A 101,223-nucleotide genomic window follows, 5' to 3' on the forward strand; every position below is an offset into this window, starting at 1 on the left:
ACCGGGGGAGGGGACTCGAAGCGGGTTACCAAACAGTCTCTGACTCCGTTCGCGCGGCGCGTTCCCCGAGTCCCTCATTCCCCTGGTCCCCAGTCCCGCGAGCGGAGCGAGCCGCTTGAATCTTTCCCCGGGCGCGCACCCGCGGGCCGGGCGGGGCGGTTAACCTGGCCCTCCCCCACCCCGCCCCCGGCGTTTCCTGTGGACAAACCGCGCGACCACTGCGGCCTCTTCGGCGTCTTCAACCACCCCGACGCCGCCCGGCTCTCGTACTTCGGCCTCCACGCGCTCCAGCACCGGGGCCAGGAGTCGGCCGGCATCGTGACGAGCGTCTACGACGAGTCGAAGGGGCGCAAGGTGATGCCGGTCGAGAAGGACTTCGGGCTCGTGCTCGACGTGTTCGACGAGGAGGAGGTGTTCGAGCGGACGCTCGTGGGCGACGCGGCGATCGGCCACACGCGGTACTCGACATCGGGGAGCGCGACGAACCCGGCCAACATCCAGCCGTTCGTCGTCCACTACCAGGAGGGCAACCTGGCGCTGGCCCACAACGGGAACCTCTCGAACGCGCGGTCCATCCGCGACCGACTCGTCGAGCGGGGGACGCTGTTCAACTCGTCGTCGGACACCGAACTCATCCTGCACCTGGCGGCCCAGAGCACGGAGACCGGGCCGGTGGCCCGCATCGTCGACGCGCTCCACGCCTGCCGCGGCGCGTTCTCGCTCGTCATCCTTACCGACGACGCGCTGATCGCGGCGCGCGACCCGAACGGGTTCCGCCCGCTCGCGCTGGGCCGGCTCGACCCGGCGCCGGGCCGCGCGACGCCGGCCTGGGTCGTGGCGTCGGAGTCGTGCGCCTTCGACATCGTCGGCGCCGAGTACGTCCGCGACGTCGCGCCGGGCGAGATCCTGGTCATCGACCGGGCCGGCGTCGAGCGCGTGGCCGAGCACGCCGCGGGCGGGGCGGGCGGCGACGGCGCCCTCTACCCCGGCCCGGCCGGCGGCGAGGGCGGGGCGGCGACGGCCGGGTTCAACGGCGTGTGCCTGCCGCGGCGCCACGGCGTCAGCCAGTGCGTGTTCGAGTACGTCTACTTTTCGCGGCCCGACTCGAAGGTGTTCGGGGCGACCGTCGACAAGGTCCGGCGGAAGATGGGGAAGCGGCTGGCCCACGACGCGCCGGTCCCGCTCGTGCCCAAGGGCGAGGGCAAGCGGCCGCTCGTGATGTCGGTCCCCGACTCGTCGAACACGGCGGCCATCGGCTACGTGTCGGAGTCGAACAAGACCGGCCGCCGGTGCAAGCTGGACATCGGCCTCATCCGCAACCACTACGTCGGGCGCACCTTCATCGCGCCCGGCCAGCAGGCGCGCGAGCAGCGCGTGCGGACCAAGTTCAACGCGGTCGCGGGCGTGCTCAAGGACCGCGTCGTGGTCATGGTCGACGACTCGGTCGTGCGGGGGACGACGGCCCGGCAACTCGTCCAGATGGTGCGCGACGCCGGCGCGGCCGAGGTCCACTTCCGCTCGGCGTCGCCGCCCGTGATGTGGCCGTGCTTCTACGGCATGGACTTCCCCTCGCGCGGCGAGCTGGCCGCCAACGCCCACGGCTCGGTCGAGGCGATTGCCGAGTGGCTGGGCGTAGACTCGCTGGGCTACCTCTCGGTCGAGGGCATGCTCGACGCCGTCGAGGAGGCCCACGACGGGCGCGAGCGCTACTGCCACGCGTGCTTCTCGGGCGAGTACCCGGTGCCCGTCGAGGCGGACGTGGCGAAGGAGGAGAACGACTGGTAGCCGCCCCGCCCGGGCGGGGCGCCGTTGCCGTGCGGGGGCGGGGCGGATCATCCTGGGGCGGGGCGGCTGCGTGCGGCCTTTCGGCTGTTCTCACGACCCGCCCCTCACCCTGGCTGCGCCGACGCTGCGCGGCGTCCCTCTCCCAGCGGGAGAGAGGACGCCGTAGAGGCCGCTTGGGCGGGGTGGGGGATGGCGCACGAACTCAAAGATTCGGTATCAGAGCGCTCGCCCCTGCAGTCCTGTCCGACGCCCCCGTCACCCCGCCCCGCCCACCCCGAGCCGCCGCGCGAACGCGTCGCGCCGCGACCGGCTGAGGCCCAGCCGCGTCCCATCCCTCAGGCGCACCGCGTAGTCCCCGCCCGGCGCCGTCAGGAGCGCCTCGACGCGGTCGACCTGGACGATCGTCGAGCGGTGGACGCGGAAAAAGAGCGCCGGGTCGAGTTGCTCCTCCAGCGCCCGCATCGTCTCGCGGATCACGTGGACCTCCCCGCCCGCGTGGACCTCGGCGTACGGGCCGTCGGACACCACGTAGTCGACGTCGGCGACCGGGACGAGGCGGACCTGCCCCCGCCCCTCGACCGCGATCCGCTCGAGGTACGCCGGCCGCTCGGACGGGGCGGCTCCGGGCTCGGCACCGAGGAGCACCGCCAGCCGGCCCCGGAGCGCGTCGACCTCGCGGAGCCGGACGGCCTCGCGCGCGCGGCCCAGCGCCTGCCGGAAGCGGTCGTCGTCGAACGGCTTGAGGAGGTAGTCGACCGCGGCCACATCGAACGCCGCGAGCGCGTGCTGGTCGTACGCCGTCACGAACACGGTCGCCGGCATCGCCTCCGGCCCGACCTCGCGGGCCACCTCGAGCCCGCTCAGCCCCGGCATCTGGACGTCGAGGAAGACGACGTCGACCGCCCCGGCGGTCTGCGCCCCCGCGGTCTGCGCCCCGCCCGCGAGCGCGGCGACGGCCTGCCGCCCGGTCCCCGCCGTCCCGACGACCTCCACGTCGGGCTCGGCGGTGAGCAGGTCGAGCACGCGCTGCCGGGCCAGCGGCTCGTCGTCGACGACCAGGACGCGGAGCGGCTCAGCCACGGCCGGTCGGGACGGGCGGCGCGAGTGCGGCCTGGCCGTCGCCCCCGGCCGCCAGGCGGAACGGGACCACGACGCGGGCTATGACGCCGCCGCCCGAGCGCGCGGCGAGGTCGAGCCGGCCGTCCGCCCCGAACAGGGCGTCGAGCCGCGCCCGCGTGTTCGGCAGGCCCACCCCGCCCGGGCCGGTCCCGCCCGAGCCCGCCCCGCCCACGTCCGCTCCGGTCAGGTCCGCCCCGCCCAGGCCCGGGCCGTCGTCCTCGACGGTCAGCACGAGCCGGTCGCCGTCGCGGCGCGAGCCCACGCGGATCGTCCCCACGCCGTCCTCGATCCGGCCGACGCCGTGGCCGACGGCGTTCTCGACGAGCGGCTGGAGCACGAGCGGCGGCACGAGCGCGCCGAGCGTCCCCGGCGCCCACGCCTCCTCGACGTCGAGGCGCCCCTGGAACCGGACCCGCTGGACGTCGAGGTAGTCGCGGAGGAACGCGGCCTCGTCTCGGAGCGGGATGAGGTCGGGCGGGGCGTCGAGCACGCGCCGGAGCAGCGACGAGAGCCGGGCGACGAGCGTCCGCACGCCGGCCGGGTCGCGCTCGACGAGGGCCGAGACGGCGTTGAGCGTGTTGAACAGGAAGTGCGGGTGGAGCTGCATGCGGAGCGCCGAGAGCCGGGCCTCGGCGAGCTGGGCCTCGAGCCGCGCCCGCTCGGCCACGTGCCGCTCGGCCTCGACCTGGCTGTCGTGGACCTGGACCAGCGCCGCGCGCGCGTACCCAGCCGCGACGAGCGCGAGCGCGATCACCAGCTCGTCCAAAAACCACAGGCCCCCGACCGCCCCGCCCAGCGACCACTCCCGGCCCGGGCGCGGGGGACCGGAGAGGGCGGGGCGGAGCAGCCCGCGCGTGACGGCCTCGACGGTGAGGGCCACGGCGGCGGCCACGACCACCTGCCCCGCCAGCCGCCCCGCCCACGCGCCCCGCCCGACGGGGTAGCGCCCGACGAGCCAGACCACGGCCGGCGTCGCGAGCGCCCACAGCCCGTACTCGGCCATCGCCCCGAACGCCTCGGCCGCCCCCAGCGGGTCCTCGCGCCACGGCCGGAACGCCTCGCGGACGACCGAGAGCACGCCGAGCACGAGCCAGAAGCACGCCACGGCGGCGGCCTCCGCGCGGCGGGACCAGGGGCGGGGCGGGGAGGCGGGCGTCTCCATGCGCTCAATCTAGGCGGAGGCGCAGCATGGGCGGGGCGCGCTCGTGGGCACCACGGTGTCGCTCGTGACGCGCCCGTGCACCTCGTGCCGGACGCCGAATCCTCCACCCCGCTCCGTCATACGCTCTCCCCCACCCCGCCCCCGCCCGATGGCCCGTCTGCTGTTCGCCGCCCTCCTCCTCGCCGCCGCCCCGCTCGCGGCGGCCCAGACCGGCACGCTCACAGCCCGCGTCGTCGACGCCGAGAGCGACCAGCCGCTCCCGACCGCGACGGTGGCCCTGTACCCGGCGGGCGGGGCGGACTCGACGTTCGCGGGCGGGGCGGCGGCCGACATCGACGGGAACGTCCGCGTGACGGACCTCGCGGTGGGCACCTACGACGTCGTCGTCAGCTTTGTCGGCTACGACGACGCGCGCCGCGCGGACGTCGAGGTGGGCGCGGGCGGGGCGGACCTGGGGACGGTCGGGCTGGAGCCCAGCGCCGAGGCGCTCGCCGAGGTCCAGGTCACGGGCCGGCGGCCCCAGGTGCAGACGCGGATCGACCGGACCGTCTACGACACGGCCGACGACCCCGTGGCCGAGGGCGGGAGCGCGGTCGACGTGCTCGCCACGCTGCCCTCGGTCGACGTCGACATCGACGGGAACGTGTCGCTGCGCGGGGCCGGCTCGGTCGCCGTGTTCGTCAACGGCCGCCCCGCCCCGGTCTCCGGCGACTTTGTGGCGTCGTACCTCGCGAGCCTCCCCGCCGGCTCCATCGAGCGCGTCGAGGTGATCCCGAACCCGTCGGCGGCCTTCGAGCCCGACGGCGTGGGCGGGATCATCAACATCGTCCTCAAGGACGACGCCGACCTCGGGCTCGGCGGCACGGTCACGGCCGGGGCCGATACGCAGGGCGGCTACGACGGGACGGTCGCGCTGACGTACGGACGCGGCCCGTGGTCGCTGGCCGGCACCTACGGCTACCGCAACGACGCCCGCGCGGGCTCGGGGACCAGCTTCCGCATCAACCGCTACGAGGCCGCCGCGACCACGCTCGACCAGGAGGAGGTCGAGGACCGGACGCGGACGTCGCACCTCGTCAACCTCTCGGCCGACTACAGCGTTTCGCGCGCCACCACGCTCACGTCGCAGTTCCAGGTCGGGACGCGGGGCGGCGACGAGGTCGAGACCAACACGACGCTCCGCCGCAGCGCCTCGGGCGACCCGCTCCTCGAGTACGAGCGGATTTCCGAGGAGCTCGACGACGGCCTCTCGTTCGACGCCCGGCTCGGCCTCCTCCAGACGTTCGGGGAGGGCCACCGGCTGACCGTCGAGGGGCGCGGCGAGGTCTCGGACGAGGGCGAAGACCAGCGCTACAGCGCGACGCTCCTGGGCGGGGCGGGCGCGCTCGACGCCCCGCAGCGGGTCGACGAGGACGAGACCGAGCGCGAGCTCTCGCTCCAGGTCGACTACACGCGCCCGCTCGGCGCCTTCCGCCTCGACGCCGGCTACAAGGGCGAGTTCGAGGCCCAGTCGAGCACGCTCGTGTCCGAGTCGCTCGCCGAGGGCGGGGCGTACGTCCCCGACGCCGACGTCAACAACCAGTTCGACTACGACCAGACGGTCCACGCGCTCTACGCCCAGGTCGCCGCCGAGCGCGGGCCGTGGGGGGCGCAGGCCGGGCTCCGGTTCGAGCAGGCCCAGACCACGTTCTTCCTCCTGACCACCGACGAGGCGTTCGACAACGACTACGCGAGCCTCTTCCCCAGCGCCTTCCTCTCGTTCGCCCCGTCCGAGGCGACGACGCTCAAGGCCAGCTACAGCCGCCGGATCAACCGCCCGCGGACGTGGTCGCTGAACCCGTTCCCGTCGTTCGACGACCCGCTCAACGTCCGCCAGGGCAACCCGGCGTTGCAGCCCGAGTACGTCGACGCCTTCGAGCTGGGCGTCACGCACGTGACCGGCTGGGGCTCGGTCTCGCTCACGCCCTACGCCCGCCGCACGACCGACATCATCCGCCGGATCTCGACCGTCCGCGACGACGGCGTGACGGTGCGGACGTTCGAGAACCTGGACACGTCGGACTCGTACGGCGCCGAGTTCGTGACGTCGTTCGAGGACGTGGGCGGGCTGGGCGGCTACCTCAGCCTGGAGGCGTTCCGGCTCCAGACCGAAGGCACGACGGCCGACGCCGACCTCTCGAACGACGCGTTCGGCTGGGGCGGCCGCCTCAACGCGAGCTACGGGCTCGGCGACCGGACCGGGCTGGGAGACCTCGACCTCCAGGCGACGGCCCGCTACTCCGCCCCGCTCGACACGGAGCAGGGCCGGGTCGGCGCCCGGACGTTCATCGACGTCGCCCTCCGCCAGAAGCTCCTGGACGACCGGGCCGCGCTCACGCTCCAGCTCCGCGACCCGCTCGGGCTGGCCGGGTTCTCGTACACGCTCGACCAACCCGCCCTCTACCAGCAGTTCGAGCGCGACTGGGGCGCCCAGCAGATTGGCCTCACGTTCTCGTACCAGTTCGGCCGCCAGGAGGCGCGCCGCGAGGAGCGCGGGCGGGGCGGCGACTTCGAGGGCGAGGAATTTTGAGCGGGACGAGGAACGGGTGACGAATTGAGAACTTGACCCCCCGCCCCGCCCAAACCGCTACCCTGGGACGTTCCGCCCCCGAACGCCGCGCCGACGGCGGCGGTACGCCCCACCCCACCCACCCCGCCCCCGTGGCCCTTACCCGCCCCCAAAAGATCGGTCTCTGGGTCGGCGTCGCCGTCGTCGCCGTCGCGCTCCTGCTCGTCCCCCGCTTTGTGGGCGGGGAGGCCGAGGCGGAGCCGCCGTCGGGCGGGGCGGACAGCGGGCGGGGCGGGGGCGACACGCTCGCCGTCACCGTCGCCCCGGTCTCGCAGGAGCTCCTGGAGGACAAGGTGACGACGACCGGCACGCTCCTCCCGTGGGAGGCCGTCGACCTCCGGGCCGAGGTGGCGGGCCGCGTGACGGCCCTGAACTTTAGCGAGGGCAGCTCCGTCCGCCAGGGCCAGACGCTCGTCTCGCTCGACACCGACGTGCTCCAGGCCCAGATCGAGGGGGCGCGGACGCGCCGCGACCTCGCCTCGGTGCAGGCCCAGCGGCGGCGCGAGCTGTTCGAGATCGGCGGCCTGAGCCGCCAGGCGCTCGACGAATCCGAGAGCGAGGCGCGCGTGCTCGACGCCGAGCTGTCGCAGCTCTCGGCCGAGGTCCGCCGCCGCCGGATCGTGGCCCCGTTCTCGGGGACGATCGGGCTCCGCGAGGTGAGCCCCGGGGCCTACCTCTCGCCCGGCGACCGCGTCGCCACGCTGCGCGTGACGAGCCAGCTCCGGCTCGAGTTCACGGTCCCCGAGCGCTACCTCGGGCAGGTCCGCGAGGGCGAGCCCGTCCGGTTCTCGGTGCCGGGCCAGCCCGACCCGTTCGTGGCGACGGTCTACGCGACCGAGCCGGCCGTCGACCAGGCCACGCGCGCGTTCACCGTCCGCGCCCGCGTCCGCAACCCGGGCAACGTGCTCCAGCCGGGCGCCTTCGCCGAGGTCGAGCTCGTGCTCGACGAGGTCCCCGACGCCCTGCTCATCCCGGCCGCCGCCGTCACGACGGGCGCCGACAGCACGACGGTGTGGGTGCTCCAGGGCGGGGCGGCCGTCCCGCGCGCCATCACGACGGGCGTCCGCACGGCCGACCGGGTCCAGGTCACGAGCGGGCTCTCCGCGAGCGACGCCGTCCTCACGTCGGGTCTGAACCAGGTTCGCCCGGGGCAGCCGGTCCGCCCGGGCGGGGCGTTCGACCCGACGCGCGTCCGCCCCGCGGGCACGCCCGAGCGGACCCGCGAGTACCAGGCCGTCCAGTGAGCCGCCCCGCCCCGCCCTGCTCCTCCACCCCGCCCGGCGCCCCGCGCGCCGTGCCCCGCCCGCGGGCGGGGCGGGGTGGCGACTCTCCTGCCGCGACGTCCGCGGGCCACCCCGCCCCTCTCCCCCGCCCCGCCTAGCCGATGGCCTCGCTCTACGACGTCTCCGTCCGGCGGCCGGTCCTCGCGACCGTCTTCTCGCTCGTCATCCTGATCGGCGGGGCCATCGGGTACCTCGAGCTCGGGGTCCGCGAGTACCCCATCGTCCAGACGCCGGTGATCTCGGTCAGGACCGACCTCCGGGGCGCGAACGCGGCCGTCGTCGAGAGCCAGGTGACCGAGCCCATCGAGGAGTCCGTCAACGCCATCGACGGCATCCGCTCGATCACGAGCACCAGCAACCAGGGCCGGAGCACGGTCCGCGTCGAGTTCGACCTCGGGGCCGACCTCGACGCCGCCGCCGCCGACGTCCGCGACCGCGTGAGCCGGGCGCGCGGCCGGATCCCCGACGAGGCCGAGGAGCCGGTCATCTCGAAGTCGAACGCCGACGGCGAGCCCGTCGTCTTCCTCAACCTGTCGTCGGAGCAGCACGACCTCCTCGAGCTCTCCGAGGTCGCCGACAACTTTTTCGCCGAGCGGCTCCAGACGATCGACGGCGTGGCCTCGGTCGACATCTGGGGCGACAAGCGGTACGCCATGCGGCTCTGGATGGACCCGGTGCGGCTCGCGGCCTACGGGCTCACGCCGGGCGACGTCCGCCGGGCCGTCGAGGAGCAGAACGTCGAGCTCCCGGGCGGGATCATCGAGGGCGACCAGGTCGAGCTCACGATCCGCCCGCTCACGCGGATCGCGACGACCGAGGAGTTCGAGAACCTCGTGCTCAAAAACGACGGGACCACGCTCGTCCGCTTTTCCGACGTCGGCCGCGTCGAGCTGGCGGCCCAGAACCAGCGGACCGTCCTCAAGCGCGACGGGATCGCCATGGTCGGCGTCGTGCTCCGCCCGCTCGCCGACGCCAACTCCATCGACATCGTCGACGAGTTCTACGACCGCATCGAGGGCATCGAACAGGACATCCCGGACGGGATCGAGCTGGGCATCGGGTTCGACAACACGGAGCCCATCCGGGCCTCGATCGCCGAGGTCCGCAACACGGTCTTTATCGCGCTCGGGCTCGTCGTCCTGGTCATCTTCGGCTTCCTCCGCGACTGGCGGACGACGCTCGTCCCCGTCCTCGTCATCCCGGTCTCGCTCGTCGGCGCATTCGGGGTGATGGCGCTCGCCGGGTTCTCGATCAACGTGCTCACGCTCCTCGCGCTCGTCCTCGCGATCGGGCTCGTGGTCGACGACGCGATCGTGGTGCTGGAGAACATCTACGCCAAGATCGAGGGCGGGATGGACCCGGTCCCGGCCGCGATTGCCGGGACGAAGGAGATCTACATCGCCGTCATCGCGACGACGCTCGCGCTGGTCGCCGTCTTCCTCCCCATCATCTTCCAGAGCGGGGTGATCGGGGCGCTCTTCCGCGAGTTCGGGCTGACGATCGCCGCGGCCGTCGTGATCTCGTCGTTCGCGGCCCTCACGCTCACGCCGATGCTCTCGTCGAAGCTGCTCAAAAAGCGCGACCGAAAGCCGTGGCTCTACCGGAAGACCGAGCCGGCCTTCGAGCGTCTGAACGGGGCGTACCGGACCACGCTGGAGCACTTTCTCGACGTCCGGTGGCTCTCGCTCGTCGTCATGGCGGCGGCCGGGGTGGGAACGTGGTGGCTCTTTACGCACCTCGAAAGCGAGCTGGCGCCGGCCGAGGACCGCTCGCAGATCCGGCTGTTCGCGAACGCGCCGCAGGGGCGGGGCTACGCCTACATGGACGCCTACACGAACGAGCTCATCGCGCTCTTGCAGCGCGAGGTGCCCGAGACCGAGGCGCTCATCTCCGTCACCTCGCCCGGGTTCGGGTCGTCGGGCTCGGTCAACTCGGCGTTCGCCAACCTCATCCTCGTCGGTCCCGACGGCCGCGAGCGGAGCCAGGACGAGATCGCGAACGCCGTCCAGCGGGCGGTCAAGACGTTGCCGGGCGCGCGCGTGAACGTGAGCCAGCCGGCCACGATCTCGACGTCGTCGAGCCGGGGCTCGCCGGTCCAGCTCGTGATCCAGGCGCCCGACCTCCCCGCCCTCCAGGACGCGCTCCCGGCGTTCATGGAGCGGGCGACGCAGGACCCCGCGTTCCAGTTTGCGCGGGCCGACCTCGAGTTTACGCAGCCCGAGCTCCAGGTCGAGGTCGACCGCGACCGGGCGCAGGCGCTCGGGATCGCCCCGCTCGACGTGGCCCAGGCCCTCGCCGTCGCGCTCTCCGAAGGCCGGTTCGGGTACTTTACGCGCGGCGGCGAGCAGTACGAGATCATCGGCCAGCTCGAGCGCGAGGCGCGGGCGACGCCCAACGACCTGCAAGGCATCTTCGTCCGCAGCGCCGACGGCCGGCCGATCCCGCTCTCGAACCTCGTCACGCTGACCGAGTCGGCCGCCCCGCCCCAGCTGTACCGCTTCAACCGTTTTACGGCGGCGACGGTGTCGGCGGAGCCGGCCGAGGGCGTCTCGCTCGGCGACGCCATCGAGGCCATGGAGCGGATCGCCGACGAGACGCTGCCGGCCGGGTTCTCGACGGCCCTCGACGGGCAGAGCCGCGACTTCCGCGAGGCGGGCGGGTCCATCTTCGTCGTGTTCGGGCTCGCGCTGGTCCTCATCTACCTCGTCTTGGCGGCCCAGTTCGAGAGCTTCCGCGACCCGGTGACGATCCTCCTGACGGTCCCGCTCGCGCTCGTCGGCGCGCTCGGGGCGCTGTACGTGTTCGGGAGCACGATCAACGTGTTCAGCCAGATCGGGCTGGTCATGCTTATCGGGCTCGTCACGAAAAACGGCATCTTGATCGTCGAGTTCGCCAAGCAAAAGCGGGCTGAGGGGCTCGACCGTCGCGAGGCGGCCGAGGAGGCGTCGGCGGCCCGGTTCCGGCCGATCCTCATGACGGCGTTCTCGACCGTCCTGGGGACGCTCCCGATCGCGCTCGCGCTCGGGTCGGGCGCCGAGAGCCGGGTGCCGATGGGGCTCGCCGTCATCGGCGGGCTCCTGGTCGGCACGCTCCTCACGCTCTACGTCATCCCGGCGCTCTACACCTACCTAGCGAGCGCGGACGTCCACCCGTCGCTGGGCGAGGAGACCGACGACCCGCTGGCCGAGGGCGGGGCGGAGACCGGGGACGGAGCGGAGACCACGGGCGGGGCGGCCGGCGACGGCGCGACGGGCGACCTCCCCGACGACCCGCCGATGCGCGCGGGCGGGGCGGCGGGCGGCGACGGGGCGCCGGCCGAGGCCGCCCCGCCCCCGGCGGACGAGCGCTCAGCGGAGGCATCGTGAGCGAGACCGAGATGCGAGAGGCCTTCCGTGCGCCCACCCCGCCCCGTCCCGCTCGCGGCGGGCGCGACCGTGCGCGGCGCACCCCCCGTCCGAGCGCCCATCGCTGCGCCTTCGGCTCCGCTCAGCGGGCGCTCAGATTGTCCCCTTTGATAAGGACAGCTTTTCGAGCCTGGGAGCCGGGCGGGCGAATGCCCGCCCGCGACCGGCCGCAAAGCGGAGGGTACCGGGCGGGGTGGCTCGGCATAAAGGCTGCGCTCGCTCTCGCCCTGCTCATGGTGGGCGGGGCGGCCGGCGCCCAGGAGCTCCCGTCGCTCCGCCAGGACTCGATCCCGCCGCTCCCCGACTCGCTCCGGCTCTACGGCGCCACGCTCCCCACGCAGCCGCCGCTCCCGGACTTTGCCGCGCCGGCCGGCGCCGTCCGGCTCACGCTCGACGAGGCCGTCACGGTTGCGCTCCTCCAGAACCCGGACCGCGCGGTCGCGGTGCTCGAAGGCGCGCGGGCGGTCAACAACGTGACGCGCGGGAACGCGGGCTACCTCCCGACGCTCGACGCGACGGCCGGCCTCGCCGGCTCGCGGAGCAGCACGTTCGGCGGGGGCGGGGCGGACAGCGTGGGCCTGGGCGGGGCGGGTGGCACGCGGTCGTCGACGGCGCTCGACGCGGGTCTCACGCTGGGCTATACGCTCTACGACGGCGGGCTGCGGGCGGCGACGTACCGGCGGCTCCAGGCCGAGGCCCGCCGCCTCGCGCTCCTCGCCGACGCCGACGCCGAGGCGCTCGCCCTCGACGTGGCCGCGGCCTACCTCGACGCCGCCCGCCAGGCCGACCTCGCGGCCGCGCGCGCCGAGGCCGTGGCCGTTTCTGAGGACCGGCTGCGGATCGCGCAGGCCGAAGTCCGCATTGGGACGTCCGCCGAGATCGACGCGGCCCTGGCTCTGGCGGACTACAACGCGGACCGGGCGCTCCTTCTGCGCGAGGAGGTGGAGCTCGCGGGCGCCCGGGCGGAGCTGGGCGGCCTGCTCGCCCTCCCCGACCCCGAGGCCGTCGTCGTGACCGACACGCTCGCGCTCGGCGCCCCGCCCGCGCTCGACGCCCTGGTGGCGGAGGCCGGCGCGGGGAACCGCCGCGTCGCGGCGTTCCAGGCGGCCGAGGCCGTGGCGGCCCAGGCCGTCGCCCAGGTCCGCTCGGACTACCGGCCGACGGTGCGGGCGGCGGGCGGCGTCGGGCTGACCGTGTTCGACCGCGGGTTCTTCCCGCCCGCGCTCGCCCCGACGGTGGGGCCGGACCTGCGGTACGGGGTCACGGCGTCGCTCCCGATCTACGACGGCGGCGAGCGGCGGCGGCGGCTCGAGAACGCGCGGATCGACCTCCGCCAAGCCGAGCTCCTCACGGCCAGCGAGCGGCTGGCGAACGCGGCCCGCGCCGCCGGGCTCGCCTCGACGGCCCGCGGGTTCCGGGCGCTCGCCGATCTCGAGACACTCAACGAGCGGGTCGCCCGCGAGAACGTCCGCGTGGCGCTCGCCCAGCTCCGGCTCGGGTTCATCACGCCGGTCGACCTCCGCCAGATCCAGCTCACGCTCGTCGACGTCCGCACGCGCCGGGTCGAGGCGGTGTACCAGGCGCGGCGGGCCGAGGCCGAGCTCCGGCTCCTCGCCGGCGTCCTCCTCCCGCCCGGGACCGCCGTTGCCCCGACCCTCCTCGACGGTTCGGACGGCCCGGAGTAGCGGGCGGCCCACCGCTGGCTCTCGGGCGGGGCGGGGCGTTCGGGGGTGCTCCAGCACAGGACGCGCGCGCCCGACGCCGCCGCGGACCTTGCCTACGCGGATCTACCCGCCACGACAAGGTCCGAGAGGGCGCGAGCGTGACGAGGGTTGAGGTCGCCGTGCGCGGGAAGGCCCGGCCACTGGCGCTCTACGAACTCGACGTCGCGCCACGTCGCACCGAAGGCGCGAGTTCTACCGCGTCGAGGTACGGCCCCATCTCGGGCAACCCGGCCGCGCCGTCGCCGCCGTACTCGCTCGGCGAGACGCCCGTGGCGCGCTTGAACGCCTTCGAGAACGACGCCTTGGACCCGTAGCCGGCGTCGGCCGCCGCCTCGAACACGGCCGCGCCGCGCCGGAGCGACCGGGCCGCCTTGTGGAGCCGCCAACTCGCGACGTAGCGGAGCGGCGGCGTCCCGACGGCCTCGGTGAATCGCGTCGCGAACGTCGTGCGCGACATATACGCTTCGGCCGCGAGTGCCTCGACCGTCCACGGGTGCTCGGGCGCGCGGTGGATCGCCAGGAGCGCCCGCCCGAGGTCCGGGTCGGCGAGCGCGTGCAGCCAGCTTGACCGGTCGCCGCCGTCAGGGCAGACCTCGGGGAGCCCCTCGACGTAGGCGCGGACGGTCTGGAGCAGGAACACCTCGGCGAGTCGTGCCGCGACGGCCGAGGCGCCCGGCCGCCCCGCCTGCGACTCGTCGGCGATAAGGGCGAGCGTCTGGCTCGCCCACGGGGCCGCCTCCGGCGGCAGCACGAGGGCGGGGGGCAGCGCCGCGATGAGCGGGCTGGCCGCCGTGTCCTCGATCAGGAGCGAGCCCAGCACGACGTGGTCGGGCGCCACGCCGTCGGACGGCGCGCCGTTCTCTTGGCCCTGCGCGTCGTGGCGCACGCGCTCGAACCGTTCGGCAGGGCACGCGCCCGTCACCGCGTCGATGGCTACGGCCGCCGTCGCCGCACCACGCGGCGACCGCACGACGTAGGGCACCGAGCGCGGCAGCACGGCACCCGCGCCGGCGTCCAGCGTGACGGTCCCGCCCGCCGCCTCCACGACGGCCGTCCCGGACGAGACGAGCACGAGGTCGGCCTGCCCCGGCTCGGGCGAGGCCTGGAGCGCCCACGGCCCCGACAGCTCGGCGGCGACGTGGGCCACGCTGCGGACGTCGGTGGCGGCGAGCGCGAGGGAGAGCGGGTCCATGGACGACGATCTAGTGGAGGTCCTTTGGTATCCCGCACCGTCCTCCCCGTTCCTGGTCCCACCCCGCCACTTCTGGACGACGGGACACGGCATCTGGGGGATCGGACGGGACCGCGACACGCCTCGCTGTGTTGGAGGGAAGACGACGCCAGCGTTTGTGCCGGCGTCGTTCCCGTCTCACAACTCCTCGCCCCATGCCCAGCAAGATCGCCGTCGTCTACTACTCCACCTACGGCCACAACCACCAGATGGCCCGGGCCGCCCAGGAGGCCGCCGAGGCCGCCGGCGCCGAGGTCCGCCTCCGCAAGGTGCGCGAGACCGTGCCCCAGGGCGTCATCGACGCCCAGGATGCCTGGAAGGCTCAGCAGGAGAAGACCTCCGACGTGCCCGAGGCCACGCCCGACGACATGGAGTGGGCCGACGGCTACGTCCTCTCGTCGCCCACGCGCTTCGGCGGCGGGACGAGCCAGATGCGATCGTTTATCGACACGCTCGGGCCGCTCTGGCAGAAGGGCGGGCTTGCGAACAAGACGTTCACGGCCATGACGAGCGCCCAGAACCCCCATGGCGGCCAGGAGACGACGCTCCAGACGCTCTACATCACGGCGATGCACTGGGGCTGCATCCTGGTGCCGCCGGGTTACACCGACGACGCCATCTTCGCGGCCGGCGGCAACCCCTACGGCGCGACCGTGACGGCCGACGGCTCGGGCGTGTCGGACGAGTCGCTCGCGGCGGTTCGGCATCAGGCCCGCCGCCTGGTCGAGTACACCGACAAGCTCACCGCGAGCTAGCCGCTCCGCTGAGCGCATCGGCGGGCGTTCCATGCCGGGGCGCCCGCTCTTCTCTGTCCTACCTGCTTAGACCATGTCCTCCCCCGTCACCGGGCTCCACCACGTCACCGCCATTACGGGCGCCGCCCAGGCCAACGTCGACTTCTACGCCGGCCGCCTCGGCCTCCGGCTCGTCAAGAAGACGGTCAACTTCGACGACCCCGGCACCTACCACCTCTACTACGCCGACGGCGATGTCCGCCCGGGCTCCGTGCTCACGTTCTTCCCGTGGGCGGGCGCTGCACCGGGCCGCCCGGGACCGGGCGAGACGACAGCGACGGCCTACGCCGTGGCGCCGGGCGCGATCGATGCGTGGCAAAGCGTATTCGCCGAGGCGGGCGAGGACGTGGGCGAGCGGTTCGAGCGGTTTGGCGAGTCGGGCTTGCGGCTCCGCGCGCCAGACGGCTTGACCCTGGAGATGATCGAAACCGACGGAGCCGACGGGCAGTGGGCCGACGGCCCCGTTCCGGTGGACCAAGCGCTCGGTGCCTTCCACAGCGTCACGCTCTGCTCACGCGCGCCCGAGGCGACGGCGCGCGTGTTGACGGAAGCCTATGGCTACCGTGAGCAGGGACAGGAGGACGGCCGGATCCGGTTCGTCAACGACACCGCCGACTATGCCCGCTACGTCGACCTCTCGTGCGAGGCCGTCGAGGGCGCGGGCCGAAACGGGAGCGGGACCGTCCACCACATCGCCTTCCGCGTGCCGGACGACGAGGCCGAGCTCGAGGTCCGCGAGGTACTCTTGGGGATGGGCCTCCAGCCGACGCCCCAGATCGACCGTCAGTACTTCCACTCCGTCTACACGCGTGAGCCCGGCGGCATCCTCTTCGAGGTCGCGACCGACCCGCCCGGATTCGCCACCGACGAGACAGAAGCCGAGCTGGGCCGTTCGCTCCAGCTCCCGCCCCAGTACGAGCCCAAGCGGGCCGCCATCGAAGCCCGCCTCGCCCCCCTCTCCCTCCCCTACTGATGACCGCCGACCCCCACACCGACGCGGGCGTCCACACGCTCGTCTCCGCAGACTCCCCCCACACGGTCCTTGTGCTCTGCCACGGCCGCGGGGCCACCGCGACGTCTCTCGAACCGCTCGCGCAGGCGGTCGCGCGGCCCGGCGTAAGCGTGCTCGCACCGCAGGCGGGCACGATCCAGGGGGTGCCGCAGTGGTACCCGAACAGCTTCCTGGCCCCGCTCGCCGACAACGAGCCCGCGCTGAGCGGGGCGCTCGCGGCCGTCGAGCGGGCCGTCGAGGACGCCCGCGCGCTCGGCGTGGGCGACGCCCAGATCGTGCTCGGCGGGTTCAGCCAGGGCGCGTGCCTGGCCGCCGAGTACGCCGCGCGCCACGCTCGGCGCTGGGGCGGGGTGGTCGCGCTCTCGGGCGCGCTCATCGGCACGGCCGAGGCCGACGACGCCTCACCCCGCCCAGAACTTGCGGGCGCAGGCGGCGCCTACCCCGACAAGGCGTTCGAGTACGACGGCGACCTGGCCGGCACGAGCGTGTTCCTGGGCTGCGCCGAGCGCGACCCGCACATCCCGCTCGCGCGCCTGGAGCGCTCGGCCACTGTCCTGACGGACCTCGGCGGCGACGTGACCAAGCGCGTCTACCCCGGCGGCACGCACGCGGTCGTGGACGACGAGGTCCAGTTCGTGCGCGAGCTCCTGGACTACCTCGCCTGCTGAGCCCGGTGACTAGTGCCATGGCGAGGGGTCCCGCGCGCGGTGGCCGGCGGGGCCGCCCGCCCAACGACCACCCCGCCCCGCCCGGCCTGAACGCCGACGGCGTCTGAGCGCCGATAACGCCGCAGACCACCCGGTCCTGCACGAGCCCGGCCCGTCTGGCGCTCCTAACTCACGCTCCCCCACCTCCAACCGACCTATGACCTGGCCGCCCCTCCCGCTCGACGACTGGCAGGACACGTACGACACGCTCCACCGCTGGACCCAGGTCGTCGGCAAGGTCCGCATGGAGGGGACGCCGTGGGTCAACCACTCGTGGCACGTCCCGCTCTACGTCACCGCGCGCGGGCTCTCGACCGGGCTCGTCCCCTCGCAGGGCGGCTTCGAGGTCGAGTTCGACTTCGTCGACCACCGGCTGAGCATCTCGACGACGCAGGGCGAGCGACGCTCGTTCGCGCTCCGCCCGATGACCGTCGCCGCGTTCTACGCTTCGTTTACCGAGGCGCTTGCCGACCTGGGCATTGAGGTCGAGATCCTAGCCCGGCCCGTCGAGCTGGAGGACGCGACGCCGTTCCCCGACGACACGGAGCACGCGGCCTACGACGCCGACGCGGCGCAGCGCCACTGGCGCGTGCTCGTCCAGGCCCACCGCGTGTTCACCGACTTCCGCGCCCGCTTCCTGGGCAAGGTGAGCCCGGTCCACTTCTTCTGGGGCGCCTTCGACCTCGCCGTCACGCGGTTCTCCGGCCGCGAGGCGCCGACGCACCCCGGCGGCGTCCCCAACTGCGCCGACTGGGTGATGGAGGAGGCGTACTCGCGCGAGCTCTCGAGCGCCGGCTTCTGGGCGGGCGCGGGGTTGGGCGAGGCGGCGTTCTACGCCTACGCGTACCCGCAGCCGGAGGGGTTCTCGGAGTGGGCGGTCGAGCCCGCGGCGGCGTACTTCCACGACGACCTGGGCGAGTTCGTGCTGCCCTACGAGGCCGTGCGGACGGCCGATGACCCGGACGCCGTGCTCATGGAGTTCCTACAGAGCACCTACGAGGCCGCCGCCGACCTAGCAGACTGGGACCGGGCGGGGCTGGAGCGCGAGTCGGCCCCTCCGGCCTGACGGCCCTCGCGGCCCCTACGTCCCCACCCCGCCCGGCCTCTACCGTCTGGCCTCCCCCCGGCTCCTACCGCCCGACCCCACCCCGCCCATGAGCGCTCCCTCACCGACCCGCGTCCTCGGCTTCGCCGGCAGCCTCCGCACGGGCTCTTACAACCGCGCGCTCCTGCGGGCGGCGCAGGAGCTCGCACCGGAGGACATGACGATCGACGTCTTCGACCTCCGGGGCGTCCCGCTCTACAACGCAGACGTGGAGGCCGAGGGCGACCCGGAGCGCGTGGCGGCCCTTAAGGAGGCTATCCGCGCCGCTGACGGTGTGCTTATCGTCACGCCGGAGTACAACCACGGCGTGCCGGCGGTGACCAAGAACGCGGTCGACTGGGCCTCGCGGCCGCCGCGGTCGGCGCCGCTGGGGGGCAAGCCGGTTGGCATCATCGGGGCGTCGCCGGGCATGACGGGGTCGGCGCGCGGGCAGAGCCAGCTCCGGCAGGCGTTCGAGTTCACGAACTCGTTCTGTATGCCGCAGCCGGAGGTCCTGGTCGCGCGCGCTCACGAGAAGTTCGACGCCGATGGGCGGCTAACCGACGAGACGACGCGGACGTACCTCGGCCGCTACCTCGTGGCGCTAGCGGCCTGGATCGACCGTTTGCGCGAGCCATCCGGCGCAAACGACTGAACACACGCCCCGCCCTCGGGCGCCCGCCGAAGAGGGGCGCTAGCGGCCCCGGCGGAGCCGTTGTGTTCCCGTCACGTTACACAACCTCATCCCCGTTACTTCTCGCGGCAGAGCGCCTACCCGTCCTGCCGCCCGCTCTCTACTCCCCATGCGTCTTTTCCTAACCGTCCTCCTCATCGCTGCCGTTCAGGGGTGCTCGTCTCCCAGCAACGAGACTACGGCTGAGCTCACACCCGAGCCGACGGCGGAGCCCGCGGCCGCGGCCGCCCCGCAGACGATGTACACGTGCGAGAGCGGGAGCACGATCCAGGCCTCCTACCCGACGACCGAGACGGCCGTCGTGGAGTACGAGGGCCAGACGCTCCCGATGACGATCGCGGTGTCGGGCAGCGGCTCCCGCTACGTGGGCGACGAGCTCGAGTGGTGGACGCAGGGCGCGGGCGTCGGCTCGGAGGGCACGCTTTTCCGCCACAACAGCGACGGCACGAGCGGCGAGATGGTCGAGTCCTGCGAGGCGTCGGCCTAGCCCGGCGCGCCAGGCGCGGGTCCGTCTCGGGCGCTCGGTTCCGTGCGTCGGGGAGGGTCCGCGAAGCCTCCTCGATACGGACCCCAAACAGACACGGGTGGCCGGGATCATATGGGAGCCCTGCTCACGCTCTTGCTGTTCGTCACGCTCTCGGTGCTCATCAACCAGATCGCCGCCAAGGCGCTCATGCTGACGGGCCTGTCCGAGGACGTGGCGCGCTTCCAGGCCCGCTCGGTCTCGACCGGCACGGGCTTTACCACCTCGGAGGCAGAAAACATCACCAAGCATCCGGCCCGGCGGCGGATCGTGATGACCCTGATGCTCCTGCACAGCGCGGGACTGGTGACGATCCTCGGCACGGGCATCGCCTCCTTTGCTGAACCGTCGGGCACGACCGTCGTGCTCCGGCGGGTAGTGCTCCTCGTGGCCGGCGTGGTGGGCCTGTTCGCACTGTTCAAGAACCGACGGTTTAGCCGCGCGCTCGACCACGCGATCGAGCACGTCCTGCGGCGCTACACCACCCTCACCGTGCGCGACTACGAGGCGCTGCTCCGCCTGCGCGAAGGGTTTCGCGTGGTCCAGTTCGAGATCGAGGAGGGCACGTGGCTGGCGAACAAAACGCTCCGGGAGCTGAACCTGCCGGAGGAGGGCGTCACGGTGCTCTCCATCCTGCGCCCCGACGAGACGGCCGCCGCCGTGCCCCGCGGCTCGTACCGCCTCCACGTCGGCGACAAAGTCGTCCTGTACGGGAAAGAGGATCGGGTGGCGGAGTTGAGGAGCCGGCCGCGCGGCCGGCCCGGCGAGGGGGCACGGGTCGAGGCGCAGCAAGAACACGCAGAGACGGAGCGACAGCAGGACGTCCAGCAGCGGGCGTACGAGAACGAGAAAGCCTGGACGACGCGCTGACCGAACGCCTAGCTCCCCCTTGTCCTACGCACCCGTTCTCCGTCACCCCCTCACTTGTCGGGTCTCCACCACATTACCGCCACCACTGACCGCGCACCTTCCCGAACGCGGCGGAACGCCTACAGCGTGACCGAGCTTCGACATCTACCGTCCCACACGCGCAGCGACACCTGAATCCCCGACCCATGAGCGACGACCCGACGAGCCCGCGCGTGCCCTACTGGCACCTTTACACCGACGACGACGGCGTGAGCCGGCAGCGGCTCTGCCACATGACGGCGTTCGAGTTGGAGTCGATCTCGCCGCCGGCCGACCCGCAGTGGCTCGGGGAGAAGCACCACGACGGCATGACGGTCCTGTTCACGGTCCAGCCGGCCGGCTGGACCGGCACGTGGCACGAGAACCCGGCGCCCCAGTGGATCGTCCCGCTCTCCGGCGCCTGGTGGGTGGAGTCGATGGACGGCGAGCGGCGCACGTTCGGGCCGGGCGAGATCTCGTTCGGCGAGGACCAGGGGACGGTCGAGCGGGGCGGCAAGAGCGGTCACCGCTCCGGCACGGCGGGCGACGAGCCGGCCGTCCTGATGATCGTTCAGTTCGACTCGGAGCGCGACGCCACGACGCCCTGCCGGTTCGACTGACATGGTCCTGCACACTCCAACTGTCGTCGCCGAGAACTTCTGCTGGGTGGAGGGGCCGCTCTGGGTGGACCGCCTAGACGGCCTCCTCGTGAGCGACGTCAAGGCAAACACCATCTTCCTGCTCCGCCCGCCCGTCAGCGAGGGCGGGGCGTGGACGCGCGAAGTGTTCCTCCGTCCGTCCGGCACCTCCAACCCCCACCCGCCTGGCGAGGAGCACGGGGCGAACGGCCTGTCCCTCGACGCCGACGGCCGCCTCCTGCTGTGCTCGCACGGCGAGCGCGGCGTGTTCGTGCTCGACGAGGAGCGGTGGACCCGGCGGCCTTTGGTAACGCGCGTGCGCGGGCGGCGTCTGAACTCGCCCAACGACGTCACGGTGTGCCCGGCCTCGGGGGCCGCCTACCTTACCGACCCGCCGTTCGGGCTCGACGACACGTTCGACGACCCGCGCCGCGAGACCGACGTGTGCGGGATCTACCGCGTCGACGCCGCGACCGGCGCCGTGACTCTGGCCTCGGACGCGCTCCACGCGCCAAACGGGATCGCCTTCTCGCCTGACGGTCGGACCGCCTACGCGACCAACTCGAAACCGCCGCACGGCCGCTACGTCGCGTTCGACGTGAGCGCCGACGGCACGTTCGGTCCGCCGCGCACGCTCCTGGACACACCAGACGCAACGTACGAGACGGGGATGCCGGACGGGCTGGCGGTGGCCAGCGACGGAACGGTCGTCGGCGGCGGGCCGGGCGGGGTGTACGTGTTCTCGTCCGAGGGGGAGTTTCAGGAGCGCGTCGACGTGGAGCCCCTCGCGTCGAACGTGGCGTTCGGGAGAGGCGGACGGTCGCTGTTCGTGACGGCGGGCGAGCGAGTGGTCCGGTTCGAGGTGGACTGATACGGGGTCGCTGAGTTCGCATAGCACTCGCCACCCCGCCCCTCTCCCACGTGTACAGGCCGGGGAGAGGAAACCTCGTAGCGGGCGCCGGGGCGGGGCGGGCGCACTGCGAACCTTCAGAGCGCGCATGAGACCGAGAGCGACTGGCCTACCGCGGTCATCGGAACAGAGTTATACAGTACCCGCCCGCGACGGCGCTCAAGAGGACGAGGGTCCCCCCACCCCGCCCACGACCCACGCCGGCACCGGGGCGGCCGGGAGGCGGACTGTGAACGCGCTGCCCACGCCGGGCTCGCTCTCGACCGAGATCGTCCCGCCCATGAGGTCCACGAGCCGCTTGGTGATCGCGAGGCCCAGCCCGTTCCCCTCGTGGGTCCGCGTGTAGCCGGTCGAGGCCTGGGCGAACTCGTCGAACAGGCGGGGCGCGAACGCCGGGTCGATCCCGATCCCGCTGTCCTCCACGCGGAGCCACGCGCGCCCGTCGTCGACGCCGACCTCGACCACCACCCCGCCCTCGTCGGTAAACTTGAGCGCGTTGCCGACCAGGTTGTTCAGGACCCGGTGGAGCGCGGCCGAGTCCGCAAGCGCCCGGACCGGGGGGCCGACCACGTCGAGGGCCACGCCGCGCTGCTCGGCGACCGGGGCCAGGAGCCGGGCCACCTCCGCGGCCTCGCCCCGGAGGTCGACGGGCGCCGCCTCGAACGTGAACGAGCCGCCCTCGAGCTGAGCCAGGTCGAGGACCGAGTTTAGCGTGCCCTGGAGCCGCTGCGCGCTCCGCACGATGATGTCGACGGCCTCGCGCTGCTCCGTGCCCACCTCCTCGGCGAGCACCTCGGCAAACCCGAGGATGCCCGTCAGCGGCGTTCGGAGCTCGTGGCTCATGTTGCCCAAGAACGCCTCCTTGATCCGGAGCATCTCCTCGGTCCGCTCGCGGGCCACGCGCTCGGCCTCGAACCGGATCGAATCGGTCACGTCCGTGATCGTCCCGGCCGCCCCCCGGACCGCCCCGCCCTCGCTGCGGAGGAGCTGGACGTGGACCTCGACGTGGCGGACGCCGCCGCCGGCCCGGAGCAGCCGGCACTCGTGGCGGACGTACGGGACGGCGCCGGAGAGGAGCGACCGGAAGTTCCGCGCCACCTCGGCGTGGTCGTCGGGGTGGATCACGTCGAGGCACGGGCGGCCCAGGCTCTCGGCGACCGCGTGGCCCGTGACGGTCTCCCAGGCCGGGTTCAGGAACGACCACCGGCCCTCGGCGTCGGCCTGCACGACCACGTCGCGGACGCTCTCGACGACGCCTCGGTAGCGGGCCTCGGACTCCGTCCGGCCGTCGAGCGCGAGCGTGAGGGCCACCTCGCTCTCGACGATGTCGGCCAGGTCGCGGAGCGTGGCCCGGTCGTCGGCCGTCCACGCCCGGGGGTCGCGGTCGATGGCGCAGAGCGAGCCCAGCGCGTAGCCGTCCGGGTCGCGGATCGGGACGCCGAGGTAGGCGCCGACGCCGATCTCCGTCACGGCGGGGTGGTCGCAGGTCTCGCCCGCGCGGGCGTCGTCGAGCTGGTACAGCCGGCCCGTCCGGGCCACCCGCTGGCAGAGCGAGTGCGAGAGCGGGGTCCCCGCGGTCCACGGGTCGGACAGCCCCTGCTGGCTCTTGAACACCTGGCGCTCGTCGTCGACGAGCGAGACGAGCGCGATGGGCACGCCGACGACGCGGCACACGAGCCGGGTCAGCCGGTCAAAGCGATCCTCGGGCGGGGTGTCGAGCAGGCCCGTCGCCAGGAGGGCCCGGAGCCGGCGGTCTTCCAGGAAAGCGGGGGCGGGGTGAAGCGACACGGCCGGTCGGTCTTGAGGGAGCACCCGTCCTAACGGGCAATCCGCCCCCTACGATCCGCCCGGCCGTCCCGTCAGGACTCTCCCCCCCGCCCCGCCCGCGTGGGCCGGGATGGCACGGTGGCGTGCGCGGGCGGGGCGGCCGGGTCGGCGCTCGCGCCGAGCGCGTCGCGGGCCGGCGCGAGCACGGCGAGCAGGTCGGACGTCGTGGCGAGCACGAGGTCGGCGCCCTCGCGGACCAGCTCGTCCTCGGTCCCGAACCCGCACAGCACGCCGACGGCCTGCGCGCCCACCGCCCGCGCCGTCTCCATATCGACCGTCGTGTCGCCGATCACGAGGCACGCCTCGGGCGCCACGTTCATGGCCTCGGCGGCATAGACGAGCGGGTCAGGGTAGGGCTTCATGCGCGGCGTCGTCTGCGCGCCGACGACGGCCGCGAACAGGTCGGCCACGCCGTGGTGCGCCAGGAACGCCCGGATGCGGACCTCCCCGCCCGTCGAGAAGGCGCTCATGGGGTAGCGCGGGGCGAGGGCGCGGAGCATCTCGGCCACGTCCGGGACGAGGTCGTGGGGCACCTCGTCGGCGGCCTCGGCGGGGTGGCGCTCGGCCCGGTTCCGCTGGGCGATGGCCCGCGTGAGGAGGCCCTTGAGCGCCGCCAGCTCGTCGTCCAGGCCGTAGCGGTCGATGGCCCCGTACGCCGCGTTGACCGGGCTCTCGGCGCCCATCACGATGCGCCGCGCGAGCTCGGCCGCCCGGCGCCCGCTCAGGAACGGGAGCGCGTCGAGAACGCCGGCGATCTGCGCCACGAGGTGGTCGTCGGTGTCCGAGAGCGTCCCGTCGACGTCGAAGACGAGGGCCTGGACGCGGGCGAGGTCGAGGGGCATGGTGCGCGGTGAGCGGCGCGGAAGATGGCTCCCCCGCCCCGCCCGGCGCAACCGACAGAGAGCGGACCGCCCCGCCCACGACAGCGCGGGCGGGGCGGAGCGCGAGCAGGGCGCGGGCGGGGCGGTGGCCCTACAGCTGCGCGGCGCGGCGGCGGACGGCGGAAAACCGGCCGTCGGTCAGGCGCAGGTCGCGGCCGTCATACGGCCGGGCCAGCTGGCGGACCGTCTGCATCCGCTCGGACGAGAGCGGGTGGGACCGGAGCAGCGCGATGCCGCCGCCCCGCTCCTCGGCCGCGAGCCGCTCCAGCAGCTGGGCCAGCCCCTCCGGGTCGTACCCGGCCTCGGCCATGACGCGGACGCCGACGGCGTCGGCCTCGCGCTCGTCGGCGCGCGAGAACGAGGCGAACGCGCCCTGCGCCGCGATCTGGGTCGCGATCTGCGTGACGGCGCCGGGGTTGCGGCCGAGGACCATGCCGGCGATGGCGTTCGTCTCGTTGCTCTTCGAGAGCCGCTGGGTCCCGTGCCGCTCGACGCCGTGGGCCACCTCGTGCGCGATCGCGCCGGCCAGCTCGCCCGCGCTCCCCACGTTCTCGATCAGGCCCGTGTTCACGTACACCAGCCCGCCCGGCACGTTGAACGCGTTGACGGCGTCGTCGCGGACGACGTAGAACCGCCACGGCAGGTTGTCGACGCCGGCCGCGCGGACCATCCGCTGGCCCATCTCGCGGACGTAGCCGGTCACGAGCGGGTCGTTGGCGAGCCGGAGCTCCTGCCCCAGCTGGGTTTCGAGTTGCTGGCCGAGCTGCCACTCCTCCTCGACCGAGTAGTAGTTGGTGCCGGCGAGCGTGGCGCAGCCGGACAAGGCTGTGAGGGCGACGAGCGCGGCGAGGACGGGCGCGCGGAACGCGCGGGCGGGGTGGCGGGACATGGCAACGGGGGGAAGGGGACGACCAACGATACCCACCGCCCCGCTCACACTCCGTGCCGACCGCCCCGCCCCGCCCCATTGCGAGGAGAGGCGGGCGCGGGCGGGGCGGCGCGTCCACGGGAGAAGACGCAGGGCTCCCGAAGCACGCTTGAGAAGGGTACAGGGTGCGAGGTACAGGTACGTGGCCCGACCCGTCTGCTTCGAGCCTGCCCCGTACCGAGTACCCCGTACCCACCCGGAGGGTGCTCTAGCTCACCGGCGGCCGGCGCGTGTGGAAGTCGGTCGCCTCCTGGACCGCGTGGGCCAGGCGCAGCGGGAGGTGGTCCTGCCAGAGCGGCCCGAGGAACGTGACCGAGTGCGGCGAGCGGCGGTCCGCGGAGCCCTCGACCGGGAAAAAGCCGTTGGGGACGACCGCGGCGGGGTGGCCCGTCAGGTTCGTGATCGCGAGGCCGGCGTTCCCGAAGCTGGGCGTGACGAGCACGTCGAGGCCGTCGAACAGCGCGGCCATCTCGCGCATGAGGACGGTCCGCAGCCGGTTCGCGTTGAGGTAGTCGACGGCCGGGACGAGGTGGCCGTGGCGGAACACGTTGGGCCACGCGTCGCGCGTCTGGCGCACCAGGCGGTCGACGCCGCCCGAGCGCGTGAGGCCGTCGAAGGCGGCGGCGGCCTCGGCCTCCAGGATCAGGAGCAGCGCGTCGACCGGCACGCCCGACGGGAGCGCGACGGGCCGGGTCTCCACGCCGAGCCGCTCCAGCACGGCCAGCGTCGCGCGGTCGGCCGCCCCGCCCGCGCCGTCGGCCTCGAAGGCGCCGGCGAGGACGCCCACGCGGAGGTCGCCGAGCGGGGAGGCGGGATCGAACGGGAACGCGGGGTCAGGAGCGAGGGCGGGGCGGGCCGCCTCGGGGTCGGCCCCGCGGAGGGCGTCGAACACGAGGGCGCAGTCGACGGCCGACCGCGCCATCGGCCCGAGCTTGTCCATGCTCCACGAGAGCGCCATCGCGCCGCGCGTGGGCACGCGCCCGAACGTCGGCCGGAGGCCGGTCACGCCGTTCCGCGTCGACGGCGAGACGATCGAGCCCAGCGTCTCGGACCCGATGGCGAACGGGACGAGCCCGGCGGCGACGGCCGCGCCCGGCCCGGCGCTCGACCCGCTCGCGCCCTCGTCCGGGTTCCAGGGGTTCTTGGTCGTCCCCCCGAACCACACGTCGCCCCAGGCCAACGCGCCCAGCGTGAGCTTGGCGACGAGCACGGCGCCGGCGGCCTCCAGCTTGCTCACGGCGGCGGCGTCCTCGTCGATCACTTGGTCGCGGTACGGCTCGGCGCCCCACGTCGTGGGGTAGCCGCGGGCGGCCAGCAGGTCCTTGGCGCCGTACGGGATGCCGTGGAGCGGACCGAGGTCGATGCCCGCCGCGAGCTCGGCGTCGCGCGCGCGGGCCGTCTCGAGCGCCCGCTCGCGCGTGAGCGTCACGACGGCCTGGAGCCGGCTGTCGAACCGCGCGAGCCGGTCCAGGAACAGCTCAGCGAGGCCGACAGCCGTGACCGCCCCGCCCCGGAGGAGCGCGCCCAGCTCGGGGATCGACGCGAACGCGAGGTCCTGGTCCGACGGCCGGCGCCGAACAGCGGCCGGCATGGAGACCGACGCGCCGGCGCCCGGGGCGGGGCGGGCCTCCCCGCTCAGACCGAGGTCGAGCGCGAGCGCCGGCGGCACGCTGTTAGGCGGCTCGGCGGCGCGGATCGCCGCGAGCTGCTCCAGCCGGTCGTTCACGTCGTCGAGCATGAGCTCGCGCTGGTCCGGCGTGAACGAGAGCCCGAAGACGGCCTCGGCCGCCGCGATCTCGCCGACCGTCACCGGCCGGCTCTGGGCCTCCGGCATGGGCACGGCGCCCGGCGGGGCGCCGGGGGCGGGGCGGTGGTCCGCGAGCGGAGCGGGCAGCGCGGCGACGGGCAGCGCGGCGCCGGCGGCGAGCGTGGAGGCGAGAAAACGGCGGCGGCTGTGCACGGCTGGACTGCGGAGTGGAGAATGCGCAAAGGTGCCCACCCCGCCCGCCGAGCGCAAGGGCGAATCGCGGGCAACGAGGCCCAAGCCGACCACCCCGCCCTGCCCCACGGATCCCCACCGCCTACGGCTCTTCCAACCCCCACGCCTGGGCAATGTGCCGGAGGACGGTCCGCTCCATCGTGTGGACCACGCCGTCGGCGTCGGCCACGCGGACGAGCGCGGCGTGGGCGCGGGCCAGCAGCGGCGGGCCGACGGCGTCGCGGAACCGGGCGACGACCGTGTCCAGTCCGACCACGCTGAGGTCGCCGTAAACCTTGACGGCCGCCTCTACGACCGCGCTCAGGTCAGCCCCGCTGTGGACGTCGGGGTCGAGGAGCGTCGAGAGCCGCCCCAGCTGCTCGACGAGCACGTGCGTTTCGCGCGGGTCCAGGTCGGCGTCGGTCCCGTGGGCGACGACGAGCGTGAGCACGGCGAGGTCAGCGAGCGGCGTAGGCATGGGCGGGGCGGTCTCGGCCCTACGGCTCGGCCCGCTCCGGCGCCTGCGACGCGTCGCGGAGCACGGCGACGAGGCACGCGAACTCCTCCCGGCACCCGGGGCACGTCTGCAGGTGCTCCTCAACGAGCGGGAGGGCGGCCGCCGCGTCCAGGCCGGCCAGCTCCATCTCCGCAAAGTGGTCGACGTGGACGTAGCAGTCGCCACACGGGATCTCACCGGGGTGCGCGTTGAACACGCGCCGGACGAGAAAGCGGAGGACGTCGGGGGTGAGGGTCATGGTGTGCCGTAGACGCCGGCGGGCGGGGAGGTCTTACAGCGGCGCGCGGGCCGCCCCGCCCGCAGCACGTGGTGGCCTAGAGGTCGAGAAGGTCGTCCGGCCCCAGGCCGCGGTCCTCGAACGCCCGCTTGAGGCGGAGCCGGGCGTCGTGGAGCAGCTTGTAGAGCGCGTTCCGGTTCGTGTCCAGCCGCCTGGCCACCTCGTCCATCGGCATGCCGGCGAGGACGGCCTTGAGCGCCGTCTGCTGTCGCTCGGTGAGGTCCTCGTCGATGAGGCGGCGGACGAGGGCGGCGGCCTCGCCCTGCTCCATCACCTCGTCGGCGCCGGGCTCGGGGGCCGCCGGCGGGTCGGCCACGACGGCGTCGAGCGAGACGTTCTCCCACCGCTTCCGGCGGAGCTCGGAGAGCGCGATCCGCACGGCCACCTTCTGCGCCCACGTCGTGAACCGGGCGTCGCCGCGGAACTGGCCGACCCGGTCGCGGACGTGGAGCAGCGCCCGCTGCACGAGGTCCTCGGCGAGCGCGTCGGCCCCGCGGTCTACGCGCGGCGCGAGTGTGACGTGGAGGGCGCGCAGGAGGACCGGGCGGAGGTCGGCGAGGGCGGCCTCGGCCTCGGGGCCGTCCGAGCCGAGCGCGGCCACCCACTCGTCGTTCGTGCGGTCGGGGCGGGGGTCCGGGCGGCGCCGAGGGAGCACGGGCGGGGTGGGAGTGGGCGGGGCGGAAGCTACGCGCCCCGCCCGCGCCTCGATCCGACCGCCCCGCCCGGGCCTCGGCCCGCCGCGGGCGGGGCGGAAACCCCACCCCGCCCCGCCCGTGCGACCGGCCCGTCCGCAGACGCGCGCGGGCGGGGTGGCGACCGACGCCGCCCCCGCCGACCACCAGCCCCCCGCCCCCATCGCCACCCCGCCCCTGCTCCGCACCGTCCGCATGACGTTCCGGCCCGACCGGCTGGGCGACTTTCTCGCCCTCTTCCGCGAGGCCCGCCCGCGGATCGCCGCCGCGCCCGGGTGCCGGCACCTCGAGCTGTGGGAGGACGCCCGCTTCCCCAACGTGCTCACCACGTTCAGCCACTGGGACAGCGCCGACGCCCTCGACGCCTACCGCCGCTCCGACCTGTTCCGCGAGACGTGGGCCGAGACCAAACCCTTGTTCGCCGCCCCGCCCGTGGCGCACAGCCAGTTTAGAATGTGGAATTCGGAAGGTTGAATGCGGAAGGGGCCTGCCCCAAACTCGGGGGCGGGGCGGCGAGGGGCGGGGTTCGAACCCACGGGCCGCCCCCTTTCCGCCTTCCGCATTCACCATTCCGCATTCAGATGACCGTCCCGTCGGGGACGATGGCGTTTTTGGGGAGCACGACGATGCCGTCGCGGATGTACCAGCCGTCGCCGTCGGCGTCGGTCACGCCGTCCTCGTTCGTGATCCGGCAGTCGGCGCCGACCTGGACGTTCTTGTCGATGATCGCGCTCTCGACCACGCTCCCGCGGCCGATGCCCGGGCTCGGCGGCGGGTCCACGCCGGGCCGCCGCGCCGGGTCGCGCCACGGGAGGTAGTCGGCCCCGAGCATGACCACGTGCCGCAGCGCCGCGCCCTCGCCCACGTACGACCGGATCCCGACAACCGAGCCCTCGACCGTCGCCCGCGTCACGACGGACGCCTCGGCGATCATCGAGTCGACGACGCGGGAGTCCTGGATCTTGGCCGGCGGGAGCATCCGCGCGTTCGTGTAGATGGGCGCGTCCTCGTCGTAGAGGTCGAACGACGGCACCTTCGAGGCCAGGTTCAGGTTGGCCTCGTAGAACGAGCGCACGGTCCCGATGTCGGACCAGTAGCCGTCGTGGGGGTAGCTCACCACGCGCCGCGAGCGGATGGCGGCCGGGATGATCTCCTTGCCGAAGTCGGTCTCGCCGGGGTTGGCCAGGAGCACCTCGCGGAGCACGTCGCGCTCGAACATGTAGATCCCCATCGACGCCAGGTACACGCGGCCCTGCTCGCGCATCCGCTCCGAGACCGGGCTGTCCAGGCCGTCGAGCTGGTCGCGCGCCGGCTTCTCGCGGAACTCGGTGATGACCCCGTCGGCGTCCGTCTTGAGGATCCCGAACGCCGGCGCCTCGTCGGCCGTCACCGGGACGGTCGCGACCGTGAGGTCGGCCCACGTCGAGCGGTGGTGGTCCGAGAACGTGTTGAAGTCCATCCGGTAGAGCTGGTCGCCGGAGAGGATGAGCACGCGCCGGTGCGGGTAGGCGTTGATGTGCTGGAGGCACTGGCGGACGGCGTCGGCCGTGCCCTGGTACCACTGCTCGGAGTCCGGCGTCTGCTCGGCGGCCAGGATCGTCACGAACCCGTGGCCGAAGCGGTCGAAGCGGTAGGCCCGCGAGACGTGCCGGTTGAGGCTGGCCGAGTTGTACTGCGTGACGACGAACATCCGCAGCAGCTCGCTGTTGATGCAGTTCGAGATCGGGATGTCGATGATCCGGTACTTCCCGGCGAGCGGGACGGCCGGCTTCGAGCGGTGCTGGGTGAGCGGGAAGAGCCGGGTCCCGGCGCCGCCGCCGAGGATGACCGCGAGCGTGTCGCGCATGGGGAGCAGGTGTGAAGGGCAGCCTAGATACGGAAGCCCGCCGCCTGCGTTCGCCGCCCCGCCCACAAACGAGCCGACATCGTAGGGGCGACCGGCGGTCGCCCGCCCGTGACCGCCCCGCCCACGCGACACGGGCGGGGTGGAGACCACCGCGGCCGCCACCCGCCGCCCCTGACGTGCTGGGCAATCGCCCGCCGCCCCGCCCCGTTCGCGCGGGACCGTCCGCTACCTTCCGGCCGCCCCGCCCCCGCATGTCCACCCCGCTCGCCGACGCGCTCCGCCGCCGGATCCGGCACGCCCGCCGGCGGCTGACGGCGGCGGCCGTGGCCCAGGGCGCGCTGATCACGGGCGGGGTGGTCGCCGCCGTGGCCTTGGTGGCGGTCGCGGCCGAGGCCGGGTTCTGGCTGGGCGTCGAGCTGCGGACGGCCGTGTTCTGGCTGCTCGCCGCGCTCCTCGCCGGGCTGACGGCCGCGCTCGTCGTCGTCCCGCTCCTGCGCGGGGCCGGCGTGCTCCCCGGGCTCGACGAGCGCGCCGTCGTCCGCCGCGCCGGCCGCGACTATGCCGGCGTCGACGACCGGCTCGCCACGTTCCTCGACCTCGCCGACGGCCACGCCTCGGGCGGGGCGGGGCGGCTCCACGAGGCGGCCCTCGACGCGCTCGGCCGCGAGGTCCGCGACGTCCCCTTCGAGCGCGTCCACGCCTTCGGGCCGGCGTGGCGGACCGCCCGCTGGGCCGCGGTCCCGGCGCTCCTGCTCGCCGCCCTCTTTCTCGGCGCGCCGTCGACCGTGGGCGGGGCGGCGGCCCGGCTCCTCGCGCCGGGCGTCTACTTCGCCCCGCCCGCCCCCTTCCGCCTCGACGTGTCGCCGGGCGACGCGGCCGTGTCGCGCGGGGCGAGCCTGCCCGTCGCCGTCCAGGCCGCCGGGCGCGAGCTGCCGCTCACGGCGCGTCTCGAAATTGGCCGCGCCGACGAACGGGCGACCGAGACCGTCCGCCTCCAGGCCGACGACCTCGGCGCGTTCGCCTACACCGTCGAGGACGTCCGAGCTGACATGCGCTACCGCGTGCTGGCCGACGGCGTGCGCTCGCGGTGGTACGCGATCACGGTCGAAAATCGGCCGCTCGTGCGCGGGGTCCAGGTGACGGTCGCCCCGCCCGCGTACAGCGGGCGCCGGGCGCGGCGGCTGCCCGAGGGCGTCGGCGACGTGACCGGGCTCGTGGGCTCGGGCGTCCGCGTCCGCGTGCAGCTGGGCGGGACGCGGCCCGAGGCGGCGTGGCTCCAGGTGGCGTGGGAGGACGGCCGCACGCAGCGGGTCCCGCTCCGCGTTGAGGGCGACCAGGCGTCGGGCGGGTTCGGGCTCCGCGGCGGCGGCACGTACTCGGTCCGCCTGGAGGCCCAAAACGGGCTCCAGAACGCGGACGCGGCGACGTACTCGCTGGGCACGCTGAGCGACGGGCCGCCGCAGATCGCGCTCCTGGAAGGCGCCGAGGACCCGCTCTCCGGCGACGCCCGGCACCTCGTGTTCCGCGTCACCGACGACTTCGGGTTCTCGGGCGGCGCGCTCGTCTACCGCGTGGCGGTGTCCGAGGGCGGGGCGGCCGGCCCGCTCCGGCGGCTCCGCCTCCCGGTCCGCTCGCGGCCGCTCGACCAGGAGGTGGGCCTCGACCTCCGCCTGCCGGGCATCCGCCCCGGGGCCACGGTCGAGCTCTACGGGACGGTCCGCGACAACGACGGGCGGGGCGGGAAAACGGCGCGGACGCCCTCGTTCACGCTCCGCTACCCCACGCTCGCCGACCGCCTCGACGCCTTCGATGCCGACCGCGACTCGGCGGCCCAGGCGCTCGACGAGCTCCAGGAGACGGCCGAGGAGTCCGGCGAGCGGTTCCGCCGGCTCCGCGACGACCTCCGCCAGTCGCTCGACCCGGACTGGGAGGACCGCCGCCAGGTCGAGGAGCTCCTGCGCGAGCAGTCCGAGCTGGGCGAGCAGGCGCAGGACCTCCGCGAGCAGATGCGGCGCCTGTCCGAGCAGATGCAGCGCCAGGACCTCACCGACGAGGCCACGCGGCAGCGGTTCGAGCAGATGCAGCGCGTGATGGACGAGCTCGACACGCCCGAGCTCCGCGACGCCCTCGAACGGCTCCGCGACGCGATGGAGCGGCTCGACCTCCAGGACATGCTCCAGGAGTCCGAGGAGGCCGCCCAGACCGAGGAGGAGTTCCGCCGCCGCCTCGAACGGGCGATGAGCCTCATGAAGCGGCTCGAAGCCGCCGTCGAGATGGAGGAGGCCGCGCGCCGCGCCGAGGACCTCGCCGAGACCGAGGAGCGGCTCGCCCGCGAGACCGAGGCGATGCGCCCCGACCGCCCCGCCCCCGGCGAGAACGAGCCGGAGCGGGGTGGCGAGCCGACGCCGCCCCGCCCGAACACGCCGGCCGAGCGCGAGCGGCTGGCCGAGGAGCAGCGCCGGGCCGCCGAGGACGCCGAGGCCCTGGAGGAGCAGCTAGAGAACGCGCGCGAGGCGGCCGACGACGTGCCCCGCGCGCCGACCGAGGCCCTGGAGCAGATGATGGAGCAGATGCAGCAGGACGGCGGGCTCCCGCAGCAGATGGAGCAGAACGCCCAGCAGCTCCAGCAGAACCAGCTCCAGGACGCCCAGGAGGGGCAGGAGGAGATGTCCAAGCAGCTCCGCCAGATGGCTCAGAAGATGCGCCAGCAGAGCGCCCAGATGCAGGGCCAGCAGGCCCAGGTGGACCAAGCCGCCCTCCGCCGCTCGCTCGAAGACGTCCTCACGCTGTCGCGCGAGCAGGAGCGGCTGGCCGGCGAGACGCAGGCGATCCCGGCGCGCAACCCCGCCCTCGTGCCCGTCGCTCGCCGCCAGGGCGAGCTCCGCGACGGGCTCGCGGCCGTCACCGACACACTCCGCCGCGTGGCCCTCTCAGTCCCCCAGCTCGGCCCCGACATCGACGAGCGGGCCGGCAACGCGCGCCGCGAGATGGCCGGCGCGCTGGAGCAGCTCGCCGAGCGCCAGTCGCGCCAGGGCGCCGCCCACCAGCGGACGGCCATGTCGCACCTGAACGAGCTCGCACTCCTACTCTCGAACCTGCTCGACCAGCTCCAGAATCAGAGCCAGCAGCAGGGCGGGGAGGGCCAGGGGATGCCGCAGAAGATGCAGCAGATCGGCCAGCAGCAGCAGCGGCTCAACCAGCGCATCCAGCAGATGCTGAACGAGTCGGCCGGCGAGCGGCTCTCGCCTGGGGAGGGCCGGCGGATGCGGCAGATGGCGGAGCAGCAGGAAGCCCTCCGGCGCCAGCTCCAGCGCGCCGTCGAGGGGGGCGGGGCGGGGCTGGAGCCCGGCGACCGGAGCGCGCTCAAGCGCGTCGAGGACCAGATGCGCGAGGCGGCCCAGGACCTGCGCCGCGGGCGCGCCGACCGGCGGACGGCCCCGCGCCAGCAGCAGATCCTCGAGAAGCTCCTCGAAGCCGAGGAGTCGGTCAACCAGCGGGGCCGCGAGGAGCAGCGCGAGGCGCAGACGGGGACCGCCCGCCCGGACCCCGACCGCCCCGCCCCGCCCCGGACCGAGCGGCCGGCCGAGCGCGTCCGCCGCGACCTGATCCGGGCGCTCGAGAGCGGGTACGCGTCGGACTACCAGGACCTCATCAAGCGCTACTTCGAGCGCCTCCAGCAGCGGACCGGCGGGTGAGGGTCCGAGGGCGGGGCGGGCGTCGCGCGCCCGTCACCGCCCCGCCCGCCGTCTGCTCGGGCGGGGCGGGGCGGCTTCGGCCACCTCGCAGAAAGGCTCGGGCGGGGTGGCGCCTCTGTACCTCCCCCGCCCCGCCCTACTCCGCCGGCTGGACATCGCCGTAGCTGACGACGCCGTTCCGGCCGTCGACGAGCAGGAGCCGCGTGAGGGCGTCGTCGCCGACCGGCGACACCTCGCGGCCCTGGAACGTGAACGTGCAGATCGTCGACGTGACGGCGTCGTCGCACGGCTGGCCGATGAGGCGGAGGCGGCCGTCGCCGTCGAGCCGGTAGAGCGCGAGCCCGCCGGCCACGCCCGAGACCACGTTGACCTGGTACACGCCGGTCTCGCGGAACGGGAGCGGGTTGGGGTACGGCACCTGGATCGTCTGGACGAGGCCCCCGTAGGCCGGCCCGATCCGCCAGTCGCCCGCGTCCTCGGCGACGACCGCCCCGCTCGCGTCGGTCCGCGTGTAGCCGGAGGGCGGGGAGAACGCCTGGTCCTCGAAAAAGCGCTGCTCCTCGACGGTCGCCCCGTCGCAGGCGGCGAGCAGCGGGAGCAGGGCGAGGGCGGCCAGGAGCGGCGCGAGCGGGGCGGGGCGGCGGGGCATGGGCGGCGGGCGAACCGGAGCGACGGGCGCGCGGTAACGGCCCGCCCCGCCCGTTGGGTCCGCCTGTTCGCGCGCCGTGTGGACCTGAGGGCGGGGCGGCCGCGCTCCGCTCCACCCCGCCCCCGCCCGTGCCCCACCTTGCCGCCCACGACCTGTCCGTCTCGCTGGGCGACCGGTCGGTGCTGCGCGACGTGTCGTTCGCGGTCGCCGAGGGCGAGCGGGTCGGGCTCGTCGGGCCGAACGGGGCGGGCAAGACGACGCTGCTCCGCGCCGCCGCCGGGCTCCTCCCCTACTCGGGAACGCTCGCGCTGCGCGGGCGGGGCGTTCGGGCGTGGCCGGCGCGCGAGCGGGCGCGCGAGGTGGCCCTCGTGCGGCAGCAGGCGGACCTCGCCGTCGACTTTACGGTCGCTGAGGTCGTCGGGCTGGGCCGCGCCCCGCACCTCGGGTGGCTGGCAGCGCTCGGGGGCGATGACCAACGCCGCGTGGCCAAGGCCCTCGCCGCCGTCGACCTGGCGGCGTTCGCGGACCGGCCGGTTCCGGAGCTCTCGGGCGGCGAGCAGCAGCGGGTGTTTCTGGCCCAGGCGCTCGCCCAGGACGCCCGGCTGTTGCTCCTGGACGAGCCCACGGCGCACCTCGACGTCCGCCACCAGCTGGACCTGCTGGCCCGCGTCCGCGCGCTGGGGGCGGCGGGGCGGACGGTCGTGGCGGCGGTCCACGACCTGGAGTTGGCGGCCCGCTTTGCCGACCGGCTCTGGGTGCTCGCGGGCGGCCGGCTCGTCGCCGACGGGCCGCCGGCGGACGTCCTCCGCCCCGCCCTTCTGCGCGACGTGTTCGGGGTCGAGGCCGAGGTCGACACGGACGCGGCCGGCGTCCGCATCCGGTACTTTGGAGCGTTGGGAAGTGGAACGTGAGAGGCGAGGAGCGAGAAACGCACGGGGCGGGGTGGCGCCACTCGCCAGGACGCTGCTCCCTATGAACGTTCACGCCCCGCCCTTCCCCCTTCTCCTTTTCCCCTCTCCCCCTTGAAAGTCTACACCCGCACCGGCGACGACGGCACGACTGCCCTGTTCGGCGGCGGCCGTGTGGCCAAAAGCCACCCCCGGATTTCTGCCTACGGGACGGTCGACGAGGCCAACGCCGCGCTCGGGATGGCCCGCGCCGCGCTCGGCGACCAGAGCGGGGCGGACCGCGCCGACGCGCTCCTCGCGCGGCTCCAGGAGGAGCTGTTCGTGCTCGGCGGCGACCTCGCCTCGCCCGGCGACGTCACGTACCCGGTCCCGCGGATCGAGGCGCCGCACGTGGCCGCGCTCGAGGCCGACATCGATGCGCTGACCGCCGACCTCCCCGCCCTCAAACACTTCGTGTTGCCCGGCGGCACGCCGGCCGCCGCCGCGCTCCACCTCGGGCGGACCGTCGCGCGCCGGGCCGAGCGACTGGTCGTCGAGACGGCGGCGCTGGAGGAGGTGTCGCAGGACGCGCTCCACTACCTCAACCGGCTCTCGGACCTCCTGTTCACGCTCGCGCGGTGGGTCAACCACGCGGCCGGCGTGGCGGAGCCAGTGTGGGCGCCAGTCGAGCGCGGCTCGGGGGGAGAGTAGGGCGGTAGGTCGATGAGTCAGTAAGGCGCTCGATCAGTAAGAGACTGTTTGGTAGAGGTCCGGCCCTCCCCCACCGGGGGAGGGCCGGACCCAAAGGGCGGGGAGGGTGATAGGCGTCGGAGCGGCCGTCGAGGGCGGGGCGGCCGCCCCGGGTCCCCCCTGGCTGCGCCGACCTGACGGTTCCCGGCCTCCCCCCGCTGGGGGGAGGAGACTCGAAGCCGGCTACCCAACAGCCTTTAAGCGTCAGCCCCTCGCGCCACGAGGGCGGGGTGGCGTAACGTTTGCGGGGTCTGCTCCGACACACCACCCCGCCGCCCCACCGGCCCGAGCAACCGCCGCTCCCCGCGCGCGTACCGACGCCATGTCCACCCCGCCCTACTCCCTCCGCGAGGAGGTCGCGAGCGCCGTCACCCACGGGCTCGGCGTACTTCTCAGCGTCGGCGCCGGCGCCGTCCTCATCACGCTGGCCGCCCTGACGGCCGACGTGTGGACGATCGTCGGGGCGTCGGTCTTCGTGGGGACGCTCGTCCTGCTCTACTCGGCGTCGACGCTGTACCACGCGATCCCGTTCGAGCGCGCGCGGGCGCGGCTGCGGACCGCCGACCACTGCGCGATCTACGGGCTCATCGCCGGGACGTACACGCCGTTCCTCATCGGCGGCCTCCGCGGGCCGTGGGGGTGGTCGCTGTTCGCGGTCGTGTGGGCGCTGGCGCTGGCCGGCATCGTGTTCAAGCTGTTCTACACGGGCCGCTTCCAGGTGATCTCCACGTTCCTCTACGTGGCGATGGGCTGGCTCGTCGTCGTCGCCACCGGCCCGCTCCGCGAGGCGCTCCCCGGCTCGACGCTCGCGTGGCTCGTCGCGGGCGGGGTGGCGTACACGGCCGGCGCCGCGGTCTACCTCAACCGGCGCATCCCGTACGGCCACGCCGTGTGGCACCTGTTCGTGCTGGCCGGGAGCGTGTGCCACTTTGCGGCCGTCCTGCTCGAAGTCCTGCGCGTCGCGTAGCCGCCCCGCCCTACGCCGCCCCGCCGGGGCGCCGGTAGACGGCGCGGGCCGCCCCGCCCTCGCGGACGGAGGCCTCGGCGACCAGGAGCCCCGCCCGCTCGGCGGCCCCGTCCAGTTGGTCGGGCTCAACGGCGGCTGCGGCCCACAGCCAGGCGCCGGGGCGGAGCACGCGGGCGGCCTCGGCGACGGCCGCGTCGAGGACCGTCGGGGGCGGGGCGGCAAGCACGACCCAGTCGGCCCACGCGTCGGGGAACCCGAGCGCGCCCAGGTCGGCGCGCGTCACGCGGCGGGCAGCCTCGGCGTCGCCGACGAGCGGGGCGAGGCGGGAGCGGGCGGCCTCGGCGTGGGCGGCGTCGGGGTCCACGGCCCACACCTCGAATCCGAGCCGGGCGAGCGCCTCGGCGGTCTCCCCCGCCCCGCTCCCCAGGTCGACCACGCGGGCCGGGACGGGGACCGCGGCGAGCGTGCGGAGCAGGTGGTCGGACGGCTGGCTCATCACGCCGCGGTCCGCTGGCGGGGCGTGAGGTGGGGGGCCGCGTCCGGCCACTCGCGGGCGGGCACGGCGCGGCCGCACACGGCGCACGTCGAGCGCGACGGGGCGGGCGGGACGGGCGCTCTGGGGCCGTCCGACGCCGGACGGACGTGGCCGGCGACGCTCTCGGCCAGCGCGTCGATAAGGAGGGCGTGGCAGTTGAGCCCGCTCGTCACCTCGAAGTGCGAGACGCCCCGCCCGGCGGCCCGCCCGCGGGCCGTGACGTCGAGGTCGAACGCCGTCTCGACCCGGTCCGAGATGAACGAGACGGGGACGACGAGGACGGCCGAGGACCCGTCGCTGGCCAGGTCGTCGAGGGCGTCGTCGACCGTCGGTCCTACGGGCCGCCCCGCCCCCAGCGGCGTCTCGAAGGCGACGCCGACCGACCGCTCGGGCTCGGCGCGCGCCTCTAGCACGGCCTCGACCGTGGCCTGGACCTGGCAGCAGTACGGGTCGTCGAGCGCCGTCAGGTGCCGCCGCTGCGCCCCGTGCGCAGCGAACAGGATCTGGACCCGGTCGCGGACCTCGCGGGGGAACCGCTGGAGCCCCTCGTCGATCCGCTCGCTGAGGGCGTGGACCAGCTTCGGGTGGCCCGCGTAGTCGCGCACGAGCGTGGTCGGCCAGTGGTCGGCCGCGGGCTCGTCTTCGAGGGCGCTCCAGTAGGCCAGCGACGAGCCCGTCGTGGCCGCCGAAAAGTGGGGCTGGAGCGGGAGGAGGACCACCTTCGTCACGGCGTCCTCGGCCATCTGCGCCCGAGCCGCCTCCATCGAGGGCTCGCCGTGGCGCATGGCCACGTAGACGCGGAAGTCGACGCCGGCCGAGCGGTCGTACCCCTCGCTCAGGACCCGCTGGAGCGCCCGGGCCTGCTCCTCGGCGTGCCGCCGGAGCGGGCTCGCCCCGCCGATCAGCTCGAACGCCTGGGCCAGGCGGCGCCCGCGGCGACGGGCCAGGAGGCGGGCGGCGCGGTGGCGGGCAAACTGGGGGACGCGGAGCTCGACCTCGGCCGGGTCCATGAGCCGGCTGTACAGGAACGGGACCGCCTCCTCGGGGCGCGACGGCCCGCCGAGCCCCATCAGCACGACACCCACGGTACTGCCCGGTTCGACCGCGAGCGCCCCCAGCTCGAACGCCTCCCCCGTGAGGGTCGCTCGGTCCGGTCGGAATCGACGGAGGTACTCGAACGGGGTCATGGGAAGGGGGCCGGGGGGAGCCTGGCGCCCGGGTCTCCCGGGCCGTCCCGAACTTTACGCCCGGGCGCTAGAGCCCTGTATCGCGTCTCGTTGAAGACGGTGAAACGACCAGCGGATTTACATCGGCTCCACACCGCCGCAGCGCGGCGCGAGGGCGCAGCCGCCCCGCCCCGTTTGCCGTGGGCGGGGCGGCCCAGAGGTTTGCGCGCTGGCGCGCCTCCACTCCGTTAGATCCCCGCCGCCACGTCCGCCAGCTGCCGCCGGACGTCGGGGGCCGCGAGCGCCGTCCACGCCTCGCGGACGGCCGCCGGCGCCGGGCCGCGCACGCCGAGGAGCCCGGCCGTCCGGCGGCGGTCGCGCTCGGCCGTCACGCGGGCCTCGACGGCGGCGACCGTGGCGGCGAGGTCGCGGGCCGGCCCGTCTGTCGCCCCGGCCGCGAGGCCGAGCGCGAACCGGAGGGCGCGGAGGGCCGACGCAACGTGCTCGGCCACGTCGAGCGGGTCGCCCGCCCCGCCCGCGTCCTCGAACGCGCGGACGGCCTCGTAGCGGCTCCAAAGAGCCGAGCCCAACACGTGCCGGAGCCGCGACGGCCCCGCCCCGCCCCGCCCCGGCTCGACAAAGTCGACGGGCGGGGCGGGCGCGTCGTCGCCCGACCGGACGCCGGCCGCGTCCTGCGCGTCGAGCCGCGCCACGAGCCGCCCCGCCCGCGCGCTCCACGCCTCCCGCCCCGCAAGGGCGCCGTGGGCCGACGCGAGCGCGCGCCGCCGGGCCGCCTGGAACCGCCCCGCCCGCGGCCCCGCCTCGGCCGCCGCACGGTCGTAGTCAAGGGCGGCGTCGAGGTCGACGACGAGCGGGCGGAGCTCGGCCACGAGCCGGTCGACCGCCGCACCGGGCAGGACGTCCCGGAACGAGAGCAGGGCCAGGCGCACGTCGCGCGCCGCCGACGCCAGCCGTCGCGCGCCGCCGACGGAGCCGTCGAACGCGCGGGCCGCGGCGTCGTAGCGGCCAGCGTGGGCGTCCACGGTCCGCGCCGCGGCCTGGAGAACGGGCGTGTCACCCGCGAACGCCAGCGGCGCCGGCACGCCGGGCCGGTCCCGCATCGGGGGCGAGGCGTCGCCCTCCGCGCCCGACCACACGAGGGCGGGGCGGTCGTCGGCGGCTCGCCCCGCCAGCGGACGCGCCGAGCGGGGCGGCTTCAGCGCGCCCCCGGCCCCGTCGTCCTCGACGAACAGGGGCGTCGTGGGCGGGGCCGACCGGAACAGGTCGAGCAGGTCGTCCATGTCCTCCGCGGCGCCGTCGCCCCCCGCGGCCCCGTCGCCTCCCGCGGGCTGGCTCGCGGGCCACCCCGCCCCGCTCGGTGCCCGCGTCGGGTCTGCATCGTCGGGCAGCCCGGGAGCGGACGGGCGGGGCGGCGTCGGCGTGGGGGCAGGGTTGGTCACGACGGAGAGCGGTGGAGGAGTGGGAACGGCCAGCGGGCTTCCTGCCGCCGACGGGCCGACGACGACGGGCGAGCGCGGGCAGCGGGCGGCCTCGAGCAATCTACACGCCCCCGCCCCGCCCCGAAACGCACGGCCGGGGCGGGTACGGGCTGGGGCGGGGCGGGCACGTTGACCGTTCGGAGACCGCCCCGCCCGTGCCGCAAGAGCGGGCAGCCGGCGGCGTCGCCGCCCCGTCTACTGCCCGTCGCCCGAGGGCGCCGCCAGCCGCTCGGCCTCGGCCACGAGCGCCTCGACGGCGTCGAGGCCCTGGTCCCAGAAGCCCGGGTCGTGGAGGTCGATGCCCAGCCGGCCCACGAGCACGTGCGGCCAGTCCGACCCGCCCGCGGCCAGGAGGTCCCGGTACTTCCGCGCGAAGCCCGGCCCCTCGGCTTGGTAGCGCGCGTAGAGCGCGAGCACCAGGAGCTCGCCGAAGGCGTAGGCGTAGACGTAGCCCGGCGTGTGGACAAAGTGGGGGATGTAGCTCCACCAGTGGCGGTAGCCCTCGGTTAGCGTCACCGCGTTCCCGTACATGGCCTCCTGCGTCGCCATCCAGTGCCCGGCAAAGTCGTCCGGCGTCAGCTCGCCCCGCTCGCGGCGGTGCGTGTGGATGCGGTCCTCGAAGCGGTTCATCGTCACCTGGCGGAAGACGGTCGCCATCGTGTCGTCGATCTTGCCGACGAGGAGGGCGAGGCGGTCGTCCGGGCTCGGGGTCGTCTCGAGCATCCGCTGGAACGTGAGCATCTCGCCGAAGACGCTCGCCGTCTCGGCCGTCGTCAGCGGCGTGTCGGCGTGGAACACGCCCTGGTCACGCGCGAGGTACTGGTGGACCCCGTGCCCCAGCTCGTGGGCCAGCGTCTGGACGTCGCGGAGCGTGCCCGTGTAGTTCATCAGGATGTACGGGTGGGCGCTCGGCACGGCCCCGTGGCTGAACGCCCCGCCCCGCTTACCCGGCGCGGGCGGGGCGTCGATCCAGCGCCCGTCGAAAAAGCGCTCGACCACCCCGCCCATCTCGGCGTCGAAGCCGGCGTAGGCCGCCGTGACCTGCTCACGCGCCTCGTCCCACGTCACGAAGCGGTCGGCCTCGCCGGTCGGCGCGTAGCGGTCGTAGTCGTAGAGCCGGTCGAGCCCGAGGAGCCGGCGCTTGAGCGCGTAGAACCGCTCGACGAGCGCGTAGCGCCCCGTGACGGCCTCGACGAGCGCGTCGACCGAGGCGCCGTCGATCTCGTTGGCCTCGTTCCGGCTCGCGATCCACGACGGGTAGTGGCGGAGCCGGTCGCTCGACGCCGTGTCGGCCAGGACCGTGTTGAACACGTAGGTCAGCGGGCGCTCCAGCGTGACGAGCCCCTCGGTCACGGCTTCGGCCGCGTCGCGGCGGAGGCTCCGGTCGGCGTCGTAGAGCTTGACCGTCGCCTGCTGGAGCGGGAGGCTCTCGCCGCGGACGCGGAACCGGGCGGCCCCGAGCGTCTCGTCGAAAAACCGGTTCCACGCGCTCCACCCGGTCACGGCCTTCTCGGCCAGGATCTTCTCCTCGGGCTCGGAGAGGACGTGCTCGCGGGCTTCGGTCTTGAGCTCCAGGTAGTGCCGGTACGGCGCGAGCTCGGGGTGTTCCAGAAGCGCCCGCGCCCGGTCCGGCTCGACGGCCGCCCACTCGACGTCGAAAAAGACGAGCTCCTGGCCGACGCGTGTGTACGCCTCGCGGACCCGCTGGAGGAGCGCGCCGCGGGCCGGGTCCTCGGTGTCCGTGCTCCACGCGAGGTAGGCGTAGGTGTAGGCCCGCCCCGCCCGGTCGTGGACGTCGGCGAGATCGGCGAGCGCCCCGGCCAGCTCGGCGGCGTCCAGGTCGCCGACACGGCCGCGGAGGCGGCCGGCGAGGTCGACGGCCTCGGTCTCGGCCGTCGCGAGGTCGGCGTCGAGGTCGGCCGCCGAGGCGCAGAGGTCGTCGAGCGTCCAGCGGACGTCTTCGGCGCCGGTCGGGGGCGGGGCGGTCGGGGCGTCGGCGGGCGGGGTCTTGGACATCGGATCGGGTAGGGAAAAACCTTACGAGAGCAGCCCCTGCGGTAGCCCAGGGGCCGCCGTAGCTTCCAGGAGCCGGGGCAGCGCTGTGGTTGCGGCCTCCGGTACGGCCCCCTCCCTCGCGCAGATCCCCGCAGATTCTCATGGCCCAGGTCCAAGAACTCACGTCCACCGCCGACGCCGACGCCATGCTCCAGGCGTCCCACGACGGCCCGGTGTACCTCCTCAAGCACTCGATCGCGTGCCCGATCTCGGCCCGCGGCCAGATGGAGTTCGTCGGGCTCGAAGGCGACGGCGACCCGCCGCTCTACGCCGTCGTGGTGCAGTACGCCCGCGACGTGTCGGACTACCTCGCCGAGCAGCTGGGCGTCCAGCACGAGACGCCGCAGGCCCTCCTGATCAAGGACGGCGAGGCCATCGACGTCAAGAGCCACCACAACATCCGCGTCGCCGCGCTCCGGTCGGCGGCCGAGGCCGCCGCCTAACCCGCCCGCCCCGCCCCAGCGAGTTCCCCGACGCACGCCCCCTCCGTGACCCGCCCTGCCCCGCCCCGCCCGAGGCTGCTCGCCCCGCTCGCCGCGTGCTTCGTGCTCGCGTGTGCCGCGCTCGCGTGGGGGTGCGGGGCGGAGCCCTCGGGCGGGGCGGCCGAGTTCACCAGCGGGGCTGCGCACAGCGGCGCCCGCGACCTCGTGCTCCCGTCGGCGACCGGGCCGGTGCCGCTGGCTGCGTTCGCCGGCCGGCCCGTCGTGGTCCACCTCGCGGCGGCGGGCGACGCGGCGGCGTGGGCGGCGCTGGGCGAGGCGACCGGCGACCTGGAGGCGAGCGGGGCGGCCGTGCTCGCGGTCATCCTCGAGGAGACGCCCGCCGCCGAGCTCGAAGCGCTCGGGTACCAGGGCGCCCCGCTCGCCGTGGTCCTCGACGGCGAGGGCACGGTCCGCGGGCGCGCCGCGCCGACCTCGGGCGACGCCGTGTTCGCGGCCGCCGCGCCGGTTCTGGCCGAGTACGACCTCGCGCAGACCGTGGCGTGGCCCGGCGCCGAGACGGTCGACGCCCTCGTCCGCGCCGGCGGCCTCGTCGTCGACCTGGGGGCGGACGCCGCCCCGCCCGGGGCGCTCCGCGTGGCCCCGGACTCGCTCGCGGCCGAGACCTTGCCCGCCGACCTGGGGACGCCGCTGGCGTTCGTCGGCTCCGACGCGGCGGCGGCCGCCGAGCGGGCGGTCGGCTGGGGCTACGCCTCGGTCTACGTCGCCGACGCGGCCGGCCGGCTCGGGGCCGTCGAGCCGCCCCGCCCCGCCGCACCGCCCTCGCCCCGCCGTCGGGGCGGCGTGCGCGGCTAGCGGGGCGCCGAGAGTTTGCTGAGGGTTGTTCGAGGAACGGCCTCAGGTTGCGATTTCCCACCCCGCCCCCACGGCCCGCGGGCGGGGCGGGCGTCATCTTGTGCGTCTGCTGCCACCACGTCCCCCATGTCTACTGACCACGTCCGCATCCTCGGCATCTACGAGGACGCCCTCGCCACCTCCCACGCCGGCGACCACATCACGACCCTCGTCCTCCGCCTCTCGGGCGACCCGTCGGACGACTGGATCTCGGCGTTCAACCTCGAGTGGAGCCGGACCGACTACCTCCGCAAGCGGAGCGTCCACGTCGGGTCCGTCCGGGTCCACAACGAGACCGAGGTCCGGCAGGGGCTCGTCGTCCACACGTCGCCCGAGGACTACGTCTCGATCCACAAGCCCCACGTCGAGCGGGCCGTCGAGCGGGCCAACGCGCAGGCCGCCTGGCGTGACCGCCAGCAGGACGCGACGGTCGCCCGCGCCAACCGGACCATCCGCGCCATCAACGCCGACTACTACGCGGCCGGGCGGGGCGGCGACGAGCGGGCGGCCGTGGAGGACCGGGCGGCCGCCCCGCCCGAGCGGCGAGAGACGGAGGCCACAGACCGCGCGGCGACGTAGGGCGGGGTGGGGGCGGCGGGACTCGAACCCGCAAGCCGTGAGGCGACGAGGCTTAAGCTCGTTGTGTCTGCCAGTTCCACCACGCCCCCGCTCGATGGCCACGAAAAGATACACCGACGCCGAGTTCGTGGCCGCCGTTCGCGCCTCCAAGAGCATCGCCGGCGTCCTCCGCCGGCTCGGGCTTCGCCCGGCCGGTGGGAACTACGCGAACGCCAAGCGGACCCTCCAGCGACTCGGGCTGGACGCTTCCCACTTTACGGGTCGAGCATGGAGCCGAGGCGAACGACAGAAGGACTGGTCGGACTACACAAGGGCTACCCATGCGAAGCCCCACCTGATCAAAGAACGAGGGGCCGCGTGCGAGCGGTGCGGGGGCCAAAGGTGGCAGGAGGAGCCCACCCCGCTAGAAGTCCACCACCGTGACGGGGACCGGACGAACAACGTCCTCGCGAACCTCGCGCTGCTGTGCCCCAACTGCCACGCCCTGACCGACACGTGGCGGAACCGCTCTCGGAGTTAAGCCCCCGGGCCGCCCCGCCCGCGGTCGTAAGCTACGGCCCCACCCCGCCCGCCCATGCCGCAGAACCCGCCCGCGGGTCCCGACCGCCTCCGCGGACACGCCCAGGCCGTCGCCGCGCGTGCCCACGTCCCCTACTCCCGCGCGCCCGTCGGCGCGGCCGTCCTGTTCGAGAGCGGAGGCTGGCTCGCCGCGCCGCGCCTCGAGAACGCCTCGTTCCCGCTCACGATCTCGGCGCTCCAGGGCGCCCTCGCGCTCGCGGCCACGGCGGGCGCCGCGCCCGTCGCCGCCGCGCTCAGCCGGCCGCTCACGCGCGGCGAGCGGGCGCTGCTGGAGGACTGGACCGACGGGCCGTGGCGGCTCGCGGCCCCCGACCTCGCCGTCCGCGAGGGCGGGGCGGCGCCCGTGGTCGGCGCGGCGGTCCGCCTCACGCTCCGCCTCCCGCCCCCGCCCGATGTCGCGGGCGGGGCGGCGCTCGCGCTCGCGGCCGCCGACCGGGCGCACGTCCCGGCCTCCGACTTCGCCGTCGGCGCCGCGGTCGAGGACGGCGAGGGCCAGCTCGTGGTCGGCGCCAACGTCGAGCTCGACGGCGACTGGTCGCGCGGGCTCTGCGCCGAGCGGACGGCGCTCGTGGCCGCGCGGGCGGCCGGGCTCGGGCCAGTCCGCCGGCTCTACGTCGCGTGCGTGCGGGCGCCCGGCGGCACGCCCTGCGGCGGGTGCCGCCAGGTGATCGCCGAGCTGGCCCCGGACGCCGAGGTCGTCGTCTGGCGCGGGACCGACCCGCCCGAGGTGACGACGCCGGCGGCCCTCCTGCCGGCCGCCTTCGGCGGCGAGCGGCTGTCCGTCGGCCAGTGAGCCGGTGGATCAGTGGATCAGTGGATCAGTGGATCAGTGGATCAGTGGATCAGTGGATCAGTGGATCAGTGGATCAGTGGATCAAGGTGCCCGCCCCGCCCGTGTGCAATCCGACTTGACGAAGCGCGTTGGCGTCCGCTCTGAACGGCCCGAAGCCGCCCCGCCCGCTCCAGGTAAGACGCCGCAGGGGCGGGGCGGTCCCAGTGCGCTCCGCTGGCGTAGATCGACCGACTCGCTGACCGACTGACCCGACGACGTACCGACGCGCCGCCGCCCTGGACCTCGCCCTCGCCTACTCGCCCGTCCTCCTCGCCGCGTGCACGCTCGGCGCGGGCGCCCTCGCGTGGTGGAGCTACGGGCGGAGCACGCCGCCCGCGACCGGGTGGCGGCGCGTCGTGCTCCCGGTGCTCCGGTTCACGGCCCTCTTCCTCGTCCTGCTCCTCCTGTTCGACCCCGTGTGGCGCCGCGTCACGCGGACGGGTGAGGCGCCGCTCCTGGCCGTCCTCGTCGACGACAGCGAGAGCCTCACGCTCGGAGCCGGACCGCCCGCCGACGCCGTCCGCGCGGCGCTCGACGGGCTCCCGGCCGACGCGGCGCTCCGGTTCTACCGCTTCGGCGCCGAGGCCGCGCCGGCGGGGCGGGCGCTGCCGGGCGACAGCCTCCGCTTCGCGGGCGAGCGGACCGACATCGCGGCGGCGCTCGGGCGCGTCGAAGCCGACTTTGCCGGGCGCAACCTGCGCGGCGTGGTCCTGGTGTCGGACGGGCGCGTGACCGACGGGCGGAACCCGGCCTACCTCGCCGAGCGGTTCCCGGTCCCGATCTGGACGGCCGTGGCCGGCGACAGCGTCTCGGGCCGCGACGTCCGCCTGGCGCGGGCGGTGACGAATGACGTGGCCTACGCGCGGTCGCCGCTGCCCGTCCAGGTCGGCGTCCGGGCGAGCGGGTACGCGGGGCAGACGGCGCCGGTGACGATCTCCGAGAACGGGCGCGTCCTAACGCGCGGGGCGGTCGAGTTGCCGGCGGGCGGGGCGGAAGCCGTTGTGGACCTGACCGTGACGCCGGCCGCGCCGGGCGTCCGCCGGTACACGGTGGCGGTGGGGCCGCTGGCCGGCGAGGCCACGACGCGCAACAACACGGCCGTCGTCGAGGTCCGCGTGCTGGACGACCGGCGCCGCGTGCTCGTCGTGGCCGGCGCGCCGGACCCCGACCTCGCCGCGCTCCGCGCCGCGCTCGAGGCCGACCGCTCGCTCGACGTGACGGTCCGCACGCAGCGGGCGCCGGGCCTGTTCTACGAGGGCGCCCTCCCCGCCCGGCTGGGCGCGTTCGACCTCCTCGTCCTGGCCGGCTACCCCGGCCCCGCCGCCGACGGGCAGACGGCCGAGCGGCTGGCGGCGAGCGGGCTGCCGGTCCTGTTCGTGCTCACGCGGCAGACGGACCTCTCGCTCCTCGCGCGGGCGTTCGGCGACGTGCTCCCGGCCGCGCCGGCGGCCGTCCGCGCCGGGTTCGCCGAAGCCGGTCTCGCGCCGACGCCGGCCGGCGAGGCCCACCCGGTCTTCGAGGGCCTGGGCGTCGACGCGTCGCGCCTCTCCGCGCTCCCGCCGGTCGCGGTCACCACGTCGCGGTGGACGCTCGCGCCGGGCGCGCGGTCGCTGGCCGGCGTCCGCCGGGGCGGGGCGGCGCTCGACGTCCCGCTCGTCGCCGTGCGCGCGGGCGCCCGGCGGTCGGCGGCCGTGCTCGGCGCCGGCACGTGGCGCTGGCGGACGCTCCCGGACGACCTGGGCGACCTCCGCGGCGCCTACGACCGGCTCCTCGACAACCTCGTCCGCTGGACGACCGCGCCCCAGGACCGCCGGCGCGTCCGGGTCCGCCCCGACCGCGCGCTCTTCGGCGAGCGCGACCGCGTGACGCTCACGGGCCAGGCGTACGGCGAGAGCCTGGAACCGATCAGCGACGCCCGCCTCACGGTCGCCGTCCGCGCGCCGTCCGGCGACGTCCAGCGCGAGGCGATGCGGCCGGTGGGGAACGGGCGCTACGTCGTAGACCTGGGCGTCCGCCCCGCCGGCACCTACACGTTCACGGCCGAGGCCGAGCGGGGCGGTGTAGAGCTAGGAACCGACCGCGGCTCGTTCGGCGTGGGCGCGCTCGCGGCCGAGTTCCGCGAGCCCGGCGCCGACCCCGCCTTGCTCCGCCAGGTGGCCGCGCGCTCGGGCGGGGCGGTCGTCGGGCTGGACACGCTGGGCTCGTTCGTGGCCGGCCTCCGCGAGCGGGGCGCGCTCGCCGACCGCCCGCTCGTGCGCGAGGACGAGACGCCGCTCGTCGGGCTCCCGTGGCTGCTGGCCCTGGCCGTCGCGCTGCTGACGGCGGAGTGGGTGATCCGCAAGCGGGCGGGGATGGTGTAGCAGCGAGCAGCGAGCAGCGAGCAGAAGCTGAACCACCCCGCCCAGGCATGGGCGGGGCGACCGACGTAGCGGCGTTGCATGCAACGCCGTCGGGCCACGGCGCACGGGCGGGGCGGTCCGCAGGCGGGGCCGCGGGCCGGCGATCACCGCCCCGCCCCCAGGGAACGGGCCGAGCTGGATTCGGAGCGACGCCACGCGTGGTGTCCGCATCGGGGGGCCGCCCCGCCCACGCCGCGGGCGGGGTGAGTGCCAGGGCGGCCGAGGCGAGGCCGGCGCCGTGGGGCGAACGCCGCGGCGGTATCCTCCGGGACGCGCTCGGCTCCCCCCGCCCCGCCCGAGGTGGACGCGCCGGCCGCCTCCCCCGCCCCGCCCGCATGCTGCCGGACACCCTCGACGAGACCGCCCGCCCGCCCGCCCAGGGCGACCCCGTCGAGAGCGGGGCGGCCGACGTCCCCGCCGCCCCGAGCGTGTCGCTCCGGCCGTTCGCGTGGTCGGTGGCACTGAGCGCCGTCGTGTTTGGCGTGATCGGCTACGCCACGTTCGACCCGGTCGCGTTCCGGCCGTTCCTCCGCGACGCCCGCCCCTGGCTCCTGGTCGCCGCGGTCGGCACCGTCGTGCTCCGCGTCGTGTTCGGGGCGTGGCGGCTCCGCGTGGTGTCGGACGGGCAGATCGGCCTCCGCCGGGGCGTCCGCGACCAGATCGTTTGGGACTTTTTCGCCTACGTCACGCCGTCGGCCGTGGGCGGCGGGCCGTTTCTGGCCGTGTTCATGGCGCGCGACCGGCAGCTCCCGCTGGGCGAGGCCACGTCGGTCGTCCTGTTCGCGATGCTGGTCGACCAGGTGTGGTTCGCGCTCACCATCCCCGTGCTCCTCGTCGCCGCCGTCTGGCTCGACGTGTTCCCGCAGGCTCTGGGCACGGCGGGCACGGCCGCCCTGCTCGCGTTCTTCGTCGGCTACCTCGCGTGGGTGGCCGTGCTGGCCTACGGGACGCTCGTCCGGCCGGACCGGATGGCGGGGTGGGTCGAGCGCCTGTTCCGGCTCCGCTGGCTCCGCCGGTTTGCGAAGCGCGCGCGCGGAGCGATGGCCGACATGCAGGCCCGGTCGCGGTCGCTCCGCTCGCGGTCCGGTGGGTTCTACGCGAAGGCGTTCGCCGTATCGCTCGTGCCCTGGATCTGCCGGTACGCGCTCGCCGTGTGCGTCATCGCAAGCGTGTACCCGGGCGTCGATCAAGCGCTCGTGTTCGCACGCTCAGCGGCGCTCCAACTGGGCGCACTCGTCGTGCCCACGCCGGGCGGGGCGGGCGGCGTCGAGGGCCTGTACGTCCTGTTCCTGGGGCCGCCGCTCGTGCCCGCCGCGCTCGTCGCGCCGACGCTGCTCGTGTGGCGGCTCCTGAGCTTCTACGTGTTTATTGGAGCCGGCCTCGTCCTCGTCGCCCGCCACCTGGCACGGGTCGCCCCCTCCCCACCCCGCCCCGCTGGCGCCCGTACATGACCGAGGAGACCGTCGCCGTCAAGCGGACGGGCGAGATCGAGGAGCCGACGAACCGGCTCTTTGTCCACCCGCTGAGCCGGGCGCTCGTGGCGCCGCTCGCGCGGTGGGGCGTCTCGCCGAACGCGGTCTCGCTGGCCGGGCTCGCGTTCGGGGCCGGGGCCGCCGTCGCCTACGCCCGCTACACCGAGTGGCCGTTTGTCGTGCTGGGCTTCGCGCTCATGGTCGTGTGGCACGTGCTCGACGGCGCCGACGGCCAACTCGCGCGGCTAACAGGAAAGACATCGGAGATCGGGAAGGTGCTCGACGGCCTGTGCGACCACGGCACGTTCGTGCTCGTGTACGCGAGCCTCGCCGCCGCCGCGTCGGCAACGCAGGGGTCGTGGGTGTGGCTGTGGGCCGCGGCCGCTGGCGCGAGCCACGCCGTGCAGGCGAACGCCTACGAAGGCCAACGCTACGCCTACGACTTCTGGGTCCAAGGCAAGCAGTCGGCCCGCGTCCCGACGCCCGACGAGTACCGGGAGGAGACGCGTGGGGCCACGGGCGTGGCGTGGGCGCTCGGGCGGCTCCAGCTCCTCTACCTCCAGATCCAGTATCGGGGTGCGGCTGCGGCCGCCCCGCTCCGGCGGCGGCTCGCGGCGGCGGCAGCCGCACCGGGCGGGGCGGCGCGCGTGGCCGAGGCGTACCGGGCCACGCACCTCGCGGGCCTCCGGCGGTGGAACCTGCTGAGCTCGAACTACCGGACGGGCGCGATCGCCGTGGCCTGCCTGCTCGGCAGCCCGGTCTACTTTTTTGCCTTCGAGGCCGTCGTCCTGAACGGCGTGTTTCTGGCCCTCCTGCAGATGCAGCGGCGGAACGACCGGGCGCTGCTCGCGCGGCTCGGCGCGGGCGGGGCGGCGTAGAGCGGGGCGGCTTGTGCGGGGCAGCCCGCGCGCTACTCCCGGAACGCTGACCGCACCCGCCCCGCCCACCGGAACCCGAGTACTCGGTACGCCCAGACGTAGGGCCGCGCGTTGGACGCCGAGACCGGCGGCACGTAGTGGGCGGGGAGGCTGCGGTCGTAGAACATCTTCACGGCCTCCGCGCCGCACGGGTACAGCCCCCAAATTGCCTTCAAAGCCTTGCGGCGTCGAGGTCCGCCCCGCCCGCGAGGGCGCGCACCTCCGCGAAGGCGAGGGCGCCCACGCGCGCGGGCGGTTCCGTCCGTCGACCCGCCGTCGACGCACGACGATCACGACGATGTCGGGCGGGGCGGTCTGCGCCGGCGCGGGGACAGCGGGGGCAGAGGCCTCCGCGTTGTGCCAAGGGATTACGACGGAGACCGTAGAGACGGATGGCGGCACGCGTGCAGGGAGACCCTGAAAGAGGTCCTTCGCTGAAGAGCCGGGCGAACGGGTACGCTGTCGTCCCGTACGGGTCTCCAGAAGCGACCGCCCGTACCAGCCCCTCGTCCCTGTGCTCCCTCCTCCTGCCCGCTTGTACGCGGGGCAGTTCGTCCTGGGCACCGCCCTCTCCCGCGTCCCCGAGGGGTGGGCCGAGCACACCGTCGGGCGCTGGACGCTGGCGACCGACCTCCCGGTGTGCTTCGTCCTCGACCCCGACGGCCGGACGGTCGGCGCCCTCATCGGGTTCGCGGTCACGCCAGACGGGGCCGTCCGCGACACGCCGCTCACGCTCCCTGAGCCGCCCCGCCCGGACACCGCGACGGCCGTCGAGGACGCCGTCTACGCCCACGGCGGCCGCTTCGCCTGCGTGCTCGCCGCCGACGACGGGTTCGAGCGGCTCTACCTCGACCCGGGCGGGACGCTCGCGGCCGTTTATGGGTGGGGCGGGGCGGCCTCGACGGGGACGCTCCTGGCGTGGGCGCACGGGCGGGAGTTCCGCCGCCCCGCCCCGCCCACCCCCAGCAGCGGGTTCTTCTACGCCGGGCGGACGAGCGACCCCGAGGTCCAGCGTCTCGTCCCCAACCACTACGCCGACCTCGCGACGGGCGGGGCGGTCCGCCACCACTGGCAGGAAGCGCCAGTCCCCGTCTCCAGCGACGAGACCGCCGGGCTCGTCCACGAGATCGCCGCCGGCGTTCGGCGGAACGTCGAGGCGGCGGCGTCGATCGGGCCGATCCGCATTGGGATCACGGCGGGGCGGGACTCGCGCATGATCCTGGCGTCCGCACGAGGCGTCGCCGACCGGACCTCGCTCTACACCTTCGACCACCCGGCTCAGCCCGTCGACACCGCCGCGGGCCGAGCCATCGCGCGCCGGCTCCGGCTCCCCCACCACGTCATTCCTCTCAAACCGATCGGGAGCACGCGCGAGGTCTACCTCGAACGGACGGGGTACGCCGGCAGCGCGGGCAAGGCAAAGGACTTCTACGAGGGCGTCCGCTGTCACCTCCCACCGGGCGGCACCCTCCTGGCCGGGTTCGGCGGCGAGCTCGGACGGGCGAGCCGGATGCAGCGGACCCTGACGCCGGAGACCCCAATCGACGCCGCGATGGTCCTCGACCGCTACGACGACGCCCCCCTCGCCGAGCGGGTCGAGGCGCTCGAGGCGTGGTTCGAGGGGGTCTCGTGGACGGACCCGTTCTCGTTTCTGGGCCAGGTCTACTGGGAGAACCGGATGGGGTGCTGGGCCAGCCCCCACCTCTACGGCGTCTCGCCGACCACCACCCCGCTTGTCCCGTTCATCGACCGCCGGGTCGTCGACGCGATGGCCCGGCTGCCGGTCGCGTACCGGCTCGCGAACCGCCTCGCCGACGACGTAGCCCGGGCGGGGTGGCCGGAGCTCGCGGAGATCCCGTACCAGTCTCGGCCGGGGTGGACGGGACTCGCGTACCGGGCCGCCCACGCGGTCCGGTGGCGCGTCCGACGAGCGGCGCGCTACGCTGTCGGCGCCCGCTCGCGCGCTGCGCCTCCACACTCTGACGAGAGCGCGCCGACCGATTCGCGGGCCTAGACCACCAGCGGGCTGGGCTCCGCCCGTCAGCGGGCGGGCGGCTCCGCGGAGTGCAATCCGATGGCACGGGGGAGAAGCCGGGCCATCCGGCGGGACGCGAGAAGGCGCGGGTCGAGTGCCGCCGCCGAGCAGAGGAGCGCCCGCAGAGCTCTGGGGTCTCGCAGGCCGTGCCTTCCCCCCTGCGCGAGCAGCGACGCCGCGGCCTCCCGACGCAGGGACTGGGCGGCCGCGGGCGGCTCGGTCTGGCGCACTCGCTGGAGCACTTCCCGGAGCAGGGGGAGCCCGACGCGAACGCCTGCAGGGTTGAGCGCGTGGTGCCCCCGGTACAGCGTGACCACGGCCGCGACCTCCTCGTCGGTGAGCGTGCGCTCCAGCCGGTCCTCTAGGAGGGGCTGCGACACGCGTAGGCTGAGCCGCAGCCCAGCCTTTCCCCGCGTCCTCACGACCGACGTCCCGTGCGTGCGGTAGTGGACGAGAGTGTCGGGGAGATTCGCAAACCGAGTCCGGTCGTGGAGCCGAGCCCACAGGTCGGTGTCCTGGGCCGTCCAGTAGCTCTCGTCGTACCCGCCGACGCCTCGGACGACGTCGGCCCGGAACACGACGCTCGGGTGGAGGAGGCTTCCGGAGAAGAGCTGCCGGGCACGAATCGTCTCGTGGTCCTCCGCGTAGCCCTTGCTGTAAAGGTACTCGCCGCCGGGACCTATCCTGTGGAACCCGCTGCCGAGGACGCCGACCTCGGGGTGGCGTTCAAGGAAGGCGACCTGCTTTTCGAGGCGGTCCGGCATGTTCACGTCGTCGGCGTCGGCGCGGGCGACGAGCGGGGCGCGGCACGCGGCGAGCCCCCGGTTCAGCGAGGCCGCGAGCTTCCGGTTCTCCTCGTTCCGGAGCACGACGAGGCGGCCGTCCCGCGCGGCGTAGTCCGCGAGGATCGCGGCCGTCCCGTCCGTGCTCGCGTCGTCCACGACGACGATCTCGATGTCGGAGAGCGTCTGCGCGAGCACGCTGTCGAGCGCCTCAGCGAGGTACTGCTCGCCGTTGTAGACGGCCATCAGCACGCTCACGCGGGGGACGGCCTGTTCCTCTAGGGAGCGCTCCATCAGGGGCGGGGTGGTGCCTCCGACCGCGCGGCCGCCCCGCCCACAGCCGTGCGGTCGGGATGGCCGCTCAAGGCGACGGAGATGGGGGGAGTAAACATGAAAGCCGAGACGGCGACGCTACACGCAGGGGCGGGGCGGTCGGGCGCGAGCCGCGTACAAAGACGGGCCGCCCCGCCCGAGCGGAGCCTAGATCACGATCAAGAGGTCTTCTACTTTATCAGCGTTCCAACTGAGCGGGGCGGGGTGGGAGGAGTCTCCTTCCTAAACACCACGAAGCGACGGCGCAGCCAGGGGTGGCGGACCGGGCGGGGCGGGGCGCACGAGACCTCTTGCCGCTGCACTAGCGAGTCAGGAGGTACATCTGCCGCCCCCCGTCGTCGAGCGACGTCACGACCACCTTCTCGCCGTCGGGGCTCGGGTTCGGGTGGAGGTCGCACCGGAACGCGCCGCTCGTGGGCCGGTGGTTCTGGAACCGCGCCACCTGCTCCTGCTCTCCGCTGCTCGCGTCGTACGCGAACACGTCGACCTCCTCCCGGTAGGGCGTGTCGAACACGAACCGATCCGTCGTCTCCGGGAAGTGGCGCATGTGGACGTTGTAGTCGACGAGGCCCGGCGCCATCCGCTCGACCCGCTGGCCGCCGGAGGGGGCGTCGCGGTAGAGGGCGAGCTCTCGGTCCGCCTCGTTCCAGAGGTAGAGCCGCTCGTCGTCGAGCCAGATCACGTGCGATGTCGCCCACGAGAGCAGGCGGAGGTCGCTCCCGTCGACGCCGCACGTGAGGCTCATGCCCATCCGCCCGTTCCACTTCCACCGGCTAAAGTCGCGCGGGCGGAACCGGAACTTGACCGTGAACCGCTGCCCGTCCGGCGACATCTTCACGTGGTTGAACCAGTAGACGTAGCGCCGGATAAAGTGCTTGAGGCGCTCTTTCGGCGACAGCAGCGGCGCGACGAGCCGGGCCGCGTCGCGGAGCGAGAGGACGAGCCGCGAGTCGCCCGTCTCCAGGTCCATGCGCCACACGCCGTCGTCGGCCGGGCGCCGCTGGTCCAGGCGGGCGCCCGCCCCGCCCGGGTAGCCGTAGCCGGGGCGGACGTGGTCGAGCCGGGCCATGTTGAGCGAGAGCGCGAACTGTCCCGTAGGGTCGACGGCGTAGACCGGGCGCGGGAGCGTCCTGTCCTGCCCGGTGTCCAAGTCGAGCGTGCGCGCGACGAAGCCGTCGCCCTCGCGGTCGTTCCAGACGAGCGTGCGGCTGCCCGGAACCCACTGCGTCATGGCCCCCTGCTGCCAACTCCACGCGCGGCTCTCGCCGACCGGCGTCCACGCGCGGTCGCCCTCGGTGTCGACGTATCCGATCTCGATGGCATCGTTGGGCGTCGGCTGCCGCCCGGCGAAGCCGACCTGATGGCCCGCCACGAGCCGGCTGTCGGCGTCGAAGACGGGGATGTCGTAGTAGGCGTGCGCGTGGAACCGCCCCGCCCGGGTCCCCTCCGTCAGCTGCGTGCCGGCCCATCCGTTGAACGTTTCCATCATGGTGCGACTCGGTTGCTCATGGAGTGGGGTCCCCCTCGCCGGAGGCGAGGAGGTCTGGCGGGGGCGGGGCGGTCGGTGCGGATCGGATGCCCGGCGGCGATGCTAGGCCACCCTCCGCTTGACGGCGCCGGCCGCCCGGCGCGCGAAGGCGGCGCCGCGGTCGGCGGCGACGGCGGCTCGGAGCGCGTTCGTGCGCACGCGCCACGGGACACGGTCGGCGAGCGTGGGGTGGCGGACCGGAACGTCGCCCAGCCCGATCCGCCCGCCCCAGCGGTCGAGGCGGTCCAGGAGGAGCCGTCCGTAGGCGCTCCCCGCCGAGCTCGCGCCGGGCGTGTCGAGCCGGCGCTGGTGGCGCTCGGCGAGCGCCTCGGTCCACTTAAAGTGGTGGACGCGGAACGGGATGGCGAACCGGACGGCCGAGTTCGTGATCCCCGGCATCCGGCCGAGCGACGTCCCCAGGAGGAACGAGACGGGGACGGCGCCTTCCCCCTTGAGCGGCGCGTGGCCGCCGCGGCTGGGGAGCACGTCGCCCCGGCAGAGCATGACGTTGACGGTCCCGAACTTGTAGTTGTCGCCGTCCCCCTCGTGCTGCCGGATGGTGCAGATCACGTCGGCCTCGGCGGGGAACTGGTCCCACAGCGACGGCGCCGGCTCGATCTCGGCGAGCGCCCCGCCCGGAGCGAGCCGGTCGATAAACACGCCCTGGACGCAGTTCGCGCCCCGCCGCTCGCAGTAGTCGAGCACCTCGCCGAGCGGGGCGGGAAACTCGCAGAACTCGTCGACGTCGGCGCTCACGACCCAGTCCTCGGGCGACGCCACGCGCCGCTGGACCTCGCGCCGCTTGTCCCACATCGCGTCGCTCGTGTACGGCTCGATCCAGTCCTCGCCGCCGTCGACGCCGTGCTCGGCGAGGATCACCCGGGCCTCGGCCAAGCCGGGCGCGTCGGCCGTCAGCGCGTTGAGGACGAGGTGCATCCGCTCCGGCGCGACGCCGAGGTCGAGGTAGTGGCGGAGAAAGTGCGGGAGGAGCGGGAGGTCGCTCTCCACCCCGACGCACGAGATCAGCAGGGTTCGGGAGGCGGCGTCGGAGTGGGTCACGGAGTCGGGCGGGCGCCGCAGGTCGCGCGGCGCCTGCGGGGTAAGGAGTTGTCCTACACGCCCTGGCCCCACCCGATCCGCATGCGTCCCGCGCCGCCGATTCTTAACACGGGCTCACCCGGCCGCTGCCGCCGCCCCGCCCCCGTTGGAGGCCGTCTCTCCCGCCCGGTCGATGACCGTGGGCGGGGCGGTCAGCCCCCACCCCGCCAACACGTCGGCCACCCCGCCCGGCGTGTAGCCCTTCTTAAAGCTCATCTTTACCATTGGTAGGCGCGCCGCCTCGGCCGGCGTGGGAAGGTCGGACGCGTCGAGGTGGCCGTCGAGGGCGCGCTGGAGTACGTGGGGGCCGCGCGCGCTCAGGCGCGGCACGCCGGCCCAGGCGGCGGCGGCGCGGGGGTCTTCGCGGAGCAGCCACTCGAACGTGTAGTGCATCCAGAGGTAGGCGGCCGGCTTGAGCGGGGCGGTGATGTAGGGCTCGCACCAGCGGCGCCACGCCTCGAACACCGGGTCCGCCGGCTGCGACGCCAGAAACCAGCTCGCGAGGTGGCGGGCCGGCTGCGGCCGTGCGAACGCGAACCGCCCGCTCGCCGCGGCCCGGTCGACCCAGTCGTCGAGCGGCCGCAGGCAGATGGCCGTCGCGTCGGCCCACGCCCCACCGTAGCGGCTCAGCAGGCGCAGCCGGACGACCTCGGACTTGGCCGTGCGCGTCACGTGCCGGGGCAATCGGGGCATCTCGATCCAGTCCCCCACGGTGTCCGCGTCGAGCACGGTCACGTCCCAGCCGGGGTTCACCTCGCGCCAGCTGTCGAGGGCCGCGCGGACGAGGGGCGGGGCGGCGGCCTCGCCCTGGTCCCACATCGTCCACAGGCGGCGGGGCACGACCGGCCCAGGGTCGGGGCGGGCGACGAGCGCGTCCCAGTCGGCGACGAAGGTGTCGAGGCCGAGCCGCGCGCGGACGGCCTTGTCCCGCTCCATCTGCCGGGGCACGAAGCGGCGGTGGCGGACCCGGTTCCACAGGGACCGGCGGGGACCGAGCGGCGTCTCAGCGGCCATCGGGCGGGGCGGTCGTGGGCGGGGCGGCGGCCGCCGAGGCACCGGGCGGGGCGGGCGGGGACGGGTCGTCCGACGCGTCGTAGTCCACCAGGAACGAGAAGCGGCGCGTGAGGGCGCGGACGCGCTCCAGCTGGGCGTCGGTCCACGTCACGGAGCGCCGGCTCTTGTTGGGGCTGTCGTGGACGATGGAGGCGGCGGCGGCGAGGTACTCGGGCTCAGGGTCGAGGTCGAGGAACTGGCACAGCCGGCGGATTTCGACCTCGGGCTCCCGCGTAAACTGCTCGTACACGACGTGCAGCCAGTCGTCCGGGGAGATCGCGGCCTCCATCTGCGCGACGCCCCCGCACAGCTCCTCGTAGTCGTCGATCATGGCGTCAAGGGCAGACGCCGCGATGTCGCCGCGGGCCTGCGCCGCCTTGAGCTCCGCTTTGAAGGCGGCGGAGCTTTCAGAGGCGATCCGCAGCCGGTCGTAGGTCCGCCCCTTGCGGAGCGACATGGTCGCGATGTTGTCGAGCGGGTGGCGCGTCACGAGCACCCACCGGCAGCGCGCGCGGAGGCGCCGCCGGACGGCGTCGAGCAGGTCGGGCTCCTGTTGGACCCACCGGACGGCCCAGTCTCCCTTTTTGTCGCCGACGACCGTGGGCCGCCCCGCCCCGCCCCCGTCCTGGCCGGGGACGACGTAGGAGAAGCCGTTCCAGTAGCGGCCGTTCCGGCTGAACGCGGCCGAGTTCTCCAGGACGAGCGCGTAGAGCATCCGCTCGGAGAGCCCCGCCCGGAGCAGGCCCATCGCGTCCAACTCGTGCGAGACGACGGCCCGCGGGTGCGCGTCGAGGACGGACCCGATGAGCGAGTGCCCCGAGCGCGGGAAGCCGACGAACTGCACGAACTCCTGCACGTCGGCGAGGGCTCGGCGCTCGCGGACCGCCCCGACGGCGCCCTGGAAGGCCAGCCGCCGCATCGGCACGTCGTGGTGGATCCTGGACTGGTCGCCCTGAAAGAGGGGGACGCTGTGGGTCTGGGTGAGGAGGCGTTTCAGCACGGGGCAGAAGTTCAGCGGGCGGGGCGGACCAGACCCGAACGGCGGGAGCGCGTTCCGGGGTCAATTTCGTCGCCCGCGTGAGGGCGGGGCGGTCGGGACTTCGGAGGCGGCCGAGCGTTCGCCCGCGCGACGGCGCCCGCCCCGCCGTCGACGCGGCAACCTCGAGAGAGCGGGCTGTCTCGAAGCTAACGCGCGCCGGGCGGAGGCTGGTCCACCGTCCGCGACGGGCGGGGCGGTGGCACACCCGCGCAACCCGCCTGGACGCCCGACGTTGACGCGCCTCACCCCGCCTGCGCCTTGACCGCTCGCCCTGCCCCGCCCACCGCCACCGGCGGCGCCCCCCGCCCCGCCCCGCCCGACCCGGTCCAGGCGCGGATCGACGCGGGCGGGGCGGTCGTGCTGTTCGACGGCGTGTGCTCGCTGTGTAACGGGGCCGTCGACTTCATCATCCGCCACGACCCAGCGGGCCGCTTCGCGTTCGCCTCGCTCCAGTCCGACGAGGCGCGGGCGTACCTGGAGACGCACGGACGCGACGCCGACGCCCTGCTCGACACCGTCGTCCTGGCCGACCGCGACGGGATCCACGAGCGGTCGACGGCCGCGCTCCGCGTGCTCCGCGGGCTGGGCGCCCCGTGGGTTGCCTTGTACGCGCTCGCCGCCGTGCCCCGCCCCGCCCGCGACGCCGTGTACCGCTACGTGGCGGCCAACCGCTATCGGTGGTTTGGGACGCGCGAGACGTGCCGGCTGCCGAGCCCCGAGGAGCGGGCGCGGTTCGTGTAGGGGCGGGGTGGGGTGCCCCTCCGAGGGCCGCCCCGCCCCCACGCACACGAGCGCGGGGCGGGGTGGCGGATCGGCAGCTACGGCACGTACCCGACGAAGGGCGCTGCCTCGCGCAGGCGGCGGAGCCAAGCGGCAAAGTGGGCGAGCCCGTCGTCGATCCCCGTCTGCGGGTCGTATCCCAGAAGCCGCCGCGCGCGCTCCAGGTCGGCCCAGGTCTGGGGCACGTCGCCGGGCTGCTCGGGGTGGCGCTCGACGCGCGCCTCGACGCCCAGCGCCCGCTCCAGCGCCTCGACCAGCTCGGAGAGGCGGACCGTCCGGTTGTTGCCCAGGTTGATCACTTCGTAGGGCGAACCGTCGTAGGCCATCGTCCGGACGACGCCCTCGACGATGTCGGCGACGTAGGTGTAGTCGCGCCGCGTCGAGCCGTCGCCGAAGAGCGGGATCGGCTCGCCGTCGAGCATCCGCCGGGCGAACTTGTGGATGGCGAGGTCAGGCCGCTGACGCGGGCCGTAGACGGTAAAAAAGCGGAGGACGACGACGCGCATCCCGTAGAGGTGCGCGTAGACGTGGCCCAAGAGCTCGGCCGCCACCTTGGTCGCCGCGTACGGGCTGATCGGGCGGAGCACGGCGTCGTCCTCGCCCCACGGCACGTCCGGGCTCACACCGTAGACGCTCGACGACGACGCGAGCACGACCTGCGGGACGCCCCGCTCGCGGGCAAAGTCGAGGACGGCCTGCGTGCCGCCCACGTTGACCGATTGGTACGCCGCCGGGTCCTCGATCGACGGCCGCACGCCGGCCTTCGCCGCGAGGTGGACGACGACGTCCACCGGCCCCTCCCCCACCCCGCCCCGTAAGGCGTCGAGGTCCCGGATGTCGGCTTCGACCAGGCGGTACCGCTCGCTTTTGAGGTGGCCCGCGATGTTCGCCCGCTTGACGGCGGGGTCGTAAAACGGGTCGAAGTTGTCGACGGCCACGACCGACCAGCCGTCGGCGAGCAGCCGGTCGACGAGGTGGCTGCCGATAAAGCCGGCGCCGCCGGTGACGAGGGCGGTCCGTTGGTCTGCCGTGTTCATGGGGGCGGGGTGGGGCAGCGTCCTACTCTGGCACCACGCCCGCCGCCACGAGCGCCGCGCGGACGGCCGCGACCGCCTCGTCCACGCTCATGTCCTTCGTGCGCAGCGTGATCTCGGGGGCGTCGGGCGCCTCGTAAGGAGCCGAGACGCCGGTGAGGTTCTGGATCTCGCCCCGCTCGGCCTTCGCGTAGACGCCCTTCGGGTCGCGGGCCTTGGCGGTCTCGACGTCCACGTCGACGTGGACCTCGAAAAAGCGGCCGCCGGGGACCAGCGCGCGCACGCGGTCGCGGTCGGCGCGGTAGGGCGAGACGAACGTGCACAGCGTGACCGCCCCGCTCTCGAAAAACAGGCGGGCGACTTCGCCGATGCGGCGGACGTTCTCGCGGCGGTCGTCGGGGCTGAACCCGAGATCGCCGTTCAGCCCGTGCCGTACCTGGTCGCCGTCGAGGAGCATGGTCCGCACCCCGCCCTCGAACAGCTCGCGCTCCAGCGCGCGCGCGACGGTCGACTTGCCCGAGCCCGAGAGGCCTGTGAACCAGACGACGGCGGCCTCGTGCCCTTGGCGCCGCTCGCGGTCTTCGCGGGGGACGTTCAGGCCCTCCCACGTCACGTTCGGCGAGACCGACCGCCCCGCCCCCGACGCCGACGCGGCGTTGGCCGAGCGTTCGAGGCGGGCCGCACGCTCGGCCACCTCGTCGGGGCTCCGGGCCGCGCCGCGGATCATGCCCGCGGCGACGGTCGCGTTCGAGTACGGGTCGATGAGAACGAACGCGCCCGTCTCGTGGTTGACCCGGTACGGGTCGAAAAAGAGCGGGGCGGCCGTCGTCACGCGCACGCGGCCGATGTCGTTCAGGCCCAGCGTGTCGGCGTCCTCGCGGTGGAGTGTGTCGACGTCGACGCGGTAGACGAGCTCGTCGACGAACGCTTTCACCTCGCGCGTCGTGTGGCGGAGGAGGTAGTGGCGCTCGCGCTGGAGCGGCTCCTCGTCCATCCAGCAGACCATGGCCTCGACGGCCGTCTCGACGCTGGGGAGGTTCCCCGGGCGGACCAGCATGTCGCCGCGGCTCACGTCGATCTCGTCCTCGAGCGTGACCACGACGGCCTCGCCGGCGCGGGCCTCGTCGAGGTCGCCGTCGAACGTGGTCACCGAGGCCACGCGCGAGCGCGTGCCGGCCGGGAGCGCGAGGATCTCCTCGCCGGGCCGGACCGCCCCGCTCGCGACGGTCCCGGCGAAGCCGCGGAACGACGGGTCGGGGCGGATCACGGTCTGGACCGGGAACCGGAAGTCGCGGAGGTTCCGGTCGGCCGCCACGTTCACGCTCTCCAGGTGGTGGAGCAGCGTCGGCCCCTGGTACCACGGCGTCCGCTCGCTTCGCTCGACCACGTTGTCGCCGCGGAGCGCCGAGACCGGGATGAACTCGATGTCCTTCACGTCCAGCTTGGCCGCGAAGTCGAGGTACTCGCGCCGGAAGGCGTCGAACACGTCCTCGCGGTAGTCCACGAGGTCCATTTTGTTGACCGCCACGACCACGTGCGGGATGCCGAGCAGCGAGGCGATAAAGCCGTGGCGCTTCGACTGCGTCTGGACGCCGCGCTGGGCATCGAGCAGGATGATGGCGAGGTCGGCCGTCGAGGCGCCCGTCACCATGTTTCGTGTGTACTGGACGTGGCCCGGCGTGTCGGCGATGATGAACTTGCGCCGGGGCGTGGCGAAGTAGCGGTACGCCACGTCGATCGTGATGCCCTGCTCGCGCTCGGCCCGGAGCCCGTCGGTGAAAAGAGCCAGGTTGGGCACGTCGTCGTCGCCGGTCATCCCGCGCGCGCGCGAGGCCTCCTCGACGGCGGCCAGCTGGTCCTCGAAGATCGACTTCGAGTCGTAGAGGAGCCGCCCGATCAGCGTGCTTTTCCCGTCGTCGACGCTCCCGGCCGTCGTGAACCGGAGGAGGTCCATGTCGAGGTAGGCGTCGCCGCCGTCGGCGGGCGGGGCGGTCGGGGCGGGGCGGTCGGTCTGCATCGGGGCCTGTTGCGTGTCTCGTGTTGCGTGGGGGTGCTACGTGCGGAGGAACACGCGACACGCGATACGCAACCGCTAGAAGTAGCCCTGCTTTTTGCGGTCCTCCATGGCCGCCTCCGAGCGCTTGTCGTCGTGGCGGCCGCCCCGCTCGGTCTGGCGCGCGGCGGTCACCTCCCGGACGATCTCGGCGGGTGTGGCGGCGGTGCTCTCGACGGCGCCGGTGCACGTGGCGTCGCCGATCGTGCGGAACCGGACGGACCGGCGCGCGGCGGTCTCGCCGGGCTGGAGCTCGACGAAGTCGGTCGTGGCGAGGAGCGTGCCGCGGCGGCTGAACACCTCGCGCTCGTGGGCAAAGTAGAGGTCGGGGACCTCGACGCCGTCGAGTGCGATGTACTGCCAGACGTCCATCTCGGTCCAGTTCGAGAGCGGGAACACCCGGAACGTCTCGCCCACGTTCTTGTGGCCGTTGTAGAGGTTCCAGAGCTCGGGCCGCTGGTTTTTGGGGTCCCACTGGCCAAAGCGGTCACGGTGCGAGAAGAACCGCTCTTTGGCGCGGGCCTTCTCCTCGTCGCGGCGGCCGCCGCCGAAGGCGGCGTCGAAGCGGTGCTCGTCGAGGGCGTCGAGGAGCGGGACGATCTGGAGCCCGTTCCGGCTCGCCTCGGGTCCGGTCTCCTCGACCACGCGCCCGGCGTCGATGGCCTCTTGGACGCTCCCCACGTGGAGCCGCAGGCCCAGCCGCTCGACGAGCTGGTCGCGGAAGGCGATGGTCTCGGGGAAGTTGTGGCCCGTGTCCACGTGGAGCAGCGGGAACGGGATCGGGGCGGGGTGGAACGCCTTCTGCGCCAGGTGCACCATGAGGATCGAGTCCTTGCCGCCGGAGAACAGCAGGACCGGCCGCTCGAACTGCGCGGCCACCTCGCGCATGACGTAGATGGCCTCGGCTTCGAGCGCGCGGAGGTGCGACGTGCGGGCGGGGCGGTCCATGCGTACGGGGGCGGCGGGGCGGGACAAGCTAGGGGCGGGGCGGCGGGCGGGCATGAGGGGGACGACTAGATGGGGGCAACGCACCGTCGGCACGTCGCTGTCGCCCATGTCGCCCTCTGCGCCTCGGGCGCACCGCCACCGCTGCCCCAGCAGTCCACAAGACGGCAGCCTTGCCGAATCCAGGCCTCCGCACGAGCATGGCTGCTAGGTTCTTTCGCCGCCGCGCAGACCACCCCGCCCTCGACGTTGGACGCGCGGGGCGGGGCGGCGTCACGAGTCGGCCAGCCAGCGCCGCCAGTCGAGGGCGGAGTCGCCCCAGCAGAAGACGGACGGGTTGCGGAGGTCGCTCTTGTTGTACGCTAGCCGGGCACCGTCGCGCGTGGCGACGCCGCCGCCCGCGGCCTCGACGACGGCCTGCGCCGCGGCCGTGTCCCACTCGAAGGTCGGGACGGTCCGCGGGTAGAAGTCGGCCCTCCCTTCGGCGACGAGGCAGAACTTGAGCGACGACCCCACCGGCGCCGCCTCGACCGCGCGGCCCTCGGCCTCGACGCGGGCGAGGATCGCGTCGACCTCGGCGCCCGCGTGGTCCCGGCTCGCGACGACGGTGAGGCTGCCCTCGGGTGCCCGGCGCGTCGAGATCGGCACCGGCTCCGCCCCGCCCGTCCGCTTCCACGCCGCCCCGCCCGCCGCGTAGTAGGTGACGCCGTGGACCGGGACGTGGACGACGCCCAGGACGGGCGCACCGTCCTCAATGAGCGCGACGTTGACCGTGAACTCGCCGGACGTGATGGGCGGGGTGGCGGCGCCCTTAACGAACTCTTTCGTCCCGTCGAGCGGGTCGACGCACCAGAATCGGCGCCAGTCGCGGCCGTCGGCGTCTTCGGGATCGCCCTCTTCGGAGAGGACGGGGAGGCCGGTCGCCGCGAGCCGGCCGACGATCGCCCGGTGCGCCGCGGTGTCGGCCTGCGTCAGCGGCGAGTCGTCGGCCTTGTGGTCGACCGGGAGCGGGCGGCCGTAGAGCGGGAGGATGGCGGCCCCGCCGGCGAGGGCGGCGTCGAGGGCGGTGTCGAGGAGGTCCATGCGGCGGGCGGGGCGGGGCGGCCGAGCGAGGATCGCACCGACACTGCGCCGGTGCGTGGCCTCCACCCCGCCCCGCTCCTCACGAACGAGACGCGGGCGGGGCGGCCCGATTGGAAACCGCAGGCGTGAACCCTAGGCGGGAAGAAATACGCGGTCGACCACGGACCGCCAGCGGTCGGCGAAGCGGGCGGCCGAAAAGTGGTCGAGCCGGTCGGGCACGCCCGCCGGCTGGCGGAGCGCCGTGCGCAGGCCGTCCACGACGGACGCCGGATCGTCCGGATCCACGATCGTCCCGATCTCGCCGTTCAGGACGGCCTCGCGGCTCGCGTCCGCCGACGACGCCACGACGGGCACGCCGCACGCGAGCGCTTCGAGGTAGACGATCCCGAACCCCTCGCCCCGCCCCGGCATCGAGAAGGCGTCGGCCAGCCGGTAGTGGTCGGCCTTCTCGTCCTCGGCCACGTAGCCCGCGAACACGACGCGGTCTCCCAGCCCGAGCGCCCGCGCCTTCGCCTCCAGGCGCTCGCGGTCGTCGCCGCTCCCGCACACGAGGTAGGCCAGGTCCGGGAACTCGGGCACGAGGGCGGGGAGGGCCTCGAGTGTCTCGTCGATCCCCTTGTACTGCTCGGCCGCCGAGAGCCGGGCGAGCGTCATCACGACCGTCTTGCCGCCCAGCCCGTAGCGCTCCAACAAGTCGGTGCGTTTGGGGCCGACGCCAAACGCGCTCACGTCGACGCTGTTGGGGATGACCACGCCGCGCTCGGCCGGGACGCCCATCCACTGCGAGAACCGCTGCCGCGTGAGGTCGCTCACCGACACGAACGCGTCGGCGCGCTGGACAGCCCAGCGCACGGCGGCCTCCCGCCCCGCCCCGTACGACTGCGGCCAGTGCTCCGGCCCCCACCCGTCGACGCCGTGGACGATGAAGAACCACGGCGCGCGCGCGCGCATCGCGGCGACGGCCGCGAGCGGCGTCAGGTTGAGGTGGCCGCCGACGACGCCGTCGTAGCCGCCCCGCGCGAGCACGGCCCCGAACGCGCGGAGGAACGCCGCCGCCCCGCCCGCCGCCTCAGTCCGGTAGTCGACGCCGGGCGGGGTGGGGCCGGGCGCCTCGACGATCACGCGCGGCAAGACGACGACCTCGTCGACCGCCGGGTGCTCGGCGAACGCGGCCAGAAAGTCCCGGTTGACCTTGGCGATGCCGCCGCGGCCGCCCCAGGCGTCGGTCACGAGCGCGAGCAGCCTCACGCGGCCACCCCGCCCACGGGGACCGATGCGGGCGGGGCGGCCTCAGTCTGCCGCCGGTACACGTACTTGGCCCAGCCGCGGAGCCCGCGGTCGGCCGCCGACACCTCCCCGCTCTCGACGAGCCACTGGCGGACGGGCGTCGTGAACCCGGTCTTCGGCCGGTCCGTGATGGCCGGCGGGAGGGCGGGGCGGGCGGCGGCCGCCATCGTCTGCTTGCCCACGCTCGGGTGGGCGGCCAGGAGCGGGGCGAGCCGCCGGAGCAGCGCCCAGTCCACGAGCGGGACGCGGACTTCGAGCGAGTGCGCCATGCTCGCCCAGTCCGTGTCGCGGAGCAGCTGCGAGCGCATGTAGTGGGCCGATTCGAGCGCCGTCACGCGGAGCCGCGGCGTCTCGATGCGGCCGACCGTCTCGCCCAACTGCGCGAGCGGCTGGAGCGCCTCCCACCCCGCCCGCGCGAGGTCGGGGCCGAGGATTTCGGGGAGCTCCCAGGGCATGAACAGGCCACGCCGGAGGAGGTAGGCGCCGGCGTAGTCGCCACCGTACTCGACCACGCCGGCCAGCTTCGGCGGGACGCGCTCGCCGCCCAGCCGGGCCAGGAGCGGGGCGGAGACGGCGCGGAGCCCGCGCCCGAGCGCGGCGCTCCCGGGCACCGGCCCGAGCGCGCCGACGAGGCGCGGGATCTCGGCAAAGCTGGGGTAGCCGCCGAACAACTCGTCGCCGCCCAGCCCGGAGAGCGCCACCTTCAGCCCGCTCTGCGCGGCGGCCTGGCTGACGAGGTACGAGTTGAGGCCGTCCAGCGTCGGCTGGTCCATGGCGTCCATGAACCCTGGGAACGCGGCCCGAAACGCGTCGGCGCCCACACGGATGGTCTGGTGCTCGGCGCCGTAAAACTGGGCAACGGACTCGGCGAGGGGCACCTCGTCGTCCGGCGTCCCGGCGTACTCCTCGAACCCGAGCGTGACGGTCCGCAGCCGCCCGCCGGCCTCGGCCGCGAGTCCGGCCAGCGCCGTCGAGTCCCGCCCGGCCGACAGGAACACGCCGACCGGGACGTCGGCCACGAGGTGCGCCCGCACCGAGTCGAGCAGCGCCTCGCGGACGATCGTCGCCGGGTCGCCGGCGGGCGGCCTGCTCCGCTCGGCGTGCTCCAGCGTGTCCGTGATCGACGCGAACGGGCGGGGCGGCCGCGCGCCGTCGCCATCGACCCACTGCGTGTGGCCGGGTGGGAAGGCCCGGACGCCGCGGTAGAGCGTGTGCGGCTCGGGGACGTGGCCCCACAGGAAAAAGCCCGCGTGGCCCGCCGGGTCCGGTTCGGTATCCACCCCGCCCATCGAGAGCAGCGCCTTGACCTGCGACGCCGCCTTCAGCGTGCGGCCGTCGTCGGCGACGTAGAGCGGCTTGATCCCGTACGGGTCGCGGGCGAGGAGGAGGCCGCCCCGCTCGGCGTCCCAGAGCGCGAGCGCGAACATGCCGCGGAGGCGCTCGACGAACCCCTCGCCCTCCTCCTGGTAGAGCCGGAGCAGGACTTCCGTGTCGGACGCCGACCGGAAGCGGTGTCCGCGCGCTTCGAGCCCGCGCTTGAGCGCCTCGTAGTTGTAGATCTCGCCGTTGTAGACGACGGTCACCGCCCCGCCCTCGCCCCCGACCTGCATCGGCTGCGCGCCGCCCGGCGAAAGGTCGATGATCGAGAGCCGCCGGTGGCCCAACCCGACGCGGCCGTCGTCGCTCGCCCAGAAGCCGTCGGCGTCGGGGCCGCGCGAGGCCATCCGGCTGCACGCGGCGGTGAGCGCCGCCGGGTCGGGGGCGCCGGAGCGGTAGGCAAACTGGGCGGCGATCCCGCACATAATGTTGAGGGTGACGCCGCCCCGCTCCTGTTGACGTACGTGGGCGGGGCGGGGTGGCTAGGCGGTGGCCTCGACCTGCTCCTGGAAGTACGCGAGCGTCCGCCGCAGCCCCTCGGCGCGGTCCACGCTCGGCGTCCAGCCGAGGATCTCGCGGGCGCGCGTGATGTCGGGCTGCCTCACCTGCGGGTCGTCGGCGGGGAGGTCTTCGTAGGTGATCGTCGAATCCGACCCGGTGAGGGCGACGACCTCCTCAGCGAACTCCTTGATCGACACCTCGTCCGGGTTGCCGATGTTGACGGGGTTGGCCTCATCCGAGTGGAGGAGCCGCCAGATGCCTTCGACGAGGTCGTCGACGTACTGGAAGGACCGCGTCTGCGAGCCGTCGCCGAAGACGGTGATCGGCTCGCCGCGGAGCGCCTGCCCCATGAACGCGGGCAGCGCGCGGCCGTCGTCGAGCCGCATGCGCGGACCGTAGGTGTTGAAGATGCGCAGGATGCGCGTCTCGAGCCCGTGGTACGTGTGGTACGCCATCGTCATGGCCTCAGCAAACCGCTTGGCCTCGTCGTACACCCCGCGCGAGCCGACCGGGTTGACGTGCCCCCAGTACGTCTCGGGCTGCGGGTGGACCTGCGGGTCGCCGTAGACCTCGGACGTGGACGCGAGCAGGAACCGGGCGTCCTTGGCCTTGGCGAGTCCGAGCGCGTTGTGCGTCCCCAAGGACCCCACCTTGAGCGTTTGGATGGGCAGCTTGAGGTAGTCGATGGGGCTCGCCGGGCTCGCAAAGTGGAGCACGTTGTCGACCTCGCCCGCGACGTAGATGAAGGTTGAGACGTCGTGCTTGACGAACTCGAAGCCCGGGTTGCCGATCAGGTGGGCGATGTTGTCCGGGTTCCCCGTGATGAGGTTGTCCATGCAGACGACCTCGTGGCCTTCGGCCAGAAAGCGGTCGCAGAGGTGGGAGCCGAGGAAACCGGCGCCGCCGGTGATGAGCGTACGGGGCATAGGGTCGGGGGTGAGGGCGGGGCGGAGACCGGTCGTGGCAGCCTCTCTGCGTTGGGACGCGCGGTGTGGGCTCGGCGTCGTCTCGCTCCTGGAATCCAGCTAGGGCCGGAGCCGGCTCGGCAGCTTGTTCTTGAAGTAAAAGATGTTCTTTTCAACCGTCGCAGGGTGCATCACCGAGTACAGCTTCTTCCTAACGCCGCTCTCGACGAAGTCGAGCGTCGGATCCAGTTCCAGAGCCCTCTCGGCCTTTTCCTTGGCCGACGATGGGTTGCCTCGAATCGTGTCGCGGACCACGCTCTTCCACAACGATCTAATCCAGGCGTCTTGGACAGGGGGCGGGTACTCACCGTCGAACAGCCGGAGGACTTCGTCCCACCAGTCTCTGGTGTACTCATTCCCCCTCGACTTGGAATTCGTGATCCTGTGCGGGCTCGCGTGGTCGCGGTTCAAAACGCCCACCTCGGGCACGAACTTGAACCGGACGCCGTCCACGACCATCCGCATGTGCAGATCGTACTCCTGCCCCCCGTCGAGCCGGGTGTCGAACCCCCCGACCCGCTCCAACAAGCGGCGCGCGTGGAGCGGCCGAGACGTCTGGATGTTGCGTTCCAGCAACCACGCCAGCCTCTCCCCGAGATTCTCAGACCCAACCCGCCCCTCGGGGTCCGTTGAGGGCGGCCGCCCCGCCAGGGGGCGGAGGGCAGCGTCGCACCGGACGGCCATCCCGAAAGGGACCACGTCGTCGGGCTCCCCCTCTAGGGCGGCAAACTGGGCGGCTACGGCGCCCGGCAGAAGCACGTCGTCGGCGTCCAGGAACTTGATGTAGTCCCCGTTCGACTCTTCGAGGGCGGCGTTGCGTGCAGCGCACGCTCCTTTGTTCTCCTGCTCGATGACCCTCACCCCCCGCTCCTCAAACGAGCGGGCGACCTCAACCGACCCGTCCTCCGACCCATCGTCGACGACGACGACCTCCACGTTGGGGTACGTCTGCCCCGCCGCCGACGCGATGGACTCCGCGAGCCACCGCTCAGCGTTGTACGCGGGCATCAGGATCGAGACGAGCGGCGGAGCGGACACGAACTGTTTGAGGAGGACCTGAGGGAGACCGCCCCGCCCGCGTTGTGGGCGGGGCGGGGCGGGTCAGGGCAGCGCTTAGGACTGCGCAGGCGCGGCCGCCGTCTGAGCGGCGCCGTCGCCGCCGGCGGGGAGGCGGCCTTCGGCGTCGAGCTTGGCGCGGAGCTGGTCCTCGATCCAGGCGTAGGTCCGACCCACGCCCTCCTCGAGCGGGATCTCGGGCTCCCACCCGAGCACCTCGCGGAGCTTCGAGTTGTCCGAGTTCCGGCCGCGGACGCCCATCGGGCCGTCAACGTGCTCGTGGACGACGTCAACGCCGGCGGCGTCGGCGGCGATGTCGCACAGCTCGTTGATCGTCACCATCCGGTCACGGCCCAGGTTGAGGGGCTCGCGGTAGTCCGACATCATGAGCCGGTAGACGCCCTCGACGCAGTCGTCGACGTGCATGAACGAGCGCGTCTGCTCGCCGTCGCCCCAGATCTCAACCGTCGGCGTGCCGCCCGGCTCGCCCTCCTTGCCGCCGAGGAGCTTGGCGTAGGCCGTCTTCCGCATCATGGCCGCCGGCGCCTTTTCGCGGCCGCCCTCCCACGTCCCGAGCTCGCCGTAGACGTTGTGGAACCGGACGGTCCGAGTCTCCATGTCGTAGTCGCCCGTGTAGTAGTGGCAGAGGAGCTCGGTGAACAGCTTTTCCCAGCCGTAGGCGTCTTGCGGGGCCGCCGGGTAGGCGTCGTCCTCCTTCAGCGCGGCCGCGTCGGCCGTCGTCTGGAGGTGCTCCGGGTAGACGCACGCGCTCGACGTGTAGAAGTAGCGCTGGACCCCATTCTGGCGGGCGGCCTCCAACGTGTGCGTGTTGATGAGGACGTTGTTGTGGAGGATGAGGCTGTGGTTGGCCGAGATGAAGCCCATCCCGCCCATGTCCGCCGCGAGCGCGTAGACGTGGGCGATCGGCGTGCCCGCCATCTCGCCGGTCTGGGCGGGGCGGCACGCCTGGAGGCAGTTGTCCCACCGCCGGAGGTCGAGGAGCTCGAACTCGTCGGCCCGCGTCTCGGCGAACTCCGGCCGCTTCACGTCGACGCCGCGGACCCAGTAGCCCTTGTCCTTGAGGTAGTTGACGAGGTGGTGACCGATAAAGCCGCCGGCGCCGGTCACGAGGACGGGCGTCTGCGAGGGCGTGTGGTCGCTGGCGTAGGACATGGGTGTAGAGTTGGCGGGTCGGTTAAACAGAGACGGGAGTCGGGATCTGGGCGCGGAGCGCCTCGGCCCAGGCGTCGCAAAGGATGGGCCGGTCGTAGTGCTTCAGGAAAACCTCGCGGGCGCGCTCGCCCGTCGCGCGGCGTTCGGCGGGCTCGTCGGCGAGCGTGCGGAGGGCGGCCTCCAGGCGGTCCGCCCCGCCCCGCCCGCCGTCGGCGGCGGGGTCGACGACGACGCCGACGCCGGCCTCGCGGATGGTCCGGGCCGGCTCCGAGCGCTCCGGCCCGACCATGACAACGGGCCGGCCGGCGGCGAGGATGCCGTAGAGCTTGCCAGGGACAGCGATTCCCGCCATCGCCTCGCGGAGCGTCAGGAGGTGCACGTCGCCGACGGAGAGGGACTCGGCTAACTGCTCGCGGGGGAAGTAGTTCGCGTAGCGGAAGTTGCGGAGCCCGTGTGATTGGGCGAACGCCTCAATCTCGGCCTTACGCGGGCCGCCGCCGACGAAGAGGAAGAAGACGCGGTCGTCGTCCTTCATCCGGCGCATCGTCTCCAGCACTTCATCGAAGCGGTGGGCGAGCCCGGCGTTGCCCGAGTACATCACCACGAACTGGTCGTCGCGGAGCCCGAGCTCGCGGCGGAGCGGGTTGTCCGCGGGCGCGACCGGGTACACCTCGTCGCCGTCGCTCCACACCTCGATCGTCGTCAGCCGCTCGGGCCGCACGCCCTTCGCCTCGATCCGCTCCTTCATGCGGAACCCGAGGTCGATGACCAGGTCGGCCCCGCGGTAGCCCGCGTCGTTGAGCGCGTGGAGGCCCCGGGCCGCCGCCCCGCCCTCGTCCAGCATGCCGAGCGCGACCTCGGCGTCGGGGTGGAGGTCCATCGACCAGATGGCGTAGCGCTGGCCCCGCGCCCGCTTCGCCAGTGAGGCCGCGAACGAGAGCAGGGGCGGGGTGGTGAGCGACACGACGAGGTCCACGCGCGGGCCAGTCAGCAGGCGAGCCAGGACCTGGGCGTAGAACGCGCCGTAGTCGACGATCCGGCCGAGGTGGCGGGCGCGCCCGAACGAGGTCGTCCGCAGGCGCGTGATCTCGACGCCGTTGTGAACCTCGTGGGCGGGCGCGTCGAGCTGCCCCTTGTACCCGCTCTGCCCGCACAGCACGCCCACGTCGAAGCCCGCGCGCACGAGGTGCTCGGCGAGGTCCGTCAGGTGCTGGCCCGTCGACGCGACGTCGGGCCAGTAGTGCTGGTTGACAAAGAGGATCGAGGGCCGGCGAGCCATCGCGAGCGGGGCGGTCAGGCGGGCGGGGTGGGAGTACCGCCCCGCCCGCGTGCGGAGGAGGACGGGCGGCTTAGGACGCGAGCGCGTCGCCGCCCCGCCCGACCCCGGCCTCGTCGCCCACGGCCACCGGCGGCACATGCGGGCGGCCGATCGAGTGGTACGTGAAGCCGGCATCGGCCATGTCCTGCGGGTCGAACACGTTGCGGCCGTCGAAGACGAGCGGGGCGTCGCCGGTCATCGAGCGGCGGACGCGCGTGAGGTCGGGGCGCCGGAACTCGGGCCACTCCGTCGCGACGACGAGCGCGTCGGCGCCATCGGCCGCCTCGTAGGCGCTCTCGGCGTACGCGAGGGCGCCGTCGCCGGAGAGCGGCTCGCGCTCGAACGTGGCCTTCGTGGTCTCGACGGCCTCGGGGTCGAACGCGACCACGTCGGCCCCGAGCGCCGTCAGCTCGCGGATGAGCACGTGGGCCGGCGCCTCGCGGACGTCGTCGGTGTGCGGCTTGAAGGCGAGCCCCCACATTCCGATCGTCTTCCCGTCGAGGCGGCCGTCGTCGGACAGCGCCTCCACAATTCGGGGGATGAGCGACTTCCGCTGCTCGTCGTTCACGCGGAGCACGGCGTCGAGGATCTCGAAGCTGTAGCCCTCCTCGCGGGCCGTCCGGTGCAGGGCCTGGACGTCCTTGGGGAAGCACGAGCCGCCGAACCCGATGCCGGCGTACAAGAACTTCGGCCCGATCCGGCTGTCGGTCCCGATCCCGCGCCGGACCTCGTCGACGTCGGCGCCGACCCGCTCGCAGAGGTTGGCGATCTCGTTCATGAACGTGATCTTGGCCGCGAGCAGCGAGTTGGCCGCGTACTTCGTCATCTCGGCCGACTCCTCGTCCATGAGGAGGATCGGGTTGCCCTGGCGGACGAACGGCTCGTAGAGCCGGGTCATGACCTCGCCGGCCTTCTCCGACGACGTCCCGACGACGACGCGCTCGGGCTTCATGAAGTCGTCGACGGCCACGCCCTCGCGCAAGAACTCGGGGTTCGAGACCACGTCGAAGTGCTCACCGGCCGTCAGCCCGTGGGCCTCGACGGCGTCGGTCACGCGCCGCGACGTGCCAACGGGCACCGTGCTCTTGTCGACGAGCACCTTGTAGCCCCAGTCGGGGTTGGCGGCGAGCAGGCCGCCGATGTCGTCGGCCACGCCGAGCACGTACTGGAGGTCGGCCGAGCCGTCCTCGGCGGGCGGGGTGGGGAGCGCGAGGAACACGACCTCGGCCTCTTCGAGGGCCTCAGCGAGACTGGTCGTAAAGCGGAGCCGGTCCTCGCGGCGTCCGCGGTCGAAGTAGACCTCAAGGCCGGGCTCGTAGATCGTCAGCCGCCCGTCGCGGAGGCTGTCGACTTTGCCCGCGTCGATGTCGACGCAGGTGACCTGGTTGCCCATCTCGGCAAAGCAGGTGCCCGAGACGAGCCCGACGTATCCAGTTCCGACGACGGCGATGTTCATAATCCTAAGAGAGAGGCGGAGGCGGTGACGTGAGCCTCCAGGAGAGCAAGTAGGGGGCCAGTCCTCATTCTACATGCGAGGCCATCGGCGCCGGGGTAGTTTTCTGTGACGATTCGCCGCCCTGTCCCGCTTCGGGATTTGCCCGGTGCCCGGCTGAGACATCGAGCTCGCAGGCCAGACCTCCGCCCCGCCCGCTACCCCTCCTCCCCGCTCGCGTCCGAGGGCGGGGCGGCGTGCCGGCCCCACCGCTCGGCCTCGCGGCGGTCGGCCGGCACGCCGCACTGGCCTGTCTGGTAGCACTCGGCCACGATGCCGGCGGCCTCGGAGTCGCCCGCCTCGGCCAGGTCGCGGAGGGACGTAAGAGCCGCCTCGTGCTCGCCCCGCTCCAGCGCCTCGACGGCCTTGACCCGCTGGACCTCGACGTAGCCGCCGACGAGGCCGTCGAGGTAGCGGCCCGCGCCCTCGGTGCCGCGCTCGACCGTCTCGGGGTCGGCGAGGAGCATGGACATGGCCCCGACGAGGGCGGCGGTGACGAGGGCAAAGCGCATGGCAAAGGCGGGTGTTTATAGGGTGATCGAGCGCTCGCCTCGCTTTCTAAACACACCGCCGAGACGTCACAAGAGCGGAACGCGTCCGGGGCCTATCGGCCGCAGGTACGGCCGGTGGCGGCCCGCTTGTTGCGGGACAGTGGCCGGCTCGCCACACGGGACCGGCTTCCCCGCCCCCCGCCCCTCCGACGCTTGCCTTCCCTCCCCCGCCCCGCCCCACTCCACGCCGCTCACCGTGCACTGGGACAGACAGCCCGCTTTCTAATCACGACGCCGGAGGCCGGCGTCGAGGCCGCCCTGGACGTGCTCGGACGCGCCCTCGGCGCCCGTGCGGTCTCCTTTACCCCCGCCCCGGGGGGCGGGGTGGACGCGCTCCGGCCGCCGGCAACGTGGACCGCCCCGCCCGACACGGCGACAGGCACCGCCACGACGCCATTCGACGTGTCCGTCCTCACGGACGGCCTGCTAGCCGGGCGGCTCCGCGTCGAGGTCGACGCCGGCGACGTGCCCGCCGAAGCGTACCGCGACGCGCTCGCGCCCCTGGCCGACGTGCTCGGGGCGCACCTGGAGCGGCGGGGCGGCGAGGCGGCAGATGGAGCAGGGTGGCGGGTGCTCGACGTCCACCCCGCCCCGACGGTCGTCCTCGTCGGCGGGCACGTCACGTACGCCAACCGCGCCGCCGCGCTCCTCTTCGGCGTCGCCGGCGGCGACGCCCTCCGGGGCCGCGCGCTCAGCGACCTCCAGGCCGCCGGCGAGGGGAACGCCGCGGCGCTCGACCCCGCGGCGGGGTCCGAGGGCGGGGCCGTCGTCGTGTTCCACGACGACATCGAGTGGACGGGGGCGGGGCGGGCCGTGGCCGGCGCGCTCGAAGAGCAGCGGGAGCGGATCGGCCGCGACCTCCACGACAGCATCGGCCCGCTCTTGACCGCCGTGCGGATGCTGAGCGAGGGGATTGCCGCCCCGCCCCGCCCCGACCCGAGCGAGGACGCCGAGACGGCCGGGCGCATCGCGGTCTACGCGGCTGAGGCGCTGGACCGCGTGCGCGACGTGGGCCTCGGGCTCGCCCCGCCCCCGTTCGACGCGGGCGGGGTGGCCGGCGCGCTCGCCGACCTCGCCGCGCACGTCGACGCGCTGGGGCCGGCCCGGTGCGTGTTCCGCCGCGACGGCGACGCCGACGTGGACGATCCGGCCGTCGCGCTCCAGGTTTACCGGGTGGTCCAGGAGGCGACGACGAACGCGCTCCGCCACGCCCACGCCGAGACCGTCCGCATCCGCCTGGGCCGCGACGGCGGAGACCTCGTGGTCGAGGTCGTGGACGACGGCGTCGGGTTCGACGCCGACGCCCCGCGGTCGCGGTCGCTGGGCCTGGAGAACATGGCGTGGCGCGCGCGCAGCGTCGGCGCGTCGCTGACCGTCGAGGGACGCCCCGGGGCCGGGACGGAGGTCCGCCTGGTGCTCCCGCTCGCCGCGGGCGGGGCGGCCGGCGGGGCGCGTGACGGCGGCGGCGGGTGAGCGGAATTGCACTGCATCTGGCACAGTCATTGGTAGTCTTTCCTCCTCTCCCCGATCGTCCTCCCGCCCATGCCCCTCGAGACCCCCCGCACCCTGTCCGTCATCGTGGTCGACGACCACCCGGCCGTCCGGGACGCCGTCGGCCACGCCGTCGGCGGCCAGTCCGACATGGCGCTCGTGGGCGGGGCGGGATCGGCCGCCGAGGCGTTCGAGCTGGCCCGGAGCGCGCGGCCCGACGTGGCCGTCGTCGACATCTCGCTCGGCGACGCCCACGGCCTCGACCTCGTGCAGACGCTCCGGGCCGAGCGGCCAGGGTTGGCCGTCGTCGTGTTCTCGATGTACGACGAGGCCGTCTACGCCGAGCGCGCGCTCCGGGCCGGGGCCATGGCCTACGTCCGCAAGACGGAGCCGACTTCGGCCGTCCTCGACGCGGTCCGTTCGGCGGCCGCCGGCGACATCTACCTCGCCCGCCGGGCGGCCTCGCGCATCCTCGCCCGCGTGGCGCTCGGGGGCTCGTCGTCGTCGTCTGCCGTCGGCGGCGACGGCGCCGCGTCGTCGGCCCAGCTCGACGAGCTCACCGACCGCGAGATGGCCGTGTTCCAGCTGCTCGGGCAGGGCCGCGGCCCCGACGACATCGCCGACCACCTCAACCTGTCGCGGAAGACGGTCGAGACGTATCGGCGGCGGGCCAAGGAGAAGCTCGGGTTCGAGTCGGTCACCGAGCTGCTCCAGTTCGCCATCCGCTGGACCTACGCCCAGGCGGGCGGGGCGGGCCGCTACTCGCCCGAGTAGACCAGCTCGGCCGACACCGCGCGGTGGTCCGAAAGGCCGGGCGGCCCGACGGAGGCGGCGCGCACGCTCCACCCCGCCCCCACGAGGACGCCGTCGATCGGGGCGACGGGGACGGAGTCGGGGCGCGTCGCCGCCCACGGCCGGCGCCCGAGCACCTCGCGCGTGTGCCGCGCGAGCCGGGCGCGGCTCCACTGGTCCGCGGTCGCGTTGAAGTCGCCGGCCACGACCACGGGGAGCGGGTCGGCCTCGATCAGCGCCGCGAGGCGCTCGGCCTCCTCCCCCTGGACCGCGAAAAACTCCCGGAGCCGGCCCGGCGTCTCGGCCCACACGGCCGGGTTCACCATCCGCCGGAATGACCACTCGGCTGCCGGGTTGAACGGGCGGAGGTGGACGTTGTAGAGCGCGACGCGGCGGCCGCGCCACGAGACTTCGGCTCGGGCGTACACGCTGGGCTCGGTGTTGGGCGGCCCCAGCTCGCCGGCCTCGTGGGCGAGCACGGGGAGCCGGGTCAGGAACACCTGCCGGTTGGCCGGCCCCCGCTCCCGCGCGACGAGCGTGTCAACGCCGCCGCCCACCCGGTACGCCCCCGACGAGAGGATCGCCTCGATGGTCGGGTGGTAGATCCGCAGGCGCTGCCCGTCCACGACGATCGACCGCGCGTCGGCCTCCTGGAGGAACACGACGTCGGGCTCCGTGCGCTGGACGTAGTCGGCCACGCGGTAAGCGGCCTCCGACGACGTCCGCCCGACGTTGAGCGTCATCACGCGGAGGCCCTCCGCCCCGCCCGGCGCCGGGGGCGGGGCGGGGTGGCGCACCCACACGGCCGCGGCCGCGGCCGCAAGCGCGACGGCCCCGACGCCCCAGACCGGCCGCCGCGACCGGACGGCGACCGCGCCGGCGGCCACGGCCGAGAGCCCGAGCGCCGGCCCGAGCGCAGGCAGCAGGAGCGCCGCCACCTGGGGCACCCACCCGCCCGCCGGGCGGACCCACCGGGCCGAGGCGCCCACGGCGGCGAGCGCGGCGAGCGCGGCCGCCCCGCCCACGCCCAGCCGCCCCGCCCACCGGCGGCGGAGCGCGCGGCGGCGCTGGGCCGTGATCCGCCGGTCCCGGCGGAGGTGCGCCCAGTCGGCCGGCCCCCAGCCCGAGCGGCCGGAGCGGGACCGGGACTCGGAGCGGGAGCGGGACCCAGAGCGGGACCGGCGGCGGCGCGGCTCGTGCTCGCTCATGGGGCGGGGCGGTAGCGCCAGAGCGTGTTCTCGGCCTCCGCCCCGCTCTCGGCGAGGTAGAACGCGCCGTCCGCGTGCTCGACGGCCACGAACGGGCGGTCGAACCGGGCCACCTCGCGCACCGTCTCGCCGTCGCGCGTCTCGTACAGCGCCGACGTCCCCGCGCCGATGTCGGAGCCGAGCAGGTAGACCACCCCGCCCACGCGGACGAGGTCGCGCGCGCGTTCGGGGACCGCGAGCTCCTTCATGTGTCCGCGTTCGAGGGCGGTCCCGGCGTAGAACCGGCCGCTCGCGACGACGAGGTGGTCCCCCAGTTCGACGACCGCGTCGATCTGGCTCCCCGAGCCGGGGAACACGTCGTCGCGCTCGGCCAAGACGACGGCGAAAGGCTGGTCTCGGTCACCCGTGTAGCGGATGAGGTACGGCCGCGGCTTCTGCTCCGGGTACCCCGGCACGTCGCGGGGCTGGAACGAGGTCGCGTAGAGCGCGCCCTGGAACGGGAAGAAGGTGTACCGCCGGAGCGGGTTGACGTCCTCGGCCGGCGGCTCGTACCCGTACTGCACGAACGTCTCGCCGCCGTCGTAGCTGACGGAGACGTCGGGAAAGTGGGGCGCCCCGTTCTGGACCAACACGAGCGTGTCGCCCGTGGCCGGGTCGGCCCACTCGAACGTGTGCCGGCTGTGGTTTTCCGTCGGGTCCGCCACGCGCTCCGTCCACGTCCCGTCGCGCTCGCGGCGGATCATGAGGACGGCGGGACGCCCGATCGCGTCGTCGGCCGAGGCGTAGAGCCGCCCCGACGGCCCGACCTCCAGGCTGTAGATCCCCTCCTGGTGCAGCACGGCGTCGTCGACGCCCCACGCCTCGACCTCGACGTCGTAGTACACCGGCCGGTTCGGGACGCCCGAGTTGGTCGACCCGTGCGCTAGGTAGACCCGCCCGTCCACGACGGCCAGGTCGTGGACCGGGCCTTTCCCGTCCAACTCGCCGCGGGGGTAGACGTCCGGGAACGGATTCCCGAGCCCGGTCAGCGTGGGGGCGGGGCGGGGCGGGGCGGCGTCCAGAGCGGCGGGGGGACCGGCGAGCACGAACGCCCCGCCGGCGAGCAGGAGGGCGAAGAGGAGGAGCGGGCGCATGGTCGGCGGGGGGAGCGGGAGGCCGTGAGCCCGGCGCCGCCAAGCTAACCCGGACGCCTGGCGGGGTGGACCCGGGGCGCCCCGGTCTCAGGCGGTGTCGCCCTCGACCGAGACCAGCGGCTCCACCACGCGGCGGAGCCCGACGTAGGCGAGGTACTGGAGCTGGCCGCGCACGCCGTCCGGGGCGAGGAGCGTAAACCGGATCCGGTCCCTCCCCTCCATCACGGGCTCCGCGTGGGCCAGCGGCAGCCGGCGCAGCACGCGGTCGGCGAGCTGCGCGGCACGGGCGTCGGCGCGGGCGGCGGCCATGACACGTGCGGGGTACTCCGCGCCGACGGCGTCCGTCGACACGAGCACGGCCATGTGGAGCGCGCGGAGGCAGCGCGTCTGGCGCGCCCGCTCTTCGAGGGCCGCCCAGTCGGGTACGAACCGGGCGGTCTCGGCCAGGTCGGTCGCAAGGCGCAGCCGGTTCCACTGATCCTTGAGCGCGTTGACGGCCAGAGCCAGGTACAGGTCGTCCCAGGCAAACGTCGGGACGGTCTCGCCCGCGAGGTGGAGCATCCGGGACCGGCGGTACAAGGCGTCGAACGGGCCGTGGTAGGGGTACCCCACGGGGACCAGCCGCGTGTGCAGGTCGACGGTCGAGATGAGGGGGCCAGCCGTGCGGCCGAACGTGTACTCGCCGTTGACCCGGAGGTACCCCGCCCGCTGGAACGGCGAGCGCGGCCGCGTCTGGAACCCGAGCTCGCCCAGCAGCCGCGCGGCAACGTCGAAGTCCGCGGGGTCGATCAGCAGGTCGTTGTCGACGAACGGACGGCGGGCCGTCCCGCCGTACGCCTCGGCCAAGGCCGGCCCCTTGAACGTGAGGAACCGGACGCCCGCCCCGTCGAAGCTCCGGGCGATCCGGGCCATCTCGGCGTTCAGGAACAGCACGCTCATCGCCCGCCGCCTCACGTAGCTGTGAAGCTCGTCCTGCACGTTCTGGGGCGCCCACGGCTGGAGGTGGGCGTACAGCAGCGGGAGCACCCGGTGGTGGGCCGCCACGAGGAGCACGTCCCGCCACGAGTCCACACGCTCGCCGGCCGCCTGGAGGTCAGCGGCGCGGTCGGCGGAAAGGTCCGCGCGGCTGGCGAGGCGGACCACCTCGTAGGCGGAGGGGTCGAGAGTAGAGAGGGGCATAAGGAAAGCGAGTGGGAACGGCCCGACCGACGGCGTGAGCAGACTAACGGCCGGCCGAGGAGCGCGACGCGGAATTTCGCAGATCTCTCCCGAGGGGGCACACATGGAATCCGCCGACCACCCCGCCCCCGGTTCGCGGGGCGGGCGGGGTGGCGGGCGGTCTCACGCGTTCGGCCCCGGGGGCGGGGCGAGCTCACGGGCCGGGGCGCCGTCGCCTCGCCCCTCGAACCCGGCCTGGCGCGTCTGGGTCGCCCACGACTCCGCGTAGCGCCCGCGCTGCTCGACGAGCTCGTCGTGGGTCCCCGACTCGACGATCTGGCCCCCGTTCATCACGTGGATGATGTCGGCGCGCATGGCCGTTGTAAAGCGGTGCGTGATGATGAGGGCCGTCCGGTCGCCGGCGACGTGGTCGAAGCGGTCGAGCCACTCGTTCTCCGCCCACGAGTCCATAAAGCTCGTGGGCTCGTCGAGGATGACGAGCGGGCTCTCGCGGTAGAAGGCGCGCGCGAGCGCGACCCGCTGCCACTCGCCGCCCGAGAGCTCCACCCCGCCCTCGAACCACCGCCCGAGCAGCGTCTCCTCCCCCTTCGGCAGGCGGTCGACGAGCGCGTCGGCGCCGGCGCCCACGACGGCCTCGCGGAACCGGGGCGACTCGGGGTCGACGTCGGGGTCGCCCAGGCGCACGTTCTGCTCGGCCGTCATCTGGTACCGCATGGGGAACTGGAAAAGGACGGCCGTCCGCCGGCGGACGTCGGCGAGTGCGAACTCGCGGAGGTCCGTCCCGTCGACGGTCACGCGGCCCTGGTCCGGGTCGTAGAACCGGCACAGGAGCTTGATGAACGTGCTCTTGCCCGCCCCGTTTTCGCCCACGATCGCGACCGTCTTGCCGGCCGGGATCTCAAGCGAGAAACCCTCCAGCGCGTTCCGGGTCGTGCCCGGGTAGGAGAACGTGACGTCCTCGAAGCGGACGCCCTCCGTAAGCTGGGCCGGGAACGGCTTGGGGCCGGGCGGGTCGACGACGCGGGGCTCAAGGTCGAGAAAGTCGAACAGGTGGCGCAGGAACAGCGAGTTGGCGTAAACCGCGCCCGCGCTCGTGAGCGCCGTCCCGGTCACGGTCTGGGCCTGCGTGAACGCCTGGTAGAACGCGGCCAGGTCGCCCAGCGTGGCGTCGCCCGCGAACGCCTGCCACACGACCCAGCCCATGACGACGCCGGTCACGAGGAGCGAGACCACGGCGGCCCCGAACCGCCCGAGCGCCTGGTTGCGCACGAGCACGAGGCGCTCCGAGCGGAGCCGCTCGCGGAGCGCCCGGTAGCCGCGAATGAGCGGGCCGTCGAGCCGGTTCATCCGCACCTCGGCGGCCGACTGCATCGTCGTCAGCAGGATGCCGTAGTACTGCGCGCGGCGCCGGCGCGGGGTGGCGCCGGTCCACCACGTGTGCTGCTGGCGGTTGTAGTACAGCACGACGGCGAGGACGGGGACCGCGCTGACGATGAGCGCGAGCGGGATCCACAGGCCGTACCCGATGAGGATGACGCCGATCGAAAACAGCGTCACGCTCGTCTGGAGCAGCGAGCCCCCGTTCTGGATCAGCTGGAGCACGCGCGTCGTCCCCTGGCTCTGCGCCTGCTCCATGAGGTCGTGGTACTCGGGCGCCTCGTAGAACTCGAAGTCGACCGTCGACGCCTTCTGCTGGACCAGGTTCGTCACGTAGTCCTCGACGTACTCGGACTGGGCGACCGACACCCACTGGATCACCCCGCCCAGCACGCGCTGGAGCAGGAAGACGCCGCCCATGAGCAGCGTCGGGACGGCCACGACCTCGACGGTGTCCCACGACCGGCCCATCCCGACGGCCATGTTCATGGCGTCGATGACCCACTTCGTGAGCGCGACGAGCGCGGCGGGGAGCACGCCCTGCACGGCGAGGAGCGCCAGCCACAGGACGGTCCAGAGCGGGGCGGCACTCCACAGCAGGTCGACCGTCGCGCGCGCGCGCACGGCCCACGCCCGGACGTTTTCGCGGGACAGGTCGGGCTTCCTCATGACGTCGGGCGGGGCGGGGTGGGGCGGGCCTCGAGCGGGCCGACGCCGGCATCGGCCTCGACGGCGGCCATGACCTCGCCGAGCGCCTCGAACGAGTGCCGCCGCTGGAGCAGCCGGGGCCGGACGGTCCGAACAAAGTCAGAACACTGCTGGAGGTGCTGGGTCAGGAGCGCCGGCGTGTTCGTGTGGATGAGCGTCCGCGCCCGCGTGTGTGCGATAAGCTGGACGACGGCGTTCTGGGCCGGGACGTCCACGATCGCCGTCTGCTCCCGGAAGCCGGGCTCCAGGAAGTACGCCGCGGCGACCGGAATGGGATCGTCGGCCATCTCGACGTTGGAGCGGGCCAGCTTCGGCCCGTTCCGCGAGATCGGCGTCAGGCCGTCCCCGCCCGGGGCCAAGAACATGGCCGCGTCGTCGCGGAGCCGGATCTGGGGGTAGGACGGGACCACCTCGGGCCGCTGACCAGGCCGGGTCGTAAACGCGGCCACGTCGTCGGTGAGGAGCGCGTAGCCCCGCTGGTGGAACGCCTCGGCGAGCGTCGATTTGCCCCACCCCGACTCGCCGATGACGCAGACCGCCCCGCCCCGCCCGGCGACGGCGCAAGCGTGGAGCACGAGGTGGCCCCGCTGGCGGAGCAGCGTCGCGAAGATTTCGCCGAGCAGGCGCGCCCGGATCGCCTCCTCGTCGGCCTCGCGGAGCTCCTCGACAACGATCCGACGGCCGCCCGTGAGCTCGAACCGGGCGACGTCCTCGAACTGGCCGGCGATGCGGTCGCCGCCCCCGCTCGCGTCCCACCGGACCGTGCCGTACACGAGCTCGACGTCGGGGGGGCCAGTCGGTTCGACCTCGACGAGCTCGGGGAAAGGGAATTCAGAGTCGAGCGTGAGCCCGTAGGCGGTGTAAGTCGGCACAGGAGAGGCTACAGACGAAGGTGAAGGTCCCGCTGCGGTGCCGGACCTCTACAATCATACCGAAAGCGGGCAGGGAATGCTCAGCCGCCGCAAGTGCCCCCCGGCTGAGACCGGACGTGGCGCAGGCGCTGAGCTCCCCCCGCTCGTCTCGACCTGAAACGTCGAGTCGAGGACGAGGGACCACGGACACCCGATCGCTAAGTCTATGCACGACAAGCCCGCCCCGCCCCCTGAAGCACGTTCCAGGAGGACACCTTAGTCGTTCTGCGGGCGGGGCGGGGTGGGATCGGCTGCCTCGTCTCCGACTACGTCCTCGCCCGCCGCGCCGGCCCAGTGGAGGACCGTCAGGCCGAGCACCGTCGCGCCCACTTCGTCGAGCGACCCCGACGCATTCTCTTCGAACCCCCGCCGGAGTCGGCCCATGTCGACGATGGCCGCGCCGTCGCCGGGGCGGTCGAGGAGCGACCGCGCGCGGTCGCCATCGAGGCCGAACCACGCGTGGTGGAACGCGGGCGCGAAGTTGGCCTTCCCGACGCGCCACGCGACCGACTCGGGGAGCACGTCGTCCATCGCCCGCCGCAGCACATAGCGCGTCCAGCCGTCGCGGAGCTTCTGATCGGCGGGGAGCGCGAGGCTGTACTCGACGAGGCGCCGGTCGAAAAACGGGTGGGCGACCTCGATCCCGCACGCCCCCGCGAGGAGCGAGAACAGCCCGCCCGTCCGGCCGAGCGACAGCCGCTCGAGGCCGACCCGGTGGTCGCCGGCCACGCTCTGGAACGTGAACGGGTCCGTCTCCGACATCGCCCGCCCCACGCGCTCGCGGACGCTGGCGAGGTCCGCAAATGGCTGTGCCATCTCGACCGCCCGCTCGCTGAGCTGCCCCGTTCCCGGGCGCTTCCACGCACGCGCGAGCCGGAGCACCGGACCGGGCGTGACGGCCCGTTTCCACACGCGCTTCGCGATCCCGCGCGGGTTGGCCCGTGCCTCGCGCTGAGCGCCCCGGAGCTGCCGCAAAAACGCCCACGGCGGCGTGTTCTCGGCGGCCACGTCGAGCGCGCCGACCCCATAGTGGAGGAACAGCTCGGCGGCCGAGGCCAGGACGTCCTCGAACGGCTGCCGATGCGAGGCTCGGCTGTAGCGGGTTTCGAGCGCCCGCGTCTCGCGCCCGAACGCCGCCCAGTCGCCGGCGTCGGCGAGCTCGCGGAGCCGCGGCCGCCCGTGCATGACGACGGTGTCGCCGTCGTACCCGCTGAGCACCGTCCGCACGCCGGCCGCACGCCCGGCCTTGAGGTTGGCCCACATCGTAAAGTGGGCGCCCAGCATGAGGTCGTCGTCCACGAGCGGGACGATCTCGTCGAGCGCAGCCATCGGACTGAGCGGGGCGGCCTGCGAGACGTGTGACACCACCCCGCCCTGGTCCACGACGGCTTGGATATACTCGCGCTCGTCGAGCTCGGGGATGTCGTCGTGGACGGTCGAGAAGGTGTGGAGCGGACCTCTCCCCTCTTCGCGCAGGATGTCCCGAGCTACGACGGTGACGGACGACGAGTCGAGCCCGCCGCTAAGGTCTGCCCCGACCGGGAACGCCGACCGCGAGCGGGCGCGGACCGACTCTTCGAACCGCTCCCTGAATCCGGCCGCGTAGTCCTCGTCGCTCCACCCCGCCCCCACGCCTGGGTCGGGGCGGACTGTAAAGTGCTGCCATACGCGCACGCCACGATGATCGGCGGAGAGCGCGTGGCCTCCGAGGAGGGACTGGACGCCGCGGAGCGGAGTCCGCGCGGGGTCTCCCGGGTACCCGAGGAGGCGGTCAGCCAGGAACACCTCGTCCCGCTCGCCCGAGACGAATTCGCCCAGCGGCCGCGTAGCTGAGGCGAACGCGATCCACTCCCCCGGACGGTGGGCGTAGTACAGGGGCCGCGTCCCGAACGGGTCCTTCGCGCAGAACAGGCGCCGGCGCCGGCCGTCCCAGACCGCGAAGGAAAAGTCTCCGAGCACGTGGTCCGGGCAGTCTTCCCCCCACTCCGCGTAGGCGGCCAGGAGGAGGTCAGCGTCGGTGAGCGGCGCGCCCTGGGCGGGGAGGCCGAGCTCGTGGAGCGACCGCCGGAGGCGGCTCGCGAGGGCGTCGCGGTCGTCGACGCGGGCGTCGGCCACGAGCGCGAGAGGGCCGCGGACGAGCGGGAGCCGCTCGTGGAGCGACTCAGGCGTCGTGTGCAGCGCGCGGTGCGCGAGTGCGGCGACGCCGTCGGACCACGCGCCGTCGGTGTCTGGCCCGCGGTGGCGCATTGTGGCCGCCATCCGCTCGGCGTCTGGGGCGGCGACGGGGGCGCCGTCGAACCGGACGACTCCAGCGACTGCGCTCATCGTTCCTCCGCTGCCAGTGCGTCCTGAACCTCGTCGCGGCGACGGGCGGGGCGGAACGGGCTGTACACCACAGACGAGTCGCCGCCGCCCAGGACGATCCGGCCGTCGACCTCAAGCCAGGCGTGGGCGCCGATTCCGTCCTCGTCCCGGCGCACGCCGAGGCGGAGCGTTGAGGGGTAGCCCTTGCGGGCGAGGAGCCAGCGGCCGGCGATCGCCTGCGTCAGGCACGGCCGGTCGGCCAGGAGCGTCCGCCCCGCCCACGCTACGGTGCGCAGGAGCGCCGAGGCCTGCTGCGGGGGGACCTTGTCGGCCGACGCCGCACCGCCCGCCGAGGGCTCGAAAAGCCGAACCACGGTTCGGTACGGCAGTGCCCACAGAGCGATCCGCACGACGAGGAGCATCGGCAGCACGCGGGCCAGCGCCCCCCACGAGGCGCGAGGCAGCCGACGCGCCCGCCCGGCCGCCGAGAGCGTCCGGGCGAGCGGCCCGCGGTCAGGTGCTTTGGGGGTCGGCACGCGTGTCACGACGGGGTCTCAACCAACCCGCGCGACATCATCTCACCGACGAACTGCTCGACGTCGGCCCGGAGCTGCGCCGGGGCCACCTCGTACTCCTGCACCAGGAGGTCGACCAGGTCCGACACGGACCGGGGCTCGCTCAGCAACTCGAAGATCCGGGTGCCCACCTCGTTGAGCCCGAAGTACCGCCCCGACACCGGGTCGAGAAGGACGGACTCGCCCCCCAGATCGGCGGTCGCCACGGCGTCGGACACAATGATGGGGAGGTCAGGGGACAAAACGGCCATGCGATCGGTGAGCGTTGGAGGGCGTTGACGAAAAGGTACTCTACGGCCGGGCCGCAGGAGGGGCGGGGCGGCGGCCTACCCGTAGTGGGGCGCTAGGTCGGGGACCTGTTCGGCATCCTCGTCTTCGGGCGCGCCGGCGGCCGGCACATCGGGGGCCGCCACGTCGGGGGGCCGCGTCACGGAGGCCGGCGCCGAGGCGTTCGGGTCGACCTCGACGAGCTGCGGGCTGTCATAGGGGAGCCGGACGTAGCCCAGGCGGACGATAAGGCCGGCCGCGAGCGCCACGGCGGCCGCGACCGTCATCGCGACGCCCACCCCGCCCGTCGAGCTTGCCACGACGGCCAGCATGCCGAACCCGGCAGACACGAGGTAGAGCGCGGCGACGGCCTTCGGGACCGACATCCGGTCGGCCATCCGGTGGTGGATGTGGTCACGGTCGGCGGCGAACATCCCGCGCCGCTCGGCCACACGCCGCGCCATCGAGAGCGAGGTATCGAGGAGCGGGAACCCGAGAGCCAGGAGCGGAACGACCGGCGCCAGGGCCGGGTCGCTGTTGGCCGGGCTCGACAGCGTGTAGACGGCCAAGACGTAGCCAAGGAACAGGCTCCCCGAGTCGCCCATGAAGATCGACGCCGGGTTAAAGTTGTGGACGAGGAAGCCGGCCAGCGCCCCCACGAACACGAGCGCCACGAGCACGAGCGTAAGGTCACCCCGGATGCCGAACGCGAGCGCCATGCTCGCGAACGCAATCGCGACCACGCCCGACGCCAGCCCGTCGATCCCGTCGATCAGGTTGACCGCGTTGATCACGCCGACCACCCACAAGATGGTCAGCGGGATCGAGTACAGCGCGCCGAGATAGACGTCGGACCCGATAAAGGGGAGCGCGCTGAGGTCGATCCGGTACCCTCCGTGGAGGAGCGCGTAGGCAACCAGAACCTCGACGGCGAACTTGGGCTTGAACCCCATCCCGTGGACGTCGTCGTAGGCCCCGACGGCGACCATCGCGAGCGCCCCAACGTAGGCGATCGGGTGGAGCCCCGCCGCCCCGCCCAAGCCGGCCTGCCCGGCAGCCCACAGAACGAACGCCGTCGCGCCCGCGGCGCCGGCGAAGATGGCGATGCCCCCCGCCGACGGGGTTACCACACTGTGGAGCTTCCGGTGCCCGTCGGGCGCGTCGGTCCACGCCCAACGGAGGGCGGCCCGGCGGACGAGCACGGTCGCCACGGCCGTCACCCCGAAGGCGACGACGGCTCCGATCGTTGCGAGGAGGAAAAAGGGCATCGGGACCGGAAGGGCGTCGGGCGGAGAGGGGTGGCGACGGGCGGGGCGGGACGTGGGGAGCCTTCACGTCCTATGCCAGAAAGGGGCCGCCGCGTTTGGTGAGCCTTCCGAGTGCGTTTCGTTGACGGCGGGGTGGAGGCTCTTTTCTTGGGCCCCCGCTGCGCGCGGGCCGGGACGTTAACACGGCACAGAAGGCCGAGCCTCTAGGCGTCTGCCTAGTTGCCGAGCCCGTCGATTCGGAAGTACAGGAGCAGAAGCACGGAGACCACGGACGCCAGCCGGCTCACGAGCTCAAGGCCGTCCCGGAACGTGAACGGCTCCGGAATCGCCTCGTACTCGACCTCAGTCTCGATCACGTCGCCCGTCTCAAGGTTCGGGTGGATCTCGGGCTCGAGCACAAGTTGCTCGGCCGTCGCCTCGTAGATCGGGCGCCGCGTGCCCCCCTGCATGCGGAGGACCCGAACGATCGAGGTCGAGATCGCCCGCTCGGTCGAGTCGGTCGAGGCCGTGCCCCCTGCGAGGGCGAGGGCTTCCGTGAGGGAGATGCCTCTCTGGAGCCGGTAGACGCCGTTCCGTGCGCCGCCGCCGAGGACGTAGACCTCGACGCTGGGCGCCCCCTCCTCGACAAACTGGAAGAACGATGTCCCTTGGTTGATGATCTCGTTGACCGCCCCGATCTGGGCGGCCGAGGACGGCGCCATCGTGACGAGGAAGGCGAGCGACGCGACGAAGCGTGCGGCGGCGGGTCGGTTCATTGTCCGTTGTCTGTTTGGGTGGTCGTGGCGTCCGGTTCGCGGGCGGGGCGGCTGCGCGATGCGCCCCGGCCCGACCCGTAGGGGCCGTAGTTGGAGTAAGCCCCGTACTTCGAGTAGTGGCCGTAGGTGTAGGCGTAGCCGAGCGCCTTGTCGAGCGAGAATCGGTTGAGGACGGCGCCTACGACGCGCGCGCCCACGTCGTCGAGGTGGGCCAGCGCCTGCCGGACGTCGCCGACCTTGGACTTGCCGGAGCTCGTCATGAGGAGCGTGGCGTCGGCCTGGGTCGAGAGGAGCACGGCGTCGGTCGCCGCGAGCACGGGCGGGGTGTCGATGACGACGACGTCGACGACATCGAGGAGCGCCTGGAGGAGGTCGCGGAGCTCGGGCGAACCCAGGAGCTCCGAGGGGTTGGCGACGGTCGCGCGGCCGTCGCCGGGGCCGTCGAGCTCGTTCTCGACCGCGACGGCCCCGGTGGGGATGACGAACAGGTTGTCGACGGGGCCGGAGAACGCCTCCGGGAGGAGCGACGCGAGGCTCTCGGCGTCGGCGTAGCGGCCGCCGAGGACCTGCGCGAGGCCGTAGTCGACCGGGCTCCCGAACACCTCGTGGAGCCGCGGCCGCCGGAAGTCTGCGTCGATGAGCACCGTCTTCCGCCCCGCCTGGGCAAACGTGACCGCGAGGTTCGACGACGTCGTCGACTTGCCCTCGCCGGCCCCGGCGCTCGTGACCACGACCGTACGGACGACGGCGTCGGTCCGGCTAAACTGAACGGCGGTGCGGAGGTGGCGGAACGTTTCGGACGCCGGCGAGAGCGGGGCGTGGAGCGTGACGAGCTCGGGCGCGACGGGGCGGCCCCGGACCTCGACCGGGGCGTCCGACCCCAGCGCCTCCTTGATCGTCGGGGCCAGGTCAGGGACCGCCTCCAGGACCGGGACGCCGAGCGCCGAGACGTGCTCGGGCTTGTATACCCGGTTGTCGACCCGGTCGCGGGCTACGGCGAGCACGATCCCCAGGCCGAGCCCGGCGAGGAGCGCGAGCCCGAGCGTCTTGAACGGCGTCGTGCTTATCGGCGCGGAGGGCACAGACGCCCCCTTGAGAACGCGGGCGTAGCCCGGCTCCGACTCCTCGGCGACCGTCACCTGCTGGAGGCGTGAGGCGACGTTGGCGTAGGTCTGGGAGGCCGCGGCGCGCTCCTGCTGTGCCCGTTCAAGCGAGACGGCCTGCGAAGGCGCCCGCCCAAGCTGGCTATCGATCTGGCCGATCTGGCGGCCGAGCTGGGCGATCTGGCCCTGGAGACCCTGGATCTCGATCCGCTCCTGTGTCGCCTGCTCCTTGAGGTTGGCGATGAGCGAGAGGGCCTGCTCGGGGGCAGTCACCCCGCCCGCATCGAGGGCCTGGCCGACAAACTGGCCGGTCACCTCGCGCTTTTCCCGTTCGAGCTCCGAGATCCGGCCGCGGATGGCGCGCGCGGCAGACTCATCGATGGCCAGCCCGGCCGACTCGCGCCGCTCGTACGGCTGGAGCCGCTGGCGAAGCTCGGAGAGGGACTGCTCGATTTCGGCCACGCGACGGTCGGTGGCGTCGGAGACGCGGTCGGCGAGGCCGGGCGTGATGTCGCGGAGCTGGCCGTTGATCGAGGCCAGCTTGTTCCGGCGCGTCTGGAGGTTGATCTGGGCCGCGTCGCGCTGGGACTGGAGCGCGGAGAGCCGGCTCACGAGGGCGCTCGACCCGATCACGGCCGGGGTCGTCATGCGTCCTTCGAGCGTGGCGTCGGCCTCGTCGAGCTCGCCGCGGAGGCGGTCGGACTGCTCCTGGAGGAACTCGCGGGTGGTCGTGAGATACCCCCGGCTGGCGATCTGGGTCTGCGCGACGTACTCCTCAGCGTAGGCGTTGGCGAGCGCCGCGGCGGCCTCGGGGTCCGAGCTGACGGCGTTGATGCGGATGCCGCTGGACACGTTCCGGTCGGCAAGCTCGAAGTCCACGTTGCCCGGGGGGAGCTGGCCGTTGTCGCCGCCCAGCCGCTCCTGGACCCGCTCGCGGATGCCCCGCGACTGGTTGAGCACGAAGAGCTCGGTGTAGACCGAGCGGTTGTCGCGGACGAACGGGGTCGTCTCGCCGATGGGGGACGTCTCCGCCCCGCCCGCGGCGCGGTCGAGGTCGATGAGGACGAGCGCCGAGGTCGTGTAGAGCGGGCGCTGCGAGGACACGTAGGCCACGGCGCCCACGGCGACGAGCAGGAACACGCCGGCGATGATCCACCGCCGCCGGTAGAGCACGTCGAGGACCTCCTCGATCTTCCGGCCCTGGGCGCTGCCAGGCGGGCGGGTGGGGCGGGGACGGTCAGCGGCCATGGGATGGGCAGACTAGGGAGACAAACAATACGGACGTGGGGCCTAGCATGCGGCCCGGGCCGCACGCAATCGGGCGGGGAGGAATAACGCACACGCCGTACCGGGCTCCCCTAGACGGGCGTGCGGCGACGGCGGACCGTAACGGCAGGTCCACCGTCGGGGTCCTTGTTCTCGAAATGCTCTCGCCGTGCGGCGCGGCGGCGATACCGGCCGTCCACTATTCGAGTCGTGCGCATGGCCCCGTTTCTCGCCCTCCTCCTCCTCCTGTCCTCGCCCACCCCGCCCGACGCCGCGGGTTGCGCCGGGCGGACCGGTTCGGGCGCCACCCTCCTCATTCCGGCCCGCCCCGCCCTCTCCCGGGCGGGCGGTCCGCTCGAGGTCGGCGACGAACTGTCGGTCCTCGCCCCCGACGGGCGGTGCGTTGGGGCGGGGCGGTGGGGCGGGGCCGGCGCCGCGCTCACGGTCTGGGCCGACGACCCGACGACGGCTGAGGCCGACGGGCTCCGGCCGGGCGAGCCCGTCCGCCTCGTGGTCCGCACGCCGGCCGGGGACTACGCCGACGGCGACGTCGTCGTCACGTTCGAGGCCGGGTTCGGCGTCGAGGGCGGCTACCAGCACCACGGCCTCTACGCCGTCGCCGTGGAGCCCGGCGAGATCGTCCCCGCCCCGCCCGCGCCGCGTCTGATCGTGGTGAACGAGGTCGAAGTCGACGCGGCGGGCGCCGGCGCGTTCGTGGAGCTCCGCAGCGCGGACTCTGGGCTCGCGCTCGACGGGCTCCACCTGGCCCTCGTCGACGGGGGCGGGGCGGTGTACGCGTCCGTCGACCTGAGCAGCCACACGACGGGCGCCGACGGGCTCTTCGTGGTCGGCGGAGCCGAGGGCGGGGCGGCGTTGGGCGAGGTCCAGGCCGGCGTCGGGGCCGTCGCGGTCTACGACCACGAGGTCGCGGTCGGCTCGCGGGCCGGCGCCGGCGGGCTCGTCGACGCCGTCGTGTTCGGGCCGGAGGGGGCGGGGCGGTCGGACGACCTGCTGGCCCGGCTCGGCCAGGCGGTCCAGTACGTCGAGGCCCAGGGCGCGTCGCTCCAGCGGCTCGACCTCGCCGGCGGCGGCGGCCCGTTCGCGTCGGCCCTGCTCCACCCGCGCGCGGCCACGCCGGGCGCCGGCAACGGCCGCGAGGTGACGGTGGACCGGACGGCCGAGGTCCAGGACGGCGCCGGGCTCCGCCTGGTCTCGGTCCCCGTTGTGAGCGCGGACGGGGAGCCCAAGGCGGTCGGCGACCTGGCTGCGATCAACCTCGTCCGCGGCGTGGCCGGGGGCGACCACCCCGCCCAGTACCCGGGCGCCCAGCCCAACGTGCTCACCGCGTTCGACAACGCGGGCGGCGGCTTCGTCGCGCCGGCGTCGACGGACGAGGCGCTGGCGCCGGGGGACGGGTTCTTCTGGCACTGGTTCGACGAGGAGGCGGCGCCGTCGGCGGCCGACGGCGGGGGGACGAGCTGGGGCCACGCCCTGGAGAGCGAGGCGTTCGCGTTCACGACAACGGGCGTGCCAATCGACGACGCGCTCCTGAGCGGCCCCTACGAGCGCGAGGTGAGCGCTCCGACGGACAGCGGCGTCTACCTGATTGGAAACCCGTACCCGTACCCGCTCCGCCTGAGCGGGGTGACGGTCGCGGGCGGGGCGCTCCAGACGACGGTGGCGGTGTGGGACCCGGCCCGCGGCACCTACGAGGATCTTTTTTCCGGCCCCGACGGCACCGATGACGTGCTGCCGGTGTGGGGCGGGGCGGTGGCCGAGGTGTACGCGCCGCGTGGCTCGTTCACGGTCGTGACCACGTCGGCGGCCGTCGACCCCACGGCCGCCGCCCCGGTCGAGGCCGCGGCCCGGCGCCAGACGGCCACGACCGCCGCCCGCCTCAGCCTCGAACTCTCGGGCACGCTCGAGGGCGGGGCGGCCGTCGCCGACGCCTCGGCGCACGTCCGGTTCGTCGAGGGCGCCGAGGCCGGGTGGGACGTCCACGACGGGTCGAAGCTGACGCCGCCGACTGAAGCCTTCGCGCTCGTCGCGCCGGTCGGGCAGCGCGACGGCGAGCTGCGACGGCAGCGCGTGCTCTCGCTCCCGACGGCGCTCTCGGCCCCGCGCGCGGTGCCGATCGCGTTCGCGGCGTCCGAGGGCGGGGCGTTCACGCTCCGCTGGGACGTGGCCACGCTCCCGGCGGGCTGGGGCGCCCGGCTCCACGACCTCAAGACGGGCGACGCGGTCGACCTCCGGGGCCAGACGTCGTACGCGTTCGAGACGGGCGGGGCGGCCCCGTGGTCCGAGCGGTTCGAGGTCGTCGTCTCGCCGGCGGCGACGGCCGGCGAGGCGGTCGCCGAGCGTGAGACGACGGTGGGGCCGGCCTACCCGAACCCGGCCGTCGGCCCCGTGCGCCTCGACGTCCACGCGGCGACGGCCCAGCGCGTGGCGGCCGACGTGTACGACGCGCTCGGGCGCCGCGTGGCGCGGGCCTACGAGGGCTCGGTCGGGGCCGGGACGCCGGCGACGGTGTCCGTCGACACGAGCACGCTCGCGCCGGGCCTCTACATGGTCCGCGTCGAGGGTGAGACGTTTGCCGAGACGCGCCGGATGGTCGTGGCCCGCTGAGGCCGCCCCACCCGACTGCCGCCCCGCCCTCTCTGTCGAGGGCGGGGCGGCTCTGCGTTAGAGCACCCTTCGGGTGGGTACCGGGTACGAGGTACGGCCCGATCTGACCTCGGCGCGCGCGGTCCTCGTACCGAGTACCCCGTACCTCCCTGCACGTCAGCTTTAGGCGTCGTCGTCCGGCGTGGTGAGCGGCTCGTCGAAGGCGGCCGAGACCTGGCCGACGTCCTTGAGGTCGGCCGCCCCGCCCCGGTCGGCGTCCACGACGACGTTGTCGGAGTCGATCTCGCGCTCGACCGTCACCTGGTAGCGCATAAAGTCTTCCGAAGCTCCGCCCGGGCCGGCGTCCCCGCCCGAGATCGGGATGGCCTGAATGACCGTCCAGCCCTGGCCGACCTTCCGGCCGATCTCGGTCATCAGCGCGTCCTGGTCGTCGTGGTCCTCGGTGTTGACGCTGACGAGGATCGTGTTCTGTTCTTTCTGCATGGGAAGCGCGGGGCGGGGTGGGAACGGGTCGGGTCAACGCGTGCGCCCGGGCGGGGTTCAGGGCGCGCGGCCCCCTCCCCCACCCCGCCCGCGCCTAAAGCCACCCTTTCGAGAGCGCCCAAAACACGGCGGCGGCGTGGACGCCGTGGGCGATCCGCCCCGACTCCACGAGGTCCGGCAGCGAACGGGCTGGCACGAGCCGGACGCGGAGGTCCTCGGCCTCGTCGGGCGCGGGGTCCGCGACGCGCCGGGCGCCCCGGGCCACGTAGACGTGGCCGTAGTTCGTGTGCCGCCCGGGCTCGACGGCGAGCCGCCCCAGCCGCTCCCAGTCGTCCGAGGCGTAGCCCGTCTCCTCCAGCAGCTCGCGCCGGGCCGCCTCGGCCACGTCCTCGCCCGTATCGACGGCCCCGGCCGGGAGCTCGAGCAGGACGCGGTCGATCCCGTAGCGGTACTGCTCGACGAGGACGGCCTCGCCGGCGTCGGTCAGCGCGAGCACGCAGGCCCAGTCGGGGTACTCGGCCACGTGGTACTCGTCGAGGACGTGGCCGTTGGGGAGGCGGACGCGGTCCTCGCGGAGCGTCAGCCACCACCGGTCGAGGAGCGTCCGGGAGGCGAGCGTGGTCCAGGAGCGCGGGGCGTCGTCCATCGGGGCGGGGCAGGGAGCGGGAAGAACGCACGCCCCGCTCCGCCCCGCCCGCTCCGGCGCCCTCCCCGCCCGGCGAACCGGCTGAGACCCGGTGAAGACGCCCGCCCCGCCCCGCCCCCCGCGTTGACAGACGCGGGCGGGGCGGCGTACTTTGGGCGCTCGCTCGGCACCGCATGCCGGGCCGACGTGCGAGACTAGCTCAGCTGGTAGAGCGCCACCTTGCCAAGGTGGAGGTCGCGGGTTCGAGTCCCGTGTCTCGCTCCAGGACCGACGGCCCTCCCCACTCGGGGAGGGCCGTTTTTCGTTGGGGCGGGGCGGTCGTGCCCACGCCGTGCCGTAAACGAACGCGCCCGCCGCCGGGTGGGGCAGCGGGCGCGGAGCAGACGAGACGGGCGGGGACTACATGCGCCCCTCGATCACACCGCAGCCCTGCGGCGTGCCCGAGTCGCCGGCCGGGTCCGTTTCGAGATCGTCGCGGCCGGAGTGGATCACGATGGCGTGACCAGCGACCGGGTACTCGTCCGGGCCGTAGCCGCCGACCGTGACCGTGGTCTCGACGGTGCCGTCGGCGTCGACCGAGATGTTGCCCAGGTCACCCTTGTGCTTGTTCTGGGAATCGTCGGTGGGGGCGCCGTGGTCGTTCGTGCCGAGGGGGTCCCAGTGGCCGCCCGAGGCGCCGGCCGGCTCCATCTGGCCGTCGCCGTCCTTGTCGGCTGCGGAGCACGCCGGGTTCTGGTGAATGTGGATGCCGTGCATGCCGGGCGTGAGGCCGCTGAGGCTCACGTCCACCATGAGGTCGTCGCCGCTCTCCCGAAAGCGGACCGTGCCCTGGGCGCTGGCGCCGGCGTCCGACGTCGGGCGGACGATGGCGGCGGCGGTGGTCTCGGCGTCGTCCTCGAACAGGCCGGTCACGGCGTCCCACGTGTCACCGGCCGCGTCGGCGACGGCGTCCCCGACGTCGACGGCGATGTCGGCGGTCTCGTCGGCTACGTCCGTAGCCACGTCGGCCGTCTCGTCGGCCACTTCCTCGGTGGTCTGGCAGGCGGGGAAAAGAAAGAGCCCAGCGGCGAGGAGGGCGGGGAGGGGAAATGAGCGCATGTGCGGAGGGGAGGGTTCTGGAGAAGAGCCACCTGTCCTACGCGCCGCGCCCGTCGCCGAGCCCGCAGCGCGCCAAAACTCAGGGATCGCACCACGCCGTCCCGCCCTCAGCCGCCCTAGGCGTCGGGCGGGACGGCCGCGGGCGGGGTGGCCCAGGGTGTCGGGAGCGGCCCTTTGCGGACGACGCCGCACCCGACGGGGCGGCCGGACGCCCCATCCGGCTGGGTTTCCAGGTCGTCGCGCCCGGCGTGCACGACGACGGCGTGGCCCTCGACCGACGTCGGCCCCGAAAAGGACAGGAGCGAGTCGACGACGACGCCGGCGGCGACCCCGTCGGGGCCAGCGGTGATGTTGCCCAAGTCGCCCGCGTGGTGGCTGACGACGACCGACGACGGCGCGCCGTGCAGGCTCACGAGCGGGTTGAGGTGGCCGCCCGCCGCCCCGCCCGGCGTCCCCGCCGAGTCCGGCGCGCAGGAGGTGCCTTCGTGGACGTGGAACCCGTGCTCACCCTCGGTCAGCCCTTCGATGCGGACGCGGGCGCGGAGCAGGCCGTCGACGGGGCGGAACGTGACGGTCCCCGAGACGCCGGACCCGCCGACCCCGGTGATGACGGCCGAGGCCACGTCTGCGTCCGGCGTCGCCGCCTCTGGCCCGGCGTCGGCCGTGAACGACGGCTCGGACGCTCCCGCGGGCGGGGCAGGATCGCCCACGCACGCCGCGAGGGCGACCAAGAAAAGTGCAGCGAGCAGGGCGGTGAGCGGCTTCATAGGGCGGGGCGGGGTGGCGTCGGGGGGCGCGTCCGCCCCGCCCCGCACGCGCCGTGCCAACGGGGGTCGCACAGTCCTACGACCGGCGGACGGCGCCGCGCGTCGAGACGGTGCGGCCGAGGCGCGGCGACCACAAACCGTCGGCGTCGATGGCGTTCGTGACGGCCGGCTCGCTCGGGTCGGCCACGTCCGAGCCGTCCAGGTCGAGGATCTCGGTCGGGTTGTTGTCGGCGTCGACGAGGACGACGCGGGGCCGGTGGGCCGCGGCCTCGTCGGGCGTCATGTCGGCGTAGGCGATCACGATGACCTGGTCGCCCGGCGCCACGAGCCGCGCGGCCGGGCCGTTCAGGCACACGGTCCGGCTCCCGGGCGGGGCGGGGATCGTGTAGGTCTCCAGCCGCGTGCCGGCGTTCACGTTGAGGACCTGGACGCGCTCGTACGGGAGCAGCCGCGCGGCCTCCATCAGCTCGCGGTCGAGCGTGATCGAGCCCTCGTAGTACAGGTCAGCTTCGGTCACCGTCAGGCGGTGGAGCTTCCCCTTAAACATCGTGACGGTCATGAATGGCGGGGAGGGATGGGGGATGGAGGCATAGAGGGATGAGGGGGCGCTCGTGGTCGCGCCGTTTCTGCTCATTCCTCCATCCCGTACCCCTTTAATCCCTCACGATGAGCGTGGTGTTGTCGATGAGGCGGGTGTCGCCGAAGAACACGGCGAGCGCCGCAAGGTACCGGCCCCCCGAGGGGCCGCGCGCGGCGAGCGTGTCGACGGGCTGGAGCGCCTCGGCGTCGACGACCTCGGCGTACTGGACGCGCGCGAGCGGGGCGGCCTCGACCTCGCGCCGGAGCAGCGCTTCGAGGGCCGCCGCCGACCGCTCGCCCCGCTCGACGGCGGCCTCGGCGGCCACGAGCGCCTGGTGCAGCACGATGGCCTGCGCCCGCTCGTCGGCACCGAGGTAGCGGTTCCGCGACGAGAGCGCGAGCCCGTCCGCCTCGCGCACGACCGGGTGCCCGACGACCTCGACGCCGAACCCGAGCTCGGCCGTCATCCGCCGGAGCACGGCCAGCTGCTGGGCGTCCTTCTGGCCGAACACCGCGAGGTGCGGGCGGCACGCGAGGAGCAGCTTGGCCACGACCGTCGCGACGCCCTCGAAGTGGCCCGGCCGGTGCGGGCCGCACAGGTGCCGCCCCAGCGCGCCGACCGAGACGGTGGTCGTGGGCGGGAGCCCGAACGGGTACATCTCGGCCGCCGTCGGCGCGAAGACGGCGTCCACCCCGCCCGCGCGCTCCAGCGCGTCGAGGTCGGCGGCGAGCGTGCGCGGGTAGGCGTCGAAGTCCTCGCCCGGCGCGAACTGCGTCGGGTTGACGAAGACCGAGACGGTCACGTGGTCGCCCCGGCGGCGGGCGTCTCGGACGAGGGCGAGGTGGCCCTCGTGGAGCGCCCCCATCGTAGGGACGAGGGCGAGGCGGCGGCCGGCGGCACGGGCGGCGTCGGCGGCCGCCTGCATGGCGGCGACGGTGCGGATCGGGTCCAAGAGGACGGAGGACGGGGAAAGAAAAGAAGCGGCCGCCCCGCCCGACCGCTCCGGCAGGGGCGGGGCGGGCGCTCTGCTCGCGGCGGGGCTGGCACGGGGCGGGGCGGGGCAAGTTCGTTGAGATCCCCCGAACCGCGCCCGCCCCGCCCGGTAGAGATCTGTGCGGCCGCGGGCGGGGCGGCCCGCACTCGTCCGACCACCCCGCCCCCTCCCCTCCTCCGCATGTCCGACTTCCGCACCGAGACCGACTCGCTCGGCCCCGTCCAGGTCCCCTCTAGCGCCCTCTACGGCGCCCAGACGCAGCGCGCCCGCGACAACTTCCCCATCTCGTCGCTCCGCTTCCCCCGCCGCTTTATCGAGGCGCTGGGGACCGTGAAGGCGGCGGCGGCGCGCGCCAACCAGGACCTCGGCCTGCTCGACGAGGCCACGGCGGGCGCGATCGCCGACGCGGCCGAGCAGGTCCGCCGCGGGGACCTCGACGGCGAGTTCGTGCTCGACATCTTCCAGACGGGCTCGGGCACGTCGACGAACATGAACGCCAACGAGGTCATCGCGACCGTCGCGGGCCGCGCGCTGGCCGGCGCCGACTCGGGCGAGGGCGGGGCGGTGCACCCGAACGACGACGTCAACATGGGGCAGTCGTCGAACGACGTCATCCCGACGGCCATGCACGTGGCGGCGCGCGTCGGGATCGAGACCGAGCTGGTCCCGGCGCTGGAGCGGTTCGCCGCGAGCCTGGAGGCCAAGGCCGCCGAGTTCGACGACGTGGTCAAGTCGGGGCGGACGCACCTCATGGACGCCACGCCGGTCCGCCTGGGCCAGGAGTTCGGGGGCTACGCGGCCCAGGTGCGCAAGGGCGTCGAGCGCGTGCGCCGGGCCTCGGACGAGCTGGCCGAGCTCGCCCTGGGCGGGACGGCGACGGGCACCGGCATCAACCGGCCCGAGGCGTTCCCCGAGGCGGCCATCGGCACCATCTCGGAGATGACGGGGCTCAGCTTCCGCGAGGCCGACAACCACTTCGAGGCGCAGGCGGCGAAGGACGCCTACGTGAGCGCGGCCGGCGCCCTGAACACGGTCGCCGTGTCGCTCATGAAGATCGCCAACGACGTCCGCCACCTCTCGTCCGGCCCCACGAGCGGGCTCGCCGAGATCAGCCTGCCGGCCGTCCAGCCGGGCTCGTCGATCATGCCGGGCAAGGTGAACCCGGTGATGTCGGAGGCCCTGATGATGGTGTGCGCGCGCGTCATGGGCAACGCCGTCACGGTCACGGTCGGAGGCCAGCACGGCAACTTCGAGCTCAACGTGATGATGCCGGTCATGGCCCACGCCATGCTGGAGTCCATCGAGGCGCTCTCCGGCGCGCTCGACGCCTTCCGCGAGCGGTGCCTCGACGGCATCATGGCCAACCGCGACCGCGCCCGCGAGCTGCTGGAGAAGAACCCGTCGATCGCGACGGCCCTTAACGGCGACATCGGCTACGACGCGGCCTCGAAGGTGGCCAAAAAGGCGGCCGCCGAGGGCCGCTCGGTCCGCGACGTGCTCCAGGAGATGGACCTCATCCCGGCCGATCGGATCGACGCCGTGCTCGACGTGCGGAGCATGACGGAACCCGGCATCCCGGGCGAGTAGCCCGCCCCGCCCCGGTCGTCTCGACTCATCTCGCGCCCACCCCACCCCGCTCGCGCGCTGGGGCGGGGCGGGGCGGAGAAGCGGCCGCCCCGCCCTCGCAGATCCCGCCGACCACGCGGGCGGAGGGTGAGGAGCACGCGGTCTCGGCCGGTCACGCGTCCGGGATGGCCGCACCTCTGGGCGGGGCGGTCCTGGAGGGCCGCCAGGGCTTCCCCGGTGAGCGATCTTCGGGAACGCTCACCCCACCCCGCCCGCGCATGTTCGGACGCGTCCTGGCCGGCCTCGGCCTGTTCCTCCTCTTCTTCGCCGTCTACGGCGTCTTCATCGAGCCCCGGATCCTCCTCGACGACAAAAAGTTCGTGGCCGAAGTCCCTGACCTGCCCCCCGCGTGGGACGGGAAAAAGGTGGCGCTCGTGGCCGACTTCCAGTACGGGATGTGGCTCGACAACGTGGGCATGATGGAGGAGACCGTCGAGGACGTCGTCGACGAGGGCGTCGCGCTCCTGCTCGTGGCCGGCGACTTCCTCTACAAGCCGGACTCGACGAAGGCCGAGGAGGTCGTTGAAATCCTCCGCCCCGCCCTCGCCGCTGGCATCCCGGTCGTGGCCGTGCTCGGCAACCACGACTACTCGCTGATGAAGAAGGACAGCGACGAGCGCCCGCCGATCGCCGAATACCTCGCCGAGCGGCTCCGGGCGGCCGGCGCGACGGTGCTCGAGAACGACGCCGTCGCCGTGCCGGCGCCCGGCGGCGGTGATCCGCTGTGGGTGGCTGGGATCGGGTCTGTGTGGGCCGAGAACAGCCGCCCCGACCGCGCCCTCGCCGCCGTCCCCGACGGGGCCGCCCGGCTGGTCCTCATGCACAACCCCGAGTCGTACCGCCAGATCCCCGCCGACGCCGCCCCACTCGCGTTCGCGGCCCACACGCACGGCGGCCAAGTCCGCGTCTTCCCCGGCGAGCACAGCTCGTGGCTCGACATCGTCCGCGAGGGCGAGACGATCGCCGACGGGTGGGCGGCCGACTCGATCGGGGCGCCCGGCAACCGGCTCTACGTGAACCGCGGCGTCGGCTTCTCGACGGTCCCCGTCCGCATCAACTGCCGGCCGGAGCTGACCGTCGCCACGCTCCGCCCCGCCCGTGGGGCGCTCCCCGAGTCGCCGCCCCGCCGGACCACCGACGGCTAGAAGGGCGCGCGCTACGGCGTGAGCGCCGGGTCGCGGAGGGCGGGGTCGCCCTCGCGGGCGAGCAGCCGGTTCCACCCGCCCACGAGCAGGCCCGACACGACGGTTCCGATCAACGCCATCCCCGACAGGCTCAGCGTGAGCAGCCACGTCCCGCGCCGGTGGTTGCCGAGCACGATCTGGTCGGTCTCAGGCGAGACCACGATGGGGATCCGCATGGCCTCGCCCTCGGGGACGTCGAGTTGGTCGGCTTCGATCTCCTTGAGCAGGATGATCGGGAGCTCGACGCGGCGCTCGACTGGCGCCGCCGCCCCGGGCGGGGTGTAGCGGAGGTCGACCTGGCCCGCCGTGATCTCGCTCCGCTCGCGGAGGTTGAGGCCTACGACCTCGGCCTGCACCGTCTGCCCGTCGGCGTCGACCGCGCGCTGCTCCATCCCGGCCCGGAACGTGGCCACGGCGATGACGAGGAGCAGCAGCGGGAGCGCCCACAGCAGGCGCGCGGCGACCGGGTTCGAGAGGAAGTTCATAGACGGGCGGGGCGGACCCAAAGGGCGGGGTGGCGAGACAACGGCCGCCCCGCCCCTCGGTTGCCCGCCGCGGCCGAGTTCGCGGGGA

General features: G+C 73.9%; 86 protein-coding genes and 2 tRNA genes. 35 read left to right on the top strand and 53 right to left on the bottom strand.

Features of this window, described 5'->3' with window-relative positions; genetic code table 11:
- Positions 1–198: 198 nt before the first annotated feature.
- Entirely contained in the window at positions 199–1,785 is a 1,587-nt protein-coding gene (locus RM540_RS05265; protein WP_311662496.1) for an amidophosphoribosyltransferase, read from the top strand.
- A gap of 255 nt (positions 1,786–2,040) precedes the next feature.
- On the opposite strand, the gene RM540_RS05270 is transcribed toward RM540_RS05265, so the two are convergent.
- Positions 2,041–2,865, bottom strand: a complete 825-nt coding sequence (locus RM540_RS05270) for a LytR/AlgR family response regulator transcription factor (RefSeq protein WP_311662497.1) — start codon at positions 2,863–2,865, stop codon at positions 2,041–2,043.
- Positions 2,858–4,066 carry a sensor histidine kinase gene (locus RM540_RS05275; RefSeq protein WP_311662498.1) on the bottom strand — a complete coding sequence of 403 codons (1,209 nt, stop codon included), beginning with the start codon at positions 4,064–4,066 and terminating at the stop codon, positions 2,858–2,860. The genes RM540_RS05270 and RM540_RS05275 overlap by 8 nt, the downstream gene beginning before the upstream one ends.
- A gap of 148 nt (positions 4,067–4,214) precedes the next feature.
- Between RM540_RS05275 and RM540_RS05280 the strand changes: the two genes are divergently transcribed.
- From RM540_RS05280 to RM540_RS05295, 4 genes are all read left to right on the top strand, one after another.
- Positions 4,215–6,635: a TonB-dependent receptor domain-containing protein gene (locus RM540_RS05280; protein ID WP_311662499.1), complete on the top strand. Its 2,421-nt coding sequence runs from the start codon at positions 4,215–4,217 to the stop codon at positions 6,633–6,635.
- Positions 6,636–6,766: 131 nt separating this feature from the next.
- Entirely contained in the window at positions 6,767–7,918 is a 1,152-nt protein-coding gene (locus RM540_RS05285; RefSeq protein WP_311662500.1) for an efflux RND transporter periplasmic adaptor subunit, read from the top strand.
- 140 nt (positions 7,919–8,058) lie between these two features.
- Positions 8,059–11,322 (top strand): efflux RND transporter permease subunit, encoded by a 3,264-nt coding sequence (locus tag RM540_RS05290; protein WP_311662501.1) that lies wholly within the window; start codon positions 8,059–8,061, stop codon positions 11,320–11,322.
- 188 nt (positions 11,323–11,510) lie between these two features.
- Entirely contained in the window at positions 11,511–13,046 is a 1,536-nt protein-coding gene (locus RM540_RS05295; RefSeq protein ID WP_311662502.1) for a TolC family protein, read from the top strand.
- A gap of 187 nt (positions 13,047–13,233) precedes the next feature.
- Here RM540_RS05295 and RM540_RS05300 read toward each other — a convergent pair whose 3' ends face one another.
- Positions 13,234–14,277, bottom strand: a complete 1,044-nt coding sequence (locus RM540_RS05300; protein ID WP_311662503.1) for an AraC family transcriptional regulator — start codon at positions 14,275–14,277, stop codon at positions 13,234–13,236.
- A 194-nt stretch (positions 14,278–14,471) separates the two neighbouring features.
- Here RM540_RS05300 and wrbA point away from each other — a divergent pair, with 194 nt between their 5' ends.
- The 9 genes from wrbA (at position 14,472) to RM540_RS05345 (ending at position 21,527) form a co-directional block, all read left to right on the top strand.
- A complete protein-coding gene (gene wrbA, locus RM540_RS05305; RefSeq protein WP_311662504.1) occupies positions 14,472–15,071 on the top strand; it encodes an NAD(P)H:quinone oxidoreductase in 600 nt (199 codons plus the stop codon).
- A gap of 73 nt (positions 15,072–15,144) precedes the next feature.
- On the top strand, positions 15,145–16,083 hold the full coding sequence (locus RM540_RS05310) for a ring-cleaving dioxygenase (RefSeq protein ID WP_311662505.1): 939 nt from the start codon (positions 15,145–15,147) through the stop codon (positions 16,081–16,083).
- Complete coding sequence (locus RM540_RS05315) at positions 16,083–16,790, top strand: alpha/beta hydrolase (RefSeq protein ID WP_311662506.1); 708 nt, start codon at positions 16,083–16,085, stop codon at positions 16,788–16,790. The genes RM540_RS05310 and RM540_RS05315 overlap by 1 nt, the downstream gene beginning before the upstream one ends.
- Positions 16,791–16,986: 196 nt before the next feature.
- Positions 16,987–17,895, top strand: coding sequence for a DUF5996 family protein (locus RM540_RS05320; protein ID WP_311662507.1), 909 nt, complete (start codon positions 16,987–16,989; stop codon positions 17,893–17,895).
- Positions 17,896–17,983: 88 nt separating this feature from the next.
- Positions 17,984–18,568: an NADPH-dependent FMN reductase gene (locus tag RM540_RS05325; protein ID WP_311662508.1), complete on the top strand. Its 585-nt coding sequence runs from the start codon at positions 17,984–17,986 to the stop codon at positions 18,566–18,568.
- A gap of 148 nt (positions 18,569–18,716) precedes the next feature.
- On the top strand, positions 18,717–19,094 hold the full coding sequence (locus RM540_RS05330; protein WP_311662509.1) for an MliC family protein: 378 nt from the start codon (positions 18,717–18,719) through the stop codon (positions 19,092–19,094).
- A gap of 111 nt (positions 19,095–19,205) precedes the next feature.
- Positions 19,206–20,000, top strand: a complete 795-nt coding sequence (locus RM540_RS05335; RefSeq protein ID WP_311662510.1) for a TrkA C-terminal domain-containing protein — start codon at positions 19,206–19,208, stop codon at positions 19,998–20,000.
- A gap of 185 nt (positions 20,001–20,185) precedes the next feature.
- Positions 20,186–20,638: a cupin domain-containing protein gene (locus RM540_RS05340; RefSeq protein ID WP_311662511.1), complete on the top strand. Its 453-nt coding sequence runs from the start codon at positions 20,186–20,188 to the stop codon at positions 20,636–20,638.
- A gap of 1 nt (position 20,639) precedes the next feature.
- A complete protein-coding gene (locus RM540_RS05345) occupies positions 20,640–21,527 on the top strand; it encodes an SMP-30/gluconolactonase/LRE family protein (protein ID WP_311662512.1) in 888 nt (295 codons plus the stop codon).
- Between the two features lie 198 nt (positions 21,528–21,725).
- On the opposite strand, the gene RM540_RS05350 is transcribed toward RM540_RS05345, so the two are convergent.
- From RM540_RS05350 to RM540_RS05380, 7 genes are all read right to left on the bottom strand, one after another.
- Positions 21,726–23,354 carry an ATP-binding protein gene (locus RM540_RS05350; RefSeq protein WP_311662513.1) on the bottom strand — a complete coding sequence of 543 codons (1,629 nt, stop codon included), beginning with the start codon at positions 23,352–23,354 and terminating at the stop codon, positions 21,726–21,728.
- A gap of 71 nt (positions 23,355–23,425) precedes the next feature.
- Positions 23,426–24,235 (bottom strand): HAD family hydrolase, encoded by an 810-nt coding sequence (locus RM540_RS05355; RefSeq protein WP_311662514.1) that lies wholly within the window; start codon positions 24,233–24,235, stop codon positions 23,426–23,428.
- 130 nt (positions 24,236–24,365) lie between these two features.
- Complete coding sequence (locus tag RM540_RS05360; RefSeq protein WP_311662515.1) at positions 24,366–25,163, bottom strand: M48 family metallopeptidase; 798 nt, start codon at positions 25,161–25,163, stop codon at positions 24,366–24,368.
- 247 nt (positions 25,164–25,410) lie between these two features.
- Positions 25,411–27,162, bottom strand: a complete 1,752-nt coding sequence (locus RM540_RS05365; protein ID WP_311662516.1) for an amidase — start codon at positions 27,160–27,162, stop codon at positions 25,411–25,413.
- Between the two features lie 121 nt (positions 27,163–27,283).
- Positions 27,284–27,658 (bottom strand): TerB family tellurite resistance protein, encoded by a 375-nt coding sequence (locus RM540_RS05370; RefSeq protein ID WP_311662517.1) that lies wholly within the window; start codon positions 27,656–27,658, stop codon positions 27,284–27,286.
- A gap of 19 nt (positions 27,659–27,677) precedes the next feature.
- Positions 27,678–27,935: a hypothetical protein gene (locus tag RM540_RS05375; RefSeq protein ID WP_311662518.1), complete on the bottom strand. Its 258-nt coding sequence runs from the start codon at positions 27,933–27,935 to the stop codon at positions 27,678–27,680.
- Positions 27,936–28,011: 76 nt separating this feature from the next.
- Positions 28,012–28,629 (bottom strand): RNA polymerase sigma factor, encoded by a 618-nt coding sequence (locus RM540_RS05380; protein ID WP_311662519.1) that lies wholly within the window; start codon positions 28,627–28,629, stop codon positions 28,012–28,014.
- Between the two features lie 118 nt (positions 28,630–28,747).
- Here RM540_RS05380 and RM540_RS05385 point away from each other — a divergent pair, with 118 nt between their 5' ends.
- The gene (locus tag RM540_RS05385; RefSeq protein ID WP_311662520.1) at positions 28,748–29,140 is read left to right on the top strand and encodes a putative quinol monooxygenase; all 393 of its coding nucleotides are present in this window, start codon (positions 28,748–28,750) and stop codon (positions 29,138–29,140) included.
- Positions 29,141–29,243: 103 nt separating this feature from the next.
- Here the strand turns inward: RM540_RS05385 and RM540_RS05390 are convergent, their stop codons facing one another.
- The gene (locus RM540_RS05390) at positions 29,244–30,512 is read right to left on the bottom strand and encodes a glucose-1-phosphate adenylyltransferase (RefSeq protein ID WP_311662521.1); all 1,269 of its coding nucleotides are present in this window, start codon (positions 30,510–30,512) and stop codon (positions 29,244–29,246) included.
- 251 nt (positions 30,513–30,763) lie between these two features.
- On the opposite strand from RM540_RS05390, the gene RM540_RS05395 reads away from it, so the two are divergent.
- Positions 30,764–34,207, top strand: coding sequence for a DUF4175 family protein (locus RM540_RS05395; RefSeq protein ID WP_311662522.1), 3,444 nt, complete (start codon positions 30,764–30,766; stop codon positions 34,205–34,207).
- 136 nt (positions 34,208–34,343) lie between these two features.
- On the opposite strand, the gene RM540_RS05400 is transcribed toward RM540_RS05395, so the two are convergent.
- Positions 34,344–34,856 carry a hypothetical protein gene (locus RM540_RS05400; RefSeq protein WP_311662523.1) on the bottom strand — a complete coding sequence of 171 codons (513 nt, stop codon included), beginning with the start codon at positions 34,854–34,856 and terminating at the stop codon, positions 34,344–34,346.
- Between the two features lie 128 nt (positions 34,857–34,984).
- Between RM540_RS05400 and RM540_RS05405 the strand changes: the two genes are divergently transcribed.
- From RM540_RS05405 to trhA, 3 genes are all read left to right on the top strand, one after another.
- Complete coding sequence (locus RM540_RS05405; RefSeq protein WP_311662524.1) at positions 34,985–35,767, top strand: ABC transporter ATP-binding protein; 783 nt, start codon at positions 34,985–34,987, stop codon at positions 35,765–35,767.
- Positions 35,768–35,878: 111 nt separating this feature from the next.
- Positions 35,879–36,454: a cob(I)yrinic acid a,c-diamide adenosyltransferase gene (locus RM540_RS05410; RefSeq protein WP_311662525.1), complete on the top strand. Its 576-nt coding sequence runs from the start codon at positions 35,879–35,881 to the stop codon at positions 36,452–36,454.
- Positions 36,455–36,815: 361 nt separating this feature from the next.
- On the top strand, positions 36,816–37,460 hold the full coding sequence (gene trhA / locus RM540_RS05415; protein WP_311662526.1) for a PAQR family membrane homeostasis protein TrhA: 645 nt from the start codon (positions 36,816–36,818) through the stop codon (positions 37,458–37,460).
- A gap of 10 nt (positions 37,461–37,470) precedes the next feature.
- On the opposite strand, the gene RM540_RS05420 is transcribed toward trhA, so the two are convergent.
- The 4 genes from RM540_RS05420 to RM540_RS05435 form a co-directional block, all read right to left on the bottom strand.
- Positions 37,471–37,956, bottom strand: coding sequence for a class I SAM-dependent methyltransferase (locus RM540_RS05420; RefSeq protein WP_311662527.1), 486 nt, complete (start codon positions 37,954–37,956; stop codon positions 37,471–37,473).
- Complete coding sequence (gene hemH / locus RM540_RS05425) at positions 37,956–39,182, bottom strand: ferrochelatase (RefSeq protein WP_311662528.1); 1,227 nt, start codon at positions 39,180–39,182, stop codon at positions 37,956–37,958. Before hemH ends, RM540_RS05420 begins: the two co-directional genes overlap by 1 nt.
- A 227-nt stretch (positions 39,183–39,409) precedes the next feature.
- Positions 39,410–40,621, bottom strand: coding sequence for a hypothetical protein (locus RM540_RS05430; RefSeq protein WP_311662529.1), 1,212 nt, complete (start codon positions 40,619–40,621; stop codon positions 39,410–39,412).
- Positions 40,622–40,855: 234 nt separating this feature from the next.
- Positions 40,856–42,676, bottom strand: a complete 1,821-nt coding sequence (locus tag RM540_RS05435; RefSeq protein WP_311662530.1) for a M3 family oligoendopeptidase — start codon at positions 42,674–42,676, stop codon at positions 40,856–40,858.
- Between the two features lie 140 nt (positions 42,677–42,816).
- Here RM540_RS05435 and ytxJ point away from each other — a divergent pair, with 140 nt between their 5' ends.
- The 3 genes from ytxJ (at position 42,817) to RM540_RS05450 (ending at position 44,628) form a co-directional block, all read left to right on the top strand.
- A complete protein-coding gene (ytxJ, locus tag RM540_RS05440) occupies positions 42,817–43,158 on the top strand; it encodes a bacillithiol system redox-active protein YtxJ (RefSeq protein WP_311662531.1) in 342 nt (113 codons plus the stop codon).
- A gap of 45 nt (positions 43,159–43,203) precedes the next feature.
- Entirely contained in the window at positions 43,204–44,010 is an 807-nt protein-coding gene (locus RM540_RS05445) for a hypothetical protein (RefSeq protein WP_311662533.1), read from the top strand.
- 126 nt (positions 44,011–44,136) lie between these two features.
- Positions 44,137–44,628: a hypothetical protein gene (locus RM540_RS05450; protein WP_311662534.1), complete on the top strand. Its 492-nt coding sequence runs from the start codon at positions 44,137–44,139 to the stop codon at positions 44,626–44,628.
- Between the two features lie 7 nt (positions 44,629–44,635).
- Here RM540_RS05450 and RM540_RS05455 read toward each other — a convergent pair.
- A tRNA-Leu gene (locus tag RM540_RS05455) sits at positions 44,636–44,717 on the bottom strand.
- Positions 44,718–44,722: 5 nt separating this feature from the next.
- Here RM540_RS05455 and RM540_RS05460 point away from each other — a divergent pair.
- From RM540_RS05460 to RM540_RS05480, 5 genes are all read left to right on the top strand, one after another.
- A complete protein-coding gene (locus RM540_RS05460; RefSeq protein WP_311662535.1) occupies positions 44,723–45,148 on the top strand; it encodes an HNH endonuclease signature motif containing protein in 426 nt (141 codons plus the stop codon).
- 54 nt (positions 45,149–45,202) lie between these two features.
- Entirely contained in the window at positions 45,203–46,000 is a 798-nt protein-coding gene (locus RM540_RS05465; RefSeq protein WP_311662536.1) for a cytidine deaminase, read from the top strand.
- Between the two features lie 395 nt (positions 46,001–46,395).
- A complete protein-coding gene (locus tag RM540_RS05470; RefSeq protein ID WP_311662537.1) occupies positions 46,396–48,399 on the top strand; it encodes a hypothetical protein in 2,004 nt (667 codons plus the stop codon).
- Positions 48,400–48,773: 374 nt separating this feature from the next.
- Positions 48,774–49,889, top strand: a complete 1,116-nt coding sequence (locus RM540_RS05475) for a lysylphosphatidylglycerol synthase transmembrane domain-containing protein (protein WP_311662538.1) — start codon at positions 48,774–48,776, stop codon at positions 49,887–49,889.
- The gene (locus RM540_RS05480) at positions 49,886–50,788 is read left to right on the top strand and encodes a CDP-alcohol phosphatidyltransferase family protein (protein WP_311662539.1); all 903 of its coding nucleotides are present in this window, start codon (positions 49,886–49,888) and stop codon (positions 50,786–50,788) included. Before RM540_RS05475 ends, RM540_RS05480 begins: the two co-directional genes overlap by 4 nt.
- A 32-nt stretch (positions 50,789–50,820) precedes the next feature.
- Here RM540_RS05480 and RM540_RS05485 read toward each other — a convergent pair whose 3' ends face one another.
- Positions 50,821–50,961 carry a hypothetical protein gene (locus RM540_RS05485; protein ID WP_311662540.1) on the bottom strand — a complete coding sequence of 47 codons (141 nt, stop codon included), beginning with the start codon at positions 50,959–50,961 and terminating at the stop codon, positions 50,821–50,823.
- A 380-nt stretch (positions 50,962–51,341) separates the two neighbouring features.
- Here RM540_RS05485 and RM540_RS05490 point away from each other — a divergent pair, with 380 nt between their 5' ends.
- Complete coding sequence (locus tag RM540_RS05490; RefSeq protein ID WP_311662541.1) at positions 51,342–52,841, top strand: hypothetical protein; 1,500 nt, start codon at positions 51,342–51,344, stop codon at positions 52,839–52,841.
- Positions 52,842–52,867: 26 nt separating this feature from the next.
- On the opposite strand, the gene RM540_RS05495 is transcribed toward RM540_RS05490, so the two are convergent.
- The 5 genes from RM540_RS05495 to RM540_RS05515 form a co-directional block, all read right to left on the bottom strand.
- Positions 52,868–53,938 carry a glycosyltransferase family 2 protein gene (locus RM540_RS05495; protein WP_311662542.1) on the bottom strand — a complete coding sequence of 357 codons (1,071 nt, stop codon included), beginning with the start codon at positions 53,936–53,938 and terminating at the stop codon, positions 52,868–52,870.
- A 340-nt stretch (positions 53,939–54,278) separates the two neighbouring features.
- Positions 54,279–55,466, bottom strand: coding sequence for a TolB-like translocation protein (locus RM540_RS05500; protein WP_311662543.1), 1,188 nt, complete (start codon positions 55,464–55,466; stop codon positions 54,279–54,281).
- A 102-nt stretch (positions 55,467–55,568) separates the two neighbouring features.
- Positions 55,569–56,564 (bottom strand): glycosyltransferase family protein, encoded by a 996-nt coding sequence (locus RM540_RS05505; RefSeq protein ID WP_311662544.1) that lies wholly within the window; start codon positions 56,562–56,564, stop codon positions 55,569–55,571.
- A gap of 114 nt (positions 56,565–56,678) precedes the next feature.
- Complete coding sequence (locus tag RM540_RS05510) at positions 56,679–57,617, bottom strand: capsular polysaccharide synthesis protein (protein WP_311662545.1); 939 nt, start codon at positions 57,615–57,617, stop codon at positions 56,679–56,681.
- The gene (locus RM540_RS05515) at positions 57,607–58,656 is read right to left on the bottom strand and encodes a sulfotransferase (protein WP_311662546.1); all 1,050 of its coding nucleotides are present in this window, start codon (positions 58,654–58,656) and stop codon (positions 57,607–57,609) included. Before RM540_RS05515 ends, RM540_RS05510 begins: the two co-directional genes overlap by 11 nt.
- A gap of 297 nt (positions 58,657–58,953) precedes the next feature.
- On the opposite strand from RM540_RS05515, the gene RM540_RS05520 reads away from it, so the two are divergent.
- Positions 58,954–59,436: a thiol-disulfide oxidoreductase DCC family protein gene (locus RM540_RS05520; protein ID WP_311662547.1), complete on the top strand. Its 483-nt coding sequence runs from the start codon at positions 58,954–58,956 to the stop codon at positions 59,434–59,436.
- A gap of 77 nt (positions 59,437–59,513) precedes the next feature.
- On the opposite strand, the gene RM540_RS05525 is transcribed toward RM540_RS05520, so the two are convergent.
- The 12 genes from RM540_RS05525 to RM540_RS05580 form a co-directional block, all read right to left on the bottom strand.
- Positions 59,514–60,512 carry an NAD-dependent epimerase/dehydratase family protein gene (locus tag RM540_RS05525; RefSeq protein WP_311662548.1) on the bottom strand — a complete coding sequence of 333 codons (999 nt, stop codon included), beginning with the start codon at positions 60,510–60,512 and terminating at the stop codon, positions 59,514–59,516.
- A gap of 22 nt (positions 60,513–60,534) precedes the next feature.
- A complete protein-coding gene (gene cysN, locus RM540_RS05530) occupies positions 60,535–62,463 on the bottom strand; it encodes a sulfate adenylyltransferase subunit CysN (protein WP_349256298.1) in 1,929 nt (642 codons plus the stop codon).
- Positions 62,464–62,601: 138 nt separating this feature from the next.
- Positions 62,602–63,510: a sulfate adenylyltransferase subunit CysD gene (gene cysD / locus RM540_RS05535; RefSeq protein ID WP_311662550.1), complete on the bottom strand. Its 909-nt coding sequence runs from the start codon at positions 63,508–63,510 to the stop codon at positions 62,602–62,604.
- A 270-nt stretch (positions 63,511–63,780) separates the two neighbouring features.
- A complete protein-coding gene (gene cysQ / locus RM540_RS05540; RefSeq protein WP_311662551.1) occupies positions 63,781–64,590 on the bottom strand; it encodes a 3'(2'),5'-bisphosphate nucleotidase CysQ in 810 nt (269 codons plus the stop codon).
- A gap of 132 nt (positions 64,591–64,722) precedes the next feature.
- On the bottom strand, positions 64,723–65,838 hold the full coding sequence (locus RM540_RS05545) for a glycosyltransferase family 4 protein (protein ID WP_311662552.1): 1,116 nt from the start codon (positions 65,836–65,838) through the stop codon (positions 64,723–64,725).
- Positions 65,835–67,679, bottom strand: a complete 1,845-nt coding sequence (asnB, locus tag RM540_RS05550) for an asparagine synthase (glutamine-hydrolyzing) (RefSeq protein ID WP_311662553.1) — start codon at positions 67,677–67,679, stop codon at positions 65,835–65,837. The genes RM540_RS05545 and asnB overlap by 4 nt, the downstream gene beginning before the upstream one ends.
- A 57-nt stretch (positions 67,680–67,736) precedes the next feature.
- Entirely contained in the window at positions 67,737–68,681 is a 945-nt protein-coding gene (locus tag RM540_RS05555) for a UDP-glucuronic acid decarboxylase family protein (protein WP_311662554.1), read from the bottom strand.
- A 99-nt stretch (positions 68,682–68,780) separates the two neighbouring features.
- Positions 68,781–69,758: a glycosyltransferase family 2 protein gene (locus tag RM540_RS05560; protein WP_311662555.1), complete on the bottom strand. Its 978-nt coding sequence runs from the start codon at positions 69,756–69,758 to the stop codon at positions 68,781–68,783.
- 75 nt (positions 69,759–69,833) lie between these two features.
- Positions 69,834–70,949 carry an NAD-dependent epimerase/dehydratase family protein gene (locus tag RM540_RS05565; protein WP_311662556.1) on the bottom strand — a complete coding sequence of 372 codons (1,116 nt, stop codon included), beginning with the start codon at positions 70,947–70,949 and terminating at the stop codon, positions 69,834–69,836.
- Between the two features lie 22 nt (positions 70,950–70,971).
- On the bottom strand, positions 70,972–72,366 hold the full coding sequence (locus RM540_RS05570) for a glycosyltransferase family 4 protein (RefSeq protein ID WP_311662557.1): 1,395 nt from the start codon (positions 72,364–72,366) through the stop codon (positions 70,972–70,974).
- The gene (locus RM540_RS05575) at positions 72,299–73,723 is read right to left on the bottom strand and encodes a UDP-glucose dehydrogenase family protein (RefSeq protein WP_311662558.1); all 1,425 of its coding nucleotides are present in this window, start codon (positions 73,721–73,723) and stop codon (positions 72,299–72,301) included. Before RM540_RS05575 ends, RM540_RS05570 begins: the two co-directional genes overlap by 68 nt.
- A gap of 194 nt (positions 73,724–73,917) precedes the next feature.
- Entirely contained in the window at positions 73,918–74,271 is a 354-nt protein-coding gene (locus RM540_RS05580) for a hypothetical protein (protein ID WP_311662559.1), read from the bottom strand.
- A gap of 192 nt (positions 74,272–74,463) precedes the next feature.
- Between RM540_RS05580 and RM540_RS05585 the strand changes: the two genes are divergently transcribed.
- On the top strand, positions 74,464–75,783 hold the full coding sequence (locus tag RM540_RS05585; RefSeq protein WP_311662560.1) for a sensor histidine kinase: 1,320 nt from the start codon (positions 74,464–74,466) through the stop codon (positions 75,781–75,783).
- A 69-nt stretch (positions 75,784–75,852) separates the two neighbouring features.
- Positions 75,853–76,575, top strand: a complete 723-nt coding sequence (locus RM540_RS05590) for a response regulator transcription factor (protein ID WP_311662561.1) — start codon at positions 75,853–75,855, stop codon at positions 76,573–76,575.
- Here RM540_RS05590 and RM540_RS05595 read toward each other — a convergent pair.
- The 11 genes from RM540_RS05595 to RM540_RS05645 form a co-directional block, all read right to left on the bottom strand.
- Positions 76,560–77,801, bottom strand: coding sequence for an endonuclease/exonuclease/phosphatase family protein (locus RM540_RS05595; RefSeq protein WP_311662562.1), 1,242 nt, complete (start codon positions 77,799–77,801; stop codon positions 76,560–76,562). The genes RM540_RS05590 and RM540_RS05595 overlap by 16 nt on opposite strands.
- Positions 77,798–78,934 carry a hypothetical protein gene (locus RM540_RS05600; RefSeq protein ID WP_311662563.1) on the bottom strand — a complete coding sequence of 379 codons (1,137 nt, stop codon included), beginning with the start codon at positions 78,932–78,934 and terminating at the stop codon, positions 77,798–77,800. Before RM540_RS05600 ends, RM540_RS05595 begins: the two co-directional genes overlap by 4 nt.
- Before the next feature lie 87 nt (positions 78,935–79,021).
- The gene (locus tag RM540_RS05605; RefSeq protein WP_311662564.1) at positions 79,022–80,113 is read right to left on the bottom strand and encodes a nucleotidyltransferase domain-containing protein; all 1,092 of its coding nucleotides are present in this window, start codon (positions 80,111–80,113) and stop codon (positions 79,022–79,024) included.
- A 162-nt stretch (positions 80,114–80,275) separates the two neighbouring features.
- Positions 80,276–82,159 carry an ABC transporter ATP-binding protein gene (locus RM540_RS05610; protein ID WP_311662565.1) on the bottom strand — a complete coding sequence of 628 codons (1,884 nt, stop codon included), beginning with the start codon at positions 82,157–82,159 and terminating at the stop codon, positions 80,276–80,278.
- Entirely contained in the window at positions 82,156–83,070 is a 915-nt protein-coding gene (locus tag RM540_RS05615; protein WP_311662566.1) for a hypothetical protein, read from the bottom strand. Before RM540_RS05615 ends, RM540_RS05610 begins: the two co-directional genes overlap by 4 nt.
- A gap of 255 nt (positions 83,071–83,325) precedes the next feature.
- Complete coding sequence (locus RM540_RS05620) at positions 83,326–85,434, bottom strand: lasso peptide isopeptide bond-forming cyclase (RefSeq protein WP_311662567.1); 2,109 nt, start codon at positions 85,432–85,434, stop codon at positions 83,326–83,328.
- Positions 85,431–85,949 (bottom strand): lasso peptide biosynthesis B2 protein, encoded by a 519-nt coding sequence (locus RM540_RS05625; protein WP_311662568.1) that lies wholly within the window; start codon positions 85,947–85,949, stop codon positions 85,431–85,433. The genes RM540_RS05620 and RM540_RS05625 overlap by 4 nt, the downstream gene beginning before the upstream one ends.
- Positions 85,950–85,954: 5 nt before the next feature.
- Positions 85,955–86,239, bottom strand: coding sequence for a PqqD family protein (locus RM540_RS05630; protein ID WP_311662569.1), 285 nt, complete (start codon positions 86,237–86,239; stop codon positions 85,955–85,957).
- Positions 86,240–86,314: 75 nt separating this feature from the next.
- Positions 86,315–87,523 (bottom strand): MraY family glycosyltransferase, encoded by a 1,209-nt coding sequence (locus tag RM540_RS05635; protein WP_311662570.1) that lies wholly within the window; start codon positions 87,521–87,523, stop codon positions 86,315–86,317.
- Between the two features lie 215 nt (positions 87,524–87,738).
- Positions 87,739–88,278, bottom strand: coding sequence for a polysaccharide biosynthesis/export family protein (locus RM540_RS05640; RefSeq protein WP_311662571.1), 540 nt, complete (start codon positions 88,276–88,278; stop codon positions 87,739–87,741).
- Positions 88,275–90,629, bottom strand: coding sequence for a polysaccharide biosynthesis tyrosine autokinase (locus RM540_RS05645; protein ID WP_311662572.1), 2,355 nt, complete (start codon positions 90,627–90,629; stop codon positions 88,275–88,277). The genes RM540_RS05640 and RM540_RS05645 overlap by 4 nt, the downstream gene beginning before the upstream one ends.
- A 234-nt stretch (positions 90,630–90,863) precedes the next feature.
- Here RM540_RS05645 and RM540_RS05650 point away from each other — a divergent pair, with 234 nt between their 5' ends.
- The gene (locus RM540_RS05650) at positions 90,864–93,272 is read left to right on the top strand and encodes a T9SS type A sorting domain-containing protein (RefSeq protein WP_311662573.1); all 2,409 of its coding nucleotides are present in this window, start codon (positions 90,864–90,866) and stop codon (positions 93,270–93,272) included.
- Between the two features lie 162 nt (positions 93,273–93,434).
- Here the strand turns inward: RM540_RS05650 and RM540_RS05655 are convergent, their stop codons facing one another.
- Both RM540_RS05655 and RM540_RS05660 read right to left on the bottom strand, forming a co-directional pair.
- Entirely contained in the window at positions 93,435–93,755 is a 321-nt protein-coding gene (locus RM540_RS05655; protein WP_311662574.1) for a hypothetical protein, read from the bottom strand.
- A gap of 94 nt (positions 93,756–93,849) precedes the next feature.
- Positions 93,850–94,401, bottom strand: coding sequence for an NUDIX hydrolase (locus tag RM540_RS05660; protein WP_311662575.1), 552 nt, complete (start codon positions 94,399–94,401; stop codon positions 93,850–93,852).
- A gap of 188 nt (positions 94,402–94,589) precedes the next feature.
- Between RM540_RS05660 and RM540_RS05665 the strand changes: the two genes are divergently transcribed.
- Positions 94,590–94,665 (top strand) — tRNA-Gly (locus RM540_RS05665).
- 135 nt (positions 94,666–94,800) lie between these two features.
- Here the strand turns inward: RM540_RS05665 and RM540_RS05670 are convergent.
- From RM540_RS05670 to panC, 4 genes are all read right to left on the bottom strand, one after another.
- On the bottom strand, positions 94,801–95,499 hold the full coding sequence (locus RM540_RS05670; protein WP_311662576.1) for a superoxide dismutase family protein: 699 nt from the start codon (positions 95,497–95,499) through the stop codon (positions 94,801–94,803).
- 116 nt (positions 95,500–95,615) lie between these two features.
- Positions 95,616–96,266, bottom strand: coding sequence for a superoxide dismutase family protein (locus RM540_RS05675; RefSeq protein ID WP_311662577.1), 651 nt, complete (start codon positions 96,264–96,266; stop codon positions 95,616–95,618).
- Between the two features lie 76 nt (positions 96,267–96,342).
- On the bottom strand, positions 96,343–96,825 hold the full coding sequence (gene panD, locus RM540_RS05680) for an aspartate 1-decarboxylase (protein WP_311662578.1): 483 nt from the start codon (positions 96,823–96,825) through the stop codon (positions 96,343–96,345).
- Positions 96,826–96,919: 94 nt separating this feature from the next.
- The gene (panC, locus tag RM540_RS05685; protein WP_311662579.1) at positions 96,920–97,798 is read right to left on the bottom strand and encodes a pantoate--beta-alanine ligase; all 879 of its coding nucleotides are present in this window, start codon (positions 97,796–97,798) and stop codon (positions 96,920–96,922) included.
- Positions 97,799–98,020: 222 nt separating this feature from the next.
- On the opposite strand from panC, the gene RM540_RS05690 reads away from it, so the two are divergent.
- The gene (locus RM540_RS05690) at positions 98,021–99,427 is read left to right on the top strand and encodes a class II fumarate hydratase (RefSeq protein ID WP_311662580.1); all 1,407 of its coding nucleotides are present in this window, start codon (positions 98,021–98,023) and stop codon (positions 99,425–99,427) included.
- A 257-nt stretch (positions 99,428–99,684) separates the two neighbouring features.
- Entirely contained in the window at positions 99,685–100,611 is a 927-nt protein-coding gene (locus tag RM540_RS05695) for a metallophosphoesterase (protein ID WP_311662581.1), read from the top strand.
- Positions 100,612–100,622: 11 nt separating this feature from the next.
- Here the strand turns inward: RM540_RS05695 and RM540_RS05700 are convergent, their stop codons facing one another.
- Entirely contained in the window at positions 100,623–101,135 is a 513-nt protein-coding gene (locus RM540_RS05700; RefSeq protein WP_311662582.1) for a hypothetical protein, read from the bottom strand.
- Between the last annotated feature and the right edge of the window lie 88 nt (positions 101,136–101,223).

Source organism: Rubrivirga litoralis, assembly GCF_031846415.1.
Taxonomy (GTDB): Bacteria; Bacteroidota; Rhodothermia; order Rhodothermales; family Rubricoccaceae; genus Rubrivirga; species Rubrivirga litoralis.

Coding starts and splice junctions, on each gene's coding strand:
- RM540_RS05310 (WP_311662505.1), top strand. CDS start 15,145: ATGTCCTCCCCCGTCACCGGGCTCCACCACGTCACCGCCATTACGGGC.
- RM540_RS05280 (WP_311662499.1), top strand. CDS start 4,215: ATGGCCCGTCTGCTGTTCGCCGCCCTCCTCCTCGCCGCCGCCCCGCTC.
- RM540_RS05345 (WP_311662512.1), top strand. CDS start 20,640: ATGGTCCTGCACACTCCAACTGTCGTCGCCGAGAACTTCTGCTGGGTG.
- RM540_RS05275 (WP_311662498.1), bottom strand. CDS start 4,066: ATGGAGACGCCCGCCTCCCCGCCCCGCCCCTGGTCCCGCCGCGCGGAG.
- cysQ (WP_311662551.1), bottom strand. CDS start 64,590: ATGGACCTCCTCGACACCGCCCTCGACGCCGCCCTCGCCGGCGGGGCC.
- RM540_RS05675 (WP_311662577.1), bottom strand. CDS start 96,266: ATGAAGCCGCTCACCGCCCTGCTCGCTGCACTTTTCTTGGTCGCCCTC.
- RM540_RS05690 (WP_311662580.1), top strand. CDS start 98,021: ATGTCCGACTTCCGCACCGAGACCGACTCGCTCGGCCCCGTCCAGGTC.
- RM540_RS05335 (WP_311662510.1), top strand. CDS start 19,206: ATGGGAGCCCTGCTCACGCTCTTGCTGTTCGTCACGCTCTCGGTGCTC.
- RM540_RS05700 (WP_311662582.1), bottom strand. CDS start 101,135: ATGAACTTCCTCTCGAACCCGGTCGCCGCGCGCCTGCTGTGGGCGCTC.
- RM540_RS05630 (WP_311662569.1), bottom strand. CDS start 86,239: ATGGCCGTTTTGTCCCCTGACCTCCCCATCATTGTGTCCGACGCCGTG.
- RM540_RS05450 (WP_311662534.1), top strand. CDS start 44,137: ATGTCTACTGACCACGTCCGCATCCTCGGCATCTACGAGGACGCCCTC.
- RM540_RS05480 (WP_311662539.1), top strand. CDS start 49,886: ATGACCGAGGAGACCGTCGCCGTCAAGCGGACGGGCGAGATCGAGGAG.
- RM540_RS05620 (WP_311662567.1), bottom strand. CDS start 85,434: ATGAGCGCAGTCGCTGGAGTCGTCCGGTTCGACGGCGCCCCCGTCGCC.
- ytxJ (WP_311662531.1), top strand. CDS start 42,817: ATGGCCCAGGTCCAAGAACTCACGTCCACCGCCGACGCCGACGCCATG.
- RM540_RS05325 (WP_311662508.1), top strand. CDS start 17,984: ATGAGCGCTCCCTCACCGACCCGCGTCCTCGGCTTCGCCGGCAGCCTC.
- panD (WP_311662578.1), bottom strand. CDS start 96,825: ATGACCGTCACGATGTTTAAGGGGAAGCTCCACCGCCTGACGGTGACC.
- RM540_RS05390 (WP_311662521.1), bottom strand. CDS start 30,512: ATGCGCGACACGCTCGCGGTCATCCTCGGCGGCGGCGCCGGGACCCGG.
- RM540_RS05525 (WP_311662548.1), bottom strand. CDS start 60,512: ATGAACACGGCAGACCAACGGACCGCCCTCGTCACCGGCGGCGCCGGC.
- trhA (WP_311662526.1), top strand. CDS start 36,816: ATGTCCACCCCGCCCTACTCCCTCCGCGAGGAGGTCGCGAGCGCCGTC.
- RM540_RS05610 (WP_311662565.1), bottom strand. CDS start 82,159: ATGAGGAAGCCCGACCTGTCCCGCGAAAACGTCCGGGCGTGGGCCGTG.
- RM540_RS05340 (WP_311662511.1), top strand. CDS start 20,186: ATGAGCGACGACCCGACGAGCCCGCGCGTGCCCTACTGGCACCTTTAC.
- cysD (WP_311662550.1), bottom strand. CDS start 63,510: ATGGACCGCCCCGCCCGCACGTCGCACCTCCGCGCGCTCGAAGCCGAG.
- RM540_RS05580 (WP_311662559.1), bottom strand. CDS start 74,271: ATGCGCTTTGCCCTCGTCACCGCCGCCCTCGTCGGGGCCATGTCCATG.
- RM540_RS05300 (WP_311662503.1), bottom strand. CDS start 14,277: ATGGACCCGCTCTCCCTCGCGCTCGCCGCCACCGACGTCCGCAGCGTG.
- RM540_RS05330 (WP_311662509.1), top strand. CDS start 18,717: ATGCGTCTTTTCCTAACCGTCCTCCTCATCGCTGCCGTTCAGGGGTGC.
- RM540_RS05595 (WP_311662562.1), bottom strand. CDS start 77,801: ATGAGCGAGCACGAGCCGCGCCGCCGCCGGTCCCGCTCTGGGTCCCGC.
- RM540_RS05600 (WP_311662563.1), bottom strand. CDS start 78,934: ATGCGCCCGCTCCTCCTCTTCGCCCTCCTGCTCGCCGGCGGGGCGTTC.
- RM540_RS05695 (WP_311662581.1), top strand. CDS start 99,685: ATGTTCGGACGCGTCCTGGCCGGCCTCGGCCTGTTCCTCCTCTTCTTC.
- RM540_RS05510 (WP_311662545.1), bottom strand. CDS start 57,617: ATGGCCGCTGAGACGCCGCTCGGTCCCCGCCGGTCCCTGTGGAACCGG.
- RM540_RS05640 (WP_311662571.1), bottom strand. CDS start 88,278: ATGAACCGACCCGCCGCCGCACGCTTCGTCGCGTCGCTCGCCTTCCTC.
- RM540_RS05555 (WP_311662554.1), bottom strand. CDS start 68,681: ATGCCCCGTACGCTCATCACCGGCGGCGCCGGTTTCCTCGGCTCCCAC.
- RM540_RS05660 (WP_311662575.1), bottom strand. CDS start 94,401: ATGGACGACGCCCCGCGCTCCTGGACCACGCTCGCCTCCCGGACGCTC.
- RM540_RS05575 (WP_311662558.1), bottom strand. CDS start 73,723: ATGAACATCGCCGTCGTCGGAACTGGATACGTCGGGCTCGTCTCGGGC.
- RM540_RS05320 (WP_311662507.1), top strand. CDS start 16,987: ATGACCTGGCCGCCCCTCCCGCTCGACGACTGGCAGGACACGTACGAC.
- RM540_RS05400 (WP_311662523.1), bottom strand. CDS start 34,856: ATGCCCCGCCGCCCCGCCCCGCTCGCGCCGCTCCTGGCCGCCCTCGCC.
- RM540_RS05605 (WP_311662564.1), bottom strand. CDS start 80,113: ATGCCCCTCTCTACTCTCGACCCCTCCGCCTACGAGGTGGTCCGCCTC.
- cysN (WP_349256298.1), bottom strand. CDS start 62,463: ATGGACCTCCTCCGGTTCACGACGGCCGGGAGCGTCGACGACGGGAAA.
- RM540_RS05565 (WP_311662556.1), bottom strand. CDS start 70,949: ATGTCCTACGCCAGCGACCACACGCCCTCGCAGACGCCCGTCCTCGTG.
- RM540_RS05635 (WP_311662570.1), bottom strand. CDS start 87,523: ATGCCCTTTTTCCTCCTCGCAACGATCGGAGCCGTCGTCGCCTTCGGG.
- RM540_RS05465 (WP_311662536.1), top strand. CDS start 45,203: ATGCCGCAGAACCCGCCCGCGGGTCCCGACCGCCTCCGCGGACACGCC.
- RM540_RS05460 (WP_311662535.1), top strand. CDS start 44,723: ATGGCCACGAAAAGATACACCGACGCCGAGTTCGTGGCCGCCGTTCGC.
- RM540_RS05420 (WP_311662527.1), bottom strand. CDS start 37,956: ATGAGCCAGCCGTCCGACCACCTGCTCCGCACGCTCGCCGCGGTCCCC.
- RM540_RS05395 (WP_311662522.1), top strand. CDS start 30,764: ATGTCCACCCCGCTCGCCGACGCGCTCCGCCGCCGGATCCGGCACGCC.
- RM540_RS05435 (WP_311662530.1), bottom strand. CDS start 42,676: ATGTCCAAGACCCCGCCCGCCGACGCCCCGACCGCCCCGCCCCCGACC.
- RM540_RS05670 (WP_311662576.1), bottom strand. CDS start 95,499: ATGCGCTCATTTCCCCTCCCCGCCCTCCTCGCCGCTGGGCTCTTTCTT.
- RM540_RS05590 (WP_311662561.1), top strand. CDS start 75,853: ATGCCCCTCGAGACCCCCCGCACCCTGTCCGTCATCGTGGTCGACGAC.
- RM540_RS05370 (WP_311662517.1), bottom strand. CDS start 27,658: ATGCCTACGCCGCTCGCTGACCTCGCCGTGCTCACGCTCGTCGTCGCC.
- RM540_RS05570 (WP_311662557.1), bottom strand. CDS start 72,366: ATGTGCCGCCGGTGGCCGTGGGCGACGAGGCCGGGGTCGGGCGGGGCG.
- RM540_RS05360 (WP_311662515.1), bottom strand. CDS start 25,163: ATGTCCCGCCACCCCGCCCGCGCGTTCCGCGCGCCCGTCCTCGCCGCG.
- RM540_RS05475 (WP_311662538.1), top strand. CDS start 48,774: ATGCTGCCGGACACCCTCGACGAGACCGCCCGCCCGCCCGCCCAGGGC.
- RM540_RS05655 (WP_311662574.1), bottom strand. CDS start 93,755: ATGCAGAAAGAACAGAACACGATCCTCGTCAGCGTCAACACCGAGGAC.
- RM540_RS05290 (WP_311662501.1), top strand. CDS start 8,059: ATGGCCTCGCTCTACGACGTCTCCGTCCGGCGGCCGGTCCTCGCGACC.
- hemH (WP_311662528.1), bottom strand. CDS start 39,182: ATGACCCCGTTCGAGTACCTCCGTCGATTCCGACCGGACCGAGCGACC.
- wrbA (WP_311662504.1), top strand. CDS start 14,472: ATGCCCAGCAAGATCGCCGTCGTCTACTACTCCACCTACGGCCACAAC.
- RM540_RS05500 (WP_311662543.1), bottom strand. CDS start 55,466: ATGATGGAAACGTTCAACGGATGGGCCGGCACGCAGCTGACGGAGGGG.
- RM540_RS05495 (WP_311662542.1), bottom strand. CDS start 53,938: ATGGAGCGCTCCCTAGAGGAACAGGCCGTCCCCCGCGTGAGCGTGCTG.
- RM540_RS05315 (WP_311662506.1), top strand. CDS start 16,083: ATGACCGCCGACCCCCACACCGACGCGGGCGTCCACACGCTCGTCTCC.
- RM540_RS05645 (WP_311662572.1), bottom strand. CDS start 90,629: ATGGCCGCTGACCGTCCCCGCCCCACCCGCCCGCCTGGCAGCGCCCAG.
- asnB (WP_311662553.1), bottom strand. CDS start 67,679: ATGTGCGGGATCGCCGCCCAGTTTGCCTACCGCTCCGGCGCCCCCGAC.
- RM540_RS05295 (WP_311662502.1), top strand. CDS start 11,511: ATGCCCGCCCGCGACCGGCCGCAAAGCGGAGGGTACCGGGCGGGGTGG.
- RM540_RS05355 (WP_311662514.1), bottom strand. CDS start 24,235: ATGCCCCTCGACCTCGCCCGCGTCCAGGCCCTCGTCTTCGACGTCGAC.
- RM540_RS05375 (WP_311662518.1), bottom strand. CDS start 27,935: ATGACCCTCACCCCCGACGTCCTCCGCTTTCTCGTCCGGCGCGTGTTC.
- RM540_RS05650 (WP_311662573.1), top strand. CDS start 90,864: ATGGCCCCGTTTCTCGCCCTCCTCCTCCTCCTGTCCTCGCCCACCCCG.